The sequence below is a fragment of the Dyadobacter psychrotolerans genome (genome assembly GCF_004349265.1).
Classification (GTDB): domain Bacteria; phylum Bacteroidota; class Bacteroidia; order Cytophagales; family Spirosomataceae; genus Dyadobacter; species Dyadobacter psychrotolerans.
Map to the genome: position 1 here is coordinate 173014 of NZ_SMFL01000008.1, position 115343 is coordinate 288356.

Consider the following 115343-nt stretch of genomic DNA (forward strand, 5'->3'; position numbering starts at 1 on the left):
CCGGATGGGTACTGGTTGGAAGGGCCTGAGTTGTTATAACTTTGATCCCAGAATGCGGTTGCTATTTGATAGATGTCCATGATGGTTAGACGTAGGTTTGTTGAAAAGTTACATACCAGAATAAAATAATTGTGCCCGCTAGAACTATTCCATTGCAAAAAATAGTATGAATTCTCTTTTCCAGTTTCTTTCCGGTTTTGATTCCTAAATTTACCGTCTATGAAACTACTGATTATTGAAGACGAGCAGGATTTAAGGGAGGTCATTCAGCAGTCGCTGGAAATGGAAAAATTTCTGGTAGAGACGGCAATTGATTATAAATCAGCCCTGGATAAAATCATATCTTTCGATTACGACTGTATACTGCTGGATATTATGCTTCCCGGAGGAAATGGTCTGGATCTTTTGCAGGAACTAAAAAACCTGGATAAATCAGAAAATGTGATCATTATTTCGGCCAAGGATTCACTGGATGATAAGTTAAAAGGGCTTAATCTGGGTGCAGACGATTATCTGACCAAACCTTTTCACATAGCTGAGCTTACCGCGCGGGTTAAATCGGTATTAAGAAGAAAATCATTTCACGGAAAAAATATTATTGAAGCCGGTAACGTAAAACTGGATCCTGAGGAACGGACGCTGTTCATCAACGAGAATCCTTTGTTATTAAATCGTAAGGAATTTGACATACTTACCTATATGCTGGTCAATAAAAACCGGCTTGTGAATAAAACTTCATTGGCGGAGCACGTCTGGGGAGATCATATGGATGAAGCGGATGATTATGAATTTATTTATTCCCAAATCAAAAACCTTCGTAAAAAGCTGAAAGACAACCAGGCTACTGTGGAAATTCACGCCGTTTACGGGATCGGATATAAACTCGTTCAGGGATGAATTTACTCAATTACACATTAAAATATCTGGCCTTTGCACTGTTCGGTATCATCAGTGTCTGGGCGGTTATATTTTATGTAAACATGCTTGATGAGGTATATGATAGTCTGGACGACGGCCTGGATAATTACAAATTACTGATCATCGAAAAAGCGCATCAAGACTCGTCAACATTAACAAGAACTGAATTTGCAGAAGGAAACTATGAAATCAGGGAGATATCGGAGAAAAGTGCACTGCAAATGAAAGATGTGCATAAGGACACACTTATGTACATGCAATTTGAAGAAGATCTGGAACCTGTACGGATATTGACCACCGCTTTCAAAAGAGACGACCGGTATTACGAGCTGAAGGTAATTTCTTCGATGGTGGAGGAGGATGATCTGATTGAAGATCTTTTTTACTCATTGATCTGGCTCTACATTGCCATGCTGGCAAGTATACTGATTGTCAATAATTTTCTTCTCAAAAAAGTGTGGAAGCCCTTTTACACTTTGCTTGACCAGCTTAAAAACTTTCGTCTTGGCAAGAACCAGACAATCGGACCTGTTGATACTGATGTGAAAGAATTTAAAGTGTTAAACGATTCAGTCATATCCCTGATTAACCATACGCTTGAAATCTACAACAGCCAGAAACAATTTATCGAAAATGCGTCACACGAAATTCAGACGCCGATTGCTATCAGTATCAACCGGCTGGAACTGCTGGCCGAAAAAAGTGAAATGACGGAATCCGGTCTGGAAACCGTTGGGCAGGTAATACAGCACCTCGAAAGATTAAAAAGACTAAATAAATCGCTGCTGCTACTTTCCAAAATTGAAAACCGGCAGTTTGAAGAAACGGAAGAAATTAATATCAATCAGGTTATTAATGATCTGAAAGAAGAATTTACAGATTTTGCTGACTTTAAGGATGTTATAATTTCAATTTATGAAAAAGGACAGCTGAAAGTTATCATGCAGAAAGATCTGGCTTCGGTTTTAATATCCAATTTATTAAAGAACGCTATTGTTCATAATCATACTTCCGGGAATGTTGATATAGAAATTGGTGAGGGATATTTTAAAATCATTAATTCAGGAAGTACCGTTGCTCTGGACGAGAATAAAATTTTTCGCCGTTTTTTTAAGGAGTCTGCAGACAAGAATAATACCGGCCTGGGATTAGCCATAGTAAAGGCGATTGCAGATCGGTATGGGTTTAAGATGCAGTATTTGTTTGATGGTAGACATGGTTTCGAAATAAATCTTAAATCGTAATCCTTTTCCCAATTCCTTCCGGTTTTCACTTCTAACATTGTATCAAAAAATGTCAGAAGTTATGAAACACATGATTTTCCTGTTTCTCTTTTCGCTTGTCAGCCTGCCATCTTTGGCGCAAAACGATAGCATACAACCAAAACGGCCTCTGAAAATCCGGCATGCCGAACCACTCTATATGGATTTGATCCGCGACCTTGGAGCGCGTAAAGGTGAAAAAGAATGGAATGTTGGCTATGGGATTGAAGGCCATAAAGATTATACAATCAATCACTCCTTTGTTGAATACGAATTTTCACCCATGAACCGTCTGGGATTGGAAGTTGAAGTTCCCTTTGCCTTTTACCGGACTGTAAACGGGTCCGAGGCAACCGATATTCCCAGGAATAGAATAGAAGGCCTGAAACTGGCAGCTCAGTATACCTTCCTGGTTTCGGAGAAACATCAAATGTCGATGGCCGGGGGGTATATGCATGAATTTCGGACACATTCTTTTTATTCCATTGACCATGGGCGGGGAATGCTTAAAGGCAATACGATGAGTCCGTTTTTGATTGTTGCTAAAAAATGGGGTAGCCGTATCAACAGCATGGTTTATACCGGACCTGAGTGGGAATTCACTCCCGGAGAAGTCAAACGGGAATTATTTTATCAGGTAAATGCGAGTGTACATTATGTGTTGCCATCGGGAAATTTTGTTGGAGTCGAGATGAACGATGAATTTACAGATAAGGTAAATAGCCTGGTTTTCAGGCCGCAGATGAAACTTATTCTTAATTCCAGGCTGGCACTGGGACTCGTTACCGGGATTCCTACGAATTTTAAGAATAATGGCATGAGCTTCATGACACGCATTATCTACGAACCACGCTCGAAGAAGTAGTAAGGCTTGGTTAATTACCAGTTATCCATAGCTAACAGCTAAGGGCCACTGGCTATTAGCCATCAATTCCCAATTGTTTCCGGTTTCCTGTAATCTATTTGTATCAGAATTATTAATCAAACCAAAATTTAACAATCATGAAGAAGATCATATTTTTAGCCGGCAGTTTATTTTATTCAGCAATGGCCTTTGCACAGGAAATTCACAAGGACGAAGTTCCTTCCATTGTGCTGAATAATTTCAAACAAAAGTTTCCAAAAGCAATGGATGTAGAATGGGAGCTCAAAAACCAGCTTTACAAAGTAGAATTTGAGATTGGCCGCAAAGACCACGAGGCCTGGATAAACAGCACAGGTGGCATTGTGAAACACAAACAGGACATTACAGCAAGTGAATTGCCCGGGGAAGTTGCTGCCAGTATCAGCAAAAGTTATAAAGGTTACCGCATTGATGACGTAGAAAAAATAGAATCCAACAAGAAGTTTTCTTATAAAGTTGAATTAAAAACTTTATCTAAAGAACAGGAGGTTATTTTTGATCAGAGTGGAAAATTGGTTGAAACGTATTGATAGGTAGTGTTTTATGTTTTAAGGGTTGCTTGTTGAGCGACCCTTTTTTTGTTTGGTGACTTATATTTTACTTGATGTATTAATATTCTTTTTCAACATCAGGGAATTATTTTAAACACATAAATGTATTCCTCCTGATTCAATATATTAATACATTTATATTCATCAATATATTAAAACCATGGATGTCCGCAAAGTGGAAAGAATTTCCAAAGCATTAAGTGATCCCAGCCGGATTGCGATGCTGCAGCAGCTGGCCCAAAAGGAAAATTGTTTGTATTGTCATGAAATATCCGATTTTGTTGATTTATCGCAGCCTTCAATTTCACATCACGTAAAACAATTGTCAGACGCAGACTTGATTTTGGTGGAAAAAGAAGGCAGACAGGTTAAGTACAAACTGAACAAAACCGTTCTTGATGAGTACGTTGCTTTTTTAAACGGCTTGAAAATTTAAAAAATTTCCCCAAATATATTGATACATTTCAATATATCAATAATGTAACCGTAAGTATCCTAATTTCTTAAAACAGTAAAACACGTGCTCGCTGCCAAAGAGCGCTAACATTCCTGAAAACCGCCAAACAAGATTTATAAACATTCAAACATTTAAATATTTAAATATTTCTAAAAATGGAAAAGACAATTCAATCCACAAAAATCGTATCCGGGCTTATACTTGCAGGGCTCGTTCTTGGCAGCGTATTTCTTAAAGGATATACATCAAAAGGAACTGCACCGGAAAAAGTCGTTGCTGAAAACAAACCCGCCGGCATACCTGTTGACGGACAAATTATTAAATCAGGTTCTTTGAGTGAAGAAATGACCGTCTCCGGAACGCTGATGGCTTTTCAGGAAGTAAGTATTATGAGTGAGCTTAATCGAAAAGTGATTTCGGTACAGGCCAAAGAGGGGAAATTTGTAAACGCCGGAGCTTTGTTGTTCAAACTTGATGATGCCGATTTGCTGGCAGAACTGGAACAGCTCAAACAGCAGGAAAAACTTGTAACGCTCAACGAGCGCAGACTTAAAGATCTCGTTGACAGAGAAGCGGCAGTGCAACAGGATTACGATCAGGCATTTACAAACCTGAAAGTATTGCAATCCAAAATTGAGCAGCTGAAAGTGATGATCGCCAAAACAAACATTCGTGCACCATTCAGCGGTTATCTGGGCATTGTAAATGTATATTCCGGCGCTTACGTTTCGGCAGGAACGTCACTGGCACAGCTCACCGACAACAGCCGTTTGAAAATTGACTTCGCCATTCCTGAAAAACATGCCAACACTTTGAAAACAGGTGATGAAGTTAAATACTATGTTGAATCCAACGTGAAAATCCATACTGCCAGAATTGTGGCGCATGAATCCAGCCTGGATCCCAAGACAAGAACTTTGCTAATGCGTGCAATTGGAAGTAATTCCAGCCATGAGTTGCTGCCGGGTCAGAGTGCACGTTTGACTATACGTTTAAACACATCCGGTAGTGCTTTGATGGTGCCAAATCAGGCATTGATCCCCTCTTCGCAAGGTTACAGCGTGTATGTGGTAAATGGAAATAAGGCTGAAATTAAAAGTATAGAAATTGGGCAGCGCGGTGCTTCTCTGGTTGAAGTTACCAAAGGACTGGCCAGCGGTGATACTGTGATTACCAGCAACATGCTGAGACTTTCACCTGATTCTCAAATAAGTTTGGTTAAACTTCACTAGTCACTTTATCTTTTTTAATTACATTTCTATCTACCAAAAGAAGCTAATTGCTAACAGCTGATAGCTAACAAAAACATGAGTTCTATTTCACAAACAAGCATTTCCCGGCCTGTATTGGCCGGGGTTATGTCCGTACTGCTTATACTTTTCGGGATTGTAGGTTATACATTTCTGGGCACACGTGAATATCCCGTAACGGATTCGCCCATCGTGATGGTGACAACCGTTTATCCCGGAGCCAGCGCAGATATCATCGCTTCCCAGGTAACAAAACCATTGGAGGAAGCCATTGCAGAAGCAAACGGAATCCGTTCAGTTTCATCCACTTCCAGAGAGCAGGTTAGTATTATTACCGTTGAATTTGAATTAAACGCCGATCTGGAAGCGGCTGCCAATGATGTCCGGGATAAAGTTTCGAAATCGCGCCAGCAATTACCAACCGATATTGAACCAACCATCGTTGAAAAAGCCGGACCCGCTGATTTTCTGGTTTTCCTGACCGTTCAGAGCAAAACAAAAAGTCTGGAAGATGTTACCGATTTTATCAATATCAATGTCAAAGAGAAACTGCAGTCTATTTCAGGAGTACGTTTGGTTGATTCATACGCAGGTAGAAAACGTGCCATGCGTCTGCGGATGGATCCTGTGAAACTGGCTGCTTACAGTCTGACGCCAACCGATATTCAAACTGCTTTACAGCGCGAAAATGTGGATTTACCGAGCGGGCGTATTGAAGGGGAAAACACCGAAGTTACGCTACGCACACAGGGGAGACTGGTTACTGAAGATGATTTTAACAATATGATCCTTCGGGAAAGTGGTGGTGCGATTGTTCGTTTTAAAGATGTTGGAGAAGCCATTATGTCTTCACAAAATGAACGCACTGCAATGATTATTTATAGTGGAAAAACAGCTAACTATGGCGTGGCAACGGGTGTTAGTCCGCAGCGTGGTGCTAATTCGCTTGCCATTGTTGATGAATTTAAAAAACGTTTTGAGGTGATTAAAAGAACAGCTCCCAATGATTATGAAATTGTTCTGGGAAAAGATTTCACTGTTCCTGTCAGAAATTCATTGTCGGAGGTTGAAGAAACGTTACTTCTTGCTTTCGGACTGGTTTCACTGATCATTTTTATCTTCCTGCGAGATTGGCGAAGCACAATTATTCCACTCGTCGCGATTCCTGTTTCGATTGTTTCGGCATTTTTTATCATGTACATCGCCGGATTTTCAATCAACGTTTTGACCTTACTTGGACTAGTCCTGGCGATCGGACTGGTGGTGGATGATGCGATTATTGTTCTCGAAAATATTTATAGTAAAGTAGAGCAGGGTATGTCGCCCATCATGGCAGCGCGCCAGGGTTCTGCTGAGATTTATTTCGCTGTAATCTCAACAACCATTACGCTGGTTGCAGTTTTCCTTCCGATCTTATTTTTGGGCGGATTAACCGGACGGTTGTTTAAAGAATTTGCGATTGTGGTGGCAGGTTCGGTTACAATTTCGGCCTTTGTCGCACTAACACTGACACCTATGATGAGTGCTTATTTGCTCAAACCGGGCACATCACATAGTTGGTTATACAAAAAAACAGAGCCTTATTTTGTTGGTCTAAACAATGCTTACGGACGTTCTCTGGCAGCATTTATGAAAGTTCGCTGGCTGGGTTTTGTGTTACTTGCGGTTTCATTTGGCATGGCATACTGGCTTGCTCCAAAGCTGCCTTCTGAACTGGCACCACTGGAAGACCGTTCGATGATTGGTCTGGCTGTGATGGCTCCGGAAGGAACCTCCTACGAAAGTATGGAACACAGCATGAAGGAAATCGGCAATTACATCAGTGATTCTATCCCGGATCTTAATGCTGAACGAACTTACACCGCTATTGCTGCGGCGGGCGGAACATTGGCCCAACCGGTGAACGGCGGATTTCAATGGATATTTTTGAAAGAACCCAAAGATCGTAAAAGCGGCTTGTCGCAGCAGCAGATCTTTATGAAACTGGTTGCAGCTTCCGGGCAGTTTAGGAATGTTCTGATTATTCCTGTACAAACACCAACTATCGGTGGTTATGGAAATTCGCAGCCGGTTCAATATGTAGTGCAGGCACCCGGATTAAAGGAATTGATGAGTGTGATGCCAAAACTGATGACTCAGGTTGGCGGTAATAAAAAACTGAATTTTGCTGACGCAGATTTTAAAATAAACCGTCCGGAAATCAGTATTTCCATTGATCGCCAGCGTGCTGCCCAACTCGGCATATCAACTCAGGCTATCGGGCAAACTTTACAATTGGCGTTAAGCAGCAGAAGATACGGTTACTTTATTCACAATGACCGTCAGTACGAAGTTATTGGACAGCTCGACAGGGAAGATCGTTCGGCGCCATATGATTTGAAGTCGCTTTACCTGAAATCCGGCAGCGGAGAAATGGTATCCCTGGATAACGTCACAAAACTGAATGAAGGAATCAGTCCGCCTGCGATTTACCGGTACAATCAATCTTACAGTGCCACCATTTCGGCAACGCCTGCCGCAGGCGTGAGTTTGGGAGAGGCCATTAAGGAACTGGATAAAATAACAGCGAAAGAATTACCAAAAGGGTTTAGTACTGCGCTGGCAGGTCAAAGCAGGGATTATTCAGAAAGCAGTGACAGCTTGGTTTTTGCCTTCATTTTTGCAATTGTTCTGATTTACCTTGTGCTCGCAGCCCAGTTTGAAAGTCTGATCGATCCTTTTATCATTTTACTAACAGTGCCTATGGCACTCACGGGAGCTTTATTAAGTCTTTGGTTTACAGAACAAACAATTAACATTTTCAGTCAAATCGGGATAATTATGTTAATCGGGTTAATTACCAAAAATGGTATCCTGATTGTCGAGTTTGCCAACCAAAGCAAAGAAGAAGGACACAGCATTATTGAGGCCGCTAAAATTGCAGCCGTGTCCCGTTTCCGTCCGATCCTAATGACAACGCTGGCCATGATTTTCGGAACGTTACCGATAGCATTGTCGCTTGGTACTTCTTCAGGCAGTCGCCAGTCGTTGGGAATAGTCGTGGTAGGCGGGTTGATTTTCGCCGGAGTGCTGACACTTTATGTAATTCCTGCGATTTACTCTTATTTCTCAAGAGCGGTGAAGCCTCATTCTAAAGAAGAAAGTAATCATCCGGCAGAGGAATTGGTCCATCATTAATTAGTTCGTAAAGACAGACTTTCCAAGTCTTCAAGACTTGGAAAGTCTGAAAAAACCAACACCCAAATCATGAAAAAGATATTTTTTAAAATAAACAGCCGGATGTTAAGTCTGGCAGTTTTACTGACCTTTCTGTCAAACATTAGCATTGCGCAAAACCAATCGCTTTCTCTTCAAAAAGCAATTGAGCAAGCCAAAACGAACAATCGGGATCTGCGGATCGATTCTCTGAATATTTCAAGATCGCGTCAGCAAACTGAAATTACAAAAGGTTTTCTTTTACCCAATGTCAGTCTGACCGGGCAATTCCAGCGTTACTTTCAACGGCCTGTTTTTTTTGGATTAAACAGCGCTCCCTCTTCCGAAGGGATTGCTTACAGCCGTTTTGGCGGGCAGGAAATTACAGGAGCACAGGTTACGCTCATGCAATCTCTATATAACTCTGGTGCTAAATATGAAATTCAAAGAAGGAAATTACTTGAAAAACAAAGCCGGCTTTCTTACCAGGAAAGGGAAGTGAATGTGGTCGCTCAGGTAAAACAGAATTACCTACAGCTTTTGGTTCTGCGTGAGCGGCTTAGGTTGCAAAATGAAAGTATCCTCCGTAACAAAAAAGCGCTGGCAGATTCGCGTTCCCTTCTGGCTCAGGGCCGTGCACTTCGCGTAGATACATTGCGTGCATATACCTTAGTTAGAAATCTGGAACCGGATGTTTTAAGACTGACTTACGCTTTGCAAATCAGCCAGCAGCAATTGAGCATATTAATAGGCAGCGATGCTGAAACGCAATATATCTTATCCGACTCACTGCAATTTAATCCTGCCGATTCAATTCCGACAGAAAACGGAACATTAAGGACTTCAATTTTGCGCCGCCCTGATTTTCAAACATTAAGTTTAAACAAAGAAATTAACGACAAACAAATTGATCTTTATAAATCTGCGCGGCTGCCGGTTGTTAGTTTTGTGAGTCAGTATCAGCTGGTGACACAAACAAACAATTTTCGCTTTGATAAGGCTGGCTGGCCGCCTGTTTTTTACGCGGGAATCCAGGTTGCCGTTCCACTTTTCAGCGGTATGCAGAATGTTAATAAAATTGCTTTGGGTAAGATTGAAAGACAGCAAAGTGATATGATTTATCAGAATGCTCAGGAGCAGTTAAAAACCGAAGTAAAACAGGTTGTGGCCGGTTTGTATGAAGCGTCTCAAAGGATTAAAACGCAGCAAAATGTTTCAGAAACGGCAGAGTTAAGTTATTCAATCACAAAGTACCGTTATGAAAAGGGTGTGGCCTCGCGGCTTGAACTGATGGACGCCGAGTTCGCACTGACAACAGCCAAATCTAATTATCTTGAAGCCGTATTCGATTATTTATCTGCAAAAATTGAAATAGACAGAACAATGGGTCGGGTGGATGAGGAGCTATAATCAGCTGCCTGACCGTTTAATAATTTGTACTTGTGAAACAGTGGTTATCAGGAGAATCTGAGAACCAAACCAAATTACATTCAGTTTTACAACTACATGAAGATAGTCTTTATGTGGTTGTAAAGCTGAATGTAATGTTTTATATCACTGTAATCGACGATCTGGGAAAAGTTCTGACAGAACTTGAAGAGCTCGATTATGAGTCCTTTATTATCAGGTGTTATAATTTTAGGGAAGATAGAAGTCTGGACTTTTTACAGGTATATTATTCAGAAGATACAGGCAAAAAGCATCGTCTAAGTTCAGAAACCTTAAATGAAATGATAGAAAGCTGGCTGGATCCTGACTTTATGTTTACCATGGGTTACCCTTTGCCGCATTGGTAGATTTGAATTCTCATACATCATCTTCTTTTTGTAAGATTCTAATGTCTTTAACAAGCTGCTCAGCTTCGAGCTGTAACGTCCCGTTATAAATTCCCCTGATTCTTTTGGTTTTATCAATAAGCAGGATATGTTCGGTGTGAAGAAATTCGGAACTGTCTCTGGTAAAACCCAGGTCTTCTTCAGCAAAATATGACTTTCTGGCCAGATCATAAATAGTTCCTTTGCTGCCGGTGAGCAAATGCCAGTTTGGTGATGTAATTTCATTTTTCTCTGCGAAAGAATGGAGCCGTTTTACATCATCAATCCAGGGGGTGACACTAAATGAAAGCATTTTAACTTCTGTATCATTTTGAAATTCCGTTTGCAGGATTTTCATGTGTTTGGTCATAACCGGACAAATGCTGACGCAGCTGGTAAAAATGAAATTGGCAATATGAATTTTCCCTTCAATATCTTTTTCTGTAACAATGGCTCCGTTTTGGTCGGTGAAGGAAAATGGGGCAATGGTATGGCTGACCCGGGCATCGATTTCATCTTCTGAATTAAGAAAAACGGGTGTAAAATCCGGTGTGTCGTAATAAGGCAGGTGAGTTTCACTCCCCTTATCTGTACACGCAAAAATAGTTAGAATTAGAAGTAAACGACTAATTTTTAAAAACACTGTCTGATACATTGATACAATTTTTAGTGCCCAGTAAGCCAAATCTTCTGCCGTTTACGACCCTGTAGTTTGATCTGACTTTTCCATTATCATAAAACATCTTTTGGGATCCGTCTTCATGTCCCTTCCTGTAAGTCATTTCTTTTGTCAGTTTACCCAATGCATTCCATTCTCTGCAAACGCCTTCGTATTCATCATTTTCAAATGAATATTGCAGTTTCGTATTCCCGTTTTCCCACCAGGCCAGGTAGGTCCCGGTTTTGCGACCGCGATTGAACTCTCTTTGTTTTGCTATACTTCCATTTTCGTAAAACGCTTTCCAGATTCCGTGTTCAAGCCCTTCCTGATAAACACTGATATCTGCCGTGTCCTTTGTTTCGGGATATAAAGTGAAAAGCGTTCCTGAAAACGGTTTGCTGTTGATAAACAACATTCCGTTTGACCAGGTTTTTATTTGTAATGTGTAATCTAACTTAACCTCAACCGACCGCTTATCGGATGGAGAACAGCAAATCAGTAAAAGAAAAAAAGTAAACAGGAAACTATTGTGATACCGTACCGGCCGTGCCGTAAAATCCGCTTCCATTGATGTAAGGATCAGTGCTGGTGATATGATAATGATAAATTCCTTTGGGATAGTCGGCTGTGATGCCCGTATGACCGTGGTATGCGTCCAGCGCGCTATTTAAAACGACGGTGCCATTTTCCTCAGGACCATAAACCGGAAAACCATCAAGCAAAAATCCCAACAGCGAGGATTTCGTAGCTTTTACGGTTGTAAGATAAAGTGGTTCTACATGATAATGGTATTGTCCCGTTTGCTGCGGGTGTCCCCAGTATTGGTCAAAACTAACAATTTCACTTGTAAGCGGCTGGCTCGGACCTGCATATTGATTAAAGATCGGAACACCATTTAAGGCAACACCAATCGGACCAAGCGGTGTGGCTGCATGAGAGGAAGCAACCTGAGGATTTAATGGGATTTTGAAAGTTAAAGTCTGGCTGGAAATAGTATTAGGGTTTTTGGAGAAAGTATAATTGCCGAACGTTGTACCGCTGAATTTTTCATATAAACTATTGCTGGTTGCATAATAGGCACTTTTATGATCTGGCAAACCATTGGTTTTAATTGTGATGTAACTCCCGTCAGACGTAATGCTTGAGGCACCGTAAATTTTTGAATATACGGCAGGCACCTCATTGCTGGTGGCCGTTACGTCATCATCACCGTTGTTGCAACCGGTTAGAAGAAATGGAAAAAATGCAAAATAGAGGAGTACTTTTGTCATTTTCATGATTCGGATTTTTAAATTATAAAACAACTGGTTTTAAGTTGTTTACGCGAAATTGCCTGGAAAGTAACAAGGGTTATTTTAGGTTACGCGAAAATTTGCATAACTGTGAAGAACGTGTCAAATTTCAAGTGACTTTATTGACTTTTCCTGACAGACCAGACAAACTAACTTCCTCACTGGCAGATGTCAGCTAAATTTTTGTTATTGCTGAAAAGACAGGTTATGGCATTGTTTTTGTTGTGTTTGCCTTACTAAGAGGTATTATTTCAAATGCATCTGAAAATAAGCTATATGAAATCACTTACAAAAGAAGGTCAGGAATTGCTTAAAGGAATTGCTGATCAATACAATTTACAGTTACAAAGTGTAGAAACGATGGCGGAAGCTGTGGTAAAAGGCAATGGGACTATGGCTCAGTTTAACATACCCGAATTAGGTGGAAACGGTCAGTGGATGAAAGGCGGAATGACGATGGTTGGCGATATGTTCAACAATTCACTAAAAGCCAAAGTTGACAAGCTGTGTACTGAACTGGCAAATCTTGTTTCTACCAAGCTCATTTTTGAGGAAGCTTCTGAAAGTTCAGGAAGTATAAAATCAGGCTCTTCCAATGGTTCATGGCCATCGGTATTTGGTAGTCCAACTTCGAGTGGAGCACAAAATAATTTTAAATATGCATACTTTGGTCCGGCACGCCGCCTGGTTATTGAAGAAGATGGAAAGCGGAGCATTTATGATACAAAACATCATCAGATCTCAGGAATTTCACAGCAACAGGGCAGCAACAGGTCTTACCAGTTCACCAGTCAGGACGGCCCGGTTGATCTGGCAAATCTGGCTTTAATTTCAGAGCCCGTAGAGCAAAAGCAGGAAACACCTGAACTAGCCTATGATGTAACGCATGCATATAGCTCCAATACGGTTCTGCCGGATAAAACGCCGGAAGATATCATCATTTCAACGATTGAAAAGATTAATATACTTTTCGAAAAAGGACAGATAACAGAAGAGGAATTCAAGACTAAAAAACAGGAGTTACTCTCAAGATTATAGCAGATAATTCCTGAAACAATTTGAAGAGGTTATTCCGATTGTGGGGTAGCCTTTTTTGTTTGGCCGGATACAAAAAAGGGTGCCCGATTGGGCACCCGATTTAACACTTGTTAGTTGTCATTCCATCCACAAGCTGTTATGGCATTAAAACTTTGTCGATTACGTGAATTACACCGTTTGACTGGTACACATCCGCAATTGTAACCATAGCTTTATTTCCTTTTGAATCTGTTACCCAAACGTCCTTACCTTTTGTGGTAAAACTAAGTTCCTCTCCCTGAACTGTTTTGGCCATAGCTTTGCCGTTACCGTCTTTGATCATTTTCATAACCGACTTTGAGTCAACTTTGCCAGGAATAACGTGATACGTTAAAACAGTTGTAAGCATTGCTTTGTTTTCTGGTTTCAGTAAGTTATCAACTGTCCCTGCCGGCAAAGCAGCAAAGGCTGAATTAACAGGAGCAAAAACCGTGAATGGGCCTGCACCAGACAATGTTTCCACAAGGCCTGCGGCTTTCACAGCAGCAACCAAAGTTGTGTGATCTTTTGAATTAACTGCGTTTTCAATAATGTTTTTGGAAGGATACATTGCTGCTCCGCCAACCATTACTGTTTTCTCTTTTTGAGCAAATGCTCCGAAACTTGCGAACAAAGCGATTGCTAATAGTGTGCTTTTGATTTTGGACGTTTTCATCGAAATAAGTTTGTTTTAGTTTTCGTGATATACGCCTTGAAATCCTTGCCGGATCGAAATGTTTATAAAATATATCAGGTAAAAACAAATTTAGGATCTAATCAGGCTGTCAGGTAGCTATTTAACTCATGGAAGCGGATCACCTGCTGTTTTTAATTTCGGATCATAAATGGCAACACCTACCCGCGAATCAGCACAACCGTAATAAAGCAACCATTTCTTTTTAAAATGAACCATTCCCTCAATAAACACGGTTCCGGCTGCATATTGACCACTTTTTTCAAAGGATTCCATTGGACGGAAAAAAGGAACATCCAGTCTTGAAATTACTTTTGTAGGGTCATTTTTATCAAACAAAACCTGTCCGGCACAATAGCTGTTGGGTGTATAACGAAGATCTCCGTCTGCACCTTTGTCATTTTTTCCATTGTATAAAAGCAAAATACCTTTCTCCGTTAAAATTGCCGGAGGTCCGCATTCGGTAAGATTACTGTCAAAAAAACCTTTTCTCGGTGAAATCAGATTCACAGTATTTTGATTTTTATCAACAACCGGTTCCCAATTAATCAGATCCGTAGAGGTTGCTACGTTCACATTTGCTTCACCAAAATAAAGCCAGTATTTGCCGTTTACTTTTGCAATCACCTGCTTGTCATTGACCAGCCGTGTAAGTATCGATCCTGATTTTGTCCAGATATTGTTGAATTTTCCATTGTACGCTTTTGCAAATGCCGGCCCATGCTTTTGCCATTCAACAAGGTCACGTGATGTAGCCACTCCGATTCTTGCTTTATCCTGATTCCATTGTGTATAAAAAATGACATATAAGCCGTCTTCGGTAACTGCCACGCGCGGATCTTCGCAGCCTCCAGGCCATTCCATTGCTTTCTGACTGTCATCGGCGGGGAATAAAACAGGTGTTTTTCTTCTTTGAAAACTGATGCCATCTGTACTTTCGGCATAGCCAATCCGGGATGTGCGTTTTCCGATTGCTCTGCCTGCCTTATCCTCTGCGCGGTACAGTACAATTACTTTTCCATCCTTAATCGTCGCCGCGGGGTTGAATGTATCATTGGATTCCCAATCGACCATTTTTTTATTCATGGGACACATAAACCGTGATGTGCTGTCGGGAGAAATAACCGGATTCACGCCTTTGGGACGAACAAATCCGCCAAATGCCCAATCCGGTAAACTATTACTCTTTTGTGCATCTGCCACATTACCGGCCAGAATAAATAAAATGAAAAAGGTGAATAATGAATATTTCATAAATATTTCCTGATTTAATTGATCAAGCCAAAGATAAAACCATTTCTTCTGAACAGATTTATAATGTTAAAAATCGGCCACAAAAAATCCTGTCCGATGGAATCAGACAGGATCAAAGTCATGTTAAGGATCTGCGGCTCAATTATTTGTTTGCTACAAGATTAACGTCAAGAGTGAAGTCATTATCAATCGCTTTATCGCCCAGGTTTTCGAAGAAATTGGATGAGCGGAATTTGATATCATATTTGGTTCTGTCTACTGAGATTTTGGCATCAGCAGTTACTTTTTTGCCATCTGATTTAACAGTCGCAGGAAATTTAATGTCGCTGGTAATACCTTTGATGGTCAATTTTCCGGTGATGTCATAAGCACCAGCTCCTTTTGCAGTCACAGAAGTAATCACAAACTTAGCTTGTGGATGCGCTTCAACAGCAAAGAAATCTGCATTTTTAAGGTGACCTGTCAGTTTTCCGTTCATGTCAGCATCCTTAACGTCTGTTACGGTAAGGTTTTTCATGTCAAGAACAAATGTTCCGCCTTTCAGTTTATCTCCGTCAACGATCAACGAACCGCTGCTTAGGGGTACAGTTCCTGCGTGTGTACCGGTAACTTTTTTAGCTCCCCAGGTAACTGTGCTGCTTTTGGTATCCACTGTCAGTGTTTTGTCAGCAAGTTTCGCCTTATCGTCGCCGCCAGCCATTGAGACGGAATTTACTAACATTCCTGCCAAAAGAAATACAAAGATTTTTTTCATAATTTGTTCGGTTTAATTTAATAGTAATAAGTTAATTGGATAAAAACTGCACTAAGATAAACATATATACGTCCTAAAAATTGTGTTGGTTAAAATGTAAATCAGGACAATTCCTGAACTGTCTCTTTTGATAGCTCAAAACTACTCAGCTGTTCCAGTATCAGCTTTCCTTCCTGCCAGTCATGCAGCTTCGAAACCGCGTTAATATGCCCTTTTCTTCCAATGTTAATAAATTCACTTCCCCAGTTCCTTGCAAAAATTTCCGACCGCCCGATAGTGGCATATATGTCATTGTTACTGGCTACGACAATACTTTTAAAGGGCAATTTTAAAGTGGGAACAGGAGTGAAGCCTACAACAAAATTAAGTCTTTTGGATAACTCTGCGTCCGCTGGCGCCACAAGCAAAGCACCTGAAATAAATTCTGAGGTATATTCCTGCGCCCAGTGTGCTACGGTGATACAGCCCAGGCTATGTGCAACCAGCACAGTAGGTTCTGTCAGTTTACTGATTTGTTCCTGTAATTTAACTACCCATTCATCTTTCACAGGCCAGTCCCAGTTTACCTGTTCTGCGCGACTGAACAGATGCGGATATTGTACTTCCCAGATCGTCTGCCAGTGATTAGGCCCTGAGCTTGCTAATCCCGGAACAGTCAAAAAACGCGTAGTCATAAAGATTGATGATGAATAGAAACCTAATGCCTGTAAAAATAAATTCCAAGTTCTGAATTTTTAAACAGTAATAATGAGTTGACGAATTTAAAGTCAAAATTCTTAATGTCCCTTAATTTCTTAAAGTTAAATATTAATCTACTTTTTATTCATCACACAACGAAAGCCAAGGTTATTGCTTCCGCTGGTTACTTCACCTTTTCCTCTGCTGCCTGCTTTGTATCGTATGCAATAATCGTCGCTGCACAAAAATGAACCTCCGCGCTGTACTCTTTTAACCGCGCCCGGCTCATCCGGATCATAGCTGTCCGATGGTCCCTGAGGATTTCTGGAAGCACTTTTCTGATAATAATCGGGACGGTACAAATCCTGGCACCACTCCCAGACATTTCCATCCATATCGAACAATCCATAATTATTTGCAGGAAAAGATTTAACCGGAGCTGCACCTAAATAACCATCCTCTTTTGTGTTTTTGTCAGGAAAGCTGCCCTGGTAAATATTGGCTACCCATTTGTTGCCAGGTTTGAGCTGGTCGCCCCAATAGTAAGTGTGGTTTCCCTTTCCTCCCTGAGCCGCAAATTCCCATTCTGCTTCTGTAGGTAAACGTTTCCCTGCCCATTTTGCATACGCCGCTGCATCCTCATACGATACGTGAATGACAGGATAATTTTCTCTTCCCTTTATCGAGCTGCCTTTTCCTTCGGGTTTTGCCCAGCTTGCATCGGGAGTATAATTCCACCATTGCAAAGGGTTATCCAGTGAAACAGCTGTTGCCGTAGGTGTAAATACGGCCGAACCCGGCACCAGTTTATCTGCCGGAACTCCGGGATAGTCGGCAGGATTAAGTGGTCTTTCAGCCACAGTCTTATAATTGGTTGCTGCTACAAAACGGGCATATTCTGCATTGGTTACTTCATGTTCGTCCATAAAAAAACCATCGACGGTTACATCGTGCATCGGTCTGGAATCCGGAAATTCATCGGAACCCATTAGAAATTTTCCTCCGGGAATCCATTTCATGCCCGTTGTGTCACTTTTTTCCTCTGTAACATTTCCGGCATTTTGAATGGCCGCTGCTCTTGAAGGAATTCCATCCGCGATGCAATGTGCCAGGCTGTCGGCTGTTTTTTCGGCAGCGGTTTGTTTTTTATCACAGCCAAAATTAATTGCTGCAATTCCTATAATAAGAGCAATTGCTTCACTTCTAAACATCATAACTTTTGTCTACGCTGTCTTTTATTATTTCTTCGCTCCGGCCAGTATCTGCAGCGCTTCTTTGTCCTGATATTGATTCATCAACTGTTTCAGTTTTACTTTAAGATCCGCTGTAATTGCTTCCGAGCCTTTGCTGCCATAAATGTTTGCGATTTCTGTCGGATCCGTTTTCAGATCATACAGTTCCCAGGAATCGGCGCCGTTGTAAAAGTAAGCAAGTTTATAACGATCTGTACGTATACCGAAGTGTGGAAACACATGGTGCGGTTCAGGGAATTCGTAATAATGATAATATGCTTCTTTCCGCCATGGCACTTTTGCGGTGGCCTTTGTGCCGTTCAGCAATGGAAAAAATGATTTTCCCTGAATGTCGGACGGGATTTTTACACCTGCAATGTTCAGAACAGTTGGTGCCCAGTCAATATTTAACACAAGATCATCAACCTTAGATCCCGGTTTGATTACACCCGGATAACGAATTACGAAAGGCGTTTTAAGAGATTCCTCATAAATAAAGCGTTTGTCAAACCATCCATGCTCACCCATGTAAAAGCCCTGGTCGGAAGCGTAAATCACAACCGTATTTTTAGCCAGTCCCGATTTGTCAAGGTAATCAAGCAGTTTACCGATATTGCGGTCCAGGGAGTTGGCCGTCGAAAGATAATCTTTCAGATAACGCTGATATTTCCATTCCGTTAACGCTTTTCCGGTCAGTTTTTTTTCTGCCGGTTCTTTTGAGATCTTGTCGTAATAGGCTTTAAATACCTTTTTTTGTTCCGGGTCAAAACGATTGTAAGTCCAGTCCTTATCATAGTCGGCGTCAACCTTTAGGTCCTGTTTCAGTCGCATCGTTTTTTCGATGGTCATATCCTGTTGCTTCGCAGCTTCTCTTCCTTTATAATCATCATAAAAAGTGGAAGGCAGCGGGAAGTTTACATTGTCATAAGCACCCAAATCCTGCAAGTCCGGCAGCCATTCTCTGTGGGTAGCTTTATGCCCGACTATAAGAAAAAATGGCTTGGAATTATCCCGTTTGTCCAGCCAATCGGTTGAAAACTTAGTAATGATATCTGAAACATAACCTTTGTAACGGGTTGTGTCGTTGGGCTGGCTTATGAAATCCGGATTGTAATAATTGCCCTGTCCAGGTAATATATTCCAGTAATCAAACCCTTTCGGCAGACTGTTGAGGTGCATTTTACCAATCCAGGCAGTTTGGTAACCGCTTTGTCTCAGCGTTTCAGGAAATAACGTCTGATTGGTATCAAATCTTGTCCTGTCGTTTCTTTTGTAGCCATTGGTATGGCTGTATTTTCCGGTAAGTAATGTTGCCCGGCTCGGTCCACAAATCGAATTTGTAACCAGGTTATTGTTTAATAATGCGCCTTCTTTTGCAATACGGTCAATGTTAGGCGTCTTGGCAAATTTGTTTCCGTAAGCGCCAATTGCCTGATAGGCGTGGTCGTCGGAAAATATAAAAATGATGTTTGGTCTTGCTGCCGATTTGCCGGATTGAGCGTGTACCCTCAGGCGTGTTGTTGTTAATAACAGGAAAGCAACTGCGAAAAGGAGTAAAATACGGAATTTCATGTCAGGATTCAGGACTTAGATCTTTGGTAAATATTAAATGAAACACATAGTCTACAAGGTGAGTAGACAAAGTAAGCGTTAACTTTATTGAATAACAAGAATATTAAATTATTTAAGTGAAAATGATCAGACACTACAGCAAAAAGCGGAAGCATGCTGCTGCATACTCCCGCTCTTTAAATATGTGCAAAATGTTACTTCACAGCATCCTTCATCGCTTGTGCCATTTCCAGGTGGTGCTGTAAAGTTGGTACTTTCCCAGCCGCCCAAGATTTGATATCAGCATCTTTGCCATCTTTTGCTGCTTCCTGAAATTCGTCAATATCTTCCTTATGGTCATCTACCATAAAAGAAGCATAGGCCTGATCGAATTCTTTTCCTTTTTTCTTAGCTAAATCGTCGTATTTCTTTTGTTTATCGTCGCTTAGTGTCGCAGGCAAAGTAATATTTTTCTGCTGCGCCAGCGCTTTAAGTTCGTCACCAGCTTTTGAATGATCCTTTACCATCATTTTACCAAAATCCTTAACCGCCGAAGAAGAGCCATTGGTTTGTGCTAACTCTCCAAGTTTTACTTCTATCATACCACCATCCGCAGCGGCAACAGCAAATTCAGTATCATCCTCTACCTTAGTATCCTCAAATTTTTCTTCATTCTGTTCTTCTGCTACCTCTTTGCTATCCTCTTTTTTTTCAGAGTTGCAGGCAGAGAAAGTCATCATGGAAGCTATTAGCAGTGCACTTAACGTGATCCTTTTCATAATTAGTGATATTTTTTTGTGATATAATGCTCTTGAGGGGTAAAAAAGCATGCCAGTTGGATTAATCAAAAAATAGCTGGTTGGATTAACTACTAAACTCATCTAATACAAATTTGAATACGTATATTTAGATTAGCAGATATGTAGGATGCAGCACTTATCTAAAAAATCTTAAAACCAAACCGGAAGGAAGCAAATCGCTGAAAAGTGATGCTGAAGATGTCTGCTTGAAAAAGATATATTAAATTTGATTTTTATATTGTAGTCCTGTTAAGGACAAAACAAACTTAGCTGGTAAGGCGCAGCCCCATTAATCATCAATGAAAGAGAATAAACCCGTCCACATTTTACTGGCGGACGACGATGAAGACGATACCTCTTTATTCCAGGAAGCGCTGGAACAAATACAGATTTCCACCAGACTTGACATTGCAGAAAATGGTATGGAGCTGATGCATACACTGGCGGATAATCAGCATGTACCTGACTTGATATTTTTGGATATGAATATGCCAATTAAAAATGGCCTGGAATGTCTTGTCGAGATCAGGAATTCCGACGATTTTAAGGAAATTCCGGTTGTTATTCTTTCAACATCGGTTGCAGATTATCTTCTGAAATCTGCCTATCAGGCGGGAGCAAATCTTTATATTCAGAAGCCAACGAGTTTTTCAGGTTTAGTACAAATCATAGAAAAGTGCCTTAGCCGGAAGGAGGATTTGAAAAATACGACGGATCTGGAACAATTTTTGATCAGGAACAACAATAATTAAGTTTCAATATTCGCAGCATGAATGAATTAACTGTTTCTAAACAGAATCAGGATGTTTTTTTAAGTAATCTCAGGCAGGAAACGGCAGACAGCCACAGACAATTAGAGGAAAATGAATTCTCAAAAGCGATCCTGGATCCTGCGGTAACATTGAACGGCTATCAAACTTATATTGCCAAACTCTATGGTGTTACATTTGCCTGCGAAACGGAAATTTACCCTATCTTAGAGCCGGTCTTAACTGATCTGGCACAAAGGAAAAAATCTCAATTAATTATTAGGGATCTTTTTAATACTGGAATTTCCCCCGAAATCACAGATAAACTTCCGGGTTATCATTTCAGAGCCAACGGAATTGCAGAGGCTTTGGGTGTTATGTATGTGCTTGAGGGTTCGACATTGGGAGGGAAAATTCTTTACAAGCATATTAATAACACACTGGGATTAGATGCTTCTCACGGTGCATCGTATTTCTGGGGATATGGTACAGAAACAGGGCTACTGTGGAAAACATTCATCTCTTCTCTTGCTGCATTTGCAGTTCAGAAAAGTTGTGAAAAAGAAATTATTTCAAGTGCGGTTCAAACATTCACGGCAATAAATAATTGGCTCGACCAGGCCAGGATCAATTGGTAAAATGAATATTACAGATATTGTTAACCGGGATATTGTAAATCTGACAAACTGCGAAAGTGAACCGATTCATATCCCGGGAAGTATTCAGCCGCATGGCTTTTTGTTGGGTTTAAAAGGACAAAATCAGGTTATTGATTTTTGCAGCGCAAACAGTGCCGAGTTTATTCTGCTTTCGCCCGAAATGCTGCTGGGAAAATCGTTAACAGAAATTTTTGATAAAAACCAGGCGGATAACTTTATTGTTTATTCGATTGAAAATCAAATTGATCCGGCAAAGCCTTTTGTGTTTACGTTAAACGATATTCCTTACAATACGACAGTCCACCAGAGCGGAGACACACTCATATTGGAACTGGAACCTTTCCCGGACGGGACGCTTGATCTGCCAAATCTTTACAGCCAGACAAAGAACTTTGTATCCTCCATGGAAAGGCAAAGTTATTTGCCGGAGTTGTGCGCGGATATTGCTGATCAGACAAGAAACATTACCGGTTACGACCGGGTAATGATCTACCGTTTTGATGCGGAGTACAACGGTGAAGTAATAGCGGAAAGTAAAAGGGAGGATCTTGAATCATTTTCGGGACAAAAATATCCGCATACCGATATTCCTGCTCAGGCCAGAGAGCTTTATATTAAAAATCAGCTTCGGATGATTGCAGATATAAATTATCAGCCGGTTCCCATCCTGACTTTAAATAGCGTTGGCGATAAGGACAATAAATCTCTCGACCTCAGTCTTTCCATATTAAGGAGCGTTTCTCCGATTCATGTTGAGTATCTCAAAAATATGGGCGTTGGTGCTACACTGACCATTTCGCTTTTGCAGAACAATAAACTGTGGGGGTTAATCGCCTGTCATCATTACAGCCCGAAGGTATTGCCGCATTATACCAGGTTATCCGCATTGCTTCAGGGGCATTTTCTTACTTCGCAAATCGCTGTCAGGGAAGTTGCCGAAGAGTTTGAGATCAGTGTATCCGTAGATAAAGCATTGTTGGATTCATTGGAGTTACTCCATGAAAATGAGAACTTTATCGAAGAGAATTTTGAGTCACCTTCATTATTGAAACTTGCCAATGCAACAGGTTTCGTAATTTATCATAAAGGAAAATTATACAAAAACGGGAATGTTCCTTCAAATGAGGAACTGGTTCCGTTGTTGAAATTTTTATCTGAAAATTACCAGAATAGGGGATTGCATACCGAGCAATTAATAGATATTTATCCCCAGGGAGAAAGTTTATCAAAATTTGCTGCGGGTATTATCTATCACTCCATCGCTGCCGGAACGCCTGACGGAATACTCTGGCTTAGGGCAGAAAGACGGGAAACAATAAATTGGGCCGGCAATCCGCATAAGGCAGTTATTCATAATGAAGAGGGTGTAGCAAGACTTTCCCCTCGTAAATCATTTGAGTTATGGCTGGAAGAGGTGAAAGATAAAAGTGCCGCGTGGAGAAAATCGGAGTTGGGTTCTTCGTCCAACTTTGCTTATTCCATACAAAAACATATTAATTTGAGATATGTCAGAAGTCAGGAAAATAAAAACCGTCTCCTCAACGACGAACTCAAAGCTGCAAATAAGGAGCTCGCAAACCTGAACTGGATCAGTACACACGATTTAAAGGAACCTTTGCGTAAAATTCAGATTTTTGCATCTAAAATTCTGGATCGCGAACAGCCTGACATTTCCGCTCAGGTTAAGGATTCGGTAGAACGAATGCGTTTTGCTGCGGAAAAAATGCAGTTGCTGATTGAAGATATTTTAAGTTATTCCAAGGCCGGAAATATGGAAAAGGTTTACGAAACCGTAGATCTCAACCTGATCCTGCAAAAAGTACTGGAGGAACTAAATGATAATATTGATGAGAAAAAGGCGCTGATAACTTCGGCAGAGTTACCGGCACTTAGTGTGATTCCTTTCCAGATACACCAGCTGTTTGTCAATTTGCTCAGCAATGCAATTAAATTTTCAAAAGAAGAAAAGAATCCAGCAATAGTAATTGACGTCCAGATTGTAACAGGTAACCAAATCCTGAAAGAAAGGACAGAAGCTAATGCCTTACTTCCTTTTTACGCCGTATCTTTTCAGGACAACGGAATCGGGTTTGAGAAAGAGTATGAAAGCAGAATTTTTGATGTCTTTCAAAGACTTCATCCGGCAAACAAATATCCAGGAACGGGCATAGGGCTCGCGATCTGTAAGAAAATTATGGAAAATCATGGCGGTTATATTACGGCCGATTCTGAACCGGGAGAAGGATCGCGATTTACATTATATTTTCCTTTTGAGAACGAAGGCTGAGAACTGAATTTTTCTCATTTGAGTACATTGTTCCTCATCAAATTAACCGGAAAGGTTGTTTGATGAGGATTTTTTAAGATTGTATAATAATGAATAGAGGCCTGATGCTTTTAAACGCCATAACCTAATAAAGAGGTTTTTCTAAAATTATCTGGTATCAAATTTATTACCATTAACGCTTACATTTAATGGTAGTAAATTATGTCATCAGCACCAGCAGTTGGAACGTTAACCGAACCACCGGTTATCACTGCAAAACAGATTAAGAAATTAAAAAAGGATCCCGCACTGACAGCCGCTGCCGCCGGACTTAACTATATCACTGCCAACGCACCTGGTTTTTTTCGGAAGGGAAAAGCGCCTAAATTCCATTACTTTGATCAGCAGGGTAATCGCTGCAAGGACAAAAACGCGGTTAAAAGAATAAAAGCACTTGTGCTTCCGCCCGCCTGGCGTGAGGTGTGGATCAGCGAAGACCCGGAAGGTCATTTGCAGGCAACCGGTATAGATGAAGCAGGGCGGAAACAATACCGCTATCATCCGCACTGGAACCTGATCCGTAATCAGACCAAGTATTACAGGCTGCTCACTTTTTCGGAAGCTCTTCCTATGCTTCGTGAGCAGGTAGAACATGACTTGAGGAGAAGATCAAACGATCTGAATAAAGTAATTGCATTGGTTATTAAACTGATGGATAAAACCTGTATCCGGGTTGGTAATCAGCGCTATAAAATAAAACATGGTTCATCGGGCATTACCACGCTTGATGCACGCTGTACAACCATTCAGGGAAGTAAAATCAGGTTTAAGTTTACAGGTAAAAAAGGGATCAAGCAGGATATCGTTCTGCGTGATGTGCAGCTGGCGAGATTGGTAAAACAATTTAAGGAAATGCCCGGAAAGCGTCTGTTTAAATATACAAACGAAAATGGCGGACTTTGCGCCTTAAATGCCGGACAGGTAAATGAATACATCCGGCAACATACAGGCGGAAGTTATTCTGCAAAGGACTTCCGCACCTGGATGGGTACAGTTACAGCCTTTGAATATTTAAGCGGGCAGGAAAAATGTGAAACGAAGCGGCAGTTTACCCGTACGGTAAATACCTGTCTGGATGTGGTTGCAGCCCACCTGGGTAATACCCGGACGGTCTGTAAAAAGTATTATGTTCATCCTGCGGTCTTCCGGGCTTACGAAAACAGTAAAATTCAAAGGCTTTTAAATAAGGAAGTACATGAAATGTCGCATTTGTCAAATAATGAGCAGTTGGTGAAATCATTGTTAGCTCATCAGGTTTGAAACACTGGATATGCAGATTGGCATCAGGATCAATCTGCATATTGTTTTCTGCCGTATATGGGAAGCTATGTATAAAACACCGATCCTGATTTTCTTCCTGCTTCTCCCTACTTTTCCATCTTTTGCTCAGAGATCGGATAATACGGCTTCGTTCAGGAACGTAACCGGTGATAAGTACTTTCGTATTCATTACGACAACGATTTCTTCACCAAAACCGATTACTATTACACCCAGGGGTACAGTCTGGAAATGGTGCACCCTTTTTTAAGTAAAAATCCGGTTTCTAAAATATTACTTCAATTAAAAAACAGCCGCTCCAAGTCCGGCCTCGCCTTCGAACATTATGGTTTTACACCCACGAGTATAAAAAGCAATGACATTTTAAAAGCAGACAGACCATTTGCCGGTGTCATTATGCTGAAATCTTTTTCAATTTCTGTTGATACCATTCGCAGGCAAAGACTGGCTTCGACTTTAAGTCTGGGAATGATTGGTCCGGCGGCTTTTGCAGGGAGAATGCAGGCAACCATTCACCGCTGGACGGAAGACCCGCAACCACTTGGCTGGCAATATCAGATTAGAAATAACCCGGTTATTAATTACGAACTTGCTCATGAAAAAGAGCTTGTTAATGTACCGGATATTCTTTCGGTAAATACAAATGTTCAGGCGAGACTGGGAACACTTTCCGACAAAGTCATGGCAGGTTTATCTCTTACCCTGGGCCGTTTTGATTCTTCATTTGGTAAGCGTGAGAAAAACCACAAAAGGAATTTCCGGATATATGTATACAGCCAGCCTATGGCTGGTCTGGTGGGTTATGACGCCTCTTTGCAAGGTGGATTTTTAAGCAGAAAAAGTCCTTACACGGTTAAAAGCACGGATATTAATAGAATCACCTTTCAAAATAATTTCGGAGTGGTCGTTAATGTCTGGAAAATTTATGCGGAATATTACCAGATCTATTTAAGTAAAGAATTTAAAACCGGAAGGGATCACCAGTGGGGCGGAGTAAAATTTGGCGTTGCGTTTTAATGAGATTTTTCTTCTCAAAACTTAACGGCTGACAATTAGAAATCATTTGGTGTCTAAGATTTCGTGAAAATAGTCAATCATTCGGGAAAAAACGGCAACATATAGGACAGATAAATCTGTGAAAACAACAGTTTCATATTATTTAAATACTGGCATAGGTTTTTAAGATTACAGATCAACAAACGATCATTAACATTAAAAACTATAAAGTTATGGAAACCAACGAAAATCTTGTAGAAGTATTAAACGACCTGATTAAGATTAATAATGACCGTATTGACGGTTATGAAAAAGCACTGGTTGAAGTAGAAGACATTGACGTCGATTTGAAAGCAATGTTTCAAAAAATGGCCAACGAAAGCCGTGAATATGTTGCAGAGTTAAGCCGTGAAGTAGCTGCACTTGGTGGAGAAATTGAAACAGGAACAACAAATTCAGGTAAGATCTACCGCGTTTGGATGGATATAAAAGCAACATTTACGGGCCATGACAGAACATCGGTTCTTGAAAGTTGTGAATATGGTGAGGATGCAGCTCAGGAAGCATACGAAGATGCGCTGGCAACAGACGCGGATCTTTCAGTTGAAATCAGACAGCTCATCACTGATCAGAAAGCTTCACTTAAAGAATCACACGATCTGATCAAAAAATACAGAGATATGCATCAGGCTGTAAACAGCTGATCATAAACAATACACACATTTAAAAATGGGATTCGATTCATTTCGGATCCCATTTTTTTGTTTAAATATTTTGTAGAAAAACAGTTTTTATGTTTAAACTCCGGCATAAAACATGGTAGACTTTAGCTTTAAAATGCTTTGATTCTTATATAACTGGCCTGATTCGTAATCAGGGTTTGTTGTATTAAAAATTAAAGTACTACAAATGATGCTGCGGTCTGTTCTGCTTTTTGCCTGTTTGCTGTGTTGTATCAGCGGATTTTGCCAGGATCCCCTGTATCCGGGTAAAATCCCGAATAGTAAAAACGTGACAAACGAGGAAGAGATTAAGACCAGCCCGGGCGGAGATTCTCTTGCTTATAAAGTTTCCATTCCAACAATCCAGGCATTTCTTCCTTCAAAGGACAAAGCAAATGGAACGGCTGTAATTATTTTCCCCGGTGGAGGATATCATACTTTGGTATTGAAACGGGAAGGAAGTGATATGGCGCGCTCGTTCAATAAGCTGGGCGTGGCTGCATTTGTTGTAAAATACCGCATTCCGGACGACAGAACGATGGACGACAAATCCATCGGCCCCTTGCAGGATGCGCAGCAGGCAATAAAAACGGTGAGGGAAAATGCGGAGAAATGGAATATCGATCCTCAGAAAATTGGGGTAATGGGATTTTCCGCAGGTGGCCATCTGGCAGCAACTGTGGGTACACACTTTGAAGAATTTTATATTGATAATAAATTAAATACCAGCTTAAAGCCGGATTTTATGCTGTTGGTTTATCCCGTAATCAGTTTTACAGATAGTTTTGGACATACGGGTTCGAGGAAAAATCTTATCGGAACAGACCAGAATAAGATCCGTCTTTTCTCCAATGAATATCACATTTCTAAAACAACACCACCGGCTTTTCTAATTCATGCAGGTACAGATGTGGTTGTACCGGTTGCTAACAGTATTGTATTTTACCAAAACCTGCAAAAGTTCGGCGTTTCGGGGGAATTACACGTTTATTCAAAAGGTGAACATGGTTTTTTAACGTATCCCGCATTTGATGAATGGTTTGGCAGGTGTACTACCTGGATGAAAAGTAAGGAACTCATTCGCTGAAAGCAGCGGATGCCGAAAGATTAATTCAAAACAGGTTAGTACAGGATAGTGTGACCGATAATTTTAGGAATTTTTGGATATAATTTTCTTCTTTTTTAAGACTATTGAACAGAATGTGCTTATTTAAGAAGTGTTTATGACGAGTGAATATTTCTAATCCTTAAAACGTAAATAATAATCCAAGATGAATTCTAAAGTAAATAAAGTATTGGCCGGCATGGTGGTGGCACTTTTTATTACCGGCCAGATTTCCTGTGTTGCACAAAAAAAGGAAAAAGGATTCGTTCAGATTTTTGATGGTAAGTCGTTGAAAGGCTGGGAGGGAGATACAAAATACTGGAGAGCTGAAAATGGAAATCTGGTGGGAGAAATTACTCCGGAAACACTTTTGAAAACAAACTCTTTCATTGTCTGGAAAGGCGGACAACCAGGTGATTTTGAATTAAAAGGTTCATTTAAAATAACTGAAAAAGGAAATTCGGGGATCAATTACCGCAGTGAGCAACTGACTGACATTCCAAATGCATTGAGAGGTTATCAGCTTGACATCGACGGAGCCAACAATTATACAGGCCAGAATTATGAAGAGCGTAAAAGAACAACGCTTGCTTACCGCGGAGAAATTGTGTCTGTAAACGAACCAACAGACAAATCAAAAGAAGCTTTTGGTGCAAACCTAAAAAATAATGCGTGGCTTGGCAGAACAGTAACCGGATCATTGGGGAAATCGGACGAGCTTAAAACTAAAATTAAAAGCGGAGACTGGAATGAGTTTCGTCTTGTTGCAAAAGGAAACCGTCTGCAACATTACATCAATGGAATTTTGATGAGTGATGTGACGGACAACGACACAATGAGCGGAAAATTGACAGGTTCACTGGGAATTCAGGTGCATGTTGGACCGCCAATGAAAGTTGAATATAAAGACATTCAGATTAAGCAGTAAATAACTTAAATACGGCTGTTCGTATTTTGCCGACAGCCAAAAGCTTTTCAGATGAATAAAATAGGATTTAATGTACTGGCCTGGACAGCGGCAGTTTCGGACGATTTATTTCCAACGATAGACAGGCTCAAAGGCATTGGTTACGATGGCGTAGAATTTTATCTTGGCGCACCCGATCTTTCTGCCTATCAGAGAATGGGGAATTATACCAAAAGCGTTGGTCTTGAAACGACTGCTGTGATGACATTGGGAAAAGATGAAAACCCGGTAAGTCAATCGGCTGATGTTCGTGAAAAAGCGCTGGATAAAATAAAATGGGGCGTTGACCGTGCGCATGCCTTAAATGCAAAGATCATTTGCGGCCCGTTCCATTCAGCCCATACCATATTTGTAAACCGTCCAGCGCTTGATGAGGAATATATACGGGCGGGAGAAGTGTTGCACGCAGCTGCGGAATATGCCAAACAGGCTGATATTGTATTTGCTCTGGAAGCGCTAAACCGTTTCGAATGCTATCTCTGCAACACGATGGAACAGCTTACCAAGCTTATCAGGGCCGCAGATCATCCGAATGTCCGGGCAATGTTTGATACGCATCATGCCAATATTGAGGAAAAAAAATACGGTCCGGCACTTCAAACCATCGCTCCGGTTTTAGCACATGTTCACATCAGCGAAAATGACCGTGGAACTCCCGGCGACGGGCAGGTCCTTTGGGATGATGCTTTTGCCGGACTCGCTAAAATTCAATACAAAGGCTGGCTCACTATCGAAGCTTTTTCAAGAAATGACCCTGATTTTGCCAACGCAATAGGCGTCTGGCGGGAATTTTCAGATCCATGGGATATCGCTGAAAACGGATATAAGTTTATTCGGGAGATGGGTGAGAAGCATGGACTTTGAACAGTTAAAAATTAATAATGAAGAGTTAAGAATTTCGGTTGAGGAAATATTAATTCAAACATAAGTCCGACGGACTTGAATATGAATAGCCCCGGGTGTAACCCGGGGAATTGAAATCGTAATACTGGTTGTATCAACCACAAAATGGTTGAACATTCCGGCACAGGTTTAGCTAACTGCTAACCGTTAAAACCCAATCGCTAGCAAATGTCAGAAAAACTCCCGTTTCGTTTTGGCTCTGAGGTTTATACCTGGTTTATGAGCAACAGCGGACAAACGCACCAGGGCCGTTTGGGCCACATGATCGAAGTTATATCAAAAGCAGGATTTACCGGAATACAGCCAATTTTCACCTGGATGGGAGACCTGATTGATCCCGATCTTTTAGAGGCAAAATTAAAAGAACAAGGTATTGAGCTTGCAGCATTGGCTCTTGCGCTTGAGTGGAACGAAGCAGAAGAAACCGAACGCGAACGCGAAGTTGCAGATCACGCGATCCGTGTGCTGCAGCGTTTTCCGGGTGCTGTTTTAAATACAGTTCAGATTCCAACAGGCCGTCATCATCTTGCGCAGCGCCAGGCTAGTCTGGTAGATATTGTTAACCGTGTTTCTGCAAGAGCAGCCGAAAAAGGTGTTCTGTGCAGCTATCATCCCAATTCACCCCATAGTTCCATTATCCGGACAGAAGAAGATTACAAAATTGTTCTCGAATCTTTGGATTCATCCGTAACAGGCTGGACACCCGATGTTGGTCATATTATCAACGGGGGCATGGATCCGCTTTCCAAAATGAAAGAATACCAGGCGCTGATCAATCATGTTCATTATAAAGACTGGAACGGAGATCCAGAGTTTGCACTGATGGGAAAAGGAAAGGTTGATCTGCCCGGAATAACCCAATGGCTGAAAGATATCAATTATACAGGCTGGATTATTTGTGAAGATGAAGGGGAAGAAGCATTGGAAGATCCGGATTTTGTAACACTCCACGATGGGAAATGGATTCAGGAAGAATTGATCCCGGGATTAGTTTAGGCTGTCGGCCTTCTTTTATGATAAAAAACTGTGACCAGGGCAGTAGTGAAAAAGCATGCTCAGGCATGTATGTAAAGATTTACTAAGCTAACAGCTAAAAACTAATTGCTAAAAGCTAATCCATGCCAACTATTAAAACCAACGGAATACATCTGCATTACGAGGAACGCGGTTCAGGTGAATCGCCCGACGACATACCTTTACTGCTCATCATGGGTATCACGGCCCCCGGGTCAGTCTGGAATGTTCATTTGGCTGATTGGCAGCATCATTTCAGATGTATTATTGGTGATAATCGTGGCGTCGGTCTTTCCGACAAACCTGCCGGGCCTTATTCCACGGAGCAAATGGCTGATGACTATGCCGGACTGCTGGATGCTATCGAAGTTAAAAAAGTAAAAGTTGTCGGCTGTTCTATGGGAAGTACCATTGCACAGCAGCTTGCAATCCGTCATCCACATAGGGTTGAATCTCTGGTTTTGATGTGTCCGTGGGCAAGATGTGACCATTATGCTCAGGCTCTTTTTCAGCATATCATGAACAGCAAAGCGCGATTCAGACCGGAGGAATTCAGTTTGTATATGCAGCTGCTTATTTTTTCAAAATCATCCTGGGATGACGCAGAGAAATGTGCCGAACTGGAGATGGGGCGCAGGCAGGATGCCACAAATCCTTTTCCTCAACCTTTACATGGGTTGGAGGGCCAGGCTGCGGCATGCATCAGTCACAATGTTCTAGCTGATTTAAAAAAGATCCACCAGCCAAGCTTAGTAATCGGAGGGCGGGAAGACATTTTCACACCTGTCTGGATGGCCGAAGAAGTTGCAGGCGGGATTGACGGTTCAGAACTTTTTCTTTATGATAAACTGGGACATGCATTCCATTTTGAAAACACGGAAGACTTTAATCCCAGAGTCAGAAACTGGCTGCTTGGGAAAAACTATCCTGCTGAAACTTTAAATTAATAAGAAAAAAGTGGTTAAATAAGCCGCTTTGCGGTCTTTTCTTATTTGGATAATATTTTTAAATAATACAAAATAATGGAGAGTGCCGATTCAACAAACCAGGGCTGGAAAGACAAAGTATCAAATCATGCCCAGATTGGGGGAATTGAAACTTCTGTGCTGGATAACGGAGCAGGAAGAGGAACACGCATTGCCTGGATTAACACAGGTACTGGTCTAAGATATAAGGTGGTCATTGACAGGGCAATGGATATTGCTGACGCCTTTTATAACCAATACAGTCTGGCGTGGTTGAGCCATGGAGGAATTGCCTATCCGCAGCCATTTGCCGATAAAGGAATTGACTGGCTGAGAACCTTCGGTGGCGGATTGCTTACAACCTGCGGACTTTCCCATGTTGGCGGACCAGAATCTGACGAAGTCGGGGACAGAGGTTTACATGGTTTGATCAGTAATAGTCCCGCAGAAATTATATCGGTTATTCAGCCAGATCCACGAATAGGTCAGCTGGAAATGAGCATTACCGGTATCATTCGTGAAACGAAGCCGTTCGGACCAAGTCTGGAATTAAAAAGAACAATATCTGCAACGCTTGGAAAGGCAACAATTCGTATTCATGATGAGGTAATTAATAAGGCAAATACGGCGGCACCGCACATGTTGCTTTATCATTTCAATTTTGGCTATCCGCTTGTGGATGAAGGAACAGATTTGTTATGGAATGGTACATGGTTCCCGCGTCACGGTGAAGAAAATGCCAGCATATTTAAGGAAGGAAATGATTTTAAAAAATGTCCCGGACCAATTGAATCTCACCTGGGAACGGGAGAAGAGGTTGTTCTGGTAGACATTGAAGCAGATATTTTCGGACAAAGCGTTGCGGGTTTATATAACTCTAAACTAGGACTTGCCGTATCCATGAACTTCAAAAAAGAGCAATTACCCTGGTTCGCCAACTGGCAGCATTGGGGTAAAGGTGAATATGTTACCGGTCTGGAACCAAGCACACATCCGCTTTCCGGCCAGGCGCAGGCAAGGAAAGACGGAACATTGATATTCATTGAACCGGGTGAGAAGCGGGAATATGATTTGGAGTTGGAGGTGATAACTGAGGAGGATGGGATTAAGGAGTTTTTGCTGAATTACAATCAGGCAATTTAGGTGCCGGTGCTTTGCACCTGACTACTTAAGTAATTATTACCAGTAGATAGGTTAAGAAATGATCGATCAAATCTGTTACGACGATCTGTTAAATGTTAGAAAAGGTGCAGAGCACCGAAAGATTTGTAGAAATATAATTTCAGATAAGATAGTAAGGTGCAGAGCACCGCAATAAGATTTTTCAAAAACCAGAAAGTAAGATTAATAACTAAACCAATTTTTAAAATTAACCGATGGGACTTTCAAGTATAGCCGGGAAGGCATTAGAACAGGGAAAAGGAATATTACGCTTGGCTCCGACCTGGGTGCCGCGTTCGTTTTGTGTACCTGGTCGAAGAATAAAATTACATCCGGACGATTATTACGTGCTTGGCGGTGAGCGTGGCGGTATAGACGAGCGCTGGTTGTCTTCAACAACTCCGGCGGAGAATGGTCCGCTTACAGGAGAAAATGAAGGTTTAAGCCAGATCGTTTTTGAAGATGAATCAGGTGTTCAGAAAGTGACATTGAAGGACGCGGTAAATGAGCTGAAAGGTGAAATTATAGGTGACCGCCTTTGGGATGAATACCAGAGCTGGCCAATGTATTCCAAGTTTTTCGACAACATGGGCCCGTTACCCCACCATATTCACCACAGAGATGAGCACGCTGCGATGGTGGGCCAGAACGGAAAGCCGGAGGCATATTATTTCCCTCCGCAACTCAATAACCACGGCGGCGATTTCCCATACACATTTATTGGTATTGCGCCTGGCACCTCGAAGGAGCAGATCAAGGAGTGTCTGATGAACTTCACCAAGGGTGATAATAAGATTACCAACTACTCGCAGGCGTTTCGTTTGGAGCCTGGAACAGGATGGGATGTTCCTCCTGGCATGTTGCATGCTCCTGGTAGTTTGTGTACCTATGAGCCTCAAAAAGCATCCGATATTTTTGCAATGTATCAATCACTTGTTAATGAAGCGATTATTCCGGAGGAATTGCTTTGGAAAGGAACGCCAAAAGACAGAATCGGTGATTACGACTTGCTAATGGAAGTGATCGACTGGGATTTGAATGTGAATCCTAATTTGATGGAAAAGCACTTCATGCGCCCTAAACCGGTAAAGGACGTAAAAGAAATGGAGGCAGAGGGATACAGCGAAAACTGGATTTGTTATAAAAGCGAGGCTTACAGTGCCAAGGAACTTACCGTTTTTCCGGGACAGACTGTTACCATTACTGATGCAGCTGCTTACGGATTGATCGTCATGCAGGGCCATGGTAAGCTTGGTGTTTGGGATATCGAAACTCCTGCGCTTATCCATTACGGACAACTGACAAATGATGAATTCTTTGTGAGCGAACGAGCTGCACAGGAAGGAGTCGTGATCAGCAATCCGTCAGCAAATGACCCGATTGTGATGTTGAAACATTTTGGTCCGCTGAATCCGGATCTGGTGTTATGAAGCTATTATCGATTAGCTTTTAGCTGAATACGGCATTTAAAGTTAATTCAATAGCTGATGATTTGAGCTCTATTTGTTTTTGATAGTATATATTTTCTTACAAGATGTCTGTTAGTAGTCGGCCGCGGCTGATAGCTAACAGCTAATCGCTAAAACCTATAATCCATGCCAGAAAATAATTATCCAAAGCTTCACAATGCCACATGGCCTGGTATTGTCGGCAAAGGTTCAGATTCTGAACCTATCATTCCTTTTGACACATTGCTAGAAAAAACTGCTGCCGCTGAGGTGAGCGGTGTGAAATTTGACGGCGTTGATATCGGTCTTTTTGATGAGCATCTAGGTTCGTACTTACATAGCGAGGATGGCGCATTCCGTCTTGCGGATAAAGTGCGTGGCTACAATCTTGAGATTGGAAGTCTTGTAGCCAATGTGTGGGCTGGTTCTGCAATGGGTGCCAAGGAGTCCCGGGATATTTTTGTAGAACAAGTACGTAATGCCTGTATTTTTGGTCAGAAACTTCGTGAAGCTGGTGTTAGAAATGGTGGCGTGATCCGTATTGATTCAGCGGTTTCTCCGGAGGTCTGGTCAAAGGATCCCGCAGGAAATACAAAACAAATCGCTGAAACTTTCAGAAAGGCCTGTGACGTTGCGGCTGATTTTGGTGAGAAACTTGCTGCTGAAGGTGAAATCTGCTGGGGAGGTATGCAGAGCTGGAAAACGATGATTGAAACAATGGAAGCTGTGGATCGCCCGAACATGGGTTTTCAGGCGGATATGTCACATACATTCCTTTATCTGCTTGGTTATAACAGTCCGGAGGATCGTATTCTACCAGTGGATTTCCAATGGGGTGACAGAGCTGCTCTGGAAGAAGGACTGAAAACGATGACCGCAAAACTTCGTCCCTGGACATTCGATTTCCACGTTGCTCAAAACGACGGTACGGTTCATGGTACAGGTTCACATGATAAAACGGGTCGTCACTGTCTGGCAACGGATCCAAATGGAAAACTGGATATTACGCATGATGCCGGTTACTGGTTACGTAACGAAAATGGTGAATTGACTAAGGCATTCCGTCATATATGTTGGGATGGTTGTATGTTCCCAAATACGGTTATGGGCGATCAGCAAACCTGGAATGACATACTGTCTGCCTTAGTAAAAGTTCGTCAGGCTCATGGCTGGTATCAAGAGTCTTAATATTTTCAGTTAGATAATTTATTGATAAAAAGGCTAAAAGCTAACAGCCAATTGCTTTAAAAATATGTCAAACAAGAAAGAGATAAGAATTGCACTCATCGGAACCGGATTAATGGGCCGGACGCATTCCAATGGCTATAACAGAATTGCCAACTTTTTTCCTGAGCTGGAATACACGCCGGTTCTGAAAGTAGCCTGCTCCCGCAATGCAGAAAAAGCAAAGGCCTTTGCAGAGCAATGGGGTTATGAATCATTTGAAACGGACTGGAAAAAGGTAATTGCCCGTGACGATGTTGATGCTGTCGACATTTGTACGGCCAATGATACGCACGCCGAAATCGCGATTGCTGCCGCAGCTGCCGGAAAGATGATTCTTTGCGAAAAACCTTTGGCAAGAACATTGGCAGAAGCGCAAACCATGGTTTATGCAGTTGAAAAAGCAGGTGTTAAAAATACAGTCTGGTATAACTATCGCCGCGTTCCTGCTGTGACTTTGGCAAAACAAATTGTTGATTCCGGTAAGTTGGGACGCATTTTTCATTACCGTGCCAACTTCCTGCAGGACTGGACGATCAATCCGGATGTGCCACAGGGCGGTACTGGCACCTGGCGCCTGGATGTGGATGCTGCCGGATCCGGTGTAACAGGTGATTTACTTGCACACTGTATCGATACAGCGATGTGGATTAACGGGGGGATTAAAGATGTTTCTGCTGTTACTGAGACATTTATCAAAGAACGTGTTCACGCTGAAAGCGGTCAGGTTCAGAAAGTGGGGATTGACGATGCCGCCATTTTTCATTGCCATTTTGATAATGGTTCTCTTGGCCTCTTCGAATCAACACGTTATGCACGTGGCCACAAAGCGCTTTATACATTCGAAATTAACGGAGAGCACGCTTCCATTCGCTGGGATCTGCATGATCTGAACCGCCTGGAATTCTTCGATCACAGCGACGATTCAATCGTTCGCGGTTGGAGATCTATTCTGGTTACGGATGGTGATCAGCCATATATGAAAAGATGGTGGATTCCCGGAACAAGTATTGGTTATGAACATTCCTTTATCCACCAGGCCGCCGATTTTTTTGAAAGTCTGCAAACCGGAAAAGACTGTGCTCCAACTTTTAAGGATGCTTTGGAAACTCAGAAGGTTTGTGAGGCTGTTATTGATTCTGCGAATTCCAGGAGCTGGAAGGATACGGGAGTGGAATGGACTGGGTCGTGAGTGTCTAATGTAACGAGAATCCGATAACGAATACCCAGGGCGGTGCCCTGGGCTCAGGAATGGAACCCTTTCAGGGTAAATGGATTATTTGCTGCCCTATAAGGGCTTCGTCTCTCAAGATAGGCAGCGCCCTATTTTGTCGCCATAATATCACTATTATCCACACACTAATATGTCGCAATCACTATCAAAAATCTGTACACACATCGTGTTCAGCACGAAATACCGGCTGCCACTTATCAATGAAAAAATCGAAGAGGAGTTATGGAATTATCTGGGTGGGGTATGTAACGAACTTGAATGCGTCTGTATCAAAGTAGGCGGTTATGTTGATCATATATTCACATCCTGTGCGTATTGTCCAAAAAGATTCCGGCAATGAAACTTTTGCAGGCACTCAAACAGAATTCTTCGAAATGGATCAAGACAAAAGGAAGAGAATATAGTGACTTTTACTGGCAGGACGGATACGCCATCTTCTCAGTAAACCCGTATGAACTTGATGTGGTAATCCGGTATATAACGAATCAAAAAGCCCATCATCAAAATAAGGATTTCAAAGGTGAACTAAGAAGTTTCCTCAAAAAATATAATATCGAATACGACGAACAGTACATATGGGACTAAAATGTTAATTATCCAACTCGCCTGAAAGGCCTACATCCCTCAAGATAGGGCATCGCCCTATTATTTAGCGATACGCCCTCATCTCAGACCGCAGCTCATGTCCATCCTCCAGATCACCAACCTCACCAAATCCTACTCAGGAATAAAAGCCCTGGACAATGTACAGCTATCTCTAAAAAAAGGAGAAGTACATGCCTTAATGGGCGAAAACGGAGCCGGAAAATCAACCCTCATGAAAATCCTGGTAGGCCTGACAAATCCTGATTCAGGACAGATCGTTTTTAATGGAAACTATCTTGGAAACAAAGGTGTGAATGATAAACTCAGGAAAGGTATTTCGATGATCGATCAGGAAATCCTGATCATTCCAGAACTTACCGTAGCTCAAAATATATTTTTGGGTAGAGAAAAAGAAATCGGTGCATCAACGTCAGGATGGCTGAGAGATAGCAACATAAATTCCAGAGCAAAAGAGCTTTTAAGTCAAATAGGTTTGGAAATTGGTGCAGACGTCAAAATGAAACATCTGAGCGTCGCGCAGATGCAGATGGTTGAAATTGCAAAGGCGATTTCAAATGAGGCGCAGGTTATTATTATGGATGAGCCAACTTCTGCGATCTCAGATAAGGAGGTTTCAACTCTCTTTCGGATTATTCGCGAGCTAAAAAGTAAAGGTGTCTCAGTGATTTATACTTCTCATAAAATGGATGAGATTTTTGAAATTGCAGACACGGTAACTGTGTTACGCGATGGAAACTATATCGGTACAAAATCAGCGTCCGAACTTGATAAAAATGCACTGATATCAATGATGGTGGGCAGGGATCTCGACGACATGTTTCCAGAGCGTCGGGTGGAAAAAGGTCAGGAAATTTTATCAGTTAAAAATTTAAGCCGCAAGGGGAAGTTCTCTGATATTAGTTTTGAGGTACATGCAGGCGAAATTCTCGGGCTTGCAGGTTTAATGGGAGCAGGAAGAACTGAAATAGCCAGAGTAATTTATGGAATGGATCAGGCTGATTCGGGGGATATATTTATCGGTGGAAAGAAAACAAAAGTTAACTCGCCACGTGACGCAGTAAAAAACGGAATAGGTTACGTAAGTGAAGATCGTAAAGGCATTGGTTTTATTCCTGCGCTTTCTGTTAAAGAAAACATGACCTTAGCCAGTCTCTCAAAACATAGGAAAGGGATTTTTATTAATACAAAAAGCGAAAAGGAAGTAGCAGAAAAAATGATTATTGATCTCAGAATCAAGGTTTCAGGCTCTGATCAAAAAGTGATGCACCTGAGTGGAGGAAATCAGCAGAAAGTGGTCATTGCCAAAGTTCTTTTAGCATCCCCCAAAGTTATTATTCTGGATGAACCAACACGTGGAATAGACATTGGCGCCAAATTTGAAATTTATAAATTAATCCAAAATCTGGCGGCAGAAGGTATTGCTGTGATTCTGATTTCTTCTGAATTACCTGAAATTCTTGGTATGAGTGACCGGATATTGGTTTTGTCAAAAGGAAGAAAAACAGCAATGCTTAGCAGGCATAAAGCGACTCAGGAGATGATTATGAAGTATGCAGTTGAGTAGCTTTTAGAAATTAGCATTAAGCCATTGGTTGCTTTTAAGACCAAAATACAAGTCTAACCTAATATCAAGTGGTAAGTAACACTCAAACGAAGTTTAAAAATTTTGGCCAGTATGGAATATTCCTGGCTTTTGTTATCATTTGCCTGGTCCTCGCGTTGAGCACACCACGGTTTTTTACCATACCTAATCTGCTTAATATCGGTACGCAGGTTTCAATAAATGCACTGCTGGCCTTTGGAGTGACATTTGTGATCATCACTGGCGGTATCGATCTTTCCCTGGGTTCAATGGTGGCGGTTACCGGCGTTATTGCCGCCACATTTGCTCACCCCGACACCTATCCGGTGATTGTTCCTGTTTTTGTCGCGTTAATTGCAGGTTTGGCCTTCGGCGCATTTAATGGTTTGGTGATTACGAAAAGTAAAGTGCCGCCATTTATTGTGACACTTGGAACCATGACAATAGGCCGTGGTCTGGCGTTGATTTTAAGTAAAGGCAGGCCGGTATCCAATCTGTCAGATTCTTTCAATTTTATCGGCGGAGGTAATTTATTTGGAATTCCTTTCCCGATTATTATTCTCATTCTGGCTTTTATTATCTGTTCTGTTATTCTTAATAAAACAATACTGGGAAGGTACATGTATGCCGTCGGAGGAAATGAACCAGCTGCCAGGGCTTCGGGAATCAGGGTGAACAACGTAAAAATGTGGGTATATACCATTTGCGGTTTGCTTTCTGCAATAGGAGGAATTTTATTAACCTCCCGAATCACGACCGGACAGCCTAACGCAGGAGCAGGTTTTGAACTGGACGCTATTGCGGCAGCTATCATTGGCGGAACAAGCACATCAGGCGGAACCGGAACCATGACCGGAACACTTGTCGGCGCGTTATTGATTGGCGTAATCAGCAACAGTTTGGATCTGCTAAATGTCACTTCATATTATCAACAGGTTGTAATGGGAGCAATTATCATTGGAGCTGTGGTTTTGGATAGTATGGGGAAGGAGAGATAGAAACGGGTTTGGGGCAGAGGGAATGGGGAAGAAGGGAAGGATGGACGAGGGAGGAAGGAAATAGCAGACGAATTACGGAGACTAAGAGGTAGAAGCAATATATTAAGAAAGGCAGCTTGCCCAACGGGCATTCATCCCTCCGCATCGGGCATCGCCCGATGAATTAGATTTAATTTATTCAATATCAATCAAATGAAAAATATTTTTTTGTCCGGAATTTTGTTGTTTTCCGTATTAATAACTGGTTGTAATCAATCGAAGACCGACGATTCCGGGAAGGCTGATTCGGGGAAAAAGCTTGTCATTGGCGCTACTATGCTGAGTATGCAAAACGAATTTGTTGTCAATGTCGCTGATGAAATGGAGGCAAAAGCGAAAGAACTGGGCGTTGAGTTGATTGTAGTTGATGCGGAAAGGTCATCCCTGAAACAAGTTGAGCAGGTGGAAAGTTTTATTGCGCAGGGCGTTGACGCGATCATACTAAATCCATGCGAAGTTGAAGCAAGTTCTCCGGCAGTAAAACTTGCTTTGGCAGCAAAAATTCCGATCATTAATGTCAATTCAGAAACAACTGCGAAGCCGACAGCCTTCGTTGGCTCCGACGATGTTGAGTCGGCCAGGATTGCCATGAAATATATATCAGAAAAACTAAGTGGTAAAGGGAATGTGATTATGATGCATGGTTACATGGGACAGGCGGCTCAGCTTAAAAGGGACAGGGGGGCGAAGGAAATACTGGCGGCAAATCCCGGCCTGAAATTGCTTGCAGAGCAAACCGGAGAGTGGGACAGAGCGAAAGCAATGTCGCTGACGGAAAACTGGATACAATCATTCGGAACAAAAATCAATGCGATTTTTGCTCAGAATGATGAAATGGGAATGGGTGTAGTAAAAGCACTTGAAGCAGCCGGGTTGAAAAATAAAATGATAGTCGTAAGTGTTGACGCCATTCCGGATGCACTACAGGCAGTAAAAAAAGGAACACTGGACGCTACCGTTTTTCAAAATGCAAAGCAGCAGGGCGGTAAAGCCATTGAAACGGCAGTAAAAGCCGCAAAAGGTGAAAAGTTTGAAAGTCAGGTTTTGATTCCGTTTCAGTTGGTGACTAAGGAAAATGTTGGGGAGTTTCTGAAGTAAGGTGTAATAATGTCTGAATTGAATAATGAGATTTGCAAATCGCAAATTGACTGTTTTTTTGTTAAATATTCGCTGAACGTTTTACCAGTAATCACCAACTTTCCGGTAAAAAACTATTCATTCGATACCATCATTCACCAACAAAGTGAATTCTTAAATAGTATACAGCCTTTCCAAATCACTTTTATCATCAACTGATTTTCAGCCGCACATTTTCACTGAAACTTTTGATTGCATGAATACTTTCAATATAAATCGTCGTCAATTTTTATATGGCGCCACGGCTTCTCTTGCACTATCTGCCTTTGGCGCCAGAGGAATGGATTTAATTAATCCGGCAAAAACACTCCGGGTTGCTTTGATTGGTACTGGTTGGTACGGGAAAAGTGATTTGTTTCGGCTCATACAGGTTGCCCCTGTCGAGGTTATTGCGCTTTGTGATGTTGATAAAAATCAATTGAATGAAGCGGGTAAGCTCGTTAGCCAGAGACAGAAATCGGGTAAAACACCGAAGCTATATGGTGATTACAACAAATTATTAGCTGAAAATGAATTAGATATCGTGCTCATTGGCACCCCTGATCACTGGCATGCTTTGCAGATGATTGATGCCGTGAAAGCAGGGGCTCATGTATATGTTCAAAAACCGATCAGTGTTGATGTGATGGAGGGTGAGGCAATGGTCGCTGCTGCGCGGAAATATAAAAAAGTGGTTCAGGTTGGGACGCAGCGAAAAAGTACACCTCATTTAATTGATGCCAAGAAAAATATTGTAGACGCAGGATTGCTTGGTAAAATTTCTCACGTAGAAATGTGTTGTTACTATCACATGCGAAACAATGGAAACCCGCCGGTTGAAGCTGTTCCTGAATTTTTGGATTACGAAAAATGGACCGGACCTGCACCACTAAGGCCGTATGACGGTATTCCTCATATCCGCTGGTGGAGGACTTTTATGGAATATGGCAACGGAATTACGGGGGACATGTGTGTGCATATGTTTGACACGGTTCGCTGGATGCTGAAACTGGGCTGGCCTAAAAAGATCAGTTCTACCGGAGGTATTTATATGCAGAAAGAAGGGAAATCCAATATTTCAGATACCCAATCAGCGATTTTTGAATATCCTGAGCTAAACTGCGTATGGCAGCATCGTACCTGGGGTACGCCCAATAATCCGGACTATCCATGGTCGTTTACTTTGTATGGGGAAAAAGGCACATTGTGGGCCAGTACTATGTCTTACGATTTTATTCCCCAGGGAAAAGGTGAGAAGATCCATAAGGACGTTGTTTACGAAAAGGAGAAATATCCGGAAGATCTCAAAGAAGAGCGGATTGAACTCAATGCAGCTCCTGCGACACGCCTCCACATGTTAGATTTTTTGACCGCAATTGACAATAGTACACGCCCAATTGCTGATATTGAAGAAGGCCACATTTCTACTGCGAGTTGTATTTTGGCCAATGTCTCAATGAAAACCGGAAGGTCTGTTGTATACGATCCGGTAAAAAGGGAAGTTGTCGGAGATCGCGAAGCGACTGGTTTGCTGGCACGTGCCTACCGGGATCCTTACAAACACCCGGATTATAGGAAAGTATAAATTCAAGGGCTCTTGCGGCCCGGAGCAATGGATCACAATGGTTTTTAATTGCGCTTTATTGCGTTTTCCATTGTGTCTACAGCGTTCAACTTCACATCTAACCGCTCTGAAATAAAATAAATTTCTGAACCGGTATACCAACAGCATTTGTTATAAGTTTTATAGATATCTTTTTCCGGTGTTTCAACCATTTAATCCGGGAAGGTGTCAGATAATTAATAAACTAAATATTCAACAACAATGGGAAATATAGTGAAGTGGACAAAATCCATCGTTCTGGTGGTAGCGGCGGGAGTTCTTATGCTGGCTTGCAGCCAGGCACTCCAGGTTAGTTATGACTATGACTCCTCAGTGAACCTAAAACAATTTAAAACCTTCAAAGTAGAGTCTGAGCGAACTATGGAGCAGGATCCTTTGCTGGGCAGTGAGCTTAACCGAAGAAGGTTGGGAGATGCAGTAATTGAGGTGATGAAAGGCAAGGGTTATACTTTGGATCAAAGCAGTCCTGATATTATTGTACGTTTTATGACGGATGTAAAAGATCGTCAGCAGGTTCGTTCAAATAATATGTACTCACCTTACATGTGGTGGTACGGTGGCGGGAACAATATTTCTACCTATAATTATCAGGAGAGCCGTTTCATTTTGAACATTTATCAAAAAAATAACGACAAAATGATCTGGCAGGGATGGGCTTCTGGTAAAGTAAAAGCGCCTACCAAAAAAGACGACCGCGAATCGATGGTAAAAAATACAATGGCTGACATTCTGAGAACTTTCCCGGAAGCAACATTGGATACTTACAGCAGAAAGTAAAACTTGAGTTGGAATGTAGAGGCAACGGAAACGCTGCCTCTTTTTTATGCATTTACAGCTTAGTTTCTTGAAAATGGATTTTGAAATAAAACATCAAAAGACACATAAGAAACTGCATCAAAATGTCCGCCCGTTTTAAATTGTTCCATCACACCCAGATCCAGAACGACATCTTGTCTCGCAAAAATATGTCTGAAATAAACGGAAAAGCGATCTTCTGTAAAGTGATACGCTGACCAGTTATGTTTGTGATCCGCGGGAAGGGCGTTTGTATATTCATCAATGGCTGTAAGTAGCTCGTTGCCGCTTACAAGAAAGTTCGTTTTTGCCTGATTGATCGGAACGCTTGTCTGTGCTTTTAACCGGAAACGAAGTTCGACAGGCATTGTTGCAGGCTGCCAATCGGGGGTGTAAAATGTACGAAATTCGGGACGAAAGGAGTAATTCATAGCAAAATGACCCAACTGCTGTTTGTAGTAAAGTCTTCCGTAGTGACGTAATTCCCAGCGGTAAGACGGATCCTTAGCTTCATAAGGCGCTTCTTCATCGTATTTGTTTTGAACACGAATACTGTTGCAAATTGAAGCCTGCCAGTTTGGACTGAATTTATACTGAAATTCATGATTGTAAACTGCAATACTCTGCTTTTCAAAAGGTGACCAACTATCAGGATCACTCATTCTTGCACCTCCAAGATAGGCAGTAACCGTCCATTTCGGACTTAGAACCTGACTAACGCCAACTGCACCCCAGGCTGCAATATGTGTTCCGTCGAGTCCAGGGGGCGAGACTTGAGCAAATGCGGTAAATGATGATAACAAAAAGGCAAGCTGGGAAATAATTTTTTTCATTCAAGAAACCAAAATTAAATGTTTTAAAATATAAAGATAGACAAAAGATAAATTCAAGTTACCACTTGTTTACTTCAAAGCCCTCTGAATATCAGCATCCAGCGTTTTGTTATTAGGGAATTCCTGTGGTATCCAGCGATTGACAATTTTTCCTGCGGCATCAATAACCAGAAATGGGTAGCGAATATCTATGGCGTACTTCTCTTTTAGTACATCAATGTTTTCATCCGACGCCCAAAGATGTTTTGTGTTGGCACGTTCCACAGCATATTGTTTCCAGGTGTGAAGCGGAATTCCGGATGTAACGGAAACATAAGCGAACGTTACTTTGTCTTTGTATTTCTCTTCAAGAGCTTTCAATGCCGGCTCGTGCTGCCCGATACTGAATGAAAATACCATACAAACAGGTTTTCCTTTTAACTTACTAATGGCAACCGATGTACTGTCACGATCCAGCAGTGTAACATCCGGAGCCACTGTTCCCGGCCGGAGCGTTTCTTTTGTTTGAATTAGTTTAGATATATATTCTGAGTACTCAGACTTTGGAAAAGTGGCTTTATAATCTGTTAAAAGCGATTTGCTGGTTTCGAGTGTGGGAATAGCAGTAGCTGCGTAATTGAGCCAATATGTGAGCAGATATTCTTTTTGCCTGGGATAATTTGCCAGTTTCTCTTTACTGAAAGCGTAGACGTCTTTTAGGGCAGCAGGGCTTATTTCATAGTTCGTTTCTGCTGCCAGTGGAAATTTTCTGGTTGAAGGAATCAGCGCCCAGTTCCTTAATTCGTCGCGGTAAGACTGACTCAGTAATGCATCGTCAGGCAAAATCTTAAAATCGGCAAGTGTCAGATCTTCCAGCTCTTTCTTTTGTGCCGGGTCCAGTTTGGTCACACGGTTGCGTCTCATGATTTTTTCCTGGATCAGCCTGCGGATCACCGATGGCTCAGTTTCCGTAGTTGCAGTCACATAAGCCTCAAAAGCAGGATTTGCAGGATTGGAAGCCTTGAATTTCTGATAAGCATTGACGCGTACTTGTTTCAGGCTGTCACTTTGTTGTGTTATACTTTTGTTTTCGATCTGAGCCGGTTTATAGCCGAAAACAGGCAGATATTGATACTGATTTTCCAGAAAATGACTTTGAAGAAAACTTTGGTAGGCGGCATTCTTTCCAACGAACGTTACATCACCGTTACCGGGAAAAGCGGCTGTCAGCTCATCACCGGGTTGTACAAAAAGCATCCAGGTTTTATTTACGCCGCCACCGCTGTACTGGAGCCGCATCATTTTTGGTTCTGAAATTTTAACAGTAGCTTTTTCACTTGTAGCATCCATGAAGTTGACTGAGGCAATCGTTTCGAGCTTTGCATCTGCCAGGCCAATTCCCAGATTGGGGTTAAAGTGAACATCTTCCAATATCAGCGTTACTGTTGCCTGAAAAGATTTTGGGGTTGTGAGAGTTATCGTTGCCGTATTCTGAGCGTAGGAGATTAAGCTGAATAAGGAGAGGATCAGTACATTTAATTTTTTCATAAATCTTTAACCTGAAAAGTATAGTATAACAGCAGGGATGTAAAAAGTGTGCCAATATACGTTGGTACTGTCAACGATGGCTGTATACAAAAGAAAAATGGCATTAACTCTTTCCTGCCATCTTGCGTAATGAAAACTTATTCTAAATTCCAAAAATCAGGTAAATGTAAATTTTGATACATTAAATTAGCTTTTTATTTCCGTCGCTTCCAGATGAATCGTATATCGCTATTTCAATTTAATACACTTCGTTCGCAATTTGAAGGAGAACTGTATTTTGACGACTCCACTTTACATGCAGCACAAAGAGCCATTTATGCAACAGATGCATCGGTGTATCAGGAAATGCCTCTTGCCGTTGCACTGCCAAGAACGGTAGAAGCAATTCGCCTTTTGATCAAATTTGCAAATGAACAAAAGCTGACTTTGATTCCGAGAGCAGCAGGCACATCACTGGCAGGACAAGTAGTTGGTAATGGAATTGTGGTGGACATTTCCAAGCATTTTGGAGCAATTCTGGAAGTGAATGAGCAGGAAAAATGGGTTCGTGTACAGCCGGGAGTAATCCGCGATGATTTGAACAAACATCTTGCGAAATACGGATTGCTTTTCGGTCCGGAAACTTCCACTGCCAGCCGTGCGATGATTGGGGGGATGATCGGAAACAATTCCTGCGGTTTGCATTCGATAACCTGGGGAAGCACACGTGATCATTTATTGGAGGTAAAAGCTTTACTGTCTGATGGCTCAGAGGCGGTTTTTAATAACCAGAGCAGTGGTGAGTATATAAAAAAGGTTTCAGAAAAAAACATTAAAAGTAAACGTCAGCAGGCAATTCTGGCAGGAATGTGGGGGATGCTGTCAAACCCGGTTGATCAGAAATTAATTAAAAAACAGTTTGCGAAACCTACCGTAACACGTCGGAATTCAGGTTATGCGCTGGATGCGCTGGTTGATAATTTTGCCAAAGATCAAATCAATCTCTGCAATCTAATTGCCGGTTCGGAAGGTACGCTCTGTTTTGTTACAGAAGCAAAAATCGCATTGGTTGATGCCATGCCGGCTGCCGTTGGTGTAGTATGTGTTCACGCAGCCTCACTTGCAGAGTCACTGCATGCAAACCGGGTTGCTATGAAGTATGGTCCGAAAGCTTCGGAGCTGGTTGACAGATACATCATGGATTTTACCAAAAATCATACAGTGTATTCCCAGAACCGTTTTTTTATTGAAGGCGATCCGGCTGCCTTATTAATGGTTGAATTTTGGGGTAATACCGAAGAAGAAGTGCTTACACAGCTCAATCCGCTTATTGCTGAACTTAAAATGGCTGGACTTGGATATGCTTATCCGGTTCTGTTTGGTGACGAGGCAAACAAAGCCTGGGAAATCCGCAAGGCTGGTTTGGGTTTGATTCGTAATCTGCCCGGAGATACGCAACCCGTTAACCTGATCGAAGATTGTGCTGTGGCCGTTGAGGATTTACCGGAATACATCGGCGAACTCGAAGTTCTCCTAAAAGGGCATGGATTACATGCTTCCTATTATGCACATGCAGGAGCAGGTGAATTACATGTGGAACCAATGATTAACCTGAAAACCAGTGAAGGAAAACAGAAATTCAGGGATGTGCTGGCCGATACGGCAAAACTTGTAAAAAAATATAACGGAGCACTTTCGGGAGAACATGGTGATGGTCGTCTGCGCGGCGAATTTATTCCCTTTATGATGGGCGAAGAAGTGTATGAAATGTTCCGCCAGGTGAAAAGAATCTGGGATCCGAACGGAATTTTTAATGCCAATAAAATCGTCGATACGCCGCCGATGAATGAATTTCTGAGGTATGGGCAGGATCAGCCCGCTCCGGAAATTAAAACTGTTTTTGACTTTTCAAGCCAGGAAGGAATGCTTCGCATGGCTGAAAAATGCAGTGGATCGGGTGATTGCAGGAAAACGGAGCTAACAGGCGGGACAATGTGCCCAAGTTACATGGCAACCCGGAGCGAACGCGATACCACACGGGCGAGAGCCAATATTTTAAGAAGATATCTTACACCGGAAACAAAAACGTCTGAGAACCCGACTTCTCAGGAAATGGTAAAAGAGGTGCTGGATCTTTGTTTGTCCTGCAAAGGCTGTAAGTCAGAATGCCCGTCGAGTGTTGACGTTGGGAAAATGAAAGCAGAATTTACCCAGCAGTATTACGAAACATATGGAGTTCCGATGAGAAGCAAACTGATTGCCAATTTTTCTAAACAAATGAAAATGGCATCTATTGCTCCCTGGGCATTTAATGGTGTTTTCGGTACAACGGCTCTTCGTAAAGTGGCCAACCGCATCGTAGGTTTTCACCCGGACAGGTCCATGCCCGAACTTGCCGGAACTACTTTATTAAATTGGTATAAAAGAAGGAAGAAGGAAGAAAGGAGGAAGGAGCAAAGGACGACCAATGTCCAAAACCCCGAGCCCTCCGCACGTTTAGTCTACCTTTTTTGTGATGAATTTACCAATTATAACGATGTTGAAATTGGTAAAAAAGCAGTTGAATTGCTGGAAAGGCTCGGTTATGAAGTTATCATTCCGGAACATACAGAATCGGGGAGATCATACTTATCAAAAGGTTTTGTTAAAGAAGCGCAGAAACTGGCGATTGAAAATGTAGGTTTTTTAAAAGATAAGGTTACCTATGACACACCTTTGATTGGAATTGAACCTTCTGCTATTCTGTCGTTTCGTGATGAATATATTGACCTGGTGCCAAAAGAATCCAGAGAAGATGCTGTCCGTATTTCGAAAAATGCACTTTTGTTTGAAGAATTTATAGCCAGAGAAATTGACGCAAAGAGGATTAGTAAAGTTGCTTTTAGTGCCGAAAAACGACTGATCAAACTTCACGGGCATTGCTATCAAAAGGCGTTGTCAACAATGACCGCTTCTAAAAAGGCGCTTTCAATTCCGGAAAATTATCATGTTCAGCTTATCCCATCCGGTTGCTGCGGAATGGCAGGATCATTTGGGTATGAAGAAGAACATTATGAAGTATCAATGAAGATTGGTGAACTGGTGCTTTTTCCAACGGTACGTCAGCAGCCTGAGGAAGTTATCATTGCAGCTCCGGGAACAAGCTGCAGGCACCAGATTAAGGATGGAACAGGACGTAAGGCTAAACATCCTGTTGAAATTTTATGGGAGGCACTGGCTAAATAAGCCAGTGCAATTTATTTGGTACCCCGCACACTTTTCATGATCGTATCAGCATCCACATTGCCGATTGTATCGGAAGCAATGCTGTCGGCTGCTGGCTGCGTGGTTTCAGATGGTGTTTCTGATTGTTCGAAACTTTCGTTGTGATTAAAAAAGCCGCCCCAAAAAGCGATAGCCATCAGTACAATACCAACGCCTAAAATCCATTTCCAAACATTTTTCGTGTTTTTGGTAGCTCTGGTTTCTTTATCTGTTTCTTGCCTGTTCATGACGTTTCTGATTTAGTTTACCAAAGCATACTACCATTTTTATACCAAGCCTGAATTTTATACTGCGGGAGCAATATTTATAAGATTGTGTTGATAAAATTTCCCTAAACGAAGTATTTAAGCATACTGTATAATAAAACGGTTTGGATTGAAGTTAGCTTAGTTAAATTTGCCAGCTTTAAAAATTACCACGTTTCACAAACTAGATTGAATACTCATCATCCATGAAAATCCATCGTTATCTTATATTTCTGTTTGCATTTGTTGTCACAGAAAGTTTTGCCCAAAATAATAACCGCAATTTCTTTTCTGTGACTGCGGGTTACAGCCTGCCGGTTGGCGAACTGGCGAGAGAAAAACTAAATGACCCATTTGCTGGTTTAACCGGCTCTGGATATTACGGACAAATCAATTATGATTTCAGGATTGCACGCTGGGTTGGTTTGAAAGTTTCCGGGAGCATGAACCTGAATAAAACCAAGCCGCAGCCAATTATTGACCGTGCAAATCAGAGTGTGAATGATATAAAACCATTAATAAATGAAACAACCAATCATAGCTGGCAGTCCGACGTCTCCCGGTGGAAATTTAACGCAATTATGTTCGGGCCCGCATTGTATCTCAATATCAACAAAGTTCAGCTTGAAGCTCATGCCCAGGGCGGATACGTGCAGGTAACATCTCCGTCGGTAAATATGGTTGGTACTTTTGAGTCTGGCGAAAATACAATCAATGTTCAATTGTCACCCGCGTCGACCAAAGATTTTGGCGTAGGTGCAGGAGCAAGTCTTCGTATCCCACTTGGAAACACACTTTACTTTCACTTATCCGGGGATTTTCTTGCCACAGAAGCTGAGCTAAAAAATGTCGCAATTAATGTCAAGGTAGGTAATTATCCTGAGCTGAAGATGCCGGTTAATGAAAAGCGATTTGTCGGTGTCGCAAATGTGGGTGCCGGGTTCGGGATTATGTTCTGAACAGTGAATAATAAAATTAGAAGCGGAAAGCGACAAATGGTCCTTTCCGCTTTGTTGTTTTGAAGCATTTCGAATCAATTCTCGATTGTAACAAAATTCATGACTCTTTGCGAAATTGGCGATAATTTAGGTGATTTCATGCAAATTTTTATAACTAAAATGATAGCTAAACCTGCGTTTTCCTGTCTGACATGAAGCTCGCCGCGTTTGAATTGTTATATTTGCACCAAAATTAAAAGAGGTGGCTTTAAGCCATTTATTTCTCAATCTGCAGTAATTCGAATTAGCTTAAATGAAGGTTCTCAAATTTGGCGGCACATCTGTCGGTTCGGTCGATAGTATCAAAACGGTAATAGAAATTCTTGAAAACAACCTCGCTAACGGTGAGCAGGTTGCAGTGGTTTTTTCAGCCATGGGAGGTGTCACGAATCGTTTAATAGAGATCGGAAAAATGGCTGCTGCCGGCAACGCAGAGTATATCGAATTCCTGAAGGTCGTGGAAGAACGTCATTTTGCCGTTGTCAGAGGAATGATCAACGTCAAAAATCAAAGCGGTACGTTTGCTGCGGTACGTGGACTTTTTAATGAATTAGGCGACATTTTGAGAGGTGTTTCCTGGATCAAAGAACTTTCCGAACGAACACTGGATCTGATCATGAGTTTTGGAGAAAGGCTTTCTACACTGGTTATAACCGAAATACTTAAAAGCAAAGGAATATCTGCTGAGTTCTGCGACGCCCGTAACATCATTCACACCAATGCGACTTATGGAATGGGCGATGTGGATTTTGAAGTAACGAATAAGCAAATTCTTGAATATTTTGCGAAAACAAATGCGTTACAATGTGTTACAGGTTTTATCGCATCCACTGCTGATGGCGTTACGACGACGCTTGGCCGCGGAGGTTCCGATTACACTGCATCCATTATTGCCGCTGCGGTTGACGCCAGTGTTATTGAAATCTGGACCGACGTGGATGGTATGATGACCGCTGATCCTAGGAAGGTAGCTAATGCTTTTACTATTCCTTCCATTTCTTATGCCGAAGCCATGGAGCTTTCGCATTTTGGAGCAAAGGTGATTTATCCCCCTAGTCTGCAACCCGCGTTTGCTAAAAATATCACGCTGAAAGTTCTCAACACATTTAATACGGATTTCATTGGCACGTTTGTTCAAAAAACGGCCAATAAAAAAGATTACGCTATTACCGGTATTTCATCGATTGATGAAATTGCACTAGTAAATATACAGGGAAGCGGGATGATCGGTGTGGCGGGGATTTCAGGAAGATTGTTTACGGCTTTGTCACTCAACGACATCAGTGTAATCCTGATTTCACAGGCGTCTTCAGAACATTCCATTTGTTTCTCCATTGATCCCAAAAATGCTCAAAAGGCAAGGGAAGTATTGGAAAAGGAATTTTCTCATGAAATAACATTGGGTTATATCGATGGTATTTCAATTGAAAAAAGTCTTTCCATCATTGCTATCGTTGGAGAAGGGATGAAAAAGAGCACCGGCGTTTCAGGTAAGCTTTTTTCTGTTTTAGGTAAAAACGGTATCAATGTTGTAGCAACTGCTCAGGGTTCTTCCGAGCTGAATATCTCCGTTGTGATTTCAAAAAGCGATTTGTCCAAAGCGCTCAATTCGATACATGGCGTTTTCTTCCAATCTGAAACACGTTCGCTGAACCTGTTTATTGTGGGGGTTGGATTAATCGGCGGAACGCTGCTGGAACAGGTAAAAAATCAGACAACTTACCTTCGGGAGGAAAAGCTTTTGAATCTTAACATTGCCGGACTTTCCAATACGAAAAAAATGCTTCTGGATCCTGACGGAATCGGATCGGAACAATGGCGGGAAAGAGTTAATGAAGAAGGAGTTAAAACGAGTTTGCCTGCTTTTGTACAGCGCATGATTGAGTTGAATCTTCCCAATAGTGTTTTTGTGGATTGCACTTCGGACAAAGATATTGTGCAGTACTACAACATGTTGCTCGATGCCAGCATTTCGGTTGTAACGCCTAATAAAGTAGCCAATTCCGGATCTTATGCCGAGTATATTTCACTTCAGCGCACGGCATTAAAACGCGGCGTGAAATTTTTATACGAAACCAATGTTGGAGCTGGTTTGCCTATCATTAATACCATCCAGGGTTTGATGGCCAGTGGTGATAAATTTCTGAAAATTGAGGCCATTCTTTCCGGTACGCTTTCCTTTATTTTCAATTCATTCGGGCCGGGAGTACGGTTTGTTGATGTGGTGAAAGAAGCAAAAGCAAAAGGGTTTACCGAGCCGGATCCAAGAGACGATTTGAGCGGAGCGGATGTTGCCAGGAAAATCCTGATCCTCGCCAGAGAAGTGGGTGTGCCTTTGGAATCCAGTGATGTGCGGGTTGCTCAGCTGCTACCTGAAAACTGTCTGGCCGCTGCAACTGTTGAGGACTTCTTTCAGGAGCTGATAATTTCGGATGATTATTTTGCCAAACTGCAATCCGATGCAGAAGCGAACGGTGAAAAACTTCGTTACATCGCTACATTAGAAAACGGAAAAGCGTTTGTTGAGTTGAGAACAGTCGATGCCCAACATCCTTTTTATACCCTGTCGGGAAGCGATAACATCATTTCATTTACTACTGAACGATATAAAGACCGCCCCTTGGTAATAAAAGGTCCGGGAGCAGGAGCAGAAGTTACCGCTTCGGGAGTATTTGCAGATATCATGAGCATCAGTAGCTATTTGGGATAGAAGGTTTTAAATTGTTGAATATTTTTCCGAATACCATTCTCTATTTAAAGGAAAATTAATTTTTACAGTGAATTATATAAAAGCTTTTGCCCCTGCTACAGTTGCCAATGTGGCTTGCGGTTTTGATATTTTCGGTTTTGCTATTCAGGAACCGGGTGATGTGGTGGAAGTGCGGCGAATCGATAAACCGGGAATTGTAATTAAAGAAATTACGGGTGACGATGGTAGATTGCCCCGTGCAGCCGAGAAGAATGCCGTAACGGTCGTCATGCTGCATTTGCTGAAACATCTGGGTATTACAGACCTGGGTTGCGAAGTTACTTTGCACAAAAATATGCCTCTGGGCAGCGGAATGGGTTCCAGCGCTGCCAGCGCGGTAGCAGGTGTTGTAGCAATAAATGAATTGCTCGGGAATCCGCTCACGCGAGGAGAACTGCTCCGTTTTGCGATGGAGGGCGAACGTATCGCATCCGGTTCTGCTCATGCGGATAATGTGGGGCCTTCGTTGTTGGGAGGCTTTGTCGTGATTAGAAGTTATACGCCTCTTGACATTTTTTCTATTCCCGTACCAGACGATCTGTACTGTACACTTGTACATCCTGATATTGAAATTAATACCAAAGATGCAAGATACATTTTACGGAACGAGGTGTCGCTGAAAAATACAATTGCACAAATGGGCAATGTGGCTGGTTTGGTTGCAGGGCTCATGAAGGCAGATTATGATCTGATCAGCCGGTCAATGGTGGATGTGATTATTGAGCCGGTACGCTCTATCCTCATCCCTGAATTCAACGAAGTGAAGAAGGCGGCGATTAACAATGGGGCATTAGGATGTAGTATTTCAGGATCTGGTCCTTCTATTTTTGCGTTAAGCAGAGGAATGGAAAATGCCAGAAAAGCAGGTGAAGCCATGAAGCAGACTTTTGCAGATGCAGGAATTGATTCAACATTACATTTATCCGGAATTAATCAGGGAGGTGCCACCGTTCTGGAAAGAGAATAAGCCAGGGAACGGTACTTCAAAGTTCATTGTCCTTTTTTGAATTTTGGTGAACTTTCTTAAATGATCCCGACGTTTACTGGAAGCAAGCATTAAATAATAGATTGACTATGGTAACTGTAAGCGAAACAGCCAAAAACAAAATTGTAGAATTACGTCAGGCGGAAGGCCAGGATGATTATCAGATCCGGGTTGGTGTATTAGGAGGCGGATGTTCAGGTCTTACTTATAATCTTGAGTTTAATTCTGATAGTAAGCCAACTGACATGATCTTTGAAGATAAAGGTGTAAAAATTGTAGTTGATAAAAAGAGCATCTTATATCTGGCCGGAACTGTCCTGGATTTTTCAGATGGTTTGAACGGTAAAGGGTTTCAGTTTGTAAATCCCAATGCAACAAGGACTTGTGGTTGCGGAGAAAGTTTTGCAGTCTAAAAATATATAAAGTTAAGATCAGGCGTGGTGAAATTTCATCACGCTTTTTTTATGCCTTTATTTACAAAAATGATGTTTTCAATTTATAAAATCAGGTTTGGCGTGTACGAAAACGCAAATTAGGTAATTATTGACTCACTAATTCATGCGTCCTGTATGGTATAGTTTCGGTAATTTATTGTTTTTTTTGTGTTCTGAATCGCCGGAAACCACGGAAGTTCGTTTGACCGGAAACTTGCTTTTAACTTATTTATTCACACTTTCAGTTATTATTTATACCATTTTTAATGAAACCAACACTTTTGATTTTGGCTGCGGGAATCGGCAGTCGTTACGGAGGCATCAAACAACTTGATCAGTTTGGCCCAAATGGAGAGACAATTATTGAATATTCTTTATATGATGCCATTCGCAGCGGTTTCGGTAAGGTAGTTTTTATTGTTAGGGAAGAAATAAAAGATAGTGCGGAAGCTTTGTTTGCACCTAAACTAAAAGGAAAAATAGACTACGATTTTGCCATTCAGGGCGTTCAGTCTTATGTTCCTGAAGATCTTGGTAAGGTTGATCGTGTGAAACCCTGGGGAACAGGGCATGCTACTTTGTGTGCATGGAAGCAAACCGATACGCCTTTCGCTGTTATCAATGCAGACGATTTTTATGGTCGTGAAGCATTTGCAACCATGGCTGAATTCCTTCAGAATGATTCAGATGATACCCAGCATGCAATGATCAGTTATGAACTGAAAAGAACCTTGTCAGAAAATGGAACTGTATCCAGAGGTATCTGCGTGGAACGCGAAGATCACAACCTTGAGTCTGTTGTGGAACGTACTAAAATTTTTGAAAAGGAAGGTGCCATTTATTTCGAAGAAAATGAGGAGCTGACAGAACTGGCACCTGAAACTCCGGTATCGATGAACTTCTGGGGCTTCAAACCTTCCATGTTTGCCATCACAAAAGATTTGTTTGAGACTTACGCAAGAGAAAATCTGCATTCCCCAAAAGCAGAATTTTATATTCCAACTGTCATGAGCCACATCATCAAAAATGATCTGGGGAATTGCCGTGTTTTCAAAAGTGCTTCTGATTGGTTCGGTGTTACTTACCCCGAAGATAAACCGAAAGTTCAGGCCTCACTCTCGCCTCTTCATGAGTCAGGGGAATATCCTGATAAGCTTTGGGAGTAGCAAACAGGCTGCACGGTAATACCGTGCAGCCTGTTTGCTAATTTGTTTTCACCAACGCTTCCATCATCCTATCTGCCAGAAACTTATTCCCTTCATCAGTAAGGTGTACACGATCAGAAGTTAACACGCCTTTCTCTTTGTTTTCGGGATTGTTTTGTGCTAAATAATCGCCAAAATATTTTCGAAGATCACACAGCTGAACATTGTTGCGCGTAGCTATTTCCCGGATCAGTTTGGAATAATAATTCAGATCGCCATCCTGAGCGTTGGAATTGTCGTTGCGTTCACCGATTACGGTGGGCGTACAAACAATAACCCGAATGTTCTGTGCCTTCATTTTTTTTATCAGTGCCTCATAAAATTTTACGTATTTGTCCGGATCGGTACCAGTTCCATGAGAGGATTTATGCCATACGTCATTGATACCTACATAGATAAAAACAACATCAGGCTTTTTTGAAAGAACGTCATCTTCAAGTCTTAAATAAAGGTCGTAAACCTTATTGCCGCCAATCCCTGCACCTATTAATTCATACTGCCCGCTCTGGTTTTTGATTTTAAGCATCTCGGTCATTTTGGTAATATAACCTGTCGGCCCGACACCCGCCTGTGTAATAGAGTCACCAAAAAAGATGACACGAAGCGGCTTATCCTGACGCATAGCAAGTAGCGGTATTGCAATTAAAGCAATTTGAAAAATCCTGTAAAAACTGCGCATAAAATTGTAAAGATTAGTTTTGAAGGAAAAGACGTTTTGTTCCGGGAATTACCCTTATGCCATTAAAATTGCCTCTTTTCAAAAGCTCCTTTCCGCGTATAGCAAATAAGGTGTATTCAAAAATTATGTTTTTTTGTCTATTTTTTATAAAATTACTTCAAAAAGAGTGTATTAGCTCTAAAAAAAGGAACACTGTTTTCTTGGCAAATATTTAACGTTTATAGTATCTTTATTAAATTCCAGCGCTTTTATGCGGTGTGTTCGACAACATCGGTAACCGCTAGCAAAACCCGGATAAGCTTAAATAATAAAGCAATTCTGCCCTTCGTAAAGATACTGTAGTAAAATTCAAACCGGAAAGCCAGAAGTGGCTTCGTTATGACTTCGTTAAAATGATGGTAAGTAATAAGTATCTGAATGATATGTTTAGGCTACTGCCTGTTGCCGGTTTAGTCATTCAGCCAGATCAGGAAAGGTTTACAATCATTCAGGTGAACGACGCCTTTTTTGGGTTTTTCGACTATAAACAAGAAAATTTGGTATATGAAGACTTCCTGAATGTCTTTAAGGAAAACCTGATTCTCAACTCAAATGACTGGAAAAGTCTGTTTTTAAACATTATTTCTGAAAGAGTCGCCGAAACGACTTCCGTCTTAAAATACAAAAATAAATGGAATAAGGACGGTTATCTGTCAATAAATCTGGCACCAATTCTTAATGAAACTGAGGAGGTAGATTTGATCATGATTTCATTCCTGAATGTTTCTGAACCTGAACCGGATCAGCGCTTTCACACTCTGATTCAAACTGTTGAGGGTATTGTTTGGGAAGCTGATGCTCAAACTCTGGAGTTTACTTTTATAAGCGGTCAGGTAAAGAGTATCCTGGGATTTTCGCCGGATGAGTGGCTGTCCGAAAAGGATTTTTGGCAAAACCACATTCATGCGCAAGACAGGGAGCAGGCCGTTCGGTACTGTCATTTTCAATTACAGGATGGGAAAAACCACACCTTTGATTACCGGATGATTCATCAAAACGGACGTGTTGTATGGATCAAAGATGTAGTCTCGATCATTTATGAAGGCGGCCAGCCGAAATGGCTTAGAGGGTTGATGGTTGATATTACGGAAACCAAACGCTTTTCAGATTTAGAGCTTCTGGAAAAGCAAATTCTGGAATTGAATTCCCAGAAAGATTTTCCCCTGGAAAAAGTATTGTACACTTATGCAGAGGGAATTGAGCGTGTATTTTCGGGGATGCACTGTTCCATTTTACAAATTAAAGATGGTAGGATGCACAATTGGGCGTCGCCTTCCTTGCCAAAAGCGTATGTGGAAGGCATAGAAGGTTTGGTAATTGGTGACTATGTGGGTTCCTGTGGTTCAGCAGCTTTTTTGGGAGAGAGAGTAATTGTAAACGACATTGCAAATCATCCCAAATGGACAGATTACCGTGAACTGGCATTAAGCAACAATCTTCATGCCTGCTGGTCTCATCCAATAGTTAATAGTGAAGGTGGGGTAATTGCAACTTTCGGAATTTATTATAAAGAAGTGAAGATGCCGGATGAAGAAGAGCTTAAAATCATTGACCGATCCGTTGCTATACTCAAAATCATCCTGGAAAACAGACTAAATAACGACCTGATCCGTGAAACAACTTTGCTGATGACGCAGGGACAGGAACTTGCACAATTTGGTAACTGGCAGTGGGATATTGCAAGTGATGTTATAACCTGGTCGGACACTTTGTTTGCCATTTACGGCTTAAATAAAACTGCCTTTAAGCCTTCTTTTGAAAGATACAAGAAGTTGTTGCATCCGGATGACCGGGTAAATATTTGTTTGATAATCCAAAATGCGATCGAGTCAAAGGTTGATGTTGAGTTTGAAGAGCGCATCATTCGTCCGTCCGGTGAGTTGCGGTATGTGAAGTCCTGGGCGAAAATTATAGTGAATCAGGAAGGCGAAGCAATAAAACTTATCGGCGCCTGCCTTGACATTACTGAAAGTAAGATTATCCAGGAAAAACTGCTGGCAAGCAAGGCCCGCCTTAGAAACCTGGTTGATGCACAGACGAACTATGTTATCAGAACAGACCTGGAAGGAAATTATACTTACTACAACAACAAGTACAGGGAAGATTTTGGGTGGTTTTATGCTGACAATAATTTCCTTGGAACCAACTGTATAGATACGGTACTGCCGCATCACCATTCCAGAGTGGTTGAAATTGGTGAAAGATGCATTGAACGGCCGAATTCAGTCGCTCCCGTGGAAGTAGATAACGTCAAGGAAGGAGGAGGAATAAGATCTATACTTTGGCATTTTGTTTGTCTTACGGATTCTGAGGGTGAGCCAAGTGAAATGCAATGTATCGGAATTGACATTTCTGAATTGAAACAGGCAGAAAATGATCTCCGAATCAGTAATGAAAGATATGAGTATGTTAACAAAGCAACCAACGATGCCATCTATGATTGGGACATTGTTAATGATGATATTATTTGGGGCGAAGGTTTTGGAAGGTTATTTGGTTGGGATAACAGCAAAGGTAAATATCCGGTTAAAAAGTGGTTTGCACGAATTCATCCGTCTGACCTGGACAAAACGCGGCAGAGTCTGCTGAATACCTTAGACAACAGCGGAGAGCGTAATTGGGTGATGGATTATCAATTCCGAAAGATAAATGGGGACTATGCCTATGTAGAAGAAAACAGCTATGTCATCAGAAATGAAGAAGGCGAAGCTGTCAGGATGATAGGTGTACTCAGAGACGTCACCAGGCAAAAGCAGGAGGAACACAGGCTTAAACTGATGGAGTCGGTAGTGACGGATACCAATGATTCTGTCCTTATCGCTGAGTCTGATCCATTTGATAAAACAAAATTGAAAATTATTTATGTCAACGAGGCTTTTACCAAAATCACCGGCTATTCAGCGGATGAAGTAATGGGCAAAAGTCCTTTGATTTTAAGCGGGAAGAATCCCGATATCAAAGATTTCAACCGGATGCTGAAGGCAATCAGAAACCGCGAATCTTTGGAATTTGAAACGATCCAGTATAAAAAAAACGGTGATTATTTTTGGGTGAGTTTGAGTCTTAGTCCTGTTGCGGACGAAAAAGGAATAAGTACACACTGGATTTGCATCGGGCATGATGTAACAGAAAGACTGAATTACATCAGGGCGATTGAAAAGCAAAACAAAAAATTTCAGGAAATCACCTGGATGCAGTCACATGTCGTCAGGGCACCGCTCGCGAGGCTTATGGGGCTTGTAGATCTTATTAAAAACTACCACAATTCAGATGCAGAAAGAAATGAATTATTAGATCACATTTTGCTGTCTGCCACTGAGTTTGATGGCATTATCAGGGATATTTCAGATAAAAGCAGTCAGCTTTATTGAAAACCGTTTAGTTTTTGATCAGCATTATATCCGAATCACCAGGATTATATCGCAGTGCAAATGACTTTCCGGGTAACAGGTCGTCAGCCATGTGAAGCGGTACATATATTTCCTTTATATGCTGTCCGATCAGGGCACGCAGCAGGAGATTTTCCTTTTGTTTTTGGCATGAAAGAACTTCTCCATAAATTATAATACCTTCGGAAATATCCTGATCTGAAAGATAAACCTCGGCAGGTGTTCCCTGTTTCAGAATTTTTCCGTCTTCAATAATAATCACCTGATTAGACAGCCTGAATATTTCTCCCAAATCATGGGTAACGATAATCATTGTGAAACCAAATTTCCTATGAAACCTTAAAAGCAAATCCTGAAGGCTGGCCCGCAATGAATGGTCCAGGGCTGATAAAGGTTCATCCAAAAGCAGTAAGTCTGGTTTGCGGACTAACGCTCTTGCCAGGGAAACTCTTTGCTGCTGTCCGCCGGAAAGCTGATGAGGTTTTCGGTCGGCAAGCTCTACCAGGTCAACCGCCTGAAGAAGTTCATCAATAACCTCTCTGCCGGCTCCTTTATCCAAAGCAAATGAAAGATTTGCCCGTACACTCCAATGCGGAAAAAGCGCATAATCCTGAAAAACAAAACCAATCCGGCGATTTTGTACAGGTAAATTAAAGGCTGATTCGGTATTTAACCAAAGTTGTTCTCCGAATTTTATATGGCCCGAACGCGGCTGAGCTAATCCGGCAAGCTGTCGCAAAAATGTCGTTTTGCCTGAACCTGATGGCCCGGTCACTGCCAAGATACTTCCCACCGGAACCGACAATGAAATTTCCATTGGCAGCGTTCCGTTAGCAGTTTTAAGCGAGTGATTTATTTCTATTTCAAGCAGTTTGTCGGACACGAAGCAGGCGGTTATTGATGGAATAAACCATCAGTAAAATAGCAAATGTAATTGCAAAAAGTACCAGGGCATATTGGTTTGCCGCAGCGTAATTCAATGCTTCAACCTCATTGTAGATCGCAACAGAAGCGACTTTTGTAACGCCTGGAATATTACCTCCGATCATTAATACCACCCCAAATTCACCGACCGTATGCGCAAAAGTGAGGACAAATGCAGTTAAAATGGCTGGCTTACAATTGGGTAGCAATATTTTATAGAATGTTTCAAAACGGCCTTTTCCCAGAGTATAAGCTGCATCCTGCAAAGAAACCGGCAGAGATTGCAACCCTGCTCTTAAAGGATAAACCATAAAAGGCAGGCTGTATATCACCGAAGCGATTACCAGGCCGGGAAATGAAAAAACCAGCCGAACGCCGATCAGATTTTCAATCCATGCTCCAACCCAGTAAGAAGGACTGAATGCCAGCAAAAGATAAAAACCAATGACAGACGGAGGTAAAACCAGGGGCATTCCGATAACGGCTTCAACAATTCCACGTCCTTTGAATTTTCCAAAAGCAAGCCAGTATGCCACTGGCAACGCAATCACCAGCAAAATAAGCGAAGTGATCGTAGCGAGCTTGAAAGTCAGGAAGAGGGGCTGCCAGTCCAAATTAAGTATTGAATTAAAGTGTTTAGTTTACAGGCCTAATTGAGTTTAATAACAACTATTTATAACCGTATTTCTTAAAAATTTCCCTGGCTTTTTGTGAATATAAAAAGTCGTAAAACTGTTTGCTTGTTTCTTTCTTTGGAGAATCCTCGCTGTGACGAAGCAAAATAGCGGCTTGTTCAATTGGTTTGTATGAAGTTGAATCGATCAGAATCCAGTGGCCTTTGTCTTTCATTTCAGGTGAAAGTACAATGGACAAGGCATTAAAACCTGCTTCCACAGATCCCGATGATATATATTGAGCCGTTTGGGAAATGCTTTCACCGTAAACCAGCTTGTTTCTTAATGCTGTTGCATATGGTTGTTTTTCGAGAGCCTGCAATGCAGCTACACCATAAGGAGCCAGATCCGGATTTGGAATGGCGATTTTTTTAACTTTTTCGGTATTTAAAATTTCGAGTGTTAACTCCGGAGCATCAATATCTTTCGACCATAAAACAAGTTTCCCTAATGCGTAAATTTTCGGTTTTTCATCCGAGCCGCCTTTTGAATAAATTTCCTGGGGATATTTCGTGTCTGCGGAAACGAATACGTCAAAAGGAGCACCTTCACGAATCTGGGTTGTCAGTTTTCCTGAGGAGCTGACTACAATTTCAATTTTTTTACCTGATTCTTTTTCAAATTCTTTTTTAATGTCCTGCATCACATACTGGACATTGGCAGCGGTGGCAACGATGATTTTTTCAGATGGTTTGGAACATCCGGCTGCAAAAAAAGAAAAAAGAAGAATAATACGTTGAAAGTTCATGCTGCTAATTTAACAGTTTATAGGTAATACGTGCTATTTGTTTCAGGCAAGAAATTAAAGCGCTCTCTTCATTCTTCAATGTCATTGGGTTAAGCTTATGTCCGTTGTAGTAAAAGTCGTAAATTGCGCCCCGTTTGGCAACTTTCCTCTTGCAGAGGAGATGAGTCGGCGAATTATAAATTTTTGATTGAAATAATGATTATAGAAACTGCGCATCGGACCCGGCAAACAGCGGAATATTATTTTTCTGTAAAGCTGGCTGAGGTACGAAAACTGATTGCGGAAGGGCATGACGTAATAAATCTGGGAATTGGAAATCCGGATATGATGCCCTCTGAACAAACTATTAATGCTTTATCTAATGCTGCCCACAAGCCGCAGGCGCATGGTTATCAGCCTTATGTAGGGACAATCACTTTTCGGAACGCTATTGCAGATTTCTATCAAAGAACCTATGGTGTAACATTAAACCCGGCTTCGGAAATTTTGCCGCTTATTGGTTCGAAGGAAGGTATAACGCATATTTCGCTTACTTTCCTGGATCCGGGAGACGAGGTTTTAGTGCCCGAACTGGGATACCCGGCTTATCGGGCCGTGAGTAAAATGGTAGGTGCTGAGGTTAAGGAATATCCGCTTAGGGAGGATCACGGCTGGCAGCCCGACTGGGAGGCCATGAAAAAACTGGTGACACCGCGTACTAAAATCATGTGGCTTAACTATCCGCATATGCCGACCGGTGCCCCGGCAACCATCGAACTTTTTGAACAAGCTGTTGCTTTTGCAAAAGAGCATAAAATTCTGCTGTGTCATGATAATCCTTACAGTCTGGTGCTGAATAAAAAAGCTCCGATCAGTTTGCTTTTAGTTGAAGGAGCAAAAGATGTAGCAATTGAGCTGAATTCGATGAGTAAGTCTCACAATATGGCAGGATGGCGAATGGGCTGGCTTGCCGGTGCAAAACCTTATATTGATGCAGTCCTGACTATAAAAAGTAATGTCGATTCCGGTATGTTCTGGGCATTGCAGGAGGCTGCGGCGGCGGCACTACAGAATAGTAATGACTGGCACAGGGAAAGAAATGCTGTTTATCAGGGCCGTCTGGAAGCCTCGGAGGCATTTTTGAATACCATTGGTTGTACCTGGGATCACGCTCAGGAAGGTATGTTCCTTTGGGGCAAGCTTCCCGATTCGGTAGAGTCGGCAGAGAAACTGGTAAATAACCTTCTGATAGAAAAACACGTGTTTATTGCACCTGGTTTTATCTTTGGGCCCAAAGGTCAGCGTTACATCAGGTTGTCACTTTGTATGCCTAAGGAAAGAATTTGGGAGGCTGTGGAGAGGATCAGGGCAAAGGTTTAAGGGCAAGGGTGAAAGGAGAAACAAAAAATAAGCTGATAGCTGATCGCTAAAAGCTTATAGCTAAATAAAAAATAATGGTCATTAGTATCATCGGTGTGGGTTTACTTGGCGGGTCCTTTGCTTTGGGGCTTCGTGAAAAGTATCCGCATATAAGATTTATTGGTGTTGATAATTCAGTCGTAAACCAGAAAATCGCACTGGCGAAAGGTATTGTCGATGAGATTACAACACTTGAAGAAGCACTTTTAATCTCTGAGTTAAATGTACTGGCAACCCCGGTTGACGTGATTAATATGCTGCTGCCTTACATGCTGGAAAATCTTCCTGATGGCAGGACGATCATGGATTTAGGCTCGACCAAAGAATTGATCTGTGGTCTTGTGGAGAGTCATCCAAAACGTAGACAGTTTGTCGCAGTTCATCCAATGGCGGGTACTGAAAACTCAGGTCCCGGTGCGGCCTTTAAAGAGCTTCTTGATAATAAAAATGTAATTATTTGTGATAAGGAAAACAGTCATCCGGATTCTCTTGGTTTGGTTGAAGCCTTTCTTCGTGATGTAGGAATGAAAATTCACTACATGACACCCGTTGAACATGACCTTCATCTGGCCTATGTTTCACATTTGAGTCATATCAGTTCTTTTGCGTTGGGATTAACTGTTTTGGACAAAGAAAGAGACGAAAGAGCGATTTTTGATATGGCGAGTACAGGTTTTTCGTCAACCGTACGTCTTGCCAAAAGTTCACCGCAAATGTGGGCACCGATTTTTGACCAAAATAAAACCAATGTGTCAAAGGCGCTTGGTGACTACATTGAATTACTGAAAAAATTCAAGGATGCCATTGATAATAAGGATCTTGATACAAGCCTTTCATTTATGAACCGCGCCAATGATATCGGAAGAATCCTGGCAGGAATTGAGAAGAAGTAAGCAGTAATTCAGCTATTCTTCTTAAATTTATTGTTGATAAAACGATGATGTTATGGACCTCCCATTGAAAATACGTTCTTTTGCGAAGTTTACAGATGATATGTTTTTTGATCTCTGTCAGGCAAATTCGCAGCTCTTCTTAGAGCGGGATAAAGACGGTAATATTATTGTTATGGCACCAACCGGATCTGACACAGGTTTTTATAATTCAGATATAAATGGCCAGATTTGGCATTGGAATCGTAGTAACGGTGCAGGTTATGTCTTTGATTCTTCGGCCGGCTTTACTTTACCAAATGGCGCAGTACGTTCTCCGGATGTTTCCTGGATTGCCAGGGATAAATGGGAAGCCCTTTCCAAAACTGACCAAAATAAATTTGCTCACATTTGCCCTGATCTTGTTGTTGAAGTAATGTCTTCAAGCGACAGCATCTCCGAACTAAAGAATAAAATGGAGGAATACCGGTCCAACGGATGCAGGTTAGGCTGGCTCATTGATCGTGCCGGCAAACAGGTTCATATCTACCGGGCAGATGGTTCTGTTGAAATAAAAGAAGGGAAATTGATTAAGTTAAGCGGGGAAGAGGTGCTGGACGGGCTTGTTGTCGATGCCGGTTTTTGATTCGTATAAATAAATACGCAATGCCCTTCTTACTGAGCATTGCGTATGGTAATTTTCTAATTCCTATTTCAAATCTTTCATAATCTCTTCAATCGCCCGATCCAGCTGCGGATCCTGATCATTCAGTCTTTCAGTAAAAGTCTGTTTGATGTAAATATCGGGAGAAACACCTTCCTGTTCCAGATTTTTGCCATCCAGCGTATAACAACCCCACGACGGCAGGCGGTAGAACGATCCGTCAACCAGGCCTTTCCCTGACGTAAATATGATCCAGCGGTAGGTTTCAGTGCCAATGATTTTACCCAGTTTTAACTCTTTAAATCCGGCAGCAGTTACCTCCGCATCGGAAAGTGACTGTTCATTAATGAGCAGGATGATTGGTTTTGCAGCGACGCCAAAGTTGGGCTGTGTCGTTGCCACGCCTTCCCGGTATTTCCATTTCATATAAGGTTTTCTGGCAAGAAAGTCCAGCACCAAATCGTGCACATTACCGCCGGTATTGTATCTTAGATCAAAAATGAGAGCGTCTTTTTTATACCAGTCGCGCGTCATATCGACTACAAATTTCTCATACTCCGACAGACCCATATTTTTCATGTGAACATAAGCAATACGATTTTTCCCTTTTTTGTCGACATAATTTTGATTCCAGTCTATCCATTCATCATACAGGTTTCCATATAGCGAACCTTGCGGATGTATTTTCACTGTGTAGGAACTATCGGCTCCTTTACGTTTTAGTTTGAGTTCAATTTCTCTGTCAGACGAAGGTTGTGTAAAATACCAATCCCGGTTTTTGGAAGTGTCTACTGCAATGCCATTTACGTGCGTTAATAAGTCTCCTGCAAGAATTTTCTTATCCTCTTTATCAATTGAACTTCTTTTAATCACACGCTGCACCACATAAGGTTTTCCCGGTTCGAAAAGCAAACCTGTTTCCATCGTGCGGCTTTTGTAGTAAACCGATTCTTCTTTTCCACTTGAATAGAGGCCAAGATGGGAAGCATTTAGTTCGCCAAGAAGATCGTTGAAAAGAATCCGGAAATCATTTCTGCTGGTAAGGTTTGGAAGGAAGCCGGCATATTTATCCCGCAATGCTTTCCAATCGGCTTTGTGAAAGGTTTCGTTGTAAAAATTTTCCTCAATTCCTGCCCATGCTTCATAAAACATCTGGTGGAACTCATCCGAAAGGTTTTTACGGAATGTAAAACTGATATCGATGGCCTCCGTTTTTCCTTTGTCGAAATCCAGCGTTTTTAGTTTACCATCTGCCAGAATGTAATATTTATCTCCGGCGGAAGCCACTTCATATCCGTTCGCGTCGTCTACTTTTTCTGTTTTTGTAGGTTCAAAAGGTTCGTAGGTTGTTTTCCAGATGCTCGTTTTTCCTTCACCATGATCTGAGGTATAAAAGACAAAAGTTTTGTCATCCTTCTGAATCACATAAGGAGTTCCCTGGCTCCCAAAGGAAGGACTGACCAGTTCCAGCCGATCCATAATATCCACCATGTCAATTTTGATGGGAACAAGCGGTTTGTCCTTTTTCTTTTTGTCGGCAGTTTTTTTATCTTTTTTATCTTTTTTACCTTTTTTATCCTTGTCTTTTACGTCCTCTTTTTCATCCTTTTTGTCTTCTTTTTTGAAGAGTTCATCGAACTTGTCTGTCCGGTACGGTTCGTCAAGCTTTGTCAATTCCAGCCGGTAAATCTTTGGGCTTTTTGGTCCAAAAGGATAGGAAGGATTCATCCGGTCGGATGTGAAGTAAAGATATTTGCTATCGGGAGACCAAACGGGATTGTTCTCCGAAACGCCTGTTTTCGAAAGATTAACCGTTTCGTTTTTCTTGATATGATGCAGGAAAACGTCAGTTTCAAAGTCGCGGTAGGCAGTGAAGAGAATGTATTCGCCATTCGGAGAAAAAAGTGGAATATCATTATAGAATCCCCACAATTCTTCTTTTAAAATGGTTTTACTTTCCATTGTTTTAAGGTCAATCGTGCGAACTTCATTACGTCCGCTCAGATACACACCCATCTTTTTATCCTTGCTGAGTGTCAGATTACGATTGCTTTGCGTGTCTTTGGTAACTTGTTTTTCCTTCCCTTTACCATCCGCGCTGATCGTAAACCAGTTTTGGTAACCGCCAACGGTCTGGCTAAAAAGCAGCGTAGTGCTGTCACCAAGCCATTTTACCTCCATTGCCCGGCCGTCAATTCTTGTCGGTAACTGTTTTGCGAATTTTCCTTTCGTGTCAGATACAAAAAGCTGTCCTCTCGATGTGAATGCCAGTTTTTTGTTATCCGGAGAAATATCAAATGCAGAAATCTCATTTTTTACATCAAAGTCCTGCAACTTAGGAAGTGTCATGTTCCGCATCAGACTCATTTTCAATGGCTGGGATTGCTTTGAAACTACATCATAAAGCCATAGCTGATAATCTTTTTCAAATACAACCTTACTTCCGTCGGTACTTACTTTCGGACGTTTAATTGACTCAGTAAAATGGGTCAGCGCGGTTTTTTGTCGGTTCAGAAATGTGTAGAGATTGTAATTGCCATTTTCTTCATCAGATACAAAATAAACATTTCCCTTGCTGTCCGTGGTAGGCCACATGTCCTTGCCGCGATAATCTGTATAACGTTTGTACTGTTTTGTTTTAAGATTGTAAGATTGAATATCCGGGTTGAAGTCTCCCTTATAACCTTTACGCATTGCCTGGCTGTCGCTTTCCCAGGTATCATTAAAAAAAACTTCATTATCAATTGACAAAGCTACGTTGTGTATGCAATTGAAGAAATGCTGAAACAGTCTTTCAGGTGTTCCGCCACTTAAAGGTATTTTATAGGTAGTTCCACCGTTTTGCGAACCAGACTCAAAGTAAATCGTTTTTGAATCCCACGACCAGGTTTCAACATTGTCGTAAGTGCTGTGATAGGTTAGCTGACGGATTGTTCCGCCTTCTGCCGGAACTACATACACGTCACTGTTTCCATTCTCGTTACTGCTGAAGGCGATCCATTTTCCGTCGGGAGAAAACCGGGCGTTGGTTTCATCGCCTTGCATGGCTGTGATACGTGTGGCTGCTCCTGTGTTTACGTCTGCTTTCCACAGGTCAGATTCATAGCTGAAAACCACAGATTTAGCGTCAGGGCTTAAAGTGGGAGAAGATGTAAAGTAAACTTCGGAAGATTGTGATTTTGCGCAAAAACAGGAAAAGAACGCCGTAACCAGGAGTAGTACTTTTTTCATGTGACATATATGAGATATGTCTGCGAATATACATGATCAGGGCTGTAAAGGCAATGCGTTTTTTACTGAGTGGTATTTTTTTAATAAAATAAAAAAAACTAAAAACCCTGTATACAAATTCGACTTTGTTTACAGGGTTTAACATCTTTAATAAAAAAGATTAAAGGCTGGTCATGATGCCCAGTTCTCTCTTCTCACTCCACTTGCCACGGGTAAAATCGGGGAATTTTACGGCTGAATTTCCTTTGTTTACGGAAACTTCCGACAATGGGATAACAGAACTCCAGGTAGCAGCATCGTACACGTCCATGTCCATCGGCCGGCCGTTATTAAGCGCATCAATGATACGGTAGATCAAAACGAAATCCATTCCGCCATGGCCTCCGTTCACTTCTATTTCCTTTTTCAGCTTGTCCCAGATCGGATGTTTGTATTTGCTTTTATATTCGTTATAATCCGCTTCTTTTAAAAATGAATGGCCTTTGTCCAGAATCGATAACCGGCTTGGATAACCTTCATGATAAGCATGTGTGCCTGCCAGAGCATTAATCCTGTCATAAGGTCTTGGCGTAACGACATCATGTTTCAGGGTGATCATCCGCCCTTTGTTGGTTTTGATCAATGAGGTATTCATGTCTCCGTGACGAATTTTACCTTTGAAACCGGCATAGGGATGATCAGCAGGCAGTTTTTTCATACTCTCAGACAAAGATGCTTCCAGGCTGCTCATCGAAACGATATGCTCAAATCGGTCACCGCGAAGGATTTCAAGATATTGGGCAACTGGTCCGAGTCCGTGCATCGGGTAGAGGTTACCATCATGCGCGATGTTTTCCTTCAACCGCCAGAATTCATAATAACCTTTCTGGCTTAACATCAAATCGGTAAGATTGTGAATGTAAGCTGCTTCTGCATAGGTTAGTGTTCCGAAAACTTCTTTCTGTACCATATTCAGTACCCAAAGCTCCTCATCACCATAACAAACGTTTTCCATCATCATGCAGTTACGCTGTGTTGCTTCGGCGGTGTTTACAAGCTGCCAGCACTCGTCAAGTGTCAGGGCTGCAGGAACTTCAATCACGACGTGTTTTCCCTGCTGCATGGCATAAACCGCCATCGGAGTATGGTCTCTCCATGGTGTCGCAATAACCACAAGGTCTATATCATCTCTTTTAAGCATGTCTTTCCATGCCTCCGGTTTGCCGGAATAAGCGACTGCGTCCTGACCTTTTGCTTTTAACTGATCAACAGATTTTGCAGCACGTTCAGGCAGAATGTCACAAACGGCTACCACTTTTGCTTTGTCAGGAAACAACGAAGCAAATTGCATTACGTGGCCGCTTCCTCTCGCTCCTATACCAATGAGAGCAACCCTAACCTGTTTGATGGGAGCTACTTTCAGGCCCACAACAGACTTTCCAACAGCGGGTGGGGACTGAAAATCCGGGATATCATAACCATCCGGATTGTTTTGTTCCTCATTGGAAATGCCATAAAGGCCCAAACCTCCAAGCAGACCTTTTTTAAGAAAACTTCTACGTTCTTGACCTGATTTCATCGATGTTAGGAATAAAAGTTAAGAAAAAGTGGCCGGTGGTTAGCCGGCCTGATGGTTAAAGGTTGATCAGCACTTTAAGGGTGATGATCCGGAATAATTATGGGTTAGGAATAATCGGGTATTCAGATAAAAATTATCGATGAAGCATCCGCTGCGTAGTGCCTTCATCGACTTTGATCAGATATGCTGCTCCTCCTGCTTTTTCAATGGCCTGAGCAACTGCTTCCGGGTTTTCCGGTGCGTATGCAAACATACATCCGCCTCCGCCTGATCCGTTGATCTTCGCTCCGTATGCACCTGCATTCAAAGCAGAATCGATCATTCCGTTTATTTTTTTGGTTGATACCTTTTTTGCATCCCGCAGACTTTCCTGATGGATTGTAAGCAGTTCCCCAAACCGGTGATGATTAATTTTATTGCTTCTGAACATGGCCAGTGCTTCTTTCAAAACTTCCCTGTCGGATAAATTTCCTTTCAGAAGCGTATACTCGTCGTGTGTCAGCAGGTTTTGAAAATCAGGGGCCAGTTCCGCCGGAAATGTGTGCAGCGAAAATGACGGATCCTTCTTCTTTATTTTATCAATCGCATCCAGCATTCCGAACTTTACATGTTTCAGCACACCCAGTGTATCTTTTGCCTGTTTTGAATCACCCAAAACGAATGTTCCCAGGTTAGGTTGAAAAACTTCAAGTTTGATCTCTGGCTGCGATTCCAGATAGATAACTTCTCCTACCGACGTGGAGTAATGGTCCATCATTCCGCCCGGTTCGCCAAATTCCAGTACTTCCGCACGATAAGCAATTTCTCCTATTTCTGCCCTTGTTTTTATTACTGGTTGATCCGACATGCTGATCAGCCAGTTGATCCAGGCGACCAGCAAAGCCGAGGAACTCGATGTTCCCGAGTTTATCGGTATGTTTCCATGAACAGTTACTTCAATTCCTCTTGAAAAGCGGTGTCCGTCGCGTACAAGAATATTTATTGCACTTTTGAAATAGTCACGGGGACTTGTGTATGGAATAACCGGAAGTAATTCGAACGATTCCAGCTGATCGATGTCGGGCAAATGAATGATTACCTGATTATCAGAGCGGTATCCGCCGGTTATTGAAATTCGCCGCGAAATAGCCGCAGCAATTACGGGTAAACCCAGGTAATCCTGATGTTCTCCAAACAGACATATTCTGCCGGAAGCAGAAGTGGTCAGGGCGGAGGGCATTTTACTTACAGTATAAACCGGGTTACTAATAATTGATTTATCAGAGCTCATGAACAAATTTAAACTCCTGTTGCCAGGAAATGAATACGCACTATGAATAAAAACGGCTATTCCGCTTTGCGCAATCGTTTGCACAAGCAGGCCAATCGTTTGCGCAAATTTGCAAATAAAGTACTTGAAACCTAAAAAGTGCAGAATTAACCGGCCATGGCGATCATTCTCATGAAATATTATACACTAAAATTTTGCGATTGGCCGAATAAAAATTGGCAGTGTAGATGAAAAGGATTAGAATACTATTATCTAATGATCAGTTTGGGTTCGACCACAATTTCTCTCGGCTGGTACGTGTCTGGTGTTTCCATCGCTTCGAGAAGCAGACCGGCAGCCTGGGCACCCAGTTCAGCAGGGAATTGCTCCACCGTTGCAATAGGGGGATTGTCAAGATAAGAGCAAAATGAAAGGTTGGAGAAAGTTACAAAACTGATATCCCGATTTATTTGCAAACCTCTTTCCTTACAAATCTGCATGGCATCCAGTGCGATATAATCGTGGAAGGCAAGAACAACTTTGGGAGGATTTTCCAGGTCAAGCAGTTCATTTATTTTTAAAATGGTATCCTCTTTGGTCAGATTCAGGTTTTTGATGTAAGAAGCGCTGACCGGGATATTGTATTTTTTTAAACCATCAATATAACCTTTTAATCTTTCCTCGGTCGATTGAAGTGAATTGGGGCCGTTCATGAGAGCAATTTCAGTAAATCCTTTACCGATCAGGTATTCCATTGCATCAAAGGCCGCCTTGGTAATATTGCCATAAACTGCGCTGTAACGGGGATGTTTCAGCACCCGGTCAAAAAAGACTATGGGGACTTTGTGTGTGGCGTTATTGAAATGCGTTTTGTTGTAAGTTTCAGAAGCCATTGAAACAAGAATGCCATCCACACCATGTTTAATCAATGATTCGATGGCGGCAGATTCACGTTCATAATCGTTCATGGACTGCATAACCACCATGCTGTATCCCTTTGACATCAGCGTTTGTTCAATACCGGTAAGTGCAATGGAGAAATACTGTTCCGTCAGATAGGGAAGTACCACACCTACGTTGAAAGACTTGTTATTCTTGAAATTGATTGCCCGGCTATTGGGTTGATAATGAAGTTCTTTTGCCAGTTTCTGAACCTTTTCACGGGTAAGCGAGCCAATTCTGGGATGATTTTGCAGTGCGCGGGAAACCGTTGAAACAGAAACCCCAAGTTCCTTTGCAATTTTCTTCATCGTCAGATTGGCATTCTGCATGTTGAGTGGGTTGTGCTAAATGGCTGCTATTCGTACTGGCTTGCTTTGTAACAAAGATAAAGATATAAAATTTGGTGTCTGGCTTGAGATAATACCTAAAACCAAAAACAGCAGACACCATAAGCATCTGCTATTTAACTTTCCTGTCAAATATGTTTTAAACCGGCTTATCCTTTTTATTTCTGATTTCCACAAAACATGCACCTGCAATCAGGGCTACCAGAAGGACAGAACTAATCAGGTCCACTTTGTGGCCGGCTGCGACAGAAACGGGTTCAAATCTGAAGGTAATGTTGTGTTTTCCGGCAGGGATACGCAAAGCGCGTAAAATATAATTGGCACGAATCAGATCAGCCGGTTTGCCATCGATGGTTACCTTCCATTCGTTACGGACGTTGTAATAAATTTCAGAAAAAACTGCCAGGCCTTCACCTTTTGAATTGCTTTCATAAACAAGCTCATTGGGTTTGTAAGTGATCAGGCTGATTTTATCCGTAGAGTCAGCCTGCAGGGTCAGACCTTTGAGTTTGTCTGCAAATTTCTGATCAATAACCGCTTCCTGTTTTGGTTTAAGCGAGTCCAAAGCGGCCATTTCGGCATCGGCATTCGGTACAATTTTGAAGCTTTTTACAAACCAGGCGTGACCGAAAGCCTCCGGATTTATTTGTACAGACTTGTTTCCCTGCTGATCGGCTGTGATGATATACTTGGTATTAAGCATATTCAAAACATTGATGTTTGGAGATTGTTTGTTGATCTGGCGTTCAAAGAGTTCCTGGTAGCGGCGAAGTTTTGCTCCGTGGTAACCTCCCAGCGACTTATGAAAATAAGATGCGTCGGCACTATTAAAGGGTCCTTGCCGCGAAGAAACATCATAAACCTTATAATCAGGATCGGTATCTCTCAATATTTGCTCATCCGCCGCACTTGGTGTAGTGGTTGACTGCGCTGCAAAGCTGCTCACAAAATCTTCATTATTCAGATATCTTTTGTCTATTCCAAACATGTCAAAAATCATCAGCAATATCAAAGTGCTGTATAAAATGACCGGTCTGATCTTTTCCTTCATCCAAAGCCAGACCAAGCCTGCTGTGATCAGGATAAAAATAAGACCTCTCATCGCATCTCCTTTCATCAGTCCGGCGCGGTCTTTTACAATCGAATTAACTATTTCCTGAGCAAAACCTTTGTCCTGGGTCATTTGTGCAAACTGTTCAACATGTTGAGCGTCGCTGGCAGATTGGAAACTAAAAAATACGGATGGCATAATAGCCAGAATCAGCATTAATCCGCCTGTAACACCCAGTGAAATCAGAAACGGGCGTTCCAGTTCTTTCCAGGATATTTTCTTTTGGACGATCCTGGTAAGTGTAAGAATCGCAAGAATAACAATCAGTAATTCCGCCAATACAATTACCATCGTTACTGCCCGGAATTTGTTGAACATCGGGAAATAGTCAAAAAACAGATAGTTAATTCCTGCCAAAGTTTTCCCCATTGCCCAGATCAGATAAAGCAATGTAACACCCGCAGCCCAGGATTTTAACGGACTTCTGATAATAAACAGTCCTAAAACAAAGAAGAAAAATATCATTGCACCCATGTAATATGGTCCGCCCATGATCGGCTGCTCTCCCCAGTAAAGCGGCAATTGCTGAATCACATTTTGCGCCGTTGCAGCATCTACGCCGCGGTTGGTCAAAGTTTTATAGGTGTCGGAAGAGTTAGTCAACGGTCCGTATGTGGCACCACCATAGGCATTCGGGATTACCAGTGTAAGGATTTCTCCTATACCGTAGCTGTATTGAAACGCATATTCTTTATCCAGCCCATCCTGTTTTGGGGCTGTACCCGCCGTGCTTACTGCGCTTAATTCCGACTTTCCGCGAATCGTTTCTTTGGTATAATCATAGGCATTCCAAAGTCTCGTAGTATGCGCTCCTACCGCAACTGCGCCCGCAAAAGCCAATCCTGCCAGGATCATTGTCAGCTGTTTTATTTCTCCTTTTTTGATAAAAGCAAGACTTTCAACGATAACAAGAACAATAATGCCTACTCCCAGATAGTAGGTAATCTGGACGTGATTGGCATAAAGTTCGAGAGATAGAAACAAGGCTGTGAGGGCCGATCCGGCAAGCCAGTTTTTCCTGAATGCCAGAAAAACACCAGCCAAAACGCCTGGTGCATACATAACCGCAATAATTTGCGAAACGTGGCCGGCTTCGAGGTTGACTATATTAAAAGACGAAAAGGCAAAAGCAATGGCTCCCAAAGCCGCGACCCAGCCGCCTGTACCCAAAACAAGAAATAAAATATAGGCACTTACCATTCCCGTCAGCAGGTAGTTGGCCGGAGCAGGAAGAATTTTATTAATAGCCTGGCCGAGTTTGGTGGGTAAGCTGGTTGGATAATCGCCTGCGATCAGATAAGCGGGCATTCCGGCAAACATGCCGTTGGTCCATTGCGACCACTCACCGGTTTTTTCATGATAGGTTACAATTTCCTTTGCGGCAGCTTTGGCCTGCTGGTCGTCAGTCATGTTCAGTTTTTTACCCTGCAAAACCGGAGAAACGTAAATGATTGCCAGAATCATGAAACCAACGATTGCAATTAAATGAGGCCAGATACGCTGCCAGGAAAACAAATTTTTCATTTTGATAATATTAAGCTACCAGTCTTTTTAGGATTTCGGCTTTTGGGACCGAAATTTTTTACAAATATGACTTTTCAATCAGGAATACCTGATATGCGTTTTGTCATTCGTGTTAAATTTTTATTAATCAGCGCAAATATAGAAGTATTGATATATGTTTGGGATGTTAAAATTGAATCTTCTTTTGGTATTTTTTTAATAGAATTGAGAAATAGGTCGTATATTTTAGAAAAATACCAGATAAATTTGCGGAAATTGTGCCTTTAAGGTTAAAATGAACTGTTAAGAGATCGAATAGAAGTAACCCCAGAAATAAATGAAGAGAATTGGAGTTTTTACCTCAGGAGGAGATGCACCCGGCATGAACGCGTGTATCAGAGCCGTTGTCAGAGGGGCTGTTTATCATGGAATCGAAGTATACGGAATTAGAAGAGGATATAACGGAATGATTGCCGGTGACGTCTACAAAATGGAGTCGCATTCGGTAAGTAATATTGTTCAAAGAGGAGGTACTATTTTAAAATCTGCACGGAGTAAAGAGTTTATGACTCCCGAGGGAAGGAAAAAAGCGTACGAAAATCTGACGGAACTGGGCATTGAGGGATTGGTTGCGATTGGCGGAAACGGAACCTTCACCGGCGCCATGATTTTTGGAAATGAATATGGCATTCCAACCGTTGGAGCACCCGGAACGATTGACAATGATTTGTACGGTACCGACTATACCATTGGTTTTGATACGGCCGTAAATACTGCTTTGGATGCAATCGACCGGATTCGGGATACGGCGAGTTCACACGACAGGATCTTTTTTATCGAAGTAATGGGGCGTGACTCAGGTTACATTGCTGTGCAATCCGGAATCGCCGGTGGTGCAGAACTTGTGATGGTGCCGGAAGTTCTCACGCCAATTTCTGAGGTTGTTGAAACGTTGAAACAGGGATGGAGCCGTTCAAAATCTTCATCTATCATTATCGTTGCCGAAGGTGATGAAGAAGGAAGTGCAGCCGAAGTTGCTGAGAAAATTAAACGCCAGGTGAGTGAAGATGCGGATATCCGGGTAACCACACTGGGGCATACACAACGCGGAGGACCACCGTCAGCCTATGATCGTATACTGGCAAGCCGTTTGGGACTTGGCGCATTGGAAGGCTTAATGGCCGGACAGAAAAATGTGATGGCAGGGATCATCAATAATGATCTTGTTTACACCCCGTTTGAAGACACGATCCGTCTGCCAAAACCTATTAATGAAGACTTGCTGAGAATGGTTAAAATTCTGAGCGTTTAATGTTTATACAGGATTTCATTCATTTCTGATCGGAAATGAATTTATAAAATAGTCAGGGATAGTCATTGAAAATGGTACTCCATGATCAGGTGATTATATCCTATGACTATTTGTCAACAATAGCCCATCAGTTTGTATATCAGGTACCCAATCCATTCGTGCCACAACAGATCAAAATTGGCCAGTGCATCGGGTTTTGGAACAATGAGGTTATCAAAATTTAGTATCCTTCCCCCTCCGTAAAAGTCTGCCGGGAACGGCTCTGCTTTTATACCAGCTTTGGCAAAACATGCAATTGCCCTTTTCATGTGGAATGAGGAAGTAATTAACAGACAACGGCTTGAAGGCAATTTCGATTGCAGAATTCGGGAAGTATAAATCGCATTTTCACGTGTATTTTTTGCTTTTGTTTCCAAAATAATATCTTCCGGTTTTACTCCCCACTTTATCAGCAGATTCGCAGCCTGACCGATTTCTCCTTTATTATGAACGGTCAGAAATTCAGGACTAAAACCTGATAGAAGGATTTTTTTAATTTTTCCGGCTTTGTAAAGCAGGTAAGCCTGAACGAACCGGTCGCTGTGGGAGCCGATGGAAGGATGATCTGAGGTCAACGGGCTAACACCTATCAATCCGCCTGAAAGAACAATTCCGATGTCATATTCTTTTTCCACATTATCAATATTAACGTATTCGAATTCCCACCAGTTGAACATCTTATTCACCAGATAACTGTTGGAAGTCAGAACCAAGCAGCAAAACGAAATAGTCAATAAAACTTTCCTTCGCCTGCTGTTGTTTGAAAGCAGTCCCCAAGCGCATAGAATAAAGAAAATGCTAAACGGCATTACCAGAAAATCAAGCGCTTTGGACAGAAAATAAAACATTTGGATAAGAACCTGACAGAAGTTGTCGTTTTGAAGTTAATTTTGTCTGAAAGATAAAGGTTGAAATAATTAATTAACAGTCACAAGCAAACAGGATTTTTTCTGATGAAATATTTTATCCGGTTATCAGTTTTATCACTATTCACGGCATTCACATTTATTACAACAGGGCTTGGCCAGGGCTACCAGATCGAAGCGCATATAAAAGGGATCAGAGACTCCTCACTTATTCTGGGGCATTATAGCCGCAGCAACACGCAATTTGTTCCCAAGGACACAGCAAAGGCTGATGCAGATGGTAATCTGGTATTTAAAGGGACGACGAACCTTCCGGGTGGCTTGTATGTCATCCTTTTTCCTGGCAACCGGAGTTGGGTAGAACTGGTTTATTCCGGCAAGGAAAATAACTTCTCATTCACTACGGATACTCTGGATGTGATAGGCCATATGAAGGTGAAAAACTCAAAAGAGAACGAGCTTTTTTATACTTATCAGAATGAGTTAAATAGTAAAGCTAAACACATTGAAGTACTGAGAAAGCAAAATGGTCCGGATTTTCAGAAACAATTGATAGCTTCTCAGGAAGAATTTAAAGCATTTCGTCAAAAATTTCTGACTGACAACACAGAAACATTTACAGTAAAACTGCTGAAAATGTCTTCTGATCCTGAAATTCCTGCTGCGCCGAAACTTGCTAACGGTAAATCGGATTCTATTTGGGTTTTTAATTATTATAAGTCACATTATTGGGATGACTACGATTTCTCTGACATCAGGATCATGAACACACCTTTCCTGGAACCAAGGCTTGACAGGTATTTTAAAAATCTGGTCGTTCAGGTTCCGGATTCAATCATTAAAGATGCAAATAAAGTGGTGGCAAAAGCTTCTGCAAACAAGGACATCAAGTCGTTTGTCGTTTATTACATTACCAACCAATACGAAAATCCTAAAACTGTTGGAACTGAGGCCGTGTGGGTACATATGGCGCAGAAGTATTACCTGACTGGTGAAATGGGTGTTGCCGATGACATTAAAAAACGTATAGCCGAGAAGGTGGATACGATGAAAGATCTGCTGGTAAATAAAACATTTCCTGCCCTGACTTTAACCGATCCGGAAGGAAAAAAAGTCAGTCCGCAGGCTTTAGCTGCCAATTACACGGTGCTGTTTTTTTATGCGCCTACCTGTGGTCACTGTAAAGAAGCATCGCCCAAGCTGAAAGCTTTTTATGATAAAAACAAAGCGAACGGAATTAAGGTGATGGCTATCTCAACAGAACACGACATGAAAGAGTGGAAGTCGTTTATTACCACCTATCATCTTGAAGAACTGGTGAATGGCTTCGATGCGCTCAAACAAATCGATTTTAACAGAAAGTTTGATGTCGTTACGACGCCAACTATTTATATCCTTGATAAAAATAAAAAAATAATCGCCAGGAAAATGCCTGTTGAGCAGCTTGAAGATTTTCTTAATTACTATCAGAATAAGATGGCTAAGAAGATTTAGTTTTTATTTCAAAGTTAACAAGACTCAAAAACCTCCGCTTGAAACAATTTAAGCCGGAGGTTTTTGTTTATAAAAAAGTTACGCAAATCGGCGCCTTTACGGAGATGCTTTCCTGTTTAAAAGTCAGTTTGCCGGTTTGCGGGTCGACCGTGTAAACCACCAGATTATTGGCATCCTGGTTGGCCACGATCATATACTTCCCGGTTGGATCGATGTTGAAATCCCGGGGAACGACAATGGATTTTGTGATTTCATCTACTTTTTCCAATGTACCGTTTGGGTTAATTTTAAATGCACTTACTGAGTTATGGCCGCGATTGGAAACGTAAACAAACTTTCCGTTTGGGTGAAGACGAATGGCAGCGCTGGTGTTGTTGCCGGTAAAATCTGCCGGCAGGGTAGGATAGGTTGCGATGGTTGTAATCACTCCTTTTTTATCTATTGAACAGGCTGTCAGCGTAGATTCCAGTTCATTCAGTAAAAACAGATTTTTGCCGGAGGGATGAATGACCAGATGCCTTGGGCCGGAACCTGGTTTGGCGGTATAAAAAGGCTGGGCAGGATTAGCTGTTAGTTTTCCGGATTTCAGGTCTACAGTATAATTCATTACCCTGTCACTTCCTAAATCCACCGAATAAACATTTTTGCCATCCGGACTTGCCGTTGAAAAATGGGCGTGCGCTTTTTCCTGCCGTTTTGTATTGGGCCCCGTTCCGCTGTATTGTTCGGTATAGGTCGCCGGGTTCACTTCTCCGTTTGCGTTCAAAGTATATGCAGAAAAACTTCCGCCGGTGTAATTAGCAATAAAAGCCATTTTACCGGAAGGATGTACGGATACATGACAGGGATTTTGCCCCTCAGAGGATTGACTATTCAGGTAAGTGAGTTTGTTGTCACTGCCAATAGAAAAAGCGCTGATTTTGTTATCCCCGGATGCTGCATAAAGATTTTTTTTGTTAGGAGAAATACTCATATATCCCGGCCCTTTGCAATTATTAAAGGTATCAATCAGCGTTATTTTTCCGGTTGAAAGATCAAGCTCACAAAGTGATATGGATGAATTTTCGCCTTTGTCTCCGGTTCCGATGTAAAATGGAATTGATTTCTTTTGAAATGAAAGAATAGAGAAACAGGCCAGGATGATTATTAAGAAGCTTAGCTTTTTCATTTGTGCAGATTAACTTTCGGGATTATTATCTAAGGTTAAAGTAAGACCTTTGCCATTTATAACGTAAAAATCTGTTTTTTGCCAATTCAATATTAATTACCAAACTTTATGAATACCATCACCTGGCAGGATTTTGAAAATGTGGACCTGCGCGCCGGAACAATCATTCGTGTCGAAGATTTTCCAAAAGCCAGAAAACCAGCCTACAAACTTTGGATTGATCTGGGAACTGAAATTGGGATTAAACAAAGTTCGGCTCAAATCACTGCACGATACAGCAAAGAGGATCTGATCAACAAACAGATACTTTGCGTGGCTAATTTTCCAGTCAAACAAATCGCTGACTTTCAATCTGAGGTGCTCACCACAGGTTATGTGCTTCCTGACGGAGAAGTGATTCTTTCATCTCCCGACTTTCCCGTAGAAAATGGAACCAGGCTGGCATAAATGCTAATCTTGTAAGGTCGGGACATAATTCTGTAACAGTTATATCTGGTTAGGTAGGTACTTTTGTATCAAATACATAAGTTATGGAAACGACAGCAGATATTAAAAAAGCAATACTCCCGGTAACAGGCATGTCTTGTGCCGCCTGTGCGGTAAGTGTGGAGTCGATGCTGAAACATACTGCAGGTGTTGCAGATGCTGGTGTGAATTATGCCAATCAGTCGGTATGGATTGATTATAATCCCAAAGCAACCTCCTTACCAGATCTTGATAAAGTGCTTCAGGGCATCGGTTACGGCCTGATTATCGAAGATGACGAAGAAGATGCGATCGCCGAACAGGAAAAAATCCAGCGTGACCATTACGAAAAGATAAAAAGAAGTACCATTGCTTCTGGTTTGCTTTCCCTGCCGGTTGTAATCATCGGCATGTTCTTCATGGATAAATTTAAAGCGGGCAACTACATCATGATGTCGTTTACTTTGCCTGTTTTAGTCATTTTTGGTAAAGAATTTTTTATCAATGCCTGGAAACAGGCGCGGCACGGAAAGGCGAATATGGATACGCTCGTTGCCCTCAGCACCGGAATTGCCTTTTTATTCAGCGTTTTTAATACATTCTTTCCGCAGTTCTGGCATGCACGAGGCCTTCATCCGCATGTCTACTTCGAGGCGTCAGCCGTAATTATTTTCTTTATTTTACTGGGTAAATTATTAGAAGAACGCGCTAAAACGAATACTTCTGATGCACTCAAAAAACTGATTGGTTTACAGCCCAAAACCGTTCGTATTATCGTAAACGGAACGGAGACCGAAATAACCGTAAGGGAGGTTCATATCGGTGACGAAATAATCATTCGTTCGGGAGAGAAAATTCCTGTTGATGGAAAAGTGGTAAGCGGGCAATCATATGTGGATGAGAGTTTAATGACAGGCGAACCCGTCCCTGCTGAGAAGACGGCCGGAACGCAGGTTTTTGCAGGAACCATAAATCAAAACGGCAGTTTTAATTTCGTAGCAGAAAAAGTTGGAAGAAACACTGTTTTGGCTCAAATCATCAAAACGGTTCAGCAGGCACAGGGAAGTAAAGCACCGGTTCAACGCCTGGTCGATAAAATCGCCGGCATTTTTGTTCCGGTTGTAATCGGGATTGCGGTTTTGACATTTTGTGCCTGGATATTTTTCGGAGGAGAAAACTCCCTGACACATGCTTTGCTGGCTGCCGTCTCGGTTTTGGTAATTGCCTGTCCCTGTGCGCTCGGACTGGCCACACCAACGGCCATCATGGTTGGTGTTGGAAAAGGAGCACAGAACAATATTTTAATCAGGGATGCTGAAAGTCTGGAAAAAGCACATGCGGTGAACGCCGTAATTTTGGACAAAACGGGAACACTTACGGAAGGACATCCTGAGGTTACGGAATGGAAATGGAGTGATTTGGTAGAAAACCAAGACCAGCATTTGTCTGCTATCCGTGCACTGGAAAGCCGGTCGGAACACCCTCTGGCACAGGCGGTGGTAAAATATTTACGGGAAAGCGAGTCTGTAAAAATGATAGATTTCCAGTCGGTAACAGGTAGCGGCGTGAAAGGAGTGGTCGATGGCGAAACGTACTTGATCGGAACACTTACATTTTTGGAAAAGGAGGGTGTTTTATTAGATCAGGATTTAACACAACAGGCTGTTTTACTTCGTGAAAAAGCGCAAACAGTGATTGGCGTGTCCTGCGGTAACAAACATATCGCCCTTATTGCCATTGCTGACAAATTAAAACCGACATCTGCACAGGCTGTCGCCGCATTGCAGAAACAGGGTATCACGGTGTATATGCTAACCGGCGACAATGCGCAGACTGCCGCAGCCGTTGCCCGGGAAGTTGGTATTACTGAATTTGAGGCCGAGGTAAAGCCCGATGATAAAATGTGGTTTGTAAAAAAATTACAGGCAGAGGGAAAAGTAGTGGCGATGGTTGGTGATGGAATTAACGATTCACAGGCGCTGGTGCAGGCGGATGTAAGCGTAGCAATGGGAAAAGGCTCAGACATTGCGATGGATGTTGCCAAGATGACGCTGATGACCTCCGATTTGATGGTTTTGCCCAAAGCACTAAAACTTTCGGGACAAACAGTTGCCACAATAAAGCAAAACTTATTCTGGGCATTTATTTATAACCTGATCGGTATTCCGCTGGCAGCCGGTGTGCTTTATCCCATCAACGGGTTTTTACTTGATCCGATGATTGCCGGTGCCGCCATGGCGCTAAGTTCGGTATCGGTTGTTACCAACAGTCTGCGGCTGCGCAGTGCGAGGTTATAAATTAAAAACATTAAGGGGCGAGGTTGTGATTTGAAGTCATGAAGGTAACAGCTGTGATACGAGCAGCCGCTCAACTAAACTTTGCTCTTATGAAATCCGTGGTAACCATTTTTGTTTTTCTTTTAATAAGCGTTTCTGCTTTTTCCCAAACCAATCCGTTGGTAAAAGAAATCCGCCAGACGCTGAAAGGCAAAATCATGGACGATGCCAGCTGGGCCATGCAGCAAAAACCGATTACCGTTACCGCCGAAAGCTGCCCAAGAAGCGCAGGCACCAAACATGATTTTTATTCCGAAGGAGATTACTGGTGGCCTGATTCGTTCAATCCGAATGGCTCGTACATCCAGCGGGACGGGCTGACCAACCCTGAAAATTTTGTGGCACATCGATTGTCAATGATTCGTTTTAGCCGGATCGTGGGTGCTTTGGCATCTGCTTATAAAATTACGGGAGATAAAAAGTATGTTAAAAAGGCTTTCGAGCACATCGATGCCTGGTTTGTAAATCCTGAAACCCGGATGAACCCGTCGCTGCTTTATGCACAGGCAATTAAGGGAAAAGTGACTGGCCGGGGTATTGGTATTATTGATACGGTTCATTTGATGGAAGTTGCCCAGGCGATTCGGGTTATGCAAAACGATCCTTCGGTGAATAAACAGCAGCTAACGGCTTCCAAAAGCTGGTTTGATGAATACATTTCCTGGCTGACAACCCATTCCTACGGCAAGGATGAGATGGAGGCAAAGAACAATCACGGAACCTGCTGGACGATGCAGGTGGCTTCGTTTGCCGTTTTGACGGGCAATCAGAAGATGATTGATTTTTGTAAGGAAAGATATAAAACGGTGTTGCTGCCAAATCAAATGGCGGCAAATGGCAGCTTTCCGCTGGAATTAAAACGCACCAAACCTTATGGTTACTCGCTTTTCAACCTGGATGCGATGGTAATGATTTGCCAGATTCTATCGGATAAAAATGATAACTTATGGAATTTTCAGACCACCGATGGAAGAGGAATTCGTAAAGGAATTGAATATCTGTATCCCTATGTAGCAGACAAAAGTAAGTGGCCGTTAAAGCCGGATGTGATGTACTGGGAAAACTGGCCTGTTGCGCAGCCCTTCCTTGTTTTTGGTGCCGCTGAATTTGGAAATAAAATCTGGCTCGCGACCTGGAAAAAGCTGGATCATTCGCCAAAAGTGGAAGAGGTGATCAGGAATTTGCCGGTAAGAAATCCGGTTATTTGGCTGGATTGAGGATGTTTTGTAGTTGTGTTCTAAAAGATCTTTAACCGGAATCCGGCTATCTGTCAATTCTCAGTTGGCAGAAAAACTGAAAAAGGTTAAATTTGATTTAACACACTACATCAATAACACTTATGCAAACAACAACACTTGTGACGCACGAAGAATATTTTCAGCTGCTGGCCAAATCGGATGTGAAACTGGAATATAATTCCGGGGAGATCGTTGCAATGGCTGGCGCACAACCAGTTCACAACGCGGTTACAGCAAATCTAATCGCTGAATTTATTTACTGTCTCAAACTAAAAAACTGTGTTGTTTTAACGGGAGATCAACTTATTAAAGTTGAGTCATGTGATCGATATTCGTTTCCGGATTTGGTCATTGTTTGTGGAAAACCAAATTTCGAAAAATCGACACAAGGAATTGATGCATTGCTGAATCCTGAAATTGTAATTGAGGTATTGTCAGATTCCACCGAAAAGTACGATAGACTTGAAAAATTTGATTGTTATAAAACGATTCCTTCTTTTCGCGAATATGTGCTGGTTTCTTCAAAAATGAAAAAAGTGGAAGTAATCAAAAAGCTGAATGAAGCCGAATGGCTGAGCCATACTTACACTGAAAAAGACGAGTTTGTCCTGATTGGTGAGTGCACTGTTTTAATGGCGGATATTTACAACAAAGTTGATCTTTTGTAGACCATACCAAAAACTCTGTAAGTCATTTCCTGAATTGTGTAATACTTTTGAACGTCCGATAACCGACATTTGTAAAGATTAATGGAAACGATTAAGTCAAAACCCCAATGGAAACCTTAAAATTTAAGACAAATATAAAATGCGGTGGATGTATTGCCACAGTTACGCCGTTTTTGAATTCGGATGAAAATATAGAAAAATGGCAGGTTGATCTTGAAAATCCGGACAGAATTTTAACAGTTGAAACGGATCATTCAGCTAGCGAAATAAGTGAACTGGTGAAAAAAGCAGGTTATAATGCACAGGAAATTAATGGATAATCGTATTTTTGTGATCAAGGTTTTAAGCTGAAAATCAGCGAAGTAAAAATGAAAAACAAACTCCATCAAACACTCACCATTTTTATGGCCATGCTTGTGCTGCTGAGCAGTACCGGTTTTGGCTTCATAGAACATGAGTGTATGATGCGTGGCACATCAATGCAGTTTGTTAGCGAAAAGAAATCTGATCTTAAGAAAACGGTGTCGTCGTGCTGTGCAAAAAGCAAAGCGCAACATGAAGCCGGTAAAAGTTTCTTTAAAAAAACCGATTGCTGCAAGGAAAGTGCAAAGTTTGAAAAGGTAGATGTTGTTTCAGCTTATTCGCATATTCTTGCAAATTTTCTTAAAATAATAGCTGGCGGCGTTCTTTGGTTGGTTAAATCTTTTGTTTTTATTATTTCAGAATGGACACTTCCTTCGTCCGCTCTTTCATCCGATAGTATCTCGTTCTCCTCTCTGTTTTACGGGAGAAGTATGCTTTCTTTTGTACAGTCATTTTTAATATAAGTCTCTGATTATTAATTTTTTATTCCGAATTGAATCTGTCGGAATCTAGTCGAATTAATATTCATCGATTTTTATGTAAAGATGACAAAGTACCTCACAGGAGGATTTTTCTTCCTGATTTCCCTATCACTTTCAGCACAGCGAATTACCGGTTCGGTCAATGAACAGGCTGCCGGCGCGGCACTGAAACCCATAACCGGAGCCAACGTCTATTGGTCGGGAACAAGCCATGCAACGGCTACAGACACTGCGGGCAGATTTTCTATTCCCAGAGTTACACAGACAAACCTCTTAATTGTCAGTTTTGTAGGTTTTCAAAATGACACAATTAAAATAGGTCAGGAAAGTGACCTGCAAATTGTGCTGCGCGCCGACCAGGCTTTGAAAGAAGTGGTGGTTCGCGGTAATGCGAATGCAATTGACCGGCTTTCTCCGCATCAAACCGAAATCATTACCACCAGGGCTCTGGCGAAAGCGGCCTGTTGTAATTTGTCAGAAAGTTTCGAGACCAACGCTTCGGTTTCCGTTTCTTACAGTGATGCGGTAACCGGTTCAAAGCAAATCCAGATGCTTGGTTTAAGCGGAACATACATCCAGACAAACGTTGAGAACATTCCAGGGCTACGCGGGCTGGCATCTACTTTTGGACTTAATTTTATTCCCGGAACCTGGATCCAGTCGATCGATGTAGGGAAAGGTGCAGGGTCGGTTGTCAATGGCTATGAGTCAATGACCGGGCAGATTAACATAGAGCTGCAAAAACCGGATACGCATGATAAACTTTATCTGAACACGTATGTCAACAGTTTTGGCAGGGGAGAAGTAAACCTTAATCTGGCTCATCAGCTTAGTGAAAAGTGGAGTACCGGGCTTTTGACACACGCCAGTACCCTGCAAAACCGAATTGATAAAAATAAGGATGGCTTTCTGGATCTGCCTTTGTATACCCAGTTTAACGGTATCAACCGATGGAAATACCAAAGCCAGAAAATGATGGCGCAATTTGGTGTGAAAGCCCTTTACGAGGACAGACTCGGCGGACAAAAAGATTTTCGCCCGGAAATGAAAGGGACTTTGCAATCCTACGGATTTGGTTCGAGAGTGAACCGATATGAATTCTTTTCCAAAATTGCCAGGTTGTTTCCTGATAAACCATACAAAGGCCTGGGTTTTATCATGAACGCTTCTTTGCATGATTCCAAATCCTATTTTGGCATAAATAATTACAATGGTCGCCAGGAAACTTTGTACGGAAACCTGATCTATCAATCGATTATAGGAAGTACTAATCACTCCTATAAAGCGGGCATCAGTTATTTGTACGATCATTATGACGAGTTATACAGACACTTTTCTTTGAAACGAAAAGAGTCTGTTCCCGGTGCTTTTTTTGAATATACATTTAATCACCTCGATAAATTTGTTGCCGTCGCAGGTGGCCGTGTTGATTTTCATAATTTGTACGGAACACAGTGGACACCAAGGCTGCATTTGAAATACAGCCTTACGGATCAAACCACGCTTAGAGCATCTGCCGGCAAAGGATTTCGTGTCGCCAATCCGCTTGCCGAATATTACGGAAACCTGGTGAGTTCAAGATTGGTCGTTTTTACAGAAGCAATTCGTCCCGAAATTTCCTGGAATTATGGCGCTAGTCTTACGCAGGAGTACAAACTGGGCGAAATGAACGGAACACTGGTTGTAGATTATTACCGTACCAATTTTGAAAATCAGCTGGTAGCCGATCTGGAAGATCCCCGTTACATTTATTTCTATAATCTGAATGGCAAAGCTTTCGCCAACAGTTTTCAGGCAGAGGTAAACTTAACTCCAATAAAGCGTTTCGATTTGAAACTGGCTTACCGACTTTTTGACGTAAAACAAACATTAAATGGTGCCAATGACCGGAATATATTGGAACAGAAAATGATGGTAAGCCGCGACAGGGTTTTATTCAACGCCGGTTATGCGCTGCCGTATGACAAATGGAAGTTTGACGGAACACTGCAATGGAATGGTAAAAAACGATTGCCATACATGGGACCGGTAGATGAGCATATGGACCACGGTCTAACGATGGAAATGCCTTCCACCATGGCGCCTTCATTTTTCAATCTGAATGCACAAATTACACGTACTTTTCCTAAATGGGATATTTATTTGGGAGGAGAAAATCTTGCAAACTTCCGCCAGAAAAATCCGATTATGAATGCGGAAAATCCTTTTCAGCAGGGTTTTGATGCAGGAATGGCCTGGGGACCGGTTACCGGAAGAATGATTTATGCAGGGATGCGTTATAAGATAGTCAGGTAGGTGCACATGGGGTGTGGGTTTTTGGGCAGGGGGTAACTTAATATCAAATTGAGATGAAATTACATATTAAAAATATGGTTTGTGACCGTTGCAAACGGGTGGTTCGGGAAGAAATGGAAAAGTTGGGTTTTGGTTTAAGTCATGTTGAGTTGGGAGAGATAGAAACTGTGAAAGAGCCGGATCCTTCTGAGTTAAAAGACATTAAACTCATGCTCGAACATAACGGGTTTGCGTTGCTGGATGATAAAAAAGAAGCGTTGGTGGAACATATCAGAACGCTCATCATTGAAGAGGTGCAATATCTGAAAGGGAATAAGCCGGCACAAATGAACTTTTCTGACTATTTATCACAAAAAACCGGTTATGATTATTCCTACATCAGTAACCTGTTTTCCACCGAGACCGGCCAACCGATCGAACAATATATCATTGCCCAGAAAGTTGAGAAAATAAAAGAGTGGCTGTCTTACAACGAGTTGTCGTTAGGCGAAATGGCCTGGCGGTTGTCGTATAGCAGTGCGGCGCATTTGAGCAATCAGTTTAAAAAAGTAACCGGAATCACTCCCGGCGAATTTAAGAAAAGTAATACTTTACAGCGGAAGACATTGGATAAAGTAGGAGAATAATAAAACAAGAAATCAATCATTTTAAAACCTTCAATACGATGAAAAAAATAGTTTATGCATCAATGATCCTGTTTTGCACGGCCTGTGGTGGTAACAGCGAAAAATCGGAAAAACAGGAAACACCAGCGGCGACAGAAACCGTAGCGGCCAAAAAATTTGCCTGTCCTATGCAGTGTGAAGGAGAGAAAACTTATCCGCAGGCTGGCAAATGCCCTGTTTGTAAAATGGATTTGCAGGAAGTTGCCATGGCCGAAACAGACTCAACAGGTCATTTACATTAATAAATCAACACTAAAACAAACATAATATGAAAAAGAAACTGTTTTTCCTGATAGCCGCCATGATCGTAACGTTCAGCGTTGCCATAGCCGACGGAGATAAAGTAGTTAAAATAAAAACAACTGCGGTTTGTGAAATGTGCAAGGCGCGTATTGAACGTACGCTTGGACTTTCAAAAGGTGTGAAAGAATCAAATCTGGATTTGAAGGATAAGGTCGTGACGGTTAAGTACAATCCGGGTAAAACAACCGAAGAAGCAATCCGCGCTACGATCATCAACACCGGTTACGATGCCGACGGACAGCTCGCCAACCAAAAAGCACACGATAAATTACCGAGTTGCTGCAAAAAAACCGTAGCGCCTCATTGATTAAATAAAACCGGTTCATCATGAAAAACTTAAAACATGTACTGGCATTTGCCGGTATACTAGCTACCGCTTTGCCTTCTTTTGCCCAGCACGAACATCATACTGCGCCTGCAAAAGATACAACCAGTCATGAAAAACACGATATGTCCGGTCATGAGATGAAAGGGCATGATATGAAAAACATGGATAAATCCAATGACATGCAACACAGTATGACGCATAATTTTTCACTTAGCCTGCCTATGAACAGAAATGGCTCAGGTACGGGCTGGCAGCCGGATGCCACGCCCATGTATGCGTACATGAAACACAGTGATAAGTGGAATTACATGCTTCATGGAAGTCTATTTCTAAGATATACAGGACAAAATATTAATAATGATGGCAAAAAAGGGTCGGATTCAAAACTCAGTTTTCCTAACTGGGTCATGGGTATGGCGCAGCGGCAGGTCGGCAAAAACGGACTTTTGTCTTTCCGGGCCATGGTGTCTCTCGACAGACTTACAGACGGTGGCGCCGGATACCCGCTTCTTTTGCAATCCGGTGAAAGCTGGAAGGGGCAGTCGCTGATCGACCGCCAGCATCCGCATGATCTGATTTCGGAATTGTCTTTTGGTTATACACAGCGTGTCAGCGAGAAAGTTGATCTTACTGTTTACGCTGGTTATCCCGGTGAGCCTGCGCTGGGTCCGACTGCTTTTATGCACAGGATGTCCGCTTTCAATAACCCTGATGCCGTGCTGGGACATCACTGGCAGGATGCAACACACATTACCTTTGGTGTGGTGACGGCAGGTGTGCGTTATGGCAAATTTAAGCTGGAAGGATCTTCCTTTACTGGCCGGGAACCGGATGAAAACCGATTTAATTTTGACAAACCTCGTTTTGATTCATATAGTTACAGGTTGCTTTTTAATCCTTCAAAAAATTGGGCTTTACAGGCTTCAAGAGGTTTTATAAAAAGTCCGGAAGTTTCCGATGCAGACAAAAACATAGACAGGACTACTGCTTCCGTGCAGCATTCTGCAAATCTGAACGGCGAAAACCGATGGATTTCTTCATCGCTGGTTTGGGGACTGAATAAAGCCGGCGGGCATCACAAAGAACACTCGCTGCTGCTGGAAAGTAATTTGCAGTTGAATCGCTGGGCTGTATATGGCCGGTATGAATGGATGCAGAAAAGTTCGCATGAGGTATTCGCAAGCAGACCTGGCGGAATTTCGGAAAATGAAATATTTCCAATCTCAGCTTTCACCCTCGGTTTAAACCGGCAAATTGTATCGTTTTCAAATACATTGCTGCAGGCGGGTGTTCAGGCAAGTTTATACGGAATCGACCAAACGCTAAAACCATTTTATGGAAACAGTCCGCTGTCGGGGCAGGTTTATCTGAGACTGACTCCGGGACGGATGCGGATGTAGGCATCGCGCGCTGCTAAATACTACTTTGTTTCAATCACATTGATGGCTTTGTTTAGCAGCGTATCTTTTCCATTTAGAATATCGTTCGCTTCCGGATGGATGATAAGATCAATTTTGACACCTTCACGCTGCGCTTCCTTTCCATTCGGATAAAAAATGGCATTTCCTGTAAATGGGAAATTGTAACCGCCGGGCAGCATCAGGTTTTTATAATCTCCGTCGGCACCGGCGGATGGTTCTCCAATGGTGATACTTTCCGGAAATATCTGTTGCAGATTCATCGTCTGGAATTCACTTAAACTCAGCGTTGCTCCGTTTACAATGATGACGACCTTGCCTGGGTAATTAAATCTTTCCGGTTTTAACACGGCACTGCGATACACTTCGGGATGGGAAAGTAATTTAAAACTGCCGACATTTTCTTTGTTTACAGCATAGTAGTTGGCATGTGATGTGTCTAAAAAACGGTTGAACTTTTGATTGACATAGGTGTAGATAAAAGCCGGCCAATAGGGATAATCACGCATGTCAAATATCAACCCTTTTGATCGGGCGGTTAAAGTGAGCAGTGAATCCATCGTTTTTCCGAACTTTTCATCAGGAATTGTATTTGGGAAACGGGCGAGCTGCCCGATTTTGAAACGAACAATCTCAGGCGTAACATAATCAAGCTCTGAACCGGTAAGTTCAGTACTAAGCTTGTTGTTCAGATAAACGTTCAGCCTTGTAAGTAAGTCCTTTTTTTGGCTACCGACCAGTTGAATTTTCGTTGTTTTAGGAAGGTCATTGCGAAGGTAAGTGAGTGTACAAAACAAGCTGTCTGAGTAAAAAAGGAGATTATTTTCAAACTTTCCCAGCCGGTGCAAGAGCGCGTTTCTGTTAGAAGCAGAAAGCAGCAGGTTCAATTCCTCAATTCTGTCCGATACCGCCTGTCCGTTTATGGCTGTGATAACATCGCCTGGTTTGATATCCGCTTCGGTACAAAATTCGTCGATAATACTCTTTGTAACCAGAATCTGATTGCCTTGGATGATGGTAAAATCAAATGGCTGATAGTACCGGTTATGCAGTATTTTTCTTCCATATTTCAGCGACTTGTAAAAGCTGAAAGCATGTGTATCGTTCAGTTTGGCGGACAAAAGAAGTAACGATTTTTCATATTCCTGCCGACTCGCCGATGCCGCAAACACAGGAATCGCCTCTTTGACTGTGGAATCCCAGGGCTTGTCCATCAAATATTTATGCGGGAATAAATAATCAACCGCAGCCTGAATTTTGGCCAGTGACAACATTCGGTAAGCATAAGGAATTCGAGTGCTGTCGGCGAAAGCATAACCTTTTTCATGAGGAATACCGGTGTCATAGTTCCTCGCTGGAATATAATAATGCAGACTGTCGGTAAAACGATTTTGATAGATAAATTCAAGCCGTTTTTTAATTTTACCTGAAAGGAATTTATCCTTTTGCCGCCATTTCCAATCTATATTTTTTGTTAAAAGAGGCCCTGCCTTGGCCGTTTTGATACCAACCGGAGTGGTAACAGAATTTAGCTGATTCAATAAATCGTTTAATACCTTATCGAATTCTGCCTGGTTTCCGGCTTTGTCCACAGCAGGTAGTACAGATAAAAACACACTGTCAGCGTCCGCTTTCCCGGAAGCGATAGCCGGATGATCATACTTCAAGAAGCCCCAGACTTTGGAATAATAAAATTGCTTTTCAATAGTAAAATCTTTCCCTGCTGCCGAAAATCCATTTTTTGTAAAAAGAAAAAACAGGATCGAAAGGGTAAAACTTAATTTGATTTTCATGAATCTGATAAGAAAAAAGAAAATAAAATACGTCCCTTATGTTTCTTAAAACGATATTCACTCTCAATTAATGGTTGAAAATAAAGACATATTTTGAATTTTGACAGATAAAATTGGTTCGGTATACTTTCCTAATTCTGCCTACCTTTATGTTTCATCAAAACAAAAAATAGCCTTGGCCTGGTATCATACTTATTTTAACGGACTTCCCCAACGTGCCTGGAAATTGCATCAGGACGAAGAATATACTGAATACGAGGTGGATTTTCTTCGTGATGTTCTTGAAATTCAGCAGGATAATAAAGTATTGGATTTGCTTTCCGGTTACGGCCGTCATGCGATTCCATTGGCTGAGGAAGGTGTGGACATGACCTGCATCGATATATCCGAAGAATACTGTGATGAACTCCAGTCGATTGTAAACAAAGAAAAGTTGCCGATCGATGTGATTTGTGAAGATGTCTTACATTTTGATTTTGGCGGACAGCAGTTCAATGCTGCCTATTGTTTTGGAAACAGTTTCAGCTTTTTTCCACGGACCGATATGCAGCGGCTTATACAGAATGTTGCGGATGTATTGTTACCCGGAGGTTATTTTGCCATTCATACCGAAAACCTGGCAGAAAGCGTATTTCCCAATTTTCAGACAAGAAACTGGATGCCAGTAAGAGATGATATCGTTTATCTTGCTGAAAATGAATACAACGCCGAAGGTGGTTATATTGAATCCGAACAAACTTTTATTTCCGGTTCAGAGCGGGTTACCTATTCAGTAAGGCAGCATATTTACACCCTTGCCGAATTGAGTACCATGTTTGCCCGGGCAGGTTTTGAGGTTACGGCAACTTTTGCCAATCTGGAAGCAGATCCGTTTCAGCTGGGAGATGATAATTTATACCTGATCGCAAAGAAAATCTGATCAGTGGGGGAGCCTTGGACGCAGTAAACCGTACGTCCAGGTTCCTGCAATTGCACTGAGTAAAGTAACAACAATTGCCAGATACCCGCTGCCGATCTGTGCAAATAACGGTCCTGGACAAGCGCCCGTAATGGCCCAGCCTACACCAAAAAGCAGTCCGCCGTAAATTTGTCCTTTGTTAAAAGTTTTGTCAGGGATCGAAACCTGTTCATTATCCAGGGTTTTTAGTCTAAAACGTTTGATAATCTGTACAGAGATCAACCCCACAGTAACAGCAGATCCGATTACGCCATACATGTGAAAGGAGTCCAGCCGGAACATTTCCTGTATCCGAAACCAGGATACGATTTCAGCTTTTACAAATACGATCCCGAAAAGTACACCGACGATCAGGTATTTGATATTCGCTGTAAAACCTTCGGGGTTTTTCTGTTGGTTGATGCCGTCGAAACCATCTTCCTTATCAACGACTAAATCTGTATCCTGATTGATGTTACTCATGGTCGGTTATTTTACCAGTTGAAGTAAAAATGGAAGCAGCAAATGTGTACAGGCAAAACCGCCAGCCATAAAACTGATCGTCGCGACCAGCGACGGCCATTGCAAATTTGAAAGACCCATAATCGCATGGCCGGATGTGCAGCCGCCGGCATAACGTGTTCCAAAGCCGACAAGAAATCCGCCAAGAACAAAAAAGATCAATCCTTTCAGCGTAAAAATATTTGAAACAGAAAAAATATCCGTTGGCATCAAACCTCCGAAGTCAGTTATTCCTAAACCGGCAAGCGTGGTTTGTGTGGCTTGTGAAATGACAATCGTATCCGGATTAGCCAGCCAGTAAGTGGCTGCAAATCCACCAATCGTAATTCCCGCTACGAAGAATAAATTCCAGACTTCCTTTTTCCAGTTGTATCTAAAAAAAGAAATGTTGGCCGGTATCACCGCCGCGCACATGTGCCGCAGTGAGGAAGAAATACCAAATGATTTATTACCTAAAAGCAATAAAACCGGTACCGTCAGGCCGATCAGCGGACCGGCTACATACCAGGGCCAGGGTTTTCGGATGATTTCAATAATTTCCATGTGTCTTTCCTGATGTATGACGGATATTATTTGTGATTTGATTTTCTGTTATTCCGGTGCGCTTAATCAGGATCAGAACTATAATATTACATCCTGCTTTTATATTTCCTGCAAATATTTCGGTACCATACAACCAAAAACCTATTCAACCGGAACACCTGTTTTCGCAACGGAAGCATATCCGCCTTCAATATTTACGACATCTTCAAACCCTCTCGACTTTAAAATCGAAGACGCGATCATTGACCGGTATCCGCCTGCGCAGTGAATATAAAGCATTTCATGTTTTGGAAATTCTTCCATCAGGTCATTGATGTAGTCCAGCGGTAAATTTTCCGCACCGGTTATATGTCCCGAAGCAAATTCATCCGGTTTTCTGACATCGATTATATTGATGTTTCCGCCTTTGTAGTGATCGGCAAATTCTTCGGGTGAAATTGAAATAACCGAATCTGTTTCCTTTCCTGCTTTTTCCCAGGCTTCAAATCCGCCGTTGAGATAGCCGATCGTAAAATCGTAACCAACCCTCGCCAGTCGGGTAACCACTTCCTCTTCACGGCCGGGTTCTGTAACAATTAATAAAAGCTGTTTCAGATCAGGAATGAGTGCCCCTGCCCAGGGAGCAAAACCACCGTCGATACCGATGTTTATTGAATTTGGTATAAAACCTTTTGCAAAATCTTCCGCCTTTCTGGTATCAAGAATCAATGCTCCGGTGTTATTTGCCTTTGCTTCAAATGCCTCTGGTGAAAGTGCCTGATCGCCCCTTTCGAGCACATCATCTATGCTCTCGTAGCCATCCTGGTTCATTTTTACATTTTTTGGAAAATACTGCGGAGGTTCAGCAAGTCCGGCTGTAACTTCTTTTATAAATTCCTCCTTCGTCATATCTTCACGCAGGGCATAATTAAACAGTTTCTGGTTTCCCAGCGTATCGGAAGTTTCTTTGCTCATGTGTTTTCCACAGGCAGAACCGGCGCCGTGTGCAGGATAAACGATCACATCATCAGGCAGAGTCATGATTTTCGAACGCAGGCTATCAAACAAAATCCCCGCCAGATCGTCCATCGTCAGTTCACCTTTCTGAGCCAGATCCGGACGGCCAACGTCACCAATAAAAAGGGTGTCACCGCTAAAAAGTGCAGTTGGTTTTCCGTATTTATCTAAAAGTAAATAACTGGTCGATTCCAGCGTATGTCCGGGCGTGTGCAAAGCTTTGATGGTAATTTCTCCTACCTGAAAAACTTCGCCGTCCTGCGCGATATGTGCTTTAAAGCCGGTTTTGGCACCCGGTCCGTAAACAATTGTTGAGTCCGTCTTTTCAGCAAGATCAATATGTCCGGATACAAAATCGGCATGAAAGTGGGTTTCAAAAACATATTTGATTTTAGCACCTACCTTTTCTGCCTTTTGGATATAAGGCTCTACTTCACGAAGCGGATCAATTACCGCAGCCTCGCCATTGGAAAAAATGAAGTAGGCTCCCTGGGCCAGACAGCCCGTATATATTTGTTCGATTTTCATGCGATGAATAATTAGTTAGACAGGAATAACATCCGTTCTGCTGTTATTAACCAAGCAAAGTGCGGTTTTAGTTTCTTGGGTCAATACGGTGGGCAACGGATTTGTGATGCAGACGTGTTGTTAATATGGGTCACGAGGCGTTTCATCGGAACGCCTCGTGACAATTGTAATATGCCTTTAAACAAAACCTAAACCTTCACCAGCTTCCAATTCCCTAACTTAAACGGCCATATTCCCAGCACGGCCAGAATTGCCTCTGCTCCGGGGACGGAAATAAATACGCCCAATGGCCCCAGCTGAAATGTAAAAGCCAGTAAATATGCCATCGGAATTTGTATCATCCAGAAACAAATGATGTTCAAAACCGTCGGTGTTTTGGTGTCTCCCGCTCCGTTCAGCGACTGGATCACGACCATGCTGTAGGCATAAAATCCGAAACCCAGACAGATTACACGCAGCGCCATTTTTCCGGTTTCTATTGCCAGCGCATCCGTAGTAAACCAGCCAATAATTGTTTCCGCCCAGATAAACATAAAGAGTGATAACCCAACGAGGAAAATCAGGTTAAAAAGTGCGCAGCGCCAGACGGATGTTTCGGCACGTTCGGGTTTTTGTGCGCCCAGGTTTTGTCCTACCAAAGTTGCCGCCGCATTGGCAAGTCCCCAAGCCGGCAACAGCGTAAACATAATAACCCGGATGGCAATCGTGTATCCTGCCACCACGTCGCTTCCAAACTCCGCCAGAATTCTGGTCAGGAAAATCCAGCTTGCGGAAGAAATCAGGAATTGTCCCGTTCCGCCGGCTGCGACTTTGATCATCGTTACAATCGTTTCCCGGTGCGGACGCAAATCTTCCCAAACCAGCGCCAGCGTTTTGTTGACTTTCACCAGAGAATAAAGCTGGTAACCCACACCAACCGTGCGTCCCAAAGCCGTAGCAAGTGCCGCTCCGGTTACGCCTAGTTCCGGGAAAGGACCTACGCCAAAAATCAGGATTGGTCCCAGGATCATGTTGATACAATTGGCAATAATGAGGGAGCGCATAGCAGTAGCCGCAGATCCTGCACCGCGTAATGCCCCGCTAAGGGAATAAAGCAGCATCACAACCGGACTGCTCAAAAACTGTATCCTCGCAAAGTTGGTCCCTGTTTCGATCACTTTCGGATCTGCGCCCATCAATCTCAAAATATCTCCGGCGAAGAATGTCCCCACCATGGCAATGACGGCAGATACAGTCAGCGAAATTAAAATCACCTGTCCGATAGCGCGTTTCGCCTGCGCCATGTTGCCTTCACCTACCCGCCGGGCGATGGTTGCGGTTGCGGCAGTACTCAGCCCGATGGCAACGGAATAAACCAGAGTGATAACGGATTCCGTAAGCCCGACTGTCGCAACGGCTTCGATGCTTACCTTGGAAACGAAAAATATATCGACAACGGCAAAAAGCGACTCCATGACCATTTCCAGGATCATGGGGACGGACAATAAAAATATAGCACGGTTAATGCTTCCTTCTGTAAAACTTTCTTCGGAGCCGCCAATGGCCTGTCGAAGCAGTTGAAACCACTTTTTCATGGTTAAAAATTTGAAATGTAGAATATGAAAACAGCAGCTGTTAAAACTGCCTGAATGGATGTCCTGTTAAAAGGAAAAAAGACGGAGTGGCTGCGATCAGCCGATGGTGAGCACCAACATATTTTTAGAGAATTTTGGCAAAGGTACAAAACTGGTATTTAAATATTCAAACAAAATACTGGATTTATAAAAATGGAAAATGTACCTTCACCAGACAGGCGTATGAACTTTTGGCAGGATTAAACCGTTGCCAATCTACGCTTTGAGGTAAAAATTCGTCTCCGGATGACGGTTTTACCATCATTTGATTAATAAAAAACGAATGCATGATTGAGAAGAAAAAGTCATATTCAACCGCAGTTGAAAAAGAAACAGCAGTACTGGTAGCCGTAAGCACCCAGAAACAAACCGCTGTTAAAACACAGGAATATCTGGACGAACTTGCTTTTCTGGCAAGTACGCTGGATGTAAAAACAGTAAAAACCTTTACACAGAATTTAGAACGTGCTGATATAAAGACCTATACCGGAAAAGGAAAACTGGAAGAAATTCTGGCTTTCGTAACAGCCAACCCGGTGGACATGGTCATTTATGATGATGACCTGAGCCCTTCACAGGTACGTAACCTTGAAGTTGTTTTTAAGGATATTAAGGTGATTGACAGGAGTTTGCTCATCCTGGATATTTTCGCGATGCGTGCACAGACTGCCCAGTCGAAGTTGCAGGTGGAGCTTGCGCAGTACCAGTATATGTACCCGCGGCTTACCCGTTTATGGACCCACTTAAGCCGCCAGTCGGGTGCGGGTGTGGGGATGCGTGGTCCGGGGGAAACCGAACTTGAAACGGACAGGCGTATCATTAAGGAAAGGATTGCCTTTCTGAAAGAAAAACTTGAAAAAGTAGACCGCCAGAGCACAACGCGCCGCAAGGAACGCGACAGGCTCGTGCGTGTGGCCATTGTGGGTTATACCAACGTAGGGAAATCGACGCTGATGCGTGGGCTTTCCAAAGCGGATGTATTTGCAGAGAACAAACTTTTTGCAACCGTGGATTCTACCGTGCGAAAGGTAAACATGGAAAACATTCCTTTCCTGCTGACCGATACCGTTGGATTTATACGCAAACTGCCCACGATGCTGATCGAGTCGTTTAAATCTACGCTGGATGAGGTTCGTGAAGCGGACATTCTTTTGCACGTGGTGGATATTTCGCATCCTTCTTTTGAGGAACATCTGGACGTTGTAAACAAAACGCTGGTAGAAATCGGTGCGGCGGACAAGGATACGATTTTGGTTTTTAATAAAATCGATCTTTACAAACCGGCCTACAACGACGAAGAACTCGAAGAAGAAGAACAGCCGGTAGCGACTCCGGAAAATATCCTGGAACAGCTTAAAAACAGCTACATCGCCGATAAAGCAGATAATGTCGTGTTCATTTCGGCAGAGAAAAAAGAAAACATCGAGGAACTGCGTAATACCATTTTCAGGCTTGTAAAAGCAAAACATTTCGCGATTTATCCGAATTGGCTGGATTTGGGCTACGCCCCGGTTCAAAATGAAGAATAAGCGTTTGTAATTTAAACGCTTATTTCGCATTTTTGCACCCCGTTAAGTTACTGACTGCGTAGTTCAACGGATAGAATAGGAGTTTCCTAAACTCTAGATATGGGTTCGATTCCCGTCGCGGTCACTATTAGCCGTCTCAGTTGCTGAGGCGGCTTTTTTGTTCAATGGATAGAATAGGATTTGCTAAACTCTAGATATGGTCGGGCCGCGTTCGGCTTCGATTCCCGTCGCGGTCACGATGAGCCAGGCTTTTTCTGGCTTTTTTTGTTTTATGGTTAATTGGATGGAATAGGAGTTTGTCGAACGCGACCGGGTCGCGCAGACCCCGGCTAAACTCTAGATATGGTTGGAGTCGCATTCGACCGGGGCCGCGTTCGGCTTCGATTCCCGTCGCGGTCACAAGAAGCCGTCTCATTATTGAAGCAGATTTTGTATCATGGATAGAATTGAAGTTTGTTGAAAGTGACCGGTTAAACTTTGGAAGTATTCAATAATATCCCAGTCAACTCCTCCACCACCTTCCTATTCTCCCGCTTCATACACAAAGTCCTTGGATGTTTGGTTTGAAATGTAAGTTCCGGTAAAGAGTTGTCCGTTGTTGAAAGCTGAGTTAGAAGGCCTCCTCCAAGTATATTGTTCCATGTTGGCTGAAAAACAGATTTAATCTTATCGTCGTACTTCGTACCGGTGCAGAAGATTACAATATCCGGTTTTACAATTTCAATCTCCGCTTTTAATAGTTCGAACCCAGCGGCATTTTCCTCTTGTACATTCTTGCTAGGCGTTGTTCCATTAAAATCAAACTTTGAAATATTTGTCCAAAGGAAACCGCTGGTTTTAGGGGTCACGCTGCTATCTTCTTTATTCAGATCATAAAACAGTGTCCTGAAAAAATTCCAGAAAGGACTGTTTAGTTGTCTTGGCTTGTCACTATTTCCAAAAGTTACATTTTTGCCCAGATCAAAGTTTTTATAGCAAGTCTGTAATTCATCAACGTTGTAATGTTTGCTCATGTCACCCATCCATGTGTGCGTTTCCTGACCAACGAAAAGAATTTTTCGTTTCATGTTCAAGTAATCGTCCGGAACATTCATCAGCAACGGCGAAGAGGTCTTGGGATCCCAGGTTTTTTTGTGGGTTAAAGCCAGATAGGGTAGATAAAGGTCTTTAAGCTGTTGATTAACAGTTGCTGTGGACATGATTCTAATGGAGGAGGTTATACTGCCTGTAATTTATATAAAATACTTCATAAACCCTTTGCTAAGAACATTGCCTAAACGACAATTCAAACATCCCCTTCCCACGATTTTTTTGCATTTAACCTACAAAATTTCGTTTCCTGGGAAAAAATTTGGAATTTAATCTTTCTGTTTAGCTGAGTATATGTTCTCCCGGTTGGCCGCACTGTGCCGGGGGATTGGGGCTATTGGATATAACCAAAACTGCTTTTTGGATTAATGGAAAACGATGCCGGAGATCTGGTGCTATGGAAGGCGTTCAAAACGGGTGACGGGGAGGCCTTTTCGAAAATTTACCGGCTGTATGTAAAGGTGCTGTACCGCTATGGCCAAAAGATCTCACCGGATACCAAAGTTGTAGAAGATGCCATCCAGGACCTGTTCGTCGATATCTGGAACGGACGGGAAAATCTTACCGATCCGGATTCGGTGAAATATTATCTTTTCCGGATTTTAAGAAGGAAAATCAGCCGCATCCTCACTTCGCCCTACGCAGCCGAACAACTCGAAGAACAGCATCTGGAATTTATTTCTCCTACCGAATCTTTTGAAACGGAAATGGTCAGGCTGGAAGGCGATCATCTGAAACTGAGGAAAGTACAGGATGCCATTCTTCAGCTCTCTTCCCGCCAGCAGGAAGCCATCAACCTGCGGTACTTCCACGATTTTTCCCACCACCAGATCGCCGAGATCATGGACATTTCTCTGCAGTCGGTACACAACACTTTGCAAAAGGCAATGAAAGGATTACGCCTCGTACTCGACCACAATATCGAATTTCTATTCCTTTTGAGCTGCACGCTTATTCTTTTCTGAGAAAATCCCGGAGCGTTATAACCAACATATAAATTTTTACAGATACTTTTATATTATACTGTAAAAATAAAAATTGTAAAATATTTATCTGAAAACAGGGTAAGATTTACTGAATCAATACACTGTATAGGTAGAAGTTCAAAATATTTGTTGGTTTGTATGGGTTATGAGGATTTTACTACGGATGACTTTGCAACGGATACCTATTTTTGTCGGTGGGTACTGAAACCGGATATTCAAACGGACGCGTTTTGGATGGAGTGGCTCAGTACAAATGCGAACAGAAGCAGGGAAATTCAGCAAGCACGCAGAATTGTTCTGGTAGCCGCCATGGAGCCGGGCAATGACCCAACGGAGCAAACAATTGATGAACTATGGCAGGGAATTGAGCAGCGTACGCAATCCAAACCAAAGATTATAGCCTTTACGGGTTGGAGAATGGCTGGTTTGGCTGCGGCGAGTATTCTTTTATTGTTATCTGCGTTTATAGGTTATCGTTATGTTTTTGAAGCAGCAAAAACCTATGAAACGGCCAACGGCGAGATCCGCAGGTTGCAGCTGCCCGATGGAACAATGGTAACGCTGAACGCCAATTCGAGTCTGAGGATGCCTTCGTCCTGGTCGCATGGAGGTGCACGTGAAGCCTGGCTAACGGGGGAAGCTTTTTTTAAAGTGAAAAAGCAGCAGGCTGACGGTCATCCGGTGAAGTTTACGGTGCATACCGATGATGTGGATGTGGAGGTGAAAGGCACTGAGTTTAACGTTAATACGCGGCAGGATAAAACGCGGGTAATCCTTTCGGAAGGCGATATTCAGCTGCGTTTGGTAAACAGTAAAAAGGAAATGCTGCAAATGAAACCGGGCGATCTGGTGGATTTTTCAAAGGCAAAACAGGCGCTGGCGATCAGGAAAGTAACCGACACACGGTCGTGGTATTCCTGGAAAGACAACCGCTGGACTTTTGAAAGCACGCCTTTGTCGGAAGTGGCAACGCTCATTACGGAGACTTATGGTTTTCCTGTTCGCCTGGAAGGAGATTCGACAGGAAATCAGAAAGTTACAGGCATTATCCCGTCGGATAACCTGGAAGATATTCTGGCGTCACTGGAAAGTATCCTGGATGTGACGACGGAGCAGAAGGACAAGCAAATTCGAATACAACCTAATTAGTTTAACATTTTCACTCTTATTGTAAATTTCATGAGAAAGAACTACGCGCTCTTTGTGGGATTACTTTGCCTGTGCTGGAATGCGGATCATCCCGTTTCTGCCCAGATGATGGCACTGGGTAAGTCCGCGACAACTGCTCCAAAACCAAAACGAAGTCAGTCGCTCGATCAGGCTTTGAAAGATCTGGAAGCCAGGCATTCTGTCTATTTTATGTATAAAAGCGATAAGATTAAGCAAATCCAGGTTGAGACGCCGACTGGTTCGGAAGAAAACGTGGAAAGATTGCTTGACAAACTGCTGAAATCAAACGGGCTGGATTATAAAAAACACGGAAAGATCTACGCGATTTTCCCAAGTGACGCCGACAGAAAGACGATCCGCGAAATGAAAAAAAGCTGGAACGGTTCATCGGTTTATTCTTCTGAAAAGGGAGATCTGTCTGCCAGCAGCTCCAATGCCATTTATGCTTCTTCGGAAACGCCTGCGGGGATGGCTGCAAAAAGCCGGATGGATGTAGCCGTTTCAGGAACCGTTTCCAATGCAACAGGCGAACCTTTGCCCGGTGTAAGTATTCTGGTAAAAGGAAGCCAGAGCGGAACGGTAACGGACCAGAACGGAAAGTTTGACCTGAAAGTGCCTGATTTTTCAGACAAGGCAACACTCGTTTTCTCTTACATCGGTTTTGTTTCAGTTGAAAAGGTGATCACGCCTTCGATGACCATGGTGAACGTGGTGATGTCGGAAGATTCTAAAAATCTTGAAGAAGTGATCATTTCCGGTTTGGCGACGAGTGTAAAACGAAGTAACGCTGCCAATGCAGTGACCCGTTTGACAGCCGATGATCTGGTTGGAAAAACCAGGCCGGTAACACTCGATGCGGCCATGAGCGGTAAAATCGTTGGCGCAAATATTGTACAAAACAGTGGTGCGCCGGGCGGTGGTATTTCAGTTAAACTTCGCGGTATTTCTTCCATCAACGGTTCGTCCGAGCCGCTTTATGTAGTGGACGGTGTGTTTATCAATAACTCCCAGTTTGCGACGGGCGCAGGTTCAGGTCCGTTTAACGGAGCGGGAGCAAACCAGGATCAGGCACCAAACCGCGTTTCGGATATCAACCCGGCGGATATCGAATCCATGGAAATCCTGAAAGGACCAAGTGCTGCTGCGATTTATGGTACACGTGCTAATGCGGGGGTAATTGTAATCACTACCAAAAAAGGAAAGGCTGGTAAAACAAAAGTGAGCTTTGGTCAGGATGTTGGTTTTTCATCGGTGATTAAACTGCTGGGTTCAGAAGGATGGAGCCTGGACCCAATCGGACCGGACGGACAAAATAAATTTGATTATGTATTTGGTAATGGCACAAAAGGAAGCGGTAGCGCTACCGAAATCGCCAGGTGGCAGGATGCTACGGCAAAAGGCCAGCTGCACGATTATGAAAAATATATATTCGGAAATATCGGTGTGATCAGCAATTCGAGACTTAGTATTTCGGGTGGAAATGATAAAACGAAATTCTTTGTTTCGGCAGGTTTGAATGACGAAACAGGTATTCAGAAACGCACCGGATTTCAGCGTAAATCTGTTCGTGTAAATATTGATCACAAACTGGCGAAATGGATTGATTTCTCAGTTGGGTCCAACTACATGCGTACAGGAGCGCAGCGCGGTTTCAGCGGAAATGATAACAGAGGTGTGTCGGTTGGTTATGCCTTGTCATACACGCCGGATTATGCACAGCTTTTCCCCGTGAATGGCGTTTATCCTGATTCTCCCTACACAGGTGATAACCCGCTTGCTGTTGTGGACAGAACGATCAATACGGAAATGACCAACCGGTTAATCCAGTCGTTTACCAGTAACATCTATTTCCTTCAAAAGGAAAAAAGCACATTGAAACTTGCCTTTTCAGGTGGTGTGGATTATGTAAATACCGAAGCACAGGTTTATTTCCCGGAAGATATGCAGTCGCAGAAACAAACGGCTAACCCGGGTGCCGCACGTTATTCCAAAAACAGAAGTTTTAATACCAACCTGCAGGCATTTTTGATCTACAACTGGAAACTGGGCGAACATGTAGACCTGACCTCACAAATCGGAACGGTTCGACTGACAACCAATAACGATTTTAGCTGGATACAGGGTGAAGGATTGCTGCCAAAACAAAAGAACCCGAATACGGGCAGCGTACGTACTTACAACGAGACTTTCCAGCTTTGGCAGGATGTGGGTCTGGTAGGGCAGCAGGAGATCAATTTTGAAGACAAGATCATCGGAACGGCGGGTATCCGTTTTGACAAATCAAGCCTAAACGGAGATAATGCCAAATTTTATGCTTTCCCAAGAGCTTCCGTTGCTGTGAATCTAACCAAATTCGGATTCTGGAATTATGAAGGGATCAGTCAGCTGAAATTGCGTTCGGCATTCGGTCGTACGGGTGGTGTGCCTGCTTTTGGTAACACGTTCACTTCATTGGGAAGTACAATTATTGGCGGCGCGCTGGGTTCCGTTGCACCGACCAGTATCGGAAATGCGACGATCAAACCCGAAACTGCACAGGAAATAGAGTGGGGTGTGGACGTAGGTGTGCTTCGCAACCGTGTGAGCTTTGAGGTTACTTATTACGACAAAAAGGTATTTGACCTGCTGAATCCTTATACGCTTTCATCCGGAACAGGTGTGGTTCAGTTTAATGCTTATCCTGTTGGTGATCTTCAAAATAAAGGTTTGGAACTGGGAATCAACATGACTCCGGTCCAGAAACCAAATTTTACCTGGAATTCGCAGATTCAGTACTGGTTTAACAGAAGTAAAATGACGCGTCTGGAAATTCCGAACACTGTTGTAGGAAGCGGATTTAGTATCTATGGACGAAACCAGCTGAGATTAGGCGAGTCGCCAACGCGCTGGTACGGTTCTCCAAACATCGTGGATTCGGAGGGTGTTTCTCAGGCAACCAGGTATGAAGATGCGCAGCCTAAATTCCAGGTTTCATTTTCTAACCAGCTGAACATTTTCAGGAACTTCGATTTCTCTTTCCTTCTGCATGCAAGTGAAGGCAATTACAATTCCAACCTGACGATCAAACAAAAAGACACAGGCGGAACTACGACGGACTGGAGTAAGGTTGAAAATCTGTTCTCGACAGTTGGCGTGCCAAACGGAAGAGCCCGTGTACCGGCAAACACCAACGTTACGGCAAGATCTTTTATCCAGGATGCGAGTTACATCAGGCTGCGTGAAGTGTCGCTGTATTATACGGTGCCAAAAACGTTTGTTTCTTCTTTGTTGGGAAATTCGGTTTCAAGCATCAAAATAGGAACTTCAGCCAGCAACCTGCTCACTTTCACCAAATACAGAGGGTATGATCCTGAGGTTTCAAATTTTGGAAATCAGTCGGTGGGAGCAAGTGTTGACAATGCTGCTTTCCCAAACAGCAAACGTATTTTCTTTCACTTAGCTGTTGATTTTTAATCATCCTTTACCAAGAGAAATCATGAGAATGAACATAAAATTTTTAGCATCTGCCGCCCTGGCCTTATCGCTTAGCGCATGCTCCTTTTTTGAAACGGATGACGTTATCGATCCAAACAACGCCTCGGTAGAAAGTGTGATCACCAATGCTTCAAGGACGCAGATCAATCAGCTGGGAATCGGGATACAATCTGCATTTCGTAACGGAGTTTCCAATATCAGCCGGACTGCAGGTGTGATCGGAAGGGAAGTGTATGTGCTTTCATCCACCGAACTTACCTGGACAACCGAGTTACTCGGAACCACAAACGGCGGATTCAGTGCGACTACGCTTTACAATGGTTATTATACCGATTACGCGCAAACAGCCCGCCGCGCCGAGATTTTCAGGATTGCTGCCAACAACTCCATTGCAGGAGCACTTACGGACGCGGAAAAGAAAGGGATCAGCGGATATGTAAACACGGTAAAAGCATTTGCCATGCTGCACATGCTCAATATGCAGTACAAAAACGGGATCCGGATTTCGTACACCGACTTGTACAGCCCGGGTGATATGCTGAAACCAGGCCCGTTTGTTTCCTATGAAGCTGCATTGACGGAAATTAAACGTTTACTGGATGAAGGTGCGGCAGATCTTGCAGCAGGCGGAGCAAAATTTGGTTTCACCATGACCAGCGGTTATGCAGGATATGATACCCCGGCAACATTTACTTTGTTCAATAGGGCCGTTGCCGCAAGAGTTGCCATGTATCAGCAAAACTGGGCGGGGGTGCTTACGGCACTAAGTGCTTCCTACATGGATTTGAACGGTCTGCTTACAAAAGGACCTGTTTACACTTACTCCACAACTGCCGGAGATGCAACCAACCCGTTGTTCCAGACACTGAATGCAACAGCCGGTCCTGCTGTTGCTCAAGCTAGCTTTATCACCGATGCCGAGGCGGGAGACAAAAGGCTTTCGAAGGTTACGAAACGTACAACGCCGAGGGTTTTATCAGGAATAAACGGAGAATATGACGTATCTCTTTTTGCTTCAAACGTGGCATCTATCAGCATTATCCGTAATGAAGAACTGATATTGATGTATGCAGAAGCAATGATCCAGACCGGCAAATTTGCAGAGGCGGTAATTGCTCTGGATAAAATCCGTGTTGACAATGGTCTGAAAACGCTGGCTGTTGCCAAACCAACAATCGTTGCCAATAAGGATCTGCTGATCAATGAATTGCTGAATCAAAGAAGATATTCATTGTTTTATGAAGGCGGACACCGCTGGTTCGACATGCGTCGTTACGGCCGTCTGGCAACATTGCCAAAAGACCAGCCGACTTTCATGGTTTACGAACAAATGATCCGGCCTTTTGCAGAAATTCAATGGGACGCTAAGAATCCGCAGTAGGGTTTTGAGCAAGTTTTGTGGCGTAGGCACAATTCGTCGGTAGCAATACATCGGTCAATTCACGAAGCGATCCTATGGGAACGCCTTGTAAAATCCGAAACATGGTTTCTACCGGCGAAATCTGCCTACGGCAAAGGAATTATAAGTGAGGTAGTATTTCAAAACAACAACTTTTACAATATGAATAAATTGTTTTTGGTCATTTTAACGGCGTTTATGGTGGTGGAGGTTTATGCCTCAGGAGCCACCGCCACAAGCGCCCCTGCCAAGCTAAGGTTCGAAATTTCATTCCCGGCCAGTTTGAGTGCCACGCCGCTTACGGGCAGGATGTTTCTTGTCATTTCAAGAAAAAACGAAACCGAACCGCGTCTTCAGGTCGGTCGTTACGGAACGCAGTTTTTTGGAGTGGATTTTGAAAAACTTGGACCGGGCAAAACGGTTGTTGTAGATGGTTCTACGCTGGGATATCCGATTAACGCGATGGGTGATATCCCCAAAGAAGAATATTATGTGCAGGCAGTTTTAAGTAAATACACCGAATTCAAAAGATCCGATGGCCATACGGTCTGGATGCACATGGATCAGTGGGAAGGCCAAAACTGGGGTCGTTCTCCTGAAAACCTGATCAGTGAAGTAATGAAAATTACAGTTGACCCGGCCAAAGCAGAAACGGTAAAACTGAGCGTCAGCAAAGTAATTCCTCCGATCAAAGTGGCAGAGGATACCAAATGGGTAAAACGGATTAAGATTAAAAGTGAAAAACTAACCAAGTTCTGGGGACATCCGATTTACATTGGGGCAACCATACTTTTACCAAAAGGATATGATGAAAACCCTGGCAAAAAATATCCGACAGTTTACCAGCACGGACATTTTTCAACCGGCGCACCTTTCCGTTTTGCAGAGGATGAAAAAAATGAGTTTTACAAAGCTTGGACTTCCGACACTTTGCCGCGTTTCATTGCCATCACTATGCAGCATCCAACTCCTTATTTCGACGATTCGTATGCAGTGAACACCGCCAATAACGGACCTTACGGTGATGCGATCCATGAAGAACTGATTCCTTTGCTGGAAAAACAGTTCCGCTGCATTCCCGAGGGTTATGCAAGATTGCTGACCGGCGGCTCAACAGGTGGTTGGGAATCTTTTGCTCTTCAGGTATTGTATCCTGAGTTTTACGGCGGAACCTGGTCTTTTGCCCCGGATCCTCTGGACTTTCGCAATGTGGAGGGTATCAATATCTATGAAGATAAAAACGCATTTTACAGACAGCATGAATGGTACAAAGCGCCTATTCCAAATACACGCGTAGCACCAACAGGCGAAATCCTGCTTACATCTGAGCAGCGTAACACCATGGAACTCGTGAACGGAACAAAAGGCCGTTCCGGCGGGCAGCTGGATATCTGGAGTGCAGTTTTCGGTCCTGTTGGAGCGGATGGATATTTTAAACCATTGTTTGATAAAAAAACAGGTGTGATGGACCCATCAGTTGCGCAATACTGGAAAGAGCATTACGACATGCGTTATTATCTGGAAAAAAACTGGAGTACAGTAGGGCCGAAGCTGGTGGGTAAACTTAACGTGATAGCAGGCCGTATGGATGATTTTTATCTGAATATCGGTGTTTATCATCTTGAAGATTTTCTTTCGACAACCACCAATCCTGCCTTCAAAGGTTCATTCACCTACGGCGACAGGGGCGGACACAGATGGAGACCCTATTCCGATGCGCAGTTGCTGATGATCATGGACAAACACATTCAGAAAACTAAGGGAAAATGATTATGAAAAAACTGATGATGCTCGTTCTGGCGCTGGCGGCTTCGGTTGCCGGTGTGATGGCCCAGGCTCGTTTCGCCAACAAGGAGGATTCACTTTACATCCGCGAACACTACCGGAAAGTAGAGCAGATGGTGCCGATGCGCGACGGGGTAAAACTATTTACTTCAATTTATATCCCGAAGGATATTTCGGCAACAAAAAAGTATCCGTTTATGCTGAGCAGAAGTCCGTACAGCGTTGTGCCTTATGGTGACGAATATAAAACAACGCTGGGCCCGACCATGCTTTTTGCCAAAGACGGTTACATTTTCGTTTACCAAGACGTAAGAGGGAAGTTCATGTCGGAGGGTAATTTTACGGCCGTTAGACCCTATATTCCTGTTAAAAAATCCAAATCTGACGTGGATGAAAGCTCGGATACTTACGATACGATCGACTGGCTTATCAAAAACATTCCTGACAACAATGGACGTGTAGGAACTTATGGAATTTCGGCTCCCGGATTTTATGCAACCATGACGATGATCGATGCGCACCCTGCACTGAAAGCGGCCTCACCCCAGGCGCCGGTGACCGACTGGTTTATGGGAGACGACCGGCACCATAACGGAGCGTTCTTTTTCATGGGTACGTTTTCATTTTTATCTTCTTTCGGTGTGCCCCGGCCGGCTCCTACTACAAAGGGCGGCGGCCGGTTTACAGAGTACAACACACCGGATGCTTACAAGTTTTACCAGAATGTTGGTCCGGTTAAAAACATCAATGAGAAGTTTTTGAAGAACCAGAATGCGATCTGGAATGAGATGATGGACCACGAATCGTATGACGAATTCTGGCAATCGCGCACGCCGGTTCCGCATCTTAAAAACATCAAACCTGCTGTGATGACGGTCGGTGGCTGGTTTGATCAGGAAGATCTTTACGGGCCTTTAAAAACATATGCGGGAATTGAAAAGAACAACCCAAAATCGCCAAATACGCTTATTATGGGTCCCTGGATTCATGGCGGATGGGTACGGTCGACAGGAGAGTTTTTGGGAAATATTCGGTTTGAAGGCAAAAACAGCCAGTTTTACCAGGAGCAAATCGAATTCCCTTTTTTTAGTCATTACCTGAAAGATACGCCTGATCCGAAACTGCCAAAAGCTTATATTTTTGATACAGGTATCAGTGTCTGGAATAAATATGATCAGTGGCCTCCCAAAGGTGCAGTGGAGAAAAAACTGTATTTGCTACCAAACGGGAAGTTGTCGTTTACGCCAAAAACGGCCGCAAAAGAAACGTTTGACGAATACACCAGCGATCCTGCAAGACCGGTTCCGTTTACCTCGGAGATTGCGATTTCAAGAGGTGCTGATTTTATGTACGAAGACCAGCGGTTCGCAGCGCGCCGCCCTGATGTGTTGGTTTACGAATCAGATGTCTTAACTGAAAACGTATCCATTTCAGGCGGTGTGATAGCTAATCTGATGGTTTCGACAACCGGAACCGATGCGGATTATGTAGTAAAATTGATTGATGTTTATCCGGATGATGCGCCAAATAACAGTCCGCGCCCGGGTACACAAATGGGTGGATTTCAATTGCTTGTCCGCGGTGAAGTAATGCGTGCCAAGTTCAGAAGGAGCTTTTCTAAACCGGAAGCGATGGTTCCGAATAAAAAAGAAAAAGTGTCTTTTGATATGCAGGATGCGGCGCATACATTTAAAAAAGGTCACAAAATGATGGTTCAGATACAAAGCTCCTGGTTCCCGCTGGTGGATGTAAACCCTCAGAAGTTTGTAAATATTTATAAAGCAACAAAAGAAGATTTCCAGGTTGCGAAACACCGCATTTATACATCAGGGCCCAAGGGATCATACATCTCCGTTGAGTCGATAGAAAAGTAAGTTAGGTAATACGATTGGATGTTAAAAAAGGTCAGGTTTTGCCTGGCCTTTTTTTGTGTTTGGGAATACCGGTAATGCAATTCCCAAACAACCGCCACAAAGCCAACAATTTGCTTATTTTTGTTTTGTAAAACATCAACCCCTTCTTCAATGTTGCCTTTTTCCAGCATCCCATACGGCCCGGCACCATCGTATGCGTATCCGATCGTTGAAATCGGGGCATATCTGTTGTTTGTCCTTTGTTTTATTCATGCGGTTAAAAGCGGTGTCGGGGATGTTGCCTATCTGGTTGGCGGGATGCTTTTTGGTTTGCTGCTGGAATATGTAAATGTGGTCAACAACCTGGGTTATATCTATGGCCGGTTTACGATCATGTTTGGAACGGCGCCGAAAGATATTCCGCTTTGTATTGGCATTGGCTGGGGAATGATCATGTACACTGCCCGCCTGTTTTCCGATTCACTGAAGATGACCTTGTGGACGAGCGTTGCAATGGATACATTGCTCGCCATCAGTATCGATCTGAGCATGGATACCGTTGCCTACCGCCTGCACATGTGGCACTGGAACTGGGCAGGAACGGGACTCGATCCGCTAAAAGCAGACTGGTTTGGCATACCGTATGGTAATTTCTTTGGTTGGGTTTGTGTCGTCTTTTTCTATTCCTCGGCAAGCAGGCTGTTTCAGAAATGGTTCGCTTCCAGAAACCGGAATTCAGCCGTATTGCCGGCGCTGGCACCGGTGCTGGCCATAATTGTTTCACAAATCCTGTTGTATGTGATGCTGGTTTATGTCAATGGTTTTCTGAAACAGCAATTTGGAATCACCAGTCGCCACCGTTTTATATTCGCTCTCTTCGTACTTTCACTGATGCTGATTAATGGTTTACGAAAAAGCAAAATCCAGTTTGCCCGATTGCCATATATCACCTGGCTCATTCCCGCTTTCTTCCATATTTACTTTTTGATCTTTTTGTTTACCCAAAACTTCTACAAAGAGCATGTAATGTTGGTTATTGTTCCGGTAATGCTGATCATAATCAGTATAGTACTGCACCTGCTGCCTTTGGTGCAATGGAGGAAAAGGGAAGTTGATTTGGTTGCTTCTGAGCAGGTTTTCTGAATTTCAGTTTTCGTTTTTTTATATTAATTACCTCCTCACTCAACGATTCATGAAACTAAGAAAGATATTGCTTTTCAGTCTTTTGCCTTTGCTGGCGGAGGTGATTTTAGCCTGCTGTAACTGTGAGGAGCCACCGCCATACGAATATAAATTTAATGAAATGTTGGTTTACAATTTGGACAATAGCGGGAAGAACGCGATTGAGACATCTACAAACGAAACCAATAAGGCTTCATACGGCATAAGAATAAAATTCACAACCCTCATGGCGGCTGTTCCGGCTGTTAATAATTCGTTTTTTATATCTACTTCTCAGGCTAATAACTGTTGTCCACCGCCTTATTGGGCAAAAAATCGTATTGAAAGTCTTAAAATAATATCCATTTATGATTTTAATGAAAATCACAAATCAGGATCGGATGTAACTGAATATTTTGCGGCGTTTTATCTAAATCGTTATTATGCAAATTCAACTATTCTGGATAGTGAACTTTTTGGATATAATCTGGATGAACAGAAAAATGTCTCGGTTGATTTACTGCTCATGACCAAACCCGGCTCACCAAAGCAGCAATTCAGGGTTGAAATCAAATTTGATAATGGCCGGGAATTGAAGGAAACTACATCTCCAATTAATCTGATCTGATGAGAAACGGTTTTCTTTTTTTACTTGCTGTTTTAACCAGCTCTATTTCTTTCGCCCAGAGAATGTCGATCGGTCAGATTGGCGGATACGAATTTTCTGTTGGAAAAAAAGGTGGTTCAGGAAAGGTCTATAACTTTAATCAGAACATGGTTTTTGGACAGCCGGTAGCATTTGGAGTTCAGCTTAACAACAAATTTGGTATTCAGGCAGATATTCAGATCGGGATTTGTTTGGTATATAGAAAAGTTGAAAACTTGGAATTGCCTTCACCGGCCATAAATGATCCTTTCGTTTTCAAATCTGACAATTATGTATCTAATGGCTACGAAACTGTTAAGCTCAGGCTTGGTATGTTCTATAATATTGAACAGAACAAATGGTCTTTTAAACCAAAATTATTAGCAGGAGTATTTATACTTGAAGCAGATCGAATTCAACTTACATTAAAAGAAAAAAATACGAATAATTATTTTTCAGATGTTTACAGGCCGGGTTCAGAATCTTTAAACCTTTTTTTAGTTTCCGGCGGACTCAATGTTGGCAGGGCCTTGTCGTCCAGGTTTAGCCTTACTGCAGAGGCAATGTTTTCCCATGCAAGAAAAGACTTTCCCGTATCCAGGACATTAACAAACTTATATACCAATCAGGAATCAGGACAAACATTTAGTGAGAAAATCAGACTAAATTCTATTGCTCTTGGGCTAGGTTTTTTAATTAAAATCGGAAGGATAAAGGTAGAGGAAGATTTGTTGCGGGAATGAAGTGCCTGGTTCGTTGCTGCAAAACCTAACGTTATTTTATTTTTTTTCTTCAACCCTGTAATGTTTCTCCAACTCAGTCGTCTTTGTCATTGATATGGATTTACAGGCTTTCAATCAACGCATACTTCCGGTACAGGGACGTCTTTTCAGAATGGCGATGCTTTTTCTGCGTAGCCGTGTGGAGGCTGAGGATGCGATGCAGGATGTGTTGCTAAGGCTCTGGACAAATCGGGAACAGCTGGAAAATTACAACAGCCTGGAAGCGCTGGCTGTAAAAATGATCCGTAATGTTTGTCTGGATAAACTAAAATCCCATAACAAACAAAAAATGACGCATGAAGAATTGCCCGATGTGCAAACCGGCGATGCTTCGCCTTATCAGCAAACGGAACAAGCCGATAGCAATCAATTGATTCATCGGCTGATTGGCGAACTGCCCGATCAGCAGAAGCTGGTGCTTCATTTGCGGGATGTAGAAGAATACAGCTTTGAAGAAATTGAAGAGTTTACTGGTCTGAGTATTAACAATATCAGGGTGATTCTTTCCCGCGCAAGATTGAAGCTGCGGGAGAATTATGTAAAAGAGAACGACTATGAATCAGGATATTGAGAAGTTACTTGAGAAATATTATGACGGCGAAACGACTTTGGAAGAAGAAAAGGACCTTCGGAGGTTTTTTTTGGGAGGCAATGTGCCTGTCGAGCTGAAAAGTCATGCTACTCAATTTGGTTATTTTGAATCGGCAAAGGAACAGCAACCTTCTATGGGTTTTAACAGTAAACTGGCTGCAAAGCTTGATCCGCCTAAGTCGGGACCCGTTCGCAGATTTACTAGCTGGGTTACGCGTATAGCCGCAGGGTTAGCTTTGCTTTTGGTTGGATTTGGGGGAGGTTGGATATATTTCAGGATGCAGCCGGGCAGTCCGGAAGTTGCACATATTTTAGGCGACACTTCTTCTGAAATAAAAAAAGTGCTGGCTTTCGAACAAATGCCTGTTACATCTGCTAGTGACCGAATTCAGGCCGTGAACCAGAGTTTGGAATTTGGAGAAGGAGACCGGGAAATTACGCAGCTTTTGATCAATACCTTAAATTTTGATCCCAACATTAACGTTCGTCTGGCTGCCTGTGAGGCTTTAATTTATTTCGAAAATGAACCGGAAGTAAGTGAAGCACTGATACAATCTTTGGGAATCCAAACAGATCCAAACCTCCAGATCACGCTGATTGAAGCTTTGGTAACTTTAAAGGAAAAACGTGCAGTTGATCAGTTTCAGCAGATTGCAGCCAACCAGGATATACTGGATATCGTAAGGCTGAAAGCCAGGGAAGGGCTCGGGCGCCTCGTTACCGAAGAAAAGTCATCAACCTGATTTGAATAATTAAACAAAATTTAGCCTTCACAGGAAGGAATAACTACGTCTTTACCAATAAATATTTTATCTGTTAGCTATGAAAAGATCATTAATTCTAAGTGCCGGTATCCTGTTAAGCACAACGCTCTCGTTCGCCCAGGAGTACAAAACAAAACTCACCAACAGCAAGGACCGGAAGGTTACCATTGAGATGGACGGGAGTGACATTAAAATAGAAGGATACAATGGCGATGAGGTCATTATCCAGGCTTCTTCCGGATTTGAAGCGCCACCTGAAAGAGCAAAAGGCCTAAAACCTCTTTATTACAGCGCCGTTGATAACTCAGGTATTGGTCTTTCTGTCACAACAGAAAGCGGAGGTGTCAAAATTGAAAAGGCAAT

Annotated in this window: 100 protein-coding genes and 1 tRNA gene (2 of these 101 only partly in view); 70 read left to right on the forward strand and 31 right to left on the reverse strand. The window is 42.4% G+C overall.

All coding sequences use genetic code 11. The features are described 5' to 3' along the window. Positions 1-80, reverse strand: partial view of a filamentous hemagglutinin gene (locus tag E0F88_RS21065; protein ID WP_131960258.1) — the 5' end (the start) only. It extends 202 nt beyond the left edge of the window; 80 of the gene's 282 nt are visible here — the first part of the coding sequence; its start codon is at positions 78-80; its stop codon lies beyond the left edge, outside the window. Positions 81-219: 139 nt separating this feature from the next. Here E0F88_RS21065 and E0F88_RS21070 point away from each other — a divergent pair, with 139 nt between their 5' ends. The 9 genes from E0F88_RS21070 (at position 220) to E0F88_RS21110 (ending at position 10333) form a co-directional block, all read left to right on the forward strand. Then, positions 220-897: a response regulator transcription factor gene (locus E0F88_RS21070; protein ID WP_131960259.1), complete on the forward strand. Its 678-nt coding sequence runs from the start codon at positions 220-222 to the stop codon at positions 895-897. Continuing rightward, positions 894-2162 carry a sensor histidine kinase gene (locus tag E0F88_RS21075; RefSeq protein ID WP_131960260.1) on the forward strand — a complete coding sequence of 423 codons (1269 nt, stop codon included), beginning with the start codon at positions 894-896 and terminating at the stop codon, positions 2160-2162. The genes E0F88_RS21070 and E0F88_RS21075 overlap by 4 nt, the downstream gene beginning before the upstream one ends. 61 nt (positions 2163-2223) lie before the next feature. Continuing rightward, complete coding sequence (locus E0F88_RS21080; protein ID WP_131960261.1) at positions 2224-3045, forward strand: HAEPLYID family protein; 822 nt, start codon at positions 2224-2226, stop codon at positions 3043-3045. Positions 3046-3182: 137 nt separating this feature from the next. Then, entirely contained in the window at positions 3183-3614 is a 432-nt protein-coding gene (locus tag E0F88_RS21085) for a PepSY-like domain-containing protein (RefSeq protein ID WP_131960262.1), read from the forward strand. A 181-nt stretch (positions 3615-3795) separates the two neighbouring features. Next, positions 3796-4071 carry an ArsR/SmtB family transcription factor gene (locus E0F88_RS21090; RefSeq protein ID WP_131960263.1) on the forward strand — a complete coding sequence of 92 codons (276 nt, stop codon included), beginning with the start codon at positions 3796-3798 and terminating at the stop codon, positions 4069-4071. A 176-nt stretch (positions 4072-4247) separates the two neighbouring features. Next, positions 4248-5324 carry an efflux RND transporter periplasmic adaptor subunit gene (locus E0F88_RS21095; protein WP_131960264.1) on the forward strand — a complete coding sequence of 359 codons (1077 nt, stop codon included), beginning with the start codon at positions 4248-4250 and terminating at the stop codon, positions 5322-5324. A 75-nt stretch (positions 5325-5399) separates the two neighbouring features. Next, entirely contained in the window at positions 5400-8519 is a 3120-nt protein-coding gene (locus E0F88_RS21100) for an efflux RND transporter permease subunit (protein ID WP_131960265.1), read from the forward strand. A 69-nt stretch (positions 8520-8588) separates the two neighbouring features. Then, positions 8589-9947: a TolC family protein gene (locus tag E0F88_RS21105; RefSeq protein WP_131960266.1), complete on the forward strand. Its 1359-nt coding sequence runs from the start codon at positions 8589-8591 to the stop codon at positions 9945-9947. 32 nt (positions 9948-9979) lie between these two features. After that, positions 9980-10333: a hypothetical protein gene (locus tag E0F88_RS21110; protein WP_131960267.1), complete on the forward strand. Its 354-nt coding sequence runs from the start codon at positions 9980-9982 to the stop codon at positions 10331-10333. A gap of 10 nt (positions 10334-10343) precedes the next feature. Here the strand turns inward: E0F88_RS21110 and E0F88_RS21115 are convergent, their stop codons facing one another. From E0F88_RS21115 to E0F88_RS21125, 3 genes are read right to left on the reverse strand one after another with little or no spacing between them, the layout of a single operon-like run. Then, a complete protein-coding gene (locus E0F88_RS21115) occupies positions 10344-11006 on the reverse strand; it encodes an SCO family protein (RefSeq protein ID WP_131960268.1) in 663 nt (220 codons plus the stop codon). Continuing rightward, positions 10978-11580: a toxin-antitoxin system YwqK family antitoxin gene (locus E0F88_RS21120; RefSeq protein ID WP_131960269.1), complete on the reverse strand. Its 603-nt coding sequence runs from the start codon at positions 11578-11580 to the stop codon at positions 10978-10980. Before E0F88_RS21120 ends, E0F88_RS21115 begins: the two co-directional genes overlap by 29 nt. After that, on the reverse strand, positions 11537-12289 hold the full coding sequence (locus E0F88_RS21125; protein ID WP_131960270.1) for a YHYH protein: 753 nt from the start codon (positions 12287-12289) through the stop codon (positions 11537-11539). Before E0F88_RS21125 ends, E0F88_RS21120 begins: the two co-directional genes overlap by 44 nt. 291 nt (positions 12290-12580) lie before the next feature. Between E0F88_RS21125 and E0F88_RS21130 the strand changes: the two genes are divergently transcribed. Further along, complete coding sequence (locus E0F88_RS21130) at positions 12581-13342, forward strand: SHOCT domain-containing protein (RefSeq protein WP_131960271.1); 762 nt, start codon at positions 12581-12583, stop codon at positions 13340-13342. A gap of 136 nt (positions 13343-13478) precedes the next feature. Here the strand turns inward: E0F88_RS21130 and E0F88_RS21135 are convergent, their stop codons facing one another. The 7 genes from E0F88_RS21135 to E0F88_RS21165 all read right to left on the reverse strand — a co-directional run bounded on the left by E0F88_RS21135 (position 13479) and on the right by E0F88_RS21165 (position 20404). Then, positions 13479-14036, reverse strand: a complete 558-nt coding sequence (locus tag E0F88_RS21135; RefSeq protein ID WP_131960272.1) for a fasciclin domain-containing protein — start codon at positions 14034-14036, stop codon at positions 13479-13481. Positions 14037-14162: 126 nt separating this feature from the next. Further along, entirely contained in the window at positions 14163-15308 is a 1146-nt protein-coding gene (locus E0F88_RS21140) for a beta-1,2-mannosidase (RefSeq protein WP_131960273.1), read from the reverse strand. Between the two features lie 142 nt (positions 15309-15450). Then, positions 15451-16062, reverse strand: coding sequence for a YceI family protein (locus tag E0F88_RS21145; protein WP_229213856.1), 612 nt, complete (start codon positions 16060-16062; stop codon positions 15451-15453). A 101-nt stretch (positions 16063-16163) separates the two neighbouring features. Then, entirely contained in the window at positions 16164-16736 is a 573-nt protein-coding gene (locus tag E0F88_RS21150) for an RBBP9/YdeN family alpha/beta hydrolase (protein WP_131960274.1), read from the reverse strand. A gap of 138 nt (positions 16737-16874) precedes the next feature. Beyond that, complete coding sequence (locus tag E0F88_RS21155) at positions 16875-17954, reverse strand: formylglycine-generating enzyme family protein (RefSeq protein ID WP_165940126.1); 1080 nt, start codon at positions 17952-17954, stop codon at positions 16875-16877. A gap of 24 nt (positions 17955-17978) precedes the next feature. Next, the gene (locus E0F88_RS21160) at positions 17979-19544 is read right to left on the reverse strand and encodes a sulfatase family protein (RefSeq protein ID WP_131960275.1); all 1566 of its coding nucleotides are present in this window, start codon (positions 19542-19544) and stop codon (positions 17979-17981) included. A 194-nt stretch (positions 19545-19738) separates the two neighbouring features. Next, positions 19739-20404, reverse strand: coding sequence for a DUF4142 domain-containing protein (locus E0F88_RS21165; protein ID WP_310589728.1), 666 nt, complete (start codon positions 20402-20404; stop codon positions 19739-19741). Between the two features lie 218 nt (positions 20405-20622). Here E0F88_RS21165 and E0F88_RS21170 point away from each other — a divergent pair, with 218 nt between their 5' ends. The 22 genes from E0F88_RS21170 to E0F88_RS21270 all read left to right on the forward strand — a co-directional run bounded on the left by E0F88_RS21170 (position 20623) and on the right by E0F88_RS21270 (position 43817). Then, positions 20623-21075, forward strand: coding sequence for a response regulator (locus tag E0F88_RS21170; protein WP_131960276.1), 453 nt, complete (start codon positions 20623-20625; stop codon positions 21073-21075). A 17-nt stretch (positions 21076-21092) separates the two neighbouring features. Then, positions 21093-21710, forward strand: coding sequence for a biliverdin-producing heme oxygenase (locus E0F88_RS21175; protein ID WP_131960277.1), 618 nt, complete (start codon positions 21093-21095; stop codon positions 21708-21710). A gap of 1 nt (position 21711) precedes the next feature. Then, positions 21712-24018 (forward strand): ATP-binding protein, encoded by a 2307-nt coding sequence (locus E0F88_RS21180; protein WP_131960278.1) that lies wholly within the window; start codon positions 21712-21714, stop codon positions 24016-24018. Positions 24019-24219: 201 nt separating this feature from the next. After that, positions 24220-25317, forward strand: a complete 1098-nt coding sequence (locus tag E0F88_RS21185) for a DNA topoisomerase IB (RefSeq protein WP_131960279.1) — start codon at positions 24220-24222, stop codon at positions 25315-25317. 10 nt (positions 25318-25327) lie between these two features. Continuing rightward, on the forward strand, positions 25328-26353 hold the full coding sequence (locus E0F88_RS21190; RefSeq protein WP_229213857.1) for a lipid A deacylase LpxR family protein: 1026 nt from the start codon (positions 25328-25330) through the stop codon (positions 26351-26353). Positions 26354-26565: 212 nt separating this feature from the next. Next, positions 26566-27036 (forward strand): ferritin-like domain-containing protein, encoded by a 471-nt coding sequence (locus tag E0F88_RS21195; RefSeq protein ID WP_131960280.1) that lies wholly within the window; start codon positions 26566-26568, stop codon positions 27034-27036. A 205-nt stretch (positions 27037-27241) separates the two neighbouring features. Further along, positions 27242-28141 (forward strand): alpha/beta hydrolase, encoded by a 900-nt coding sequence (locus tag E0F88_RS21200; RefSeq protein ID WP_229213858.1) that lies wholly within the window; start codon positions 27242-27244, stop codon positions 28139-28141. 184 nt (positions 28142-28325) lie between these two features. Then, positions 28326-29087 carry a 3-keto-disaccharide hydrolase gene (locus tag E0F88_RS21205; RefSeq protein WP_131960281.1) on the forward strand — a complete coding sequence of 254 codons (762 nt, stop codon included), beginning with the start codon at positions 28326-28328 and terminating at the stop codon, positions 29085-29087. A 51-nt stretch (positions 29088-29138) separates the two neighbouring features. Beyond that, positions 29139-29990 carry a sugar phosphate isomerase/epimerase family protein gene (locus E0F88_RS21210; protein ID WP_131960282.1) on the forward strand — a complete coding sequence of 284 codons (852 nt, stop codon included), beginning with the start codon at positions 29139-29141 and terminating at the stop codon, positions 29988-29990. 207 nt (positions 29991-30197) lie between these two features. Further along, positions 30198-31025 carry a sugar phosphate isomerase/epimerase family protein gene (locus E0F88_RS21215; RefSeq protein WP_131960283.1) on the forward strand — a complete coding sequence of 276 codons (828 nt, stop codon included), beginning with the start codon at positions 30198-30200 and terminating at the stop codon, positions 31023-31025. A gap of 122 nt (positions 31026-31147) precedes the next feature. Next, complete coding sequence (locus E0F88_RS21220; RefSeq protein ID WP_131960284.1) at positions 31148-31990, forward strand: alpha/beta fold hydrolase; 843 nt, start codon at positions 31148-31150, stop codon at positions 31988-31990. 75 nt (positions 31991-32065) lie between these two features. Further along, positions 32066-33151: an aldose 1-epimerase family protein gene (locus E0F88_RS21225; protein WP_131960285.1), complete on the forward strand. Its 1086-nt coding sequence runs from the start codon at positions 32066-32068 to the stop codon at positions 33149-33151. Between the two features lie 233 nt (positions 33152-33384). Then, positions 33385-34599, forward strand: a complete 1215-nt coding sequence (locus tag E0F88_RS21230; protein WP_131960286.1) for a class I mannose-6-phosphate isomerase — start codon at positions 33385-33387, stop codon at positions 34597-34599. 165 nt (positions 34600-34764) lie between these two features. Continuing rightward, the gene (locus E0F88_RS21235) at positions 34765-35805 is read left to right on the forward strand and encodes a sugar phosphate isomerase/epimerase family protein (RefSeq protein WP_131960287.1); all 1041 of its coding nucleotides are present in this window, start codon (positions 34765-34767) and stop codon (positions 35803-35805) included. Between the two features lie 64 nt (positions 35806-35869). After that, positions 35870-37033, forward strand: a complete 1164-nt coding sequence (locus E0F88_RS21240) for a Gfo/Idh/MocA family protein (protein ID WP_131960288.1) — start codon at positions 35870-35872, stop codon at positions 37031-37033. A 172-nt stretch (positions 37034-37205) separates the two neighbouring features. Continuing rightward, the gene (locus E0F88_RS34555; RefSeq protein WP_220466363.1) at positions 37206-37415 is read left to right on the forward strand and encodes a transposase; all 210 of its coding nucleotides are present in this window, start codon (positions 37206-37208) and stop codon (positions 37413-37415) included. After that, complete coding sequence (locus E0F88_RS34560; RefSeq protein ID WP_220466364.1) at positions 37412-37660, forward strand: transposase; 249 nt, start codon at positions 37412-37414, stop codon at positions 37658-37660. Before E0F88_RS34555 ends, E0F88_RS34560 begins: the two co-directional genes overlap by 4 nt. Positions 37661-37757: 97 nt before the next feature. Beyond that, positions 37758-39245: a sugar ABC transporter ATP-binding protein gene (locus E0F88_RS21250; protein ID WP_131960289.1), complete on the forward strand. Its 1488-nt coding sequence runs from the start codon at positions 37758-37760 to the stop codon at positions 39243-39245. Between the two features lie 68 nt (positions 39246-39313). Beyond that, positions 39314-40261 (forward strand): ABC transporter permease, encoded by a 948-nt coding sequence (locus E0F88_RS21255; protein ID WP_131960290.1) that lies wholly within the window; start codon positions 39314-39316, stop codon positions 40259-40261. Between the two features lie 192 nt (positions 40262-40453). Further along, positions 40454-41398, forward strand: a complete 945-nt coding sequence (locus tag E0F88_RS21260) for a sugar ABC transporter substrate-binding protein (RefSeq protein ID WP_131960291.1) — start codon at positions 40454-40456, stop codon at positions 41396-41398. A 235-nt stretch (positions 41399-41633) separates the two neighbouring features. Further along, on the forward strand, positions 41634-43001 hold the full coding sequence (locus E0F88_RS21265; RefSeq protein WP_131960292.1) for a Gfo/Idh/MocA family protein: 1368 nt from the start codon (positions 41634-41636) through the stop codon (positions 42999-43001). A 240-nt stretch (positions 43002-43241) separates the two neighbouring features. Further along, positions 43242-43817 carry a DUF4136 domain-containing protein gene (locus E0F88_RS21270; RefSeq protein ID WP_131960293.1) on the forward strand — a complete coding sequence of 192 codons (576 nt, stop codon included), beginning with the start codon at positions 43242-43244 and terminating at the stop codon, positions 43815-43817. Positions 43818-43876: 59 nt separating this feature from the next. Here E0F88_RS21270 and E0F88_RS21275 read toward each other — a convergent pair whose 3' ends face one another. Further along, entirely contained in the window at positions 43877-44668 is a 792-nt protein-coding gene (locus E0F88_RS21275) for a DUF2490 domain-containing protein (RefSeq protein WP_131960294.1), read from the reverse strand. A gap of 69 nt (positions 44669-44737) precedes the next feature. After that, on the reverse strand, positions 44738-46195 hold the full coding sequence (locus E0F88_RS21280) for a TlpA family protein disulfide reductase (protein ID WP_131960295.1): 1458 nt from the start codon (positions 46193-46195) through the stop codon (positions 44738-44740). Positions 46196-46408: 213 nt separating this feature from the next. Between E0F88_RS21280 and E0F88_RS21285 the strand changes: the two genes are divergently transcribed. Further along, on the forward strand, positions 46409-49399 hold the full coding sequence (locus E0F88_RS21285; protein ID WP_131960296.1) for an FAD-binding and (Fe-S)-binding domain-containing protein: 2991 nt from the start codon (positions 46409-46411) through the stop codon (positions 49397-49399). Between the two features lie 11 nt (positions 49400-49410). On the opposite strand, the gene E0F88_RS21290 is transcribed toward E0F88_RS21285, so the two are convergent. After that, complete coding sequence (locus E0F88_RS21290; protein WP_131960297.1) at positions 49411-49665, reverse strand: YrdB family protein; 255 nt, start codon at positions 49663-49665, stop codon at positions 49411-49413. Positions 49666-49889: 224 nt separating this feature from the next. On the opposite strand from E0F88_RS21290, the gene E0F88_RS21295 reads away from it, so the two are divergent. The 5 genes from E0F88_RS21295 to E0F88_RS21315 all read left to right on the forward strand — a co-directional run bounded on the left by E0F88_RS21295 (position 49890) and on the right by E0F88_RS21315 (position 56015). Further along, on the forward strand, positions 49890-50642 hold the full coding sequence (locus E0F88_RS21295; protein ID WP_131960298.1) for a hypothetical protein: 753 nt from the start codon (positions 49890-49892) through the stop codon (positions 50640-50642). A 292-nt stretch (positions 50643-50934) separates the two neighbouring features. Further along, entirely contained in the window at positions 50935-53391 is a 2457-nt protein-coding gene (gene thrA, locus E0F88_RS21300; protein ID WP_131960299.1) for a bifunctional aspartate kinase/homoserine dehydrogenase I, read from the forward strand. 67 nt (positions 53392-53458) lie between these two features. Then, positions 53459-54397 carry a homoserine kinase gene (locus E0F88_RS21305; RefSeq protein ID WP_131960300.1) on the forward strand — a complete coding sequence of 313 codons (939 nt, stop codon included), beginning with the start codon at positions 53459-53461 and terminating at the stop codon, positions 54395-54397. A gap of 107 nt (positions 54398-54504) precedes the next feature. Further along, positions 54505-54828: a HesB/IscA family protein gene (locus E0F88_RS21310; protein WP_131960301.1), complete on the forward strand. Its 324-nt coding sequence runs from the start codon at positions 54505-54507 to the stop codon at positions 54826-54828. A gap of 287 nt (positions 54829-55115) precedes the next feature. Continuing rightward, positions 55116-56015 (forward strand): nucleotidyltransferase family protein, encoded by a 900-nt coding sequence (locus E0F88_RS21315; RefSeq protein WP_131960302.1) that lies wholly within the window; start codon positions 55116-55118, stop codon positions 56013-56015. A gap of 37 nt (positions 56016-56052) precedes the next feature. Here the strand turns inward: E0F88_RS21315 and E0F88_RS21320 are convergent, their stop codons facing one another. Further along, entirely contained in the window at positions 56053-56733 is a 681-nt protein-coding gene (locus tag E0F88_RS21320; RefSeq protein WP_131960303.1) for an SGNH/GDSL hydrolase family protein, read from the reverse strand. Positions 56734-57155: 422 nt separating this feature from the next. On the opposite strand from E0F88_RS21320, the gene E0F88_RS21325 reads away from it, so the two are divergent. Then, complete coding sequence (locus E0F88_RS21325) at positions 57156-60143, forward strand: PAS domain-containing protein (protein WP_220466365.1); 2988 nt, start codon at positions 57156-57158, stop codon at positions 60141-60143. Between the two features lie 7 nt (positions 60144-60150). Here the strand turns inward: E0F88_RS21325 and E0F88_RS21330 are convergent, their stop codons facing one another. Genes E0F88_RS21330 through modA form a run of 3 tightly spaced genes read right to left on the reverse strand, consistent with a single transcriptional unit; the run spans position 60151 to position 62507 of the window. Further along, on the reverse strand, positions 60151-61044 hold the full coding sequence (locus tag E0F88_RS21330) for a sulfate/molybdate ABC transporter ATP-binding protein (protein ID WP_229213859.1): 894 nt from the start codon (positions 61042-61044) through the stop codon (positions 60151-60153). Then, the gene (gene modB, locus E0F88_RS21335; protein ID WP_131960305.1) at positions 61025-61699 is read right to left on the reverse strand and encodes a molybdate ABC transporter permease subunit; all 675 of its coding nucleotides are present in this window, start codon (positions 61697-61699) and stop codon (positions 61025-61027) included. Before modB ends, E0F88_RS21330 begins: the two co-directional genes overlap by 20 nt. Positions 61700-61754: 55 nt before the next feature. Further along, positions 61755-62507 carry a molybdate ABC transporter substrate-binding protein gene (gene modA / locus E0F88_RS21340; RefSeq protein ID WP_131960306.1) on the reverse strand — a complete coding sequence of 251 codons (753 nt, stop codon included), beginning with the start codon at positions 62505-62507 and terminating at the stop codon, positions 61755-61757. Between the two features lie 195 nt (positions 62508-62702). Between modA and E0F88_RS21345 the strand changes: the two genes are divergently transcribed. The 3 genes from E0F88_RS21345 to E0F88_RS21355 all read left to right on the forward strand — a co-directional run bounded on the left by E0F88_RS21345 (position 62703) and on the right by E0F88_RS21355 (position 65420). Continuing rightward, entirely contained in the window at positions 62703-63866 is a 1164-nt protein-coding gene (locus E0F88_RS21345; RefSeq protein ID WP_131960307.1) for a pyridoxal phosphate-dependent aminotransferase, read from the forward strand. A gap of 74 nt (positions 63867-63940) precedes the next feature. After that, positions 63941-64798 carry a prephenate dehydrogenase gene (locus tag E0F88_RS21350; protein WP_131960308.1) on the forward strand — a complete coding sequence of 286 codons (858 nt, stop codon included), beginning with the start codon at positions 63941-63943 and terminating at the stop codon, positions 64796-64798. A gap of 52 nt (positions 64799-64850) precedes the next feature. Beyond that, positions 64851-65420, forward strand: coding sequence for a Uma2 family endonuclease (locus tag E0F88_RS21355; RefSeq protein WP_131960309.1), 570 nt, complete (start codon positions 64851-64853; stop codon positions 65418-65420). Between the two features lie 63 nt (positions 65421-65483). Here E0F88_RS21355 and E0F88_RS21360 read toward each other — a convergent pair whose 3' ends face one another. The 5 genes from E0F88_RS21360 to E0F88_RS21380 form a co-directional block, all read right to left on the reverse strand. Further along, positions 65484-68669, reverse strand: coding sequence for a S41 family peptidase (locus E0F88_RS21360; RefSeq protein WP_131960310.1), 3186 nt, complete (start codon positions 68667-68669; stop codon positions 65484-65486). Positions 68670-68829: 160 nt separating this feature from the next. Beyond that, positions 68830-70227 (reverse strand): Gfo/Idh/MocA family protein, encoded by a 1398-nt coding sequence (locus tag E0F88_RS21365; RefSeq protein WP_131960311.1) that lies wholly within the window; start codon positions 70225-70227, stop codon positions 68830-68832. Between the two features lie 133 nt (positions 70228-70360). Beyond that, positions 70361-71497, reverse strand: a complete 1137-nt coding sequence (locus E0F88_RS21370; protein ID WP_229213860.1) for a mevalonate kinase family protein — start codon at positions 71495-71497, stop codon at positions 70361-70363. A gap of 248 nt (positions 71498-71745) precedes the next feature. Next, positions 71746-72747: a LacI family DNA-binding transcriptional regulator gene (locus tag E0F88_RS21375; RefSeq protein WP_131960312.1), complete on the reverse strand. Its 1002-nt coding sequence runs from the start codon at positions 72745-72747 to the stop codon at positions 71746-71748. Between the two features lie 157 nt (positions 72748-72904). Next, complete coding sequence (locus E0F88_RS21380; protein WP_131960313.1) at positions 72905-75400, reverse strand: glycosyltransferase family protein; 2496 nt, start codon at positions 75398-75400, stop codon at positions 72905-72907. Positions 75401-75716: 316 nt separating this feature from the next. Between E0F88_RS21380 and pfkA the strand changes: the two genes are divergently transcribed. Next, a complete protein-coding gene (pfkA, locus tag E0F88_RS21385; protein ID WP_131960314.1) occupies positions 75717-76691 on the forward strand; it encodes a 6-phosphofructokinase in 975 nt (324 codons plus the stop codon). Between the two features lie 113 nt (positions 76692-76804). Here the strand turns inward: pfkA and E0F88_RS21390 are convergent, their stop codons facing one another. Continuing rightward, positions 76805-77578 carry a YdcF family protein gene (locus E0F88_RS21390; RefSeq protein WP_131960315.1) on the reverse strand — a complete coding sequence of 258 codons (774 nt, stop codon included), beginning with the start codon at positions 77576-77578 and terminating at the stop codon, positions 76805-76807. Positions 77579-77683: 105 nt separating this feature from the next. Between E0F88_RS21390 and E0F88_RS21395 the strand changes: the two genes are divergently transcribed. Continuing rightward, a complete protein-coding gene (locus E0F88_RS21395) occupies positions 77684-79090 on the forward strand; it encodes a TlpA family protein disulfide reductase (protein WP_131960316.1) in 1407 nt (468 codons plus the stop codon). A gap of 67 nt (positions 79091-79157) precedes the next feature. Here E0F88_RS21395 and E0F88_RS21400 read toward each other — a convergent pair whose 3' ends face one another. Continuing rightward, positions 79158-80258: a lactonase family protein gene (locus tag E0F88_RS21400; protein WP_131960317.1), complete on the reverse strand. Its 1101-nt coding sequence runs from the start codon at positions 80256-80258 to the stop codon at positions 79158-79160. Positions 80259-80366: 108 nt separating this feature from the next. On the opposite strand from E0F88_RS21400, the gene E0F88_RS21405 reads away from it, so the two are divergent. The 11 genes from E0F88_RS21405 to E0F88_RS21455 all read left to right on the forward strand — a co-directional run bounded on the left by E0F88_RS21405 (position 80367) and on the right by E0F88_RS21455 (position 90801). After that, positions 80367-80705: a tRNA-binding protein gene (locus tag E0F88_RS21405; protein WP_131960318.1), complete on the forward strand. Its 339-nt coding sequence runs from the start codon at positions 80367-80369 to the stop codon at positions 80703-80705. Between the two features lie 83 nt (positions 80706-80788). Continuing rightward, entirely contained in the window at positions 80789-83020 is a 2232-nt protein-coding gene (locus tag E0F88_RS21410) for a heavy metal translocating P-type ATPase (RefSeq protein WP_131960319.1), read from the forward strand. Positions 83021-83109: 89 nt separating this feature from the next. Next, a complete protein-coding gene (locus tag E0F88_RS21415) occupies positions 83110-84276 on the forward strand; it encodes an alginate lyase family protein (RefSeq protein ID WP_131960320.1) in 1167 nt (388 codons plus the stop codon). Between the two features lie 122 nt (positions 84277-84398). Next, a complete protein-coding gene (locus E0F88_RS21420; protein ID WP_131960321.1) occupies positions 84399-84965 on the forward strand; it encodes a Uma2 family endonuclease in 567 nt (188 codons plus the stop codon). A gap of 107 nt (positions 84966-85072) precedes the next feature. Next, the gene (locus tag E0F88_RS21425; protein ID WP_131960322.1) at positions 85073-85285 is read left to right on the forward strand and encodes a heavy-metal-associated domain-containing protein; all 213 of its coding nucleotides are present in this window, start codon (positions 85073-85075) and stop codon (positions 85283-85285) included. 48 nt (positions 85286-85333) lie between these two features. Then, a complete protein-coding gene (locus E0F88_RS21430; RefSeq protein ID WP_131960323.1) occupies positions 85334-85792 on the forward strand; it encodes an HYC_CC_PP family protein in 459 nt (152 codons plus the stop codon). A gap of 81 nt (positions 85793-85873) precedes the next feature. Continuing rightward, a complete protein-coding gene (locus E0F88_RS21435) occupies positions 85874-88105 on the forward strand; it encodes a TonB-dependent receptor (protein ID WP_131960324.1) in 2232 nt (743 codons plus the stop codon). A gap of 53 nt (positions 88106-88158) precedes the next feature. Next, complete coding sequence (locus E0F88_RS21440; RefSeq protein ID WP_131960325.1) at positions 88159-88731, forward strand: helix-turn-helix domain-containing protein; 573 nt, start codon at positions 88159-88161, stop codon at positions 88729-88731. Between the two features lie 38 nt (positions 88732-88769). Next, positions 88770-89012, forward strand: coding sequence for a heavy metal-binding domain-containing protein (locus E0F88_RS21445; protein WP_131960326.1), 243 nt, complete (start codon positions 88770-88772; stop codon positions 89010-89012). Positions 89013-89038: 26 nt separating this feature from the next. Next, the gene (locus E0F88_RS21450) at positions 89039-89380 is read left to right on the forward strand and encodes a heavy-metal-associated domain-containing protein (protein ID WP_131960327.1); all 342 of its coding nucleotides are present in this window, start codon (positions 89039-89041) and stop codon (positions 89378-89380) included. A 20-nt stretch (positions 89381-89400) separates the two neighbouring features. After that, positions 89401-90801: a hypothetical protein gene (locus E0F88_RS21455; RefSeq protein WP_131960328.1), complete on the forward strand. Its 1401-nt coding sequence runs from the start codon at positions 89401-89403 to the stop codon at positions 90799-90801. Between the two features lie 20 nt (positions 90802-90821). Here E0F88_RS21455 and E0F88_RS21460 read toward each other — a convergent pair whose 3' ends face one another. Continuing rightward, positions 90822-92612 carry a S41 family peptidase gene (locus E0F88_RS21460; protein ID WP_131960329.1) on the reverse strand — a complete coding sequence of 597 codons (1791 nt, stop codon included), beginning with the start codon at positions 92610-92612 and terminating at the stop codon, positions 90822-90824. Between the two features lie 100 nt (positions 92613-92712). On the opposite strand from E0F88_RS21460, the gene E0F88_RS21465 reads away from it, so the two are divergent. Beyond that, positions 92713-93531, forward strand: coding sequence for a class I SAM-dependent methyltransferase (locus tag E0F88_RS21465; protein WP_229213861.1), 819 nt, complete (start codon positions 92713-92715; stop codon positions 93529-93531). Here E0F88_RS21465 and E0F88_RS21470 read toward each other — a convergent pair whose 3' ends face one another. From E0F88_RS21470 to E0F88_RS21485, 4 genes are all read right to left on the reverse strand, one after another. Beyond that, a complete protein-coding gene (locus E0F88_RS21470; protein WP_131960330.1) occupies positions 93532-94032 on the reverse strand; it encodes a DUF6691 family protein in 501 nt (166 codons plus the stop codon). It lies immediately after the preceding gene. Between the two features lie 6 nt (positions 94033-94038). Then, on the reverse strand, positions 94039-94614 hold the full coding sequence (locus E0F88_RS21475; RefSeq protein ID WP_131960331.1) for a YeeE/YedE family protein: 576 nt from the start codon (positions 94612-94614) through the stop codon (positions 94039-94041). Between the two features lie 141 nt (positions 94615-94755). After that, on the reverse strand, positions 94756-96138 hold the full coding sequence (locus tag E0F88_RS21480) for an MBL fold metallo-hydrolase (RefSeq protein ID WP_131960332.1): 1383 nt from the start codon (positions 96136-96138) through the stop codon (positions 94756-94758). A gap of 188 nt (positions 96139-96326) precedes the next feature. Then, positions 96327-97712 (reverse strand): MATE family efflux transporter, encoded by a 1386-nt coding sequence (locus E0F88_RS21485; RefSeq protein ID WP_131960333.1) that lies wholly within the window; start codon positions 97710-97712, stop codon positions 96327-96329. 326 nt (positions 97713-98038) lie between these two features. On the opposite strand from E0F88_RS21485, the gene hflX reads away from it, so the two are divergent. Beyond that, the gene (hflX, locus tag E0F88_RS21490; protein WP_131960334.1) at positions 98039-99280 is read left to right on the forward strand and encodes a GTPase HflX; all 1242 of its coding nucleotides are present in this window, start codon (positions 98039-98041) and stop codon (positions 99278-99280) included. Positions 99281-99332: 52 nt separating this feature from the next. After that, a tRNA-Arg gene (locus tag E0F88_RS21495) sits at positions 99333-99404 on the forward strand. A gap of 346 nt (positions 99405-99750) precedes the next feature. On the opposite strand, the gene E0F88_RS21500 is transcribed toward E0F88_RS21495, so the two are convergent. Further along, positions 99751-100479 (reverse strand): uracil-DNA glycosylase family protein, encoded by a 729-nt coding sequence (locus E0F88_RS21500; RefSeq protein ID WP_131960335.1) that lies wholly within the window; start codon positions 100477-100479, stop codon positions 99751-99753. A gap of 258 nt (positions 100480-100737) precedes the next feature. Here E0F88_RS21500 and E0F88_RS21505 point away from each other — a divergent pair, with 258 nt between their 5' ends. The 12 genes from E0F88_RS21505 to E0F88_RS21560 form a co-directional block, all read left to right on the forward strand. Next, entirely contained in the window at positions 100738-101334 is a 597-nt protein-coding gene (locus E0F88_RS21505) for an RNA polymerase sigma factor (protein ID WP_131960336.1), read from the forward strand. Positions 101335-101493: 159 nt separating this feature from the next. Further along, positions 101494-102504, forward strand: a complete 1011-nt coding sequence (locus E0F88_RS21510) for a FecR family protein (RefSeq protein ID WP_131960337.1) — start codon at positions 101494-101496, stop codon at positions 102502-102504. Positions 102505-102534: 30 nt separating this feature from the next. Next, entirely contained in the window at positions 102535-105978 is a 3444-nt protein-coding gene (locus tag E0F88_RS21515; protein ID WP_131960338.1) for a SusC/RagA family TonB-linked outer membrane protein, read from the forward strand. Positions 105979-106000: 22 nt separating this feature from the next. Continuing rightward, on the forward strand, positions 106001-107380 hold the full coding sequence (locus E0F88_RS21520) for a RagB/SusD family nutrient uptake outer membrane protein (protein ID WP_131960339.1): 1380 nt from the start codon (positions 106001-106003) through the stop codon (positions 107378-107380). Positions 107381-107560: 180 nt separating this feature from the next. Further along, positions 107561-109168: an alpha/beta hydrolase-fold protein gene (locus E0F88_RS21525; RefSeq protein ID WP_131960340.1), complete on the forward strand. Its 1608-nt coding sequence runs from the start codon at positions 107561-107563 to the stop codon at positions 109166-109168. After that, complete coding sequence (locus tag E0F88_RS21530) at positions 109165-111057, forward strand: CocE/NonD family hydrolase (protein ID WP_229213862.1); 1893 nt, start codon at positions 109165-109167, stop codon at positions 111055-111057. The genes E0F88_RS21525 and E0F88_RS21530 overlap by 4 nt, the downstream gene beginning before the upstream one ends. A 150-nt stretch (positions 111058-111207) precedes the next feature. Continuing rightward, entirely contained in the window at positions 111208-112179 is a 972-nt protein-coding gene (locus E0F88_RS21535; protein ID WP_131960341.1) for a carotenoid biosynthesis protein, read from the forward strand. Positions 112180-112228: 49 nt separating this feature from the next. Continuing rightward, positions 112229-112825, forward strand: coding sequence for a DUF5034 domain-containing protein (locus E0F88_RS21540; protein ID WP_131960342.1), 597 nt, complete (start codon positions 112229-112231; stop codon positions 112823-112825). Continuing rightward, positions 112825-113586, forward strand: coding sequence for a hypothetical protein (locus E0F88_RS21545; protein ID WP_131960343.1), 762 nt, complete (start codon positions 112825-112827; stop codon positions 113584-113586). The genes E0F88_RS21540 and E0F88_RS21545 overlap by 1 nt, the downstream gene beginning before the upstream one ends. 94 nt (positions 113587-113680) lie before the next feature. Continuing rightward, positions 113681-114196 (forward strand): GFO_1088 family ECF-type sigma factor, encoded by a 516-nt coding sequence (locus E0F88_RS21550; protein ID WP_131960344.1) that lies wholly within the window; start codon positions 113681-113683, stop codon positions 114194-114196. Next, a complete protein-coding gene (locus E0F88_RS21555; RefSeq protein WP_131960345.1) occupies positions 114180-114959 on the forward strand; it encodes a HEAT repeat domain-containing protein in 780 nt (259 codons plus the stop codon). The genes E0F88_RS21550 and E0F88_RS21555 overlap by 17 nt, the downstream gene beginning before the upstream one ends. A gap of 79 nt (positions 114960-115038) precedes the next feature. Further along, positions 115039-115343: the 5' end (the start) of a DUF4097 family beta strand repeat-containing protein gene (locus E0F88_RS21560; RefSeq protein ID WP_131960346.1), read on the forward strand. 475 nt of this gene lie beyond the right edge of the window; only the first 305 of its 780 coding nucleotides appear in the window; the start codon lies at positions 115039-115041; its stop codon lies off the right edge, out of view.

What these genes read in the sequence shown, in the direction of transcription:
- E0F88_RS21070 (WP_131960259.1), top strand. Translation starts at nt 220, where the DNA reads ATGAAACTACTGATTATTGAAGACGAGCAGGATTTAAGGGAGGTCATT.
- E0F88_RS21075 (WP_131960260.1), top strand. Translation starts at nt 894, where the DNA reads ATGAATTTACTCAATTACACATTAAAATATCTGGCCTTTGCACTGTTC.
- E0F88_RS21080 (WP_131960261.1), top strand. Translation starts at nt 2,224, where the DNA reads ATGAAACACATGATTTTCCTGTTTCTCTTTTCGCTTGTCAGCCTGCCA.
- E0F88_RS21085 (WP_131960262.1), top strand. Translation starts at nt 3,183, where the DNA reads ATGAAGAAGATCATATTTTTAGCCGGCAGTTTATTTTATTCAGCAATG.
- E0F88_RS21090 (WP_131960263.1), top strand. Translation starts at nt 3,796, where the DNA reads ATGGATGTCCGCAAAGTGGAAAGAATTTCCAAAGCATTAAGTGATCCC.
- E0F88_RS21095 (WP_131960264.1), top strand. Translation starts at nt 4,248, where the DNA reads ATGGAAAAGACAATTCAATCCACAAAAATCGTATCCGGGCTTATACTT.
- E0F88_RS21100 (WP_131960265.1), top strand. Translation starts at nt 5,400, where the DNA reads ATGAGTTCTATTTCACAAACAAGCATTTCCCGGCCTGTATTGGCCGGG.
- E0F88_RS21105 (WP_131960266.1), top strand. Translation starts at nt 8,589, where the DNA reads ATGAAAAAGATATTTTTTAAAATAAACAGCCGGATGTTAAGTCTGGCA.
- E0F88_RS21115 (WP_131960268.1), bottom strand. Translation starts at nt 11,006, where the DNA reads ATGTATCAGACAGTGTTTTTAAAAATTAGTCGTTTACTTCTAATTCTA.
- E0F88_RS21120 (WP_131960269.1), bottom strand. Translation starts at nt 11,580, where the DNA reads ATGGAAGCGGATTTTACGGCACGGCCGGTACGGTATCACAATAGTTTC.
- E0F88_RS21125 (WP_131960270.1), bottom strand. Translation starts at nt 12,289, where the DNA reads ATGAAAATGACAAAAGTACTCCTCTATTTTGCATTTTTTCCATTTCTT.
- E0F88_RS21130 (WP_131960271.1), top strand. Translation starts at nt 12,581, where the DNA reads ATGAAATCACTTACAAAAGAAGGTCAGGAATTGCTTAAAGGAATTGCT.
- E0F88_RS21135 (WP_131960272.1), bottom strand. Translation starts at nt 14,036, where the DNA reads ATGAAAACGTCCAAAATCAAAAGCACACTATTAGCAATCGCTTTGTTC.
- E0F88_RS21140 (WP_131960273.1), bottom strand. Translation starts at nt 15,308, where the DNA reads ATGAAATATTCATTATTCACCTTTTTCATTTTATTTATTCTGGCCGGT.
- E0F88_RS21145 (WP_229213856.1), bottom strand. Translation starts at nt 16,062, where the DNA reads ATGAAAAAAATCTTTGTATTTCTTTTGGCAGGAATGTTAGTAAATTCC.
- E0F88_RS21150 (WP_131960274.1), bottom strand. Translation starts at nt 16,736, where the DNA reads ATGACTACGCGTTTTTTGACTGTTCCGGGATTAGCAAGCTCAGGGCCT.
- E0F88_RS21155 (WP_165940126.1), bottom strand. Translation starts at nt 17,954, where the DNA reads ATGATGTTTAGAAGTGAAGCAATTGCTCTTATTATAGGAATTGCAGCA.
- E0F88_RS21160 (WP_131960275.1), bottom strand. Translation starts at nt 19,544, where the DNA reads ATGAAATTCCGTATTTTACTCCTTTTCGCAGTTGCTTTCCTGTTATTA.
- E0F88_RS21165 (WP_310589728.1), bottom strand. Translation starts at nt 20,404, where the DNA reads ATGAGTTTAGTAGTTAATCCAACCAGCTATTTTTTGATTAATCCAACT.
- E0F88_RS21170 (WP_131960276.1), top strand. Translation starts at nt 20,623, where the DNA reads ATGAAAGAGAATAAACCCGTCCACATTTTACTGGCGGACGACGATGAA.
- E0F88_RS21175 (WP_131960277.1), top strand. Translation starts at nt 21,093, where the DNA reads ATGAATGAATTAACTGTTTCTAAACAGAATCAGGATGTTTTTTTAAGT.
- E0F88_RS21180 (WP_131960278.1), top strand. Translation starts at nt 21,712, where the DNA reads ATGAATATTACAGATATTGTTAACCGGGATATTGTAAATCTGACAAAC.
- E0F88_RS21185 (WP_131960279.1), top strand. Translation starts at nt 24,220, where the DNA reads ATGTCATCAGCACCAGCAGTTGGAACGTTAACCGAACCACCGGTTATC.
- E0F88_RS21190 (WP_229213857.1), top strand. Translation starts at nt 25,328, where the DNA reads ATGCAGATTGGCATCAGGATCAATCTGCATATTGTTTTCTGCCGTATA.
- E0F88_RS21195 (WP_131960280.1), top strand. Translation starts at nt 26,566, where the DNA reads ATGGAAACCAACGAAAATCTTGTAGAAGTATTAAACGACCTGATTAAG.
- E0F88_RS21200 (WP_229213858.1), top strand. Translation starts at nt 27,242, where the DNA reads ATGATGCTGCGGTCTGTTCTGCTTTTTGCCTGTTTGCTGTGTTGTATC.
- E0F88_RS21205 (WP_131960281.1), top strand. Translation starts at nt 28,326, where the DNA reads ATGAATTCTAAAGTAAATAAAGTATTGGCCGGCATGGTGGTGGCACTT.
- E0F88_RS21210 (WP_131960282.1), top strand. Translation starts at nt 29,139, where the DNA reads ATGAATAAAATAGGATTTAATGTACTGGCCTGGACAGCGGCAGTTTCG.
- E0F88_RS21215 (WP_131960283.1), top strand. Translation starts at nt 30,198, where the DNA reads ATGTCAGAAAAACTCCCGTTTCGTTTTGGCTCTGAGGTTTATACCTGG.
- E0F88_RS21220 (WP_131960284.1), top strand. Translation starts at nt 31,148, where the DNA reads ATGCCAACTATTAAAACCAACGGAATACATCTGCATTACGAGGAACGC.
- E0F88_RS21225 (WP_131960285.1), top strand. Translation starts at nt 32,066, where the DNA reads ATGGAGAGTGCCGATTCAACAAACCAGGGCTGGAAAGACAAAGTATCA.
- E0F88_RS21230 (WP_131960286.1), top strand. Translation starts at nt 33,385, where the DNA reads ATGGGACTTTCAAGTATAGCCGGGAAGGCATTAGAACAGGGAAAAGGA.
- E0F88_RS21235 (WP_131960287.1), top strand. Translation starts at nt 34,765, where the DNA reads ATGCCAGAAAATAATTATCCAAAGCTTCACAATGCCACATGGCCTGGT.
- E0F88_RS21240 (WP_131960288.1), top strand. Translation starts at nt 35,870, where the DNA reads ATGTCAAACAAGAAAGAGATAAGAATTGCACTCATCGGAACCGGATTA.
- E0F88_RS34555 (WP_220466363.1), top strand. Translation starts at nt 37,206, where the DNA reads ATGTCGCAATCACTATCAAAAATCTGTACACACATCGTGTTCAGCACG.
- E0F88_RS34560 (WP_220466364.1), top strand. Translation starts at nt 37,412, where the DNA reads ATGAAACTTTTGCAGGCACTCAAACAGAATTCTTCGAAATGGATCAAG.
- E0F88_RS21250 (WP_131960289.1), top strand. Translation starts at nt 37,758, where the DNA reads ATGTCCATCCTCCAGATCACCAACCTCACCAAATCCTACTCAGGAATA.
- E0F88_RS21260 (WP_131960291.1), top strand. Translation starts at nt 40,454, where the DNA reads ATGAAAAATATTTTTTTGTCCGGAATTTTGTTGTTTTCCGTATTAATA.
- E0F88_RS21265 (WP_131960292.1), top strand. Translation starts at nt 41,634, where the DNA reads ATGAATACTTTCAATATAAATCGTCGTCAATTTTTATATGGCGCCACG.
- E0F88_RS21270 (WP_131960293.1), top strand. Translation starts at nt 43,242, where the DNA reads ATGGGAAATATAGTGAAGTGGACAAAATCCATCGTTCTGGTGGTAGCG.
- E0F88_RS21275 (WP_131960294.1), bottom strand. Translation starts at nt 44,668, where the DNA reads ATGAAAAAAATTATTTCCCAGCTTGCCTTTTTGTTATCATCATTTACC.
- E0F88_RS21280 (WP_131960295.1), bottom strand. Translation starts at nt 46,195, where the DNA reads ATGAAAAAATTAAATGTACTGATCCTCTCCTTATTCAGCTTAATCTCC.
- E0F88_RS21285 (WP_131960296.1), top strand. Translation starts at nt 46,409, where the DNA reads ATGAATCGTATATCGCTATTTCAATTTAATACACTTCGTTCGCAATTT.
- E0F88_RS21290 (WP_131960297.1), bottom strand. Translation starts at nt 49,665, where the DNA reads ATGAACAGGCAAGAAACAGATAAAGAAACCAGAGCTACCAAAAACACG.
- E0F88_RS21295 (WP_131960298.1), top strand. Translation starts at nt 49,890, where the DNA reads ATGAAAATCCATCGTTATCTTATATTTCTGTTTGCATTTGTTGTCACA.
- thrA (WP_131960299.1), top strand. Translation starts at nt 50,935, where the DNA reads ATGAAGGTTCTCAAATTTGGCGGCACATCTGTCGGTTCGGTCGATAGT.
- E0F88_RS21310 (WP_131960301.1), top strand. Translation starts at nt 54,505, where the DNA reads ATGGTAACTGTAAGCGAAACAGCCAAAAACAAAATTGTAGAATTACGT.
- E0F88_RS21315 (WP_131960302.1), top strand. Translation starts at nt 55,116, where the DNA reads ATGAAACCAACACTTTTGATTTTGGCTGCGGGAATCGGCAGTCGTTAC.
- E0F88_RS21320 (WP_131960303.1), bottom strand. Translation starts at nt 56,733, where the DNA reads ATGCGCAGTTTTTACAGGATTTTTCAAATTGCTTTAATTGCAATACCG.
- E0F88_RS21325 (WP_220466365.1), top strand. Translation starts at nt 57,156, where the DNA reads ATGTTTAGGCTACTGCCTGTTGCCGGTTTAGTCATTCAGCCAGATCAG.
- modA (WP_131960306.1), bottom strand. Translation starts at nt 62,507, where the DNA reads ATGAACTTTCAACGTATTATTCTTCTTTTTTCTTTTTTTGCAGCCGGA.
- E0F88_RS21345 (WP_131960307.1), top strand. Translation starts at nt 62,703, where the DNA reads ATGATTATAGAAACTGCGCATCGGACCCGGCAAACAGCGGAATATTAT.
- E0F88_RS21350 (WP_131960308.1), top strand. Translation starts at nt 63,941, where the DNA reads ATGGTCATTAGTATCATCGGTGTGGGTTTACTTGGCGGGTCCTTTGCT.
- E0F88_RS21355 (WP_131960309.1), top strand. Translation starts at nt 64,851, where the DNA reads ATGGACCTCCCATTGAAAATACGTTCTTTTGCGAAGTTTACAGATGAT.
- E0F88_RS21360 (WP_131960310.1), bottom strand. Translation starts at nt 68,669, where the DNA reads ATGAAAAAAGTACTACTCCTGGTTACGGCGTTCTTTTCCTGTTTTTGC.
- E0F88_RS21365 (WP_131960311.1), bottom strand. Translation starts at nt 70,227, where the DNA reads ATGAAATCAGGTCAAGAACGTAGAAGTTTTCTTAAAAAAGGTCTGCTT.
- E0F88_RS21370 (WP_229213860.1), bottom strand. Translation starts at nt 71,497, where the DNA reads ATGAGCTCTGATAAATCAATTATTAGTAACCCGGTTTATACTGTAAGT.
- E0F88_RS21375 (WP_131960312.1), bottom strand. Translation starts at nt 72,747, where the DNA reads ATGCAGAATGCCAATCTGACGATGAAGAAAATTGCAAAGGAACTTGGG.
- E0F88_RS21380 (WP_131960313.1), bottom strand. Translation starts at nt 75,400, where the DNA reads ATGAAAAATTTGTTTTCCTGGCAGCGTATCTGGCCTCATTTAATTGCA.
- pfkA (WP_131960314.1), top strand. Translation starts at nt 75,717, where the DNA reads ATGAAGAGAATTGGAGTTTTTACCTCAGGAGGAGATGCACCCGGCATG.
- E0F88_RS21390 (WP_131960315.1), bottom strand. Translation starts at nt 77,578, where the DNA reads ATGTTTTATTTTCTGTCCAAAGCGCTTGATTTTCTGGTAATGCCGTTT.
- E0F88_RS21395 (WP_131960316.1), top strand. Translation starts at nt 77,684, where the DNA reads ATGAAATATTTTATCCGGTTATCAGTTTTATCACTATTCACGGCATTC.
- E0F88_RS21400 (WP_131960317.1), bottom strand. Translation starts at nt 80,258, where the DNA reads ATGAAAAAGCTAAGCTTCTTAATAATCATCCTGGCCTGTTTCTCTATT.
- E0F88_RS21405 (WP_131960318.1), top strand. Translation starts at nt 80,367, where the DNA reads ATGAATACCATCACCTGGCAGGATTTTGAAAATGTGGACCTGCGCGCC.
- E0F88_RS21410 (WP_131960319.1), top strand. Translation starts at nt 80,789, where the DNA reads ATGGAAACGACAGCAGATATTAAAAAAGCAATACTCCCGGTAACAGGC.
- E0F88_RS21415 (WP_131960320.1), top strand. Translation starts at nt 83,110, where the DNA reads ATGAAATCCGTGGTAACCATTTTTGTTTTTCTTTTAATAAGCGTTTCT.
- E0F88_RS21420 (WP_131960321.1), top strand. Translation starts at nt 84,399, where the DNA reads ATGCAAACAACAACACTTGTGACGCACGAAGAATATTTTCAGCTGCTG.
- E0F88_RS21425 (WP_131960322.1), top strand. Translation starts at nt 85,073, where the DNA reads ATGGAAACCTTAAAATTTAAGACAAATATAAAATGCGGTGGATGTATT.
- E0F88_RS21430 (WP_131960323.1), top strand. Translation starts at nt 85,334, where the DNA reads ATGAAAAACAAACTCCATCAAACACTCACCATTTTTATGGCCATGCTT.
- E0F88_RS21435 (WP_131960324.1), top strand. Translation starts at nt 85,874, where the DNA reads ATGACAAAGTACCTCACAGGAGGATTTTTCTTCCTGATTTCCCTATCA.
- E0F88_RS21440 (WP_131960325.1), top strand. Translation starts at nt 88,159, where the DNA reads ATGAAATTACATATTAAAAATATGGTTTGTGACCGTTGCAAACGGGTG.
- E0F88_RS21445 (WP_131960326.1), top strand. Translation starts at nt 88,770, where the DNA reads ATGAAAAAAATAGTTTATGCATCAATGATCCTGTTTTGCACGGCCTGT.
- E0F88_RS21450 (WP_131960327.1), top strand. Translation starts at nt 89,039, where the DNA reads ATGAAAAAGAAACTGTTTTTCCTGATAGCCGCCATGATCGTAACGTTC.
- E0F88_RS21455 (WP_131960328.1), top strand. Translation starts at nt 89,401, where the DNA reads ATGAAAAACTTAAAACATGTACTGGCATTTGCCGGTATACTAGCTACC.
- E0F88_RS21460 (WP_131960329.1), bottom strand. Translation starts at nt 92,612, where the DNA reads ATGAAAATCAAATTAAGTTTTACCCTTTCGATCCTGTTTTTTCTTTTT.
- E0F88_RS21470 (WP_131960330.1), bottom strand. Translation starts at nt 94,032, where the DNA reads ATGAGTAACATCAATCAGGATACAGATTTAGTCGTTGATAAGGAAGAT.
- E0F88_RS21475 (WP_131960331.1), bottom strand. Translation starts at nt 94,614, where the DNA reads ATGGAAATTATTGAAATCATCCGAAAACCCTGGCCCTGGTATGTAGCC.
- E0F88_RS21480 (WP_131960332.1), bottom strand. Translation starts at nt 96,138, where the DNA reads ATGAAAATCGAACAAATATATACGGGCTGTCTGGCCCAGGGAGCCTAC.
- E0F88_RS21485 (WP_131960333.1), bottom strand. Translation starts at nt 97,712, where the DNA reads ATGAAAAAGTGGTTTCAACTGCTTCGACAGGCCATTGGCGGCTCCGAA.
- hflX (WP_131960334.1), top strand. Translation starts at nt 98,039, where the DNA reads ATGATTGAGAAGAAAAAGTCATATTCAACCGCAGTTGAAAAAGAAACA.
- E0F88_RS21500 (WP_131960335.1), bottom strand. Translation starts at nt 100,479, where the DNA reads ATGTCCACAGCAACTGTTAATCAACAGCTTAAAGACCTTTATCTACCC.
- E0F88_RS21505 (WP_131960336.1), top strand. Translation starts at nt 100,738, where the DNA reads ATGGAAAACGATGCCGGAGATCTGGTGCTATGGAAGGCGTTCAAAACG.
- E0F88_RS21510 (WP_131960337.1), top strand. Translation starts at nt 101,494, where the DNA reads ATGGGTTATGAGGATTTTACTACGGATGACTTTGCAACGGATACCTAT.
- E0F88_RS21515 (WP_131960338.1), top strand. Translation starts at nt 102,535, where the DNA reads ATGAGAAAGAACTACGCGCTCTTTGTGGGATTACTTTGCCTGTGCTGG.
- E0F88_RS21520 (WP_131960339.1), top strand. Translation starts at nt 106,001, where the DNA reads ATGAGAATGAACATAAAATTTTTAGCATCTGCCGCCCTGGCCTTATCG.
- E0F88_RS21525 (WP_131960340.1), top strand. Translation starts at nt 107,561, where the DNA reads ATGAATAAATTGTTTTTGGTCATTTTAACGGCGTTTATGGTGGTGGAG.
- E0F88_RS21530 (WP_229213862.1), top strand. Translation starts at nt 109,165, where the DNA reads ATGATTATGAAAAAACTGATGATGCTCGTTCTGGCGCTGGCGGCTTCG.
- E0F88_RS21535 (WP_131960341.1), top strand. Translation starts at nt 111,208, where the DNA reads ATGTTGCCTTTTTCCAGCATCCCATACGGCCCGGCACCATCGTATGCG.
- E0F88_RS21540 (WP_131960342.1), top strand. Translation starts at nt 112,229, where the DNA reads ATGAAACTAAGAAAGATATTGCTTTTCAGTCTTTTGCCTTTGCTGGCG.
- E0F88_RS21545 (WP_131960343.1), top strand. Translation starts at nt 112,825, where the DNA reads ATGAGAAACGGTTTTCTTTTTTTACTTGCTGTTTTAACCAGCTCTATT.
- E0F88_RS21550 (WP_131960344.1), top strand. Translation starts at nt 113,681, where the DNA reads ATGGATTTACAGGCTTTCAATCAACGCATACTTCCGGTACAGGGACGT.
- E0F88_RS21555 (WP_131960345.1), top strand. Translation starts at nt 114,180, where the DNA reads ATGAATCAGGATATTGAGAAGTTACTTGAGAAATATTATGACGGCGAA.